At 36.9% G+C, this 115,343-nt stretch carries 91 protein-coding genes, 2 tRNA genes, 2 other RNA genes and 1 pseudogene; 57 read left to right on the plus strand and 39 right to left on the minus strand.

The features are described from left to right. On the plus strand, window positions 1-732 hold a 732-nt coding region (locus tag ACFIM8_RS05370), incomplete at its 5' end, for a DnaB-like helicase C-terminal domain-containing protein (protein ID WP_375614601.1). 184 nt (window positions 733-916) lie between these two features. Here ACFIM8_RS05370 and ACFIM8_RS05375 read toward each other — a convergent pair. After that, window positions 917-993 (minus strand) — tRNA-Met (locus ACFIM8_RS05375). Window positions 994-1,154: 161 nt separating this feature from the next. On the opposite strand from ACFIM8_RS05375, the gene ACFIM8_RS05380 reads away from it, so the two are divergent. Further along, window positions 1,155-2,111: a Gfo/Idh/MocA family protein gene (locus ACFIM8_RS05380; protein ID WP_375606925.1), complete on the plus strand. Its 957-nt coding sequence runs from the start codon at window positions 1,155-1,157 to the stop codon at window positions 2,109-2,111. A 49-nt stretch (window positions 2,112-2,160) separates the two neighbouring features. Further along, window positions 2,161-3,279 (plus strand): DegT/DnrJ/EryC1/StrS family aminotransferase, encoded by a 1,119-nt coding sequence (locus tag ACFIM8_RS05385; RefSeq protein WP_375606926.1) that lies wholly within the window; start codon window positions 2,161-2,163, stop codon window positions 3,277-3,279. 314 nt (window positions 3,280-3,593) lie between these two features. On the opposite strand, the gene ACFIM8_RS05390 is transcribed toward ACFIM8_RS05385, so the two are convergent. The 3 genes from ACFIM8_RS05390 to ACFIM8_RS05400 are packed head-to-tail and all read right to left on the minus strand — an operon-like array spanning window position 3,594 to window position 4,860. After that, entirely contained in the window at window positions 3,594-3,860 is a 267-nt protein-coding gene (locus ACFIM8_RS05390; protein ID WP_375608211.1) for a hypothetical protein, read from the minus strand. After that, complete coding sequence (locus ACFIM8_RS05395) at window positions 3,850-4,236, minus strand: hypothetical protein (protein ID WP_375606928.1); 387 nt, start codon at window positions 4,234-4,236, stop codon at window positions 3,850-3,852. Before ACFIM8_RS05395 ends, ACFIM8_RS05390 begins: the two co-directional genes overlap by 11 nt. Before the next feature lie 27 nt (window positions 4,237-4,263). Further along, window positions 4,264-4,860, minus strand: a complete 597-nt coding sequence (locus tag ACFIM8_RS05400) for a DUF1134 domain-containing protein (protein ID WP_375606929.1) — start codon at window positions 4,858-4,860, stop codon at window positions 4,264-4,266. A 214-nt stretch (window positions 4,861-5,074) separates the two neighbouring features. Between ACFIM8_RS05400 and chpT the strand changes: the two genes are divergently transcribed. Continuing rightward, a complete protein-coding gene (chpT, locus tag ACFIM8_RS05405) occupies window positions 5,075-5,713 on the plus strand; it encodes a histidine phosphotransferase ChpT (protein WP_375614602.1) in 639 nt (212 codons plus the stop codon). Between the two features lie 221 nt (window positions 5,714-5,934). Here the strand turns inward: chpT and ctrA are convergent, their stop codons facing one another. After that, on the minus strand, window positions 5,935-6,636 hold the full coding sequence (gene ctrA / locus ACFIM8_RS05410) for a response regulator transcription factor CtrA (RefSeq protein ID WP_375606931.1): 702 nt from the start codon (window positions 6,634-6,636) through the stop codon (window positions 5,935-5,937). A gap of 563 nt (window positions 6,637-7,199) precedes the next feature. Between ctrA and ACFIM8_RS05415 the strand changes: the two genes are divergently transcribed. Then, on the plus strand, window positions 7,200-7,586 hold the full coding sequence (locus ACFIM8_RS05415; RefSeq protein WP_375606932.1) for a flagellar export protein FliJ: 387 nt from the start codon (window positions 7,200-7,202) through the stop codon (window positions 7,584-7,586). A 139-nt stretch (window positions 7,587-7,725) separates the two neighbouring features. Here ACFIM8_RS05415 and ACFIM8_RS05420 read toward each other — a convergent pair whose 3' ends face one another. Next, window positions 7,726-8,001 (minus strand): DUF1153 domain-containing protein, encoded by a 276-nt coding sequence (locus ACFIM8_RS05420; protein WP_375614603.1) that lies wholly within the window; start codon window positions 7,999-8,001, stop codon window positions 7,726-7,728. 404 nt (window positions 8,002-8,405) lie between these two features. On the opposite strand from ACFIM8_RS05420, the gene mnmA reads away from it, so the two are divergent. Continuing rightward, window positions 8,406-9,629: a tRNA 2-thiouridine(34) synthase MnmA gene (gene mnmA / locus ACFIM8_RS05425; RefSeq protein ID WP_375606934.1), complete on the plus strand. Its 1,224-nt coding sequence runs from the start codon at window positions 8,406-8,408 to the stop codon at window positions 9,627-9,629. A 280-nt stretch (window positions 9,630-9,909) separates the two neighbouring features. On the opposite strand, the gene ACFIM8_RS05430 is transcribed toward mnmA, so the two are convergent. Further along, window positions 9,910-10,719: a TrmH family RNA methyltransferase gene (locus tag ACFIM8_RS05430; RefSeq protein ID WP_375606935.1), complete on the minus strand. Its 810-nt coding sequence runs from the start codon at window positions 10,717-10,719 to the stop codon at window positions 9,910-9,912. Between the two features lie 755 nt (window positions 10,720-11,474). Between ACFIM8_RS05430 and ACFIM8_RS05435 the strand changes: the two genes are divergently transcribed. Further along, the gene (locus tag ACFIM8_RS05435; protein ID WP_375606936.1) at window positions 11,475-12,383 is read left to right on the plus strand and encodes a cation diffusion facilitator family transporter; all 909 of its coding nucleotides are present in this window, start codon (window positions 11,475-11,477) and stop codon (window positions 12,381-12,383) included. A gap of 1,293 nt (window positions 12,384-13,676) precedes the next feature. Here ACFIM8_RS05435 and ACFIM8_RS05440 read toward each other — a convergent pair. After that, complete coding sequence (locus ACFIM8_RS05440) at window positions 13,677-14,516, minus strand: N-acetylmuramoyl-L-alanine amidase-like domain-containing protein (RefSeq protein ID WP_375606937.1); 840 nt, start codon at window positions 14,514-14,516, stop codon at window positions 13,677-13,679. Between the two features lie 546 nt (window positions 14,517-15,062). Between ACFIM8_RS05440 and ACFIM8_RS05445 the strand changes: the two genes are divergently transcribed. Continuing rightward, window positions 15,063-16,283 (plus strand): MFS transporter, encoded by a 1,221-nt coding sequence (locus ACFIM8_RS05445; protein WP_375614604.1) that lies wholly within the window; start codon window positions 15,063-15,065, stop codon window positions 16,281-16,283. Window positions 16,284-17,140: 857 nt separating this feature from the next. On the opposite strand, the gene carA is transcribed toward ACFIM8_RS05445, so the two are convergent. Continuing rightward, on the minus strand, window positions 17,141-18,337 hold the full coding sequence (gene carA / locus ACFIM8_RS05450) for a glutamine-hydrolyzing carbamoyl-phosphate synthase small subunit (protein ID WP_375614605.1): 1,197 nt from the start codon (window positions 18,335-18,337) through the stop codon (window positions 17,141-17,143). A gap of 258 nt (window positions 18,338-18,595) precedes the next feature. Here carA and ACFIM8_RS05455 point away from each other — a divergent pair, with 258 nt between their 5' ends. Then, entirely contained in the window at window positions 18,596-19,048 is a 453-nt protein-coding gene (locus ACFIM8_RS05455) for a GatB/YqeY domain-containing protein (RefSeq protein ID WP_375609255.1), read from the plus strand. 676 nt (window positions 19,049-19,724) lie between these two features. Here the strand turns inward: ACFIM8_RS05455 and ubiC are convergent. The 4 genes from ubiC to ACFIM8_RS05475 form a co-directional block, all read right to left on the minus strand. Further along, window positions 19,725-20,231: a chorismate lyase gene (gene ubiC / locus ACFIM8_RS05460; protein WP_375606941.1), complete on the minus strand. Its 507-nt coding sequence runs from the start codon at window positions 20,229-20,231 to the stop codon at window positions 19,725-19,727. A gap of 1,063 nt (window positions 20,232-21,294) precedes the next feature. Further along, window positions 21,295-21,546, minus strand: coding sequence for a GlsB/YeaQ/YmgE family stress response membrane protein (locus ACFIM8_RS05465; protein WP_375606942.1), 252 nt, complete (start codon window positions 21,544-21,546; stop codon window positions 21,295-21,297). 869 nt (window positions 21,547-22,415) lie between these two features. Continuing rightward, the gene (locus ACFIM8_RS05470; protein ID WP_375608216.1) at window positions 22,416-24,107 is read right to left on the minus strand and encodes a Na/Pi cotransporter family protein; all 1,692 of its coding nucleotides are present in this window, start codon (window positions 24,105-24,107) and stop codon (window positions 22,416-22,418) included. Between the two features lie 69 nt (window positions 24,108-24,176). Next, complete coding sequence (locus ACFIM8_RS05475) at window positions 24,177-25,394, minus strand: mechanosensitive ion channel family protein (RefSeq protein ID WP_375606944.1); 1,218 nt, start codon at window positions 25,392-25,394, stop codon at window positions 24,177-24,179. A 134-nt stretch (window positions 25,395-25,528) separates the two neighbouring features. Here ACFIM8_RS05475 and dnaG point away from each other — a divergent pair, with 134 nt between their 5' ends. From dnaG to ACFIM8_RS05490, 3 genes are all read left to right on the plus strand, one after another. After that, window positions 25,529-27,466 (plus strand): DNA primase, encoded by a 1,938-nt coding sequence (gene dnaG, locus ACFIM8_RS05480; protein WP_375614606.1) that lies wholly within the window; start codon window positions 25,529-25,531, stop codon window positions 27,464-27,466. A gap of 353 nt (window positions 27,467-27,819) precedes the next feature. Next, window positions 27,820-29,835 (plus strand): RNA polymerase sigma factor RpoD, encoded by a 2,016-nt coding sequence (gene rpoD, locus ACFIM8_RS05485; RefSeq protein WP_375606946.1) that lies wholly within the window; start codon window positions 27,820-27,822, stop codon window positions 29,833-29,835. Between the two features lie 604 nt (window positions 29,836-30,439). Next, window positions 30,440-30,901 (plus strand): YcgN family cysteine cluster protein, encoded by a 462-nt coding sequence (locus ACFIM8_RS05490; RefSeq protein WP_375606947.1) that lies wholly within the window; start codon window positions 30,440-30,442, stop codon window positions 30,899-30,901. 28 nt (window positions 30,902-30,929) lie between these two features. Here ACFIM8_RS05490 and ACFIM8_RS05495 read toward each other — a convergent pair whose 3' ends face one another. Further along, window positions 30,930-31,667 (minus strand): SIMPL domain-containing protein, encoded by a 738-nt coding sequence (locus tag ACFIM8_RS05495; RefSeq protein ID WP_375606948.1) that lies wholly within the window; start codon window positions 31,665-31,667, stop codon window positions 30,930-30,932. A 181-nt stretch (window positions 31,668-31,848) separates the two neighbouring features. Here ACFIM8_RS05495 and ACFIM8_RS05500 point away from each other — a divergent pair. Beyond that, window positions 31,849-31,925 (plus strand) — tRNA-Ile (locus ACFIM8_RS05500). A 1,684-nt stretch (window positions 31,926-33,609) separates the two neighbouring features. Continuing rightward, window positions 33,610-33,792: a hypothetical protein gene (locus ACFIM8_RS05505; protein ID WP_273790801.1), complete on the plus strand. Its 183-nt coding sequence runs from the start codon at window positions 33,610-33,612 to the stop codon at window positions 33,790-33,792. Here the strand turns inward: ACFIM8_RS05505 and ACFIM8_RS05510 are convergent. After that, entirely contained in the window at window positions 33,716-34,030 is a 315-nt protein-coding gene (locus tag ACFIM8_RS05510; protein ID WP_007347852.1) for a helix-turn-helix domain-containing protein, read from the minus strand. The genes ACFIM8_RS05505 and ACFIM8_RS05510 overlap by 77 nt on opposite strands. 609 nt (window positions 34,031-34,639) lie before the next feature. Here ACFIM8_RS05510 and ACFIM8_RS05515 point away from each other — a divergent pair. Further along, on the plus strand, window positions 34,640-34,765 hold the full coding sequence (locus tag ACFIM8_RS05515) for a hypothetical protein (protein WP_375606949.1): 126 nt from the start codon (window positions 34,640-34,642) through the stop codon (window positions 34,763-34,765). Between the two features lie 576 nt (window positions 34,766-35,341). Further along, entirely contained in the window at window positions 35,342-35,653 is a 312-nt protein-coding gene (locus tag ACFIM8_RS05520) for a hypothetical protein (RefSeq protein WP_273790799.1), read from the plus strand. Window positions 35,654-36,406: 753 nt separating this feature from the next. Here ACFIM8_RS05520 and ACFIM8_RS05525 read toward each other — a convergent pair. After that, on the minus strand, window positions 36,407-36,586 hold the full coding sequence (locus ACFIM8_RS05525; RefSeq protein ID WP_142416545.1) for a DUF1508 domain-containing protein: 180 nt from the start codon (window positions 36,584-36,586) through the stop codon (window positions 36,407-36,409). A 391-nt stretch (window positions 36,587-36,977) separates the two neighbouring features. Continuing rightward, a complete protein-coding gene (locus tag ACFIM8_RS05530) occupies window positions 36,978-37,517 on the minus strand; it encodes a helix-turn-helix domain-containing protein (protein WP_375606950.1) in 540 nt (179 codons plus the stop codon). Window positions 37,518-37,879: 362 nt separating this feature from the next. Here ACFIM8_RS05530 and ACFIM8_RS05535 point away from each other — a divergent pair, with 362 nt between their 5' ends. Further along, window positions 37,880-38,929 carry a DUF475 domain-containing protein gene (locus ACFIM8_RS05535; RefSeq protein WP_375609260.1) on the plus strand — a complete coding sequence of 350 codons (1,050 nt, stop codon included), beginning with the start codon at window positions 37,880-37,882 and terminating at the stop codon, window positions 38,927-38,929. 474 nt (window positions 38,930-39,403) lie between these two features. Here ACFIM8_RS05535 and pncA read toward each other — a convergent pair whose 3' ends face one another. Both pncA and ACFIM8_RS05545 read right to left on the minus strand, forming a co-directional pair. After that, the gene (pncA, locus tag ACFIM8_RS05540) at window positions 39,404-40,012 is read right to left on the minus strand and encodes a bifunctional nicotinamidase/pyrazinamidase (RefSeq protein ID WP_375606953.1); all 609 of its coding nucleotides are present in this window, start codon (window positions 40,010-40,012) and stop codon (window positions 39,404-39,406) included. A 47-nt stretch (window positions 40,013-40,059) separates the two neighbouring features. Next, entirely contained in the window at window positions 40,060-40,596 is a 537-nt protein-coding gene (locus ACFIM8_RS05545) for a hypothetical protein (protein ID WP_375606954.1), read from the minus strand. A 160-nt stretch (window positions 40,597-40,756) separates the two neighbouring features. On the opposite strand from ACFIM8_RS05545, the gene ettA reads away from it, so the two are divergent. The 25 genes from ettA (at window position 40,757) to ligA (ending at window position 73,753) form a co-directional block, all read left to right on the plus strand. After that, window positions 40,757-42,406, plus strand: coding sequence for an energy-dependent translational throttle protein EttA (gene ettA, locus ACFIM8_RS05550; protein ID WP_375606955.1), 1,650 nt, complete (start codon window positions 40,757-40,759; stop codon window positions 42,404-42,406). A 672-nt stretch (window positions 42,407-43,078) separates the two neighbouring features. Beyond that, window positions 43,079-44,017, plus strand: a complete 939-nt coding sequence (locus tag ACFIM8_RS05555; protein WP_375614607.1) for an ArsR/SmtB family transcription factor — start codon at window positions 43,079-43,081, stop codon at window positions 44,015-44,017. A 2,163-nt stretch (window positions 44,018-46,180) separates the two neighbouring features. Beyond that, a complete protein-coding gene (locus ACFIM8_RS05560) occupies window positions 46,181-46,558 on the plus strand; it encodes a hypothetical protein (protein WP_375606957.1) in 378 nt (125 codons plus the stop codon). A gap of 817 nt (window positions 46,559-47,375) precedes the next feature. Continuing rightward, window positions 47,376-47,567 carry a hypothetical protein gene (locus ACFIM8_RS05565; RefSeq protein WP_375606958.1) on the plus strand — a complete coding sequence of 64 codons (192 nt, stop codon included), beginning with the start codon at window positions 47,376-47,378 and terminating at the stop codon, window positions 47,565-47,567. Between the two features lie 350 nt (window positions 47,568-47,917). Further along, window positions 47,918-48,427: a lytic transglycosylase domain-containing protein gene (locus ACFIM8_RS05570; RefSeq protein WP_375606959.1), complete on the plus strand. Its 510-nt coding sequence runs from the start codon at window positions 47,918-47,920 to the stop codon at window positions 48,425-48,427. An 83-nt stretch (window positions 48,428-48,510) separates the two neighbouring features. Next, an RNA gene (rnpB, locus tag ACFIM8_RS05575) (RNase P RNA component class A) lies at window positions 48,511-48,901 on the plus strand. Between the two features lie 260 nt (window positions 48,902-49,161). Continuing rightward, window positions 49,162-50,160: a 16S rRNA (cytosine(1402)-N(4))-methyltransferase RsmH gene (gene rsmH, locus ACFIM8_RS05580; protein WP_375609263.1), complete on the plus strand. Its 999-nt coding sequence runs from the start codon at window positions 49,162-49,164 to the stop codon at window positions 50,158-50,160. Then, window positions 50,157-50,561, plus strand: coding sequence for a hypothetical protein (locus tag ACFIM8_RS05585; protein WP_375606961.1), 405 nt, complete (start codon window positions 50,157-50,159; stop codon window positions 50,559-50,561). The genes rsmH and ACFIM8_RS05585 overlap by 4 nt, the downstream gene beginning before the upstream one ends. Beyond that, a complete protein-coding gene (locus ACFIM8_RS05590; RefSeq protein WP_375614608.1) occupies window positions 50,561-52,303 on the plus strand; it encodes a peptidoglycan D,D-transpeptidase FtsI family protein in 1,743 nt (580 codons plus the stop codon). Before ACFIM8_RS05585 ends, ACFIM8_RS05590 begins: the two co-directional genes overlap by 1 nt. A gap of 23 nt (window positions 52,304-52,326) precedes the next feature. Continuing rightward, window positions 52,327-53,778, plus strand: coding sequence for a UDP-N-acetylmuramoyl-L-alanyl-D-glutamate--2,6-diaminopimelate ligase (locus ACFIM8_RS05595; protein ID WP_375614609.1), 1,452 nt, complete (start codon window positions 52,327-52,329; stop codon window positions 53,776-53,778). Beyond that, window positions 53,775-55,196, plus strand: coding sequence for a UDP-N-acetylmuramoyl-tripeptide--D-alanyl-D-alanine ligase (gene murF, locus ACFIM8_RS05600; protein WP_375614610.1), 1,422 nt, complete (start codon window positions 53,775-53,777; stop codon window positions 55,194-55,196). Before ACFIM8_RS05595 ends, murF begins: the two co-directional genes overlap by 4 nt. A 21-nt stretch (window positions 55,197-55,217) precedes the next feature. Beyond that, a complete protein-coding gene (gene mraY / locus ACFIM8_RS05605) occupies window positions 55,218-56,288 on the plus strand; it encodes a phospho-N-acetylmuramoyl-pentapeptide-transferase (protein WP_375606965.1) in 1,071 nt (356 codons plus the stop codon). A gap of 4 nt (window positions 56,289-56,292) precedes the next feature. After that, window positions 56,293-57,687, plus strand: coding sequence for a UDP-N-acetylmuramoyl-L-alanine--D-glutamate ligase (gene murD, locus ACFIM8_RS05610; RefSeq protein ID WP_375609265.1), 1,395 nt, complete (start codon window positions 56,293-56,295; stop codon window positions 57,685-57,687). Window positions 57,688-57,828: 141 nt separating this feature from the next. After that, window positions 57,829-58,983: an FtsW/RodA/SpoVE family cell cycle protein gene (locus ACFIM8_RS05615; RefSeq protein WP_375606967.1), complete on the plus strand. Its 1,155-nt coding sequence runs from the start codon at window positions 57,829-57,831 to the stop codon at window positions 58,981-58,983. After that, window positions 58,976-60,112 carry a UDP-N-acetylglucosamine--N-acetylmuramyl-(pentapeptide) pyrophosphoryl-undecaprenol N-acetylglucosamine transferase gene (locus tag ACFIM8_RS05620; RefSeq protein ID WP_375614611.1) on the plus strand — a complete coding sequence of 379 codons (1,137 nt, stop codon included), beginning with the start codon at window positions 58,976-58,978 and terminating at the stop codon, window positions 60,110-60,112. Before ACFIM8_RS05615 ends, ACFIM8_RS05620 begins: the two co-directional genes overlap by 8 nt. Beyond that, the gene (gene murC, locus ACFIM8_RS05625; RefSeq protein ID WP_375609266.1) at window positions 60,096-61,523 is read left to right on the plus strand and encodes a UDP-N-acetylmuramate--L-alanine ligase; all 1,428 of its coding nucleotides are present in this window, start codon (window positions 60,096-60,098) and stop codon (window positions 61,521-61,523) included. The genes ACFIM8_RS05620 and murC overlap by 17 nt, the downstream gene beginning before the upstream one ends. After that, the gene (gene murB / locus ACFIM8_RS05630; protein ID WP_375606970.1) at window positions 61,501-62,478 is read left to right on the plus strand and encodes a UDP-N-acetylmuramate dehydrogenase; all 978 of its coding nucleotides are present in this window, start codon (window positions 61,501-61,503) and stop codon (window positions 62,476-62,478) included. Before murC ends, murB begins: the two co-directional genes overlap by 23 nt. 239 nt (window positions 62,479-62,717) lie before the next feature. Further along, window positions 62,718-63,638 (plus strand): D-alanine--D-alanine ligase, encoded by a 921-nt coding sequence (locus tag ACFIM8_RS05635; RefSeq protein ID WP_375606971.1) that lies wholly within the window; start codon window positions 62,718-62,720, stop codon window positions 63,636-63,638. After that, entirely contained in the window at window positions 63,626-64,537 is a 912-nt protein-coding gene (locus ACFIM8_RS05640) for a cell division protein FtsQ/DivIB (RefSeq protein ID WP_375607007.1), read from the plus strand. Before ACFIM8_RS05635 ends, ACFIM8_RS05640 begins: the two co-directional genes overlap by 13 nt. Beyond that, window positions 64,534-65,835, plus strand: a complete 1,302-nt coding sequence (gene ftsA, locus ACFIM8_RS05645) for a cell division protein FtsA (protein WP_375606972.1) — start codon at window positions 64,534-64,536, stop codon at window positions 65,833-65,835. The genes ACFIM8_RS05640 and ftsA overlap by 4 nt, the downstream gene beginning before the upstream one ends. Window positions 65,836-65,898: 63 nt before the next feature. Beyond that, window positions 65,899-67,662 carry a cell division protein FtsZ gene (ftsZ, locus tag ACFIM8_RS05650; protein WP_375614612.1) on the plus strand — a complete coding sequence of 588 codons (1,764 nt, stop codon included), beginning with the start codon at window positions 65,899-65,901 and terminating at the stop codon, window positions 67,660-67,662. Window positions 67,663-67,876: 214 nt separating this feature from the next. Continuing rightward, on the plus strand, window positions 67,877-68,761 hold the full coding sequence (gene lpxC, locus ACFIM8_RS05655; protein ID WP_375606974.1) for a UDP-3-O-acyl-N-acetylglucosamine deacetylase: 885 nt from the start codon (window positions 67,877-67,879) through the stop codon (window positions 68,759-68,761). Between the two features lie 158 nt (window positions 68,762-68,919). Then, window positions 68,920-69,813 (plus strand): outer membrane protein assembly factor BamD, encoded by an 894-nt coding sequence (locus tag ACFIM8_RS05660; protein WP_273790773.1) that lies wholly within the window; start codon window positions 68,920-68,922, stop codon window positions 69,811-69,813. Between the two features lie 6 nt (window positions 69,814-69,819). Next, complete coding sequence (gene recN / locus ACFIM8_RS05665) at window positions 69,820-71,481, plus strand: DNA repair protein RecN (protein ID WP_375614613.1); 1,662 nt, start codon at window positions 69,820-69,822, stop codon at window positions 71,479-71,481. 112 nt (window positions 71,482-71,593) lie between these two features. Continuing rightward, entirely contained in the window at window positions 71,594-73,753 is a 2,160-nt protein-coding gene (gene ligA, locus ACFIM8_RS05670) for an NAD-dependent DNA ligase LigA (RefSeq protein WP_375614614.1), read from the plus strand. A gap of 607 nt (window positions 73,754-74,360) precedes the next feature. Here ligA and ACFIM8_RS05675 read toward each other — a convergent pair. The 3 genes from ACFIM8_RS05675 to ACFIM8_RS05685 are packed head-to-tail and all read right to left on the minus strand — an operon-like array spanning window position 74,361 to window position 77,682. Beyond that, window positions 74,361-76,187, minus strand: coding sequence for an aminopeptidase P family protein (locus ACFIM8_RS05675; protein WP_375614615.1), 1,827 nt, complete (start codon window positions 76,185-76,187; stop codon window positions 74,361-74,363). Between the two features lie 17 nt (window positions 76,188-76,204). Continuing rightward, window positions 76,205-77,074 carry a 50S ribosomal protein L11 methyltransferase gene (locus ACFIM8_RS05680; RefSeq protein WP_375606978.1) on the minus strand — a complete coding sequence of 290 codons (870 nt, stop codon included), beginning with the start codon at window positions 77,072-77,074 and terminating at the stop codon, window positions 76,205-76,207. Window positions 77,075-77,100: 26 nt separating this feature from the next. Further along, complete coding sequence (locus tag ACFIM8_RS05685; RefSeq protein WP_375614616.1) at window positions 77,101-77,682, minus strand: SCO family protein; 582 nt, start codon at window positions 77,680-77,682, stop codon at window positions 77,101-77,103. A gap of 139 nt (window positions 77,683-77,821) precedes the next feature. Here ACFIM8_RS05685 and ACFIM8_RS05690 point away from each other — a divergent pair, with 139 nt between their 5' ends. Beyond that, on the plus strand, window positions 77,822-78,451 hold the full coding sequence (locus ACFIM8_RS05690) for a DapH/DapD/GlmU-related protein (RefSeq protein ID WP_375609273.1): 630 nt from the start codon (window positions 77,822-77,824) through the stop codon (window positions 78,449-78,451). Between the two features lie 56 nt (window positions 78,452-78,507). Here the strand turns inward: ACFIM8_RS05690 and ACFIM8_RS05695 are convergent, their stop codons facing one another. The 5 genes from ACFIM8_RS05695 to ssrA all read right to left on the minus strand — a co-directional run bounded on the left by ACFIM8_RS05695 (window position 78,508) and on the right by ssrA (window position 82,507). Beyond that, window positions 78,508-80,847 (minus strand): ATP-dependent helicase, encoded by a 2,340-nt coding sequence (locus ACFIM8_RS05695; RefSeq protein ID WP_375606981.1) that lies wholly within the window; start codon window positions 80,845-80,847, stop codon window positions 78,508-78,510. 120 nt (window positions 80,848-80,967) lie between these two features. Beyond that, complete coding sequence (locus ACFIM8_RS05700; protein ID WP_273788067.1) at window positions 80,968-81,219, minus strand: ribbon-helix-helix domain-containing protein; 252 nt, start codon at window positions 81,217-81,219, stop codon at window positions 80,968-80,970. A 10-nt stretch (window positions 81,220-81,229) separates the two neighbouring features. Beyond that, window positions 81,230-81,412: a DUF4169 family protein gene (locus ACFIM8_RS05705; RefSeq protein ID WP_375606982.1), complete on the minus strand. Its 183-nt coding sequence runs from the start codon at window positions 81,410-81,412 to the stop codon at window positions 81,230-81,232. A gap of 8 nt (window positions 81,413-81,420) precedes the next feature. Beyond that, entirely contained in the window at window positions 81,421-81,972 is a 552-nt protein-coding gene (locus ACFIM8_RS05710) for an SspB family protein (protein WP_375606983.1), read from the minus strand. Between the two features lie 178 nt (window positions 81,973-82,150). Next, window positions 82,151-82,507: a transfer-messenger RNA gene (ssrA, locus tag ACFIM8_RS05715) on the minus strand. A gap of 96 nt (window positions 82,508-82,603) precedes the next feature. Between ssrA and ACFIM8_RS05720 the strand changes: the two genes are divergently transcribed. Beyond that, window positions 82,604-82,909, plus strand: a complete 306-nt coding sequence (locus ACFIM8_RS05720) for a DUF2853 family protein (RefSeq protein WP_375606984.1) — start codon at window positions 82,604-82,606, stop codon at window positions 82,907-82,909. A 68-nt stretch (window positions 82,910-82,977) separates the two neighbouring features. Here the strand turns inward: ACFIM8_RS05720 and ACFIM8_RS05725 are convergent, their stop codons facing one another. From ACFIM8_RS05725 to ACFIM8_RS05735, 3 genes are all read right to left on the minus strand, one after another. Continuing rightward, window positions 82,978-84,285, minus strand: coding sequence for an MFS transporter (locus ACFIM8_RS05725; protein ID WP_375606985.1), 1,308 nt, complete (start codon window positions 84,283-84,285; stop codon window positions 82,978-82,980). A gap of 684 nt (window positions 84,286-84,969) precedes the next feature. Then, complete coding sequence (locus ACFIM8_RS05730) at window positions 84,970-86,280, minus strand: MFS family transporter (protein ID WP_375606986.1); 1,311 nt, start codon at window positions 86,278-86,280, stop codon at window positions 84,970-84,972. Between the two features lie 908 nt (window positions 86,281-87,188). Continuing rightward, window positions 87,189-88,496 (minus strand): MFS family transporter, encoded by a 1,308-nt coding sequence (locus tag ACFIM8_RS05735; RefSeq protein ID WP_375607008.1) that lies wholly within the window; start codon window positions 88,494-88,496, stop codon window positions 87,189-87,191. Window positions 88,497-88,717: 221 nt separating this feature from the next. On the opposite strand from ACFIM8_RS05735, the gene ACFIM8_RS05740 reads away from it, so the two are divergent. The 7 genes from ACFIM8_RS05740 to ACFIM8_RS05770 all read left to right on the plus strand — a co-directional run bounded on the left by ACFIM8_RS05740 (window position 88,718) and on the right by ACFIM8_RS05770 (window position 97,540). After that, window positions 88,718-89,512: a thymidylate synthase gene (locus ACFIM8_RS05740; RefSeq protein WP_375606987.1), complete on the plus strand. Its 795-nt coding sequence runs from the start codon at window positions 88,718-88,720 to the stop codon at window positions 89,510-89,512. Beyond that, window positions 89,509-90,018, plus strand: a complete 510-nt coding sequence (locus ACFIM8_RS05745; RefSeq protein WP_375614617.1) for a dihydrofolate reductase — start codon at window positions 89,509-89,511, stop codon at window positions 90,016-90,018. Before ACFIM8_RS05740 ends, ACFIM8_RS05745 begins: the two co-directional genes overlap by 4 nt. Window positions 90,019-90,136: 118 nt before the next feature. After that, the gene (gene hflK / locus ACFIM8_RS05750) at window positions 90,137-91,276 is read left to right on the plus strand and encodes an FtsH protease activity modulator HflK (protein ID WP_375606989.1); all 1,140 of its coding nucleotides are present in this window, start codon (window positions 90,137-90,139) and stop codon (window positions 91,274-91,276) included. A gap of 2 nt (window positions 91,277-91,278) precedes the next feature. Next, window positions 91,279-92,217 carry a protease modulator HflC gene (hflC, locus tag ACFIM8_RS05755; protein ID WP_375606990.1) on the plus strand — a complete coding sequence of 313 codons (939 nt, stop codon included), beginning with the start codon at window positions 91,279-91,281 and terminating at the stop codon, window positions 92,215-92,217. Window positions 92,218-92,368: 151 nt separating this feature from the next. After that, window positions 92,369-93,892: a Do family serine endopeptidase gene (locus tag ACFIM8_RS05760; RefSeq protein ID WP_375606991.1), complete on the plus strand. Its 1,524-nt coding sequence runs from the start codon at window positions 92,369-92,371 to the stop codon at window positions 93,890-93,892. Window positions 93,893-94,596: 704 nt separating this feature from the next. Further along, window positions 94,597-95,469 (plus strand): tRNA (adenosine(37)-N6)-dimethylallyltransferase MiaA, encoded by an 873-nt coding sequence (gene miaA / locus ACFIM8_RS05765; RefSeq protein ID WP_375608254.1) that lies wholly within the window; start codon window positions 94,597-94,599, stop codon window positions 95,467-95,469. Between the two features lie 271 nt (window positions 95,470-95,740). Next, window positions 95,741-97,540 carry an acetolactate synthase 3 large subunit gene (locus ACFIM8_RS05770; RefSeq protein WP_375608255.1) on the plus strand — a complete coding sequence of 600 codons (1,800 nt, stop codon included), beginning with the start codon at window positions 95,741-95,743 and terminating at the stop codon, window positions 97,538-97,540. A gap of 760 nt (window positions 97,541-98,300) precedes the next feature. Here ACFIM8_RS05770 and ACFIM8_RS05775 read toward each other — a convergent pair. The 5 genes from ACFIM8_RS05775 to ACFIM8_RS05795 form a co-directional block, all read right to left on the minus strand. Continuing rightward, the gene (locus ACFIM8_RS05775) at window positions 98,301-99,041 is read right to left on the minus strand and encodes a TauD/TfdA family dioxygenase (RefSeq protein WP_375614618.1); all 741 of its coding nucleotides are present in this window, start codon (window positions 99,039-99,041) and stop codon (window positions 98,301-98,303) included. Between the two features lie 105 nt (window positions 99,042-99,146). Next, window positions 99,147-99,797: an MFS transporter gene (locus ACFIM8_RS05780; protein ID WP_375614623.1), complete on the minus strand. Its 651-nt coding sequence runs from the start codon at window positions 99,795-99,797 to the stop codon at window positions 99,147-99,149. Beyond that, window positions 99,758-100,111 (minus strand): hypothetical protein, encoded by a 354-nt coding sequence (locus ACFIM8_RS05785; protein WP_375608276.1) that lies wholly within the window; start codon window positions 100,109-100,111, stop codon window positions 99,758-99,760. Before ACFIM8_RS05785 ends, ACFIM8_RS05780 begins: the two co-directional genes overlap by 40 nt. Before the next feature lie 474 nt (window positions 100,112-100,585). Further along, window positions 100,586-101,173, minus strand: coding sequence for an NAD(P)-dependent oxidoreductase (locus ACFIM8_RS05790; RefSeq protein WP_375614619.1), 588 nt, complete (start codon window positions 101,171-101,173; stop codon window positions 100,586-100,588). A gap of 2 nt (window positions 101,174-101,175) precedes the next feature. Continuing rightward, window positions 101,176-101,511: a hypothetical protein gene (locus tag ACFIM8_RS05795; RefSeq protein WP_375614620.1), complete on the minus strand. Its 336-nt coding sequence runs from the start codon at window positions 101,509-101,511 to the stop codon at window positions 101,176-101,178. Window positions 101,512-102,547: 1,036 nt separating this feature from the next. On the opposite strand from ACFIM8_RS05795, the gene ACFIM8_RS05800 reads away from it, so the two are divergent. From ACFIM8_RS05800 to ilvC, 3 genes are all read left to right on the plus strand, one after another. Next, complete coding sequence (locus tag ACFIM8_RS05800) at window positions 102,548-103,669, plus strand: ATP-dependent RecD-like DNA helicase (RefSeq protein WP_375614621.1); 1,122 nt, start codon at window positions 102,548-102,550, stop codon at window positions 103,667-103,669. Between the two features lie 84 nt (window positions 103,670-103,753). Beyond that, the gene (locus ACFIM8_RS05805) at window positions 103,754-104,488 is read left to right on the plus strand and encodes a pyridoxine 5'-phosphate synthase (protein WP_375606997.1); all 735 of its coding nucleotides are present in this window, start codon (window positions 103,754-103,756) and stop codon (window positions 104,486-104,488) included. A 1,287-nt stretch (window positions 104,489-105,775) separates the two neighbouring features. Beyond that, window positions 105,776-106,795, plus strand: a complete 1,020-nt coding sequence (gene ilvC / locus ACFIM8_RS05810) for a ketol-acid reductoisomerase (RefSeq protein ID WP_375606998.1) — start codon at window positions 105,776-105,778, stop codon at window positions 106,793-106,795. 116 nt (window positions 106,796-106,911) lie between these two features. Here the strand turns inward: ilvC and ACFIM8_RS05815 are convergent, their stop codons facing one another. From ACFIM8_RS05815 to ACFIM8_RS05830, 4 genes are all read right to left on the minus strand, one after another. Beyond that, entirely contained in the window at window positions 106,912-108,303 is a 1,392-nt protein-coding gene (locus tag ACFIM8_RS05815; protein ID WP_375606999.1) for an amino acid permease, read from the minus strand. Window positions 108,304-109,319: 1,016 nt separating this feature from the next. Next, window positions 109,320-110,720 carry an amino acid permease gene (locus ACFIM8_RS05820; protein ID WP_375607000.1) on the minus strand — a complete coding sequence of 467 codons (1,401 nt, stop codon included), beginning with the start codon at window positions 110,718-110,720 and terminating at the stop codon, window positions 109,320-109,322. Window positions 110,721-111,504: 784 nt separating this feature from the next. Beyond that, window positions 111,505-112,137: a LysE family translocator gene (locus tag ACFIM8_RS05825; RefSeq protein ID WP_375607001.1), complete on the minus strand. Its 633-nt coding sequence runs from the start codon at window positions 112,135-112,137 to the stop codon at window positions 111,505-111,507. Continuing rightward, window positions 112,134-112,742, minus strand: a complete 609-nt coding sequence (locus ACFIM8_RS05830; protein ID WP_375607002.1) for a fumarylacetoacetate hydrolase family protein — start codon at window positions 112,740-112,742, stop codon at window positions 112,134-112,136. The genes ACFIM8_RS05825 and ACFIM8_RS05830 overlap by 4 nt, the downstream gene beginning before the upstream one ends. A gap of 574 nt (window positions 112,743-113,316) precedes the next feature. On the opposite strand from ACFIM8_RS05830, the pseudogene ACFIM8_RS05835 reads away from it, so the two are divergent. The 3 genes and pseudogenes from ACFIM8_RS05835 to ACFIM8_RS05845 form a co-directional block, all read left to right on the plus strand. Further along, window positions 113,317-113,732: pseudogene (locus ACFIM8_RS05835) on the plus strand (DEAD/DEAH box helicase family protein); the annotation flags it as partial. Between the two features lie 78 nt (window positions 113,733-113,810). Beyond that, complete coding sequence (locus tag ACFIM8_RS05840; protein ID WP_375614622.1) at window positions 113,811-114,278, plus strand: hypothetical protein; 468 nt, start codon at window positions 113,811-113,813, stop codon at window positions 114,276-114,278. A 33-nt stretch (window positions 114,279-114,311) separates the two neighbouring features. Continuing rightward, a complete protein-coding gene (locus ACFIM8_RS05845) occupies window positions 114,312-114,479 on the plus strand; it encodes a hypothetical protein (protein WP_375610523.1) in 168 nt (55 codons plus the stop codon). Window positions 114,480-115,343: the final 864 nt, after the last annotated feature.

Consider the following 115,343-nt stretch of genomic DNA (forward strand, 5'->3'; position numbering starts at 1 on the left):
GCTAATGCTTGTAAGCGTGATAACAGCCAAGCCAATGAAGGGGGTATTGTTGGTTTCTTCTCACTTGAGATGTCAACAGAACAGCTTGCAACTCGTATTATTTCTGAACAAATAAAGGTTTCTTCTTCGGATATGCGCCGTGGTAATATCTCAGAAGAGCAATTTGCAAAAATTATTCACGCAATGCGCTCTTTACAAACAATCCCTCTTTATATTGATCAAACGGGGGGTGTCTCCCTTGCACAATTGGCCGCCCGTGCAAGGCGTCTGAAACGACAACATGATTTAGATGTTTTGATTATCGACTATATCCAACTCATGACAAGTGGTTCAAAGCGTTCATTAGAAAATCGCGTTCAAGAAATTACAGCCATTACCACCGGATTAAAAGCACTTGCAAAAGAACTCAATATTCCCATCATTGCTCTGTCACAACTTTCACGTCAAGTTGAAAACCGAACCGATAAACGTCCACAACTCTCCGATTTACGTGAATCTGGTTCAATCGAGCAAGATGCCGACATTGTTCTGTTCGTTTATCGTGAAGAATATTATCTCAAAAATGAAGAACCAAAAGAAGGCACCTCTGAGTATAGCAAATGGCAAGAGGCAATTGAGCAAGCCAAGGGCAAAGCTGAGGTTATTATAGCAAAACAACGCCATGGTCCGACAGGAATCGTTTCCCTTGCCTTTCAATCCGATTTTACATGCTTTAGTGATTTGGAAAAATAGGAGCAGAAAAATGCGTTAAAGGGAGCTTTAAATACCCTTTAGATAAGGTCTTTGAAGACCCTTTGAGAACACCTTTAAAACTCTTTGAAAAAAAATGAATTGGTACAAAACCTAGTGGCAAAATATACAAAACCTGCTGGCAAGCTACAGCTACACTACACAAGCTACAGCTGGCAAGCTACAATGGTAGCGGAGGAGGGATTTGAACCCCCGACACAAGGATTATGATTCCTCTGCTCTAACCTACTGAGCTACTCCGCCAAAATAAGCAATCATAATTGTCAATAATTACATCTTTTGCGGATATAAGGGGTAGAATAGTAAGATGTCAAGCATCGTTTTGAAGCTTTTTTCTTGTCATTCTATTTTATCCTCGATATGTAAGTGTAGTTTTATATGATAAAGTAAGGTAAGGCGTAAAAATGGTGCCACGTGTAGCGGTTTTAGGATGCGGTCATTGGGGTGGAAATCATATAAAGACACTTCACTCTCTTGGGGCTTTAGCAGCAGTTTCTGATATTGATAGTGATCGTGCTGCCAGTTTTGCAACACTGTATGGTGTGGAGATTATTAAACCAGATGATCTTTTTGCTCATAGAGATATTGATGCACTGGTGTTGGCGCTGCCTCCACAATTTCACACGCAAAATGTGCTGCGTGCTGTTAAAAATGGTAAAGATGTTTTGGTGGAAAAACCAATAGCCTTGAATGTTTCTGATGCTAAACGCCAAGTTCAGGAGGCTGAGGCCTATGAGCGAGTTTTTATGGTGGGCCATATTTTGCGTTTTCATCCAGCTTTTGAAAAAATGTGTGAATTGGTGAAAAACGGAGATGTGGGAGATGTGCGATATATTTATTCTCATAGATTAGGCTTTGGAAAATTTCACACACACAGTGATGCTTTATGGGATCTTGCCCCTCATGATCTCTCAATGATTTTGGCGTTGACAGGATGTGAACCTTCCGAAATTCGTGGTGAGGGCGCTGCTGTCGTTGATCAGATTTCTGATTTTTCTCATATTCATATGACTTTTCCAAATGGTGTGCGTAGTCATCTTTTTACTTCACGCTTGAGTTCTTATCGTGAGAGGCGTTTAATTGTTGTTGGAACAAAGGCTATACTCGTTTTTGATGATATGGAACCGTGGAGTCGTAAATTGGCAATGCACCATTTTGCCGTTTGGAAAGAAAATCAAGAGTGGGCTTTTAGCATGGATGAGCTGAATTACATTGATGTTTGTGAAGATTTGCCGCTTACTTGCGAATTACGGCATTTCCTTCATTGTATTGAAACGCGTCAATCGCCTCGTACAAATGGTGATGATGCTATTGCGGTTTTACGGATTTTAACAGCTGCTGATATCAATTATGATAGATAAAAGAGATAGGTAGCGCTTTTGCATTCTTGTGATGATCAATGGAGTTAATATGCAATTCATCGACCTTGGGGCGCAGCGTGCGCGTATTGAAGATAAAATTAATTCTGCAATTGCGCATGTAGTCGCTAGTGGTAAGTATATTTTGGGGCCAAAAGTAACAGAATTTGAAGAGAAATTGGCAGAATATCTTGGCGTTAAACATGTGATTGCATGTGCTAATGGAACAGATGCTTTGAAGATGCCTCTTATGGCTAAAAATATTGGTCCAGGGGATGCTGTTTTTTGTCCTAGTTTTACGTTTTCTGCAACGGCTGAAGTGGTTGCTTTGGTGGGGGCTAAACCTGTTTTTGTTGATGTTTTACCTGATACATTCAATATTGATGTTGAAAAACTTTCTCATGCAATTGAAATGGTAAAAAAAGAAGGACGTCTAAAGCCAAAAGCTCTTATTGCTGTTGATTTGTTTGGGCTGCCTGCTGACTATGTGCAAATTGCTCAAGTAGCAGCAAAGGAAAATCTTTTTGTGATTGAAGATGCTGCACAATCTATGGGCGGAAGAAGCGGTAATACTATGTGTGGTGCTTTTGGTGATGTAGCGGCCACAAGTTTTTATCCTGCAAAACCATTAGGATGTTATGGTGATGGAGGTGCTATGATGACCAATGATGATCATTTGGCAGAACTTTTACGTTCTATTTTGTTTCATGGTAAAGGTGAAACGCAATATGATAATGTCCGTATTGGTATGAATTCGCGCTTAGATAGCATTCAAGCTGCAATTTTATTAGAAAAGTTTGTTATCTTTGAAGATGAAATGCAAAAGCGTGTAGAAATTGCTCAACGTTATTCCGATGGCTTAAGAGATATTGTTACAGTTCCAGAAATAGGAGAAAATATTCGTTCTGCTTATGCACAATATACGATTAAGGTAAAAGAACGTGATAAACTAAAAGATTTTTTACAAAAAAATTATATTCCTACAATGGTTTATTATAAAACTCCTTTACATAAACAGCCTGCTTATAAACATTTTCCTTATGTCACAGATTCTCTTTCTGTTTCAGAGTCTTTAGGAGATTGTGTTTTAAGTTTACCCATGCATCCTTATTTAACGCAGAATGATCAGGATATGATTATTCAGAAAATAAAAGACTTTTATTACTCTTGAGAGAGTTCTTTTATCTTTAAAAATATGTAAAAGCTTTATGAATGGATCCATTTTAGAAAATATTTTTATTAGAGTGTGTGGCAAATGTTTTTAAGTATAATTGTCTGGACTCATGAAATGTTGTCCTTTAGGGCGGTGATATGATCAGCAAGGAGAACCAGCGAGACAAGAAGATGTTTTTTTTACAAAACGGCGTGGATTTAAGAAAATTTGTTCTTTCGTTTAGTGAGAAAGCCACGTTTAATAAAAAATATTTCGGTTATGAGAGCTCTTTGTTGATTTCACTCTTCATTTAAGGTGTTTTTAAAGACAACTTATTTAAGGGGGACTTGGGAGAGAAGCTTTATTTTTTGGCGAATACGTGATGCTAGGTCATTTTTGCTTTTGGATTTTTGAATCAATGTGTTGATGGGTGATGTATTCCCCTCTTGTAGTGCTATGTGAGCTGCCAATGTTGCTGCAAGTTCTTTTGTTTCTTCTCGGAGTTCTTCTAGCAGTTGCTGGTTAGCGGTCGTGTCCAGCTCATGAGTTTGGATTTTTTGTAAGCGTTGCTGATAGTGTGCGACTTTTTCACGCATCATTTGTCTTTCCTTTGGAAGTGTGTAGTGTGGCGATATTTTGTTTGATTGCTATCGCTTCTTTGGTGAGAGTATCTTTTGTGGGGAGGCATAGCCGATAAAATTGTTCTGTTACTTGGCTCAGTTGTATTTTTTGTTGGACATATTTTTTTTGCAAAAATTCGTACTTTTTTTGGTTGTTTGCTAATTCTACAGCATGTTGTGCACGAAGAAAATCGTGATTTGCTTCTATTTCCGCGAGTGATAATGGCATTTTCGCACAAACATCTTTATACGCAAAATGAACGGCTTTACGCCAAATAAAAGGAGATAAAAGCACCAGTAACCAGGAAGTAAAAGCAACTCCAAGTATAAAAAAAAGAAATGATTGAATAAGCATAATACCCCTTTTCAAATAAGAAACCGTTTAAAACGGATTCCATGTCGGTTTAGGTGTTAATTTTAAATATCCTATATTGATACCAAGGCGAGCGCCGACTCCTGTACGTATTGGGATTAACAAGGTATTATGGTATTTGAGGACATGAAAACCAACACCTGCAATTAAATAGGCCGAACCTGAAATACCTCCATAGCGTCTCCATAAATTATTTATGCCATTAAGATTGTAAACTAAGATCATTAAACGGGAGCCTTGTCCGCCAAAATCCCATCCTACTGAGGGACCTTGCCAAAAAACTTTATGTTGACCATAGCTTTTGGTAAAAACCATTCCTTCGCCATAGGTTAATCCAGCAAAAAAGGCACCAGAAGCTTCTTCTCCTAAAATATAGGCATTGGGATAACCGTATTTTGAAAAAATATTTTGAATTGCAACAGCCAGACCACTGGCTGTTTTTCCAAAAAAGATATGACCAGAATCAATAATTTCTTGGAGTGAATAATGAGGTTCGTTTTGCTCTATTGGTTTTAGTCGAGCTTGTGTAGTGTTTATGGTGATGAATAAAAGGAAGATTAAAGATATAATATTTTTGTACCAGTATTTGAGTAGAGAGAGAGCCATAGAGTTTTCTCCTTTTATTAGTGATAAACAAAAAGATAATATTAGAATTTTCATTCTATTCAAATAAAAAATAAGATATAAGGTTATTTAAATTCTTGAATTTATTTCTAAATTTTTTAGCATGATTGTTAATGTTTCCTATTATGCATCAGATGTTAAGAGTTTTTCTTTAAAATAAAGTTTGTTTTTTTGAATCTAGGAGTTTTCAATCATTATGACGTTAGATATTTTTTTGAAGCCTATGGATCTTGCTGCTTTGCTTTGTAGTCGTATTTGCCATGATTTGATTTCACCTGTGGGGGCTATTCAAAATGCAATGGAGCTTTATGATGAAGGAGGAGCTGAAGAAGATGCTTTACAATTGGTGCGTTTATCCGTTGCGAGTGCTGCTGCACGTCTACAATTTGCGCGATTAGCTTTTGGTTTTGCTGGTGCAAGTGGAGGACAAATAGATACACGGGCTGCAGAGCAGGTTGCTCAGCAATATATGAAAGAAGAAAAAGCAACTTTAAAATGGCAAGCTTCTTCTTTATTGTTAGCAAAAGATGAAGTTAAACTTTTGCTTAATTTATTATTGATTGCAAACGCAACAGTTTCTCGTGGTGGTGAAATTGTTGTTATGATTTTGCAAGAAGAAAATAAACGTTCTTTTCGATTTGAGGTTTTCGGTAGAACTCTCCGTATACCCCCTCACTTTCTTGCGTTATATCATGGAGAAGTTCAAGAAGAGCTTGTTGATGCACATGTCATCCAATTTTATTACACAATGTTGCTTGCTCAGATGACAGAGATGAAAATAAATATTGATGAAAGTGATGGTTGTATTGTTTTAGAAAGTGTAAAAAAGCTTTGAATAAGAGAGAAGCGCTTAAGCTGTGTTGGGAAAAGTGGCTTCGATTGAACTTATGAGTGATAAGGTTATATGTGTAAATTGGGTGTGGTTACTTCTTAAGCTTTAAGCGCTTTCTATATGAGATTTTTTGTGTGCGAGTCTCTACTTTTAAAAGAGAAAAGATCTCGGAAAAAATCTCGGCCCGCTACACTCCGAGATTTTACAATGTGCATGTTCACTGCTTAAGCGGTTTTTCGTACGTTCTCTTCAACTGGATCACGTAATACATAACCACGTCCCCAAACTGTATCAATGTAATTTACACTGGAAGAGACTGCTTCCAATTTTTTCCGCAATTTACAGATAAAAACATCGATAATCTTTAGTTCTGGTTCATCCATTCCACCATAGAGATGATTGAGAAACATTTCCTTAGTAAGTGTTGTACCTTTGCGTAAAGAGAGAAGCTCTAGCATTTGGTACTCTTTACCGGTTAAATGAACAGGGCGCCCTGCAACTTCGACAGTTTTTGTGTCAAGGTTAACGGTGAGATCTCCGGTAACAATAACCGATTGTGCATGCCCTTTTGAACGACGAACAACTGCATGGATACGTGCAATGAGCTCATCCTTATGAAAAGGCTTCGTCATATAGTCGTCTGCTCCAAAGCCAAAACCACGAACCTTGTCTTCAATGGCATTCATACCAGAAAGGATTAGGACAGGAGTTTTTATTTTTGCCAACCTTAGAGTCCGCAAGACATCATACCCTGACATGTCAGGCAAATTCAGATCAAGCAAAATGATATCATAATCATAGAGTTTTCCCAAATCGATACCTTCTTCACCCAGATCAGTGATATAAACATTAAAGTTAGCCGACTTTAACATCAACTCAATGCTTTGAGTAATTGCTCTATCATCTTCAATTAATAATACGCGCATTTTAGATCCCTCACTTTGCTCCTTCACGAATCATAAGGAGCATTTCTATTTTATATCAGTTAGCAAAACCACTGTTATAAAAACAATTCATTAAATCAAACACTTATAACAAAGCGTTTATGAACATTTCAGTAGTACGCGTAACAATCACTACTAAATTCCCCACTATCCATGATAGTGGTTAACAAAATATTTTTATTTTTGAAAGAGGCTACAAAATTATTTTAGAAAAATCCTATATTTTTTAACATAATAAAAAAGGAGGACTTTTTTATAAACTTTAACTTAAAAAAAAATTGTAAAAGAGCTTTATAAATTACTTTTTTACAATTTCAGTGTTTATTTACTGAGCTTTAAACCTCTTCAGTTTATAATGGGGGAAAAGTTAAAGAAATAGTTATTACTCTTTAAAGCAGATTGTATTTTCAGATGCTTTAATGAAAGGCAGAAATTATTATAATTTCAAGTTAATAGACTGTTTTTGTCGGATAGATATATAACTAAAAGATATTTATTGGGTGTAAATGCGAGTTTTGAGTTGGCGCAATCAAGGAGTAGTGAGTATGAAGCCACGAGAAAATATGGTGCGATTGAGGATGTTTCAAGTGCGTGGAAAGCGCCGTGAAATTGCACAGCTTGAGATGATGATCGCAGAATTTGAACGAATGGTGTTAGAGTTGGAAGCACAGATTACTCATGAAGAACGTAAATCTGGAAACAATGATGTTCACCATTTTGCTTATTCTGCTTTTGCGCGTGCAGCGCGGCAAAGACGTGATAATCTGATCAATTCAATTCGTGATTTAGAACTTCAAAAAACAAATGCTGAAATTGCTCTCCATGAAGCTAATACAGAGCTGCAACGTGCACAGCTTTTGGAAGCACGAGAAAAGAAGATTGCTGCGGATGATAAGGATATTTTGATTCAATCTAATTCAATGGTTGGCTAATTTAATGGCTGGATGATAAAAGCAATTATTGAAAAATCCATTCTTTCAGGTTTATCTTTTGGATATAGTATAAAACAGCCAAACTTTTATCAAGTTTAGCTGTTTTATGGATTGCTTTATGTTATTAATCAATGGCAACTTAATGCCTGTAGTGTTGAATCTTGGTCGTTCGTAATCCCGCTAAACCGTGTTCATCGATTAAACTTTGCCATGAAATAAATTCTTCTACAGTCAAAGTATAACGGTGGCACGCTTCGTCAAGACTTAATAATCCACCTCTGACAGCCGCAACAACTTCAGCTTTGCGACGAATCACCCAGCGCCGTGTTGTTTGCGGCGGTAGGTCGGCAATTGTAAGCGGACTTCCATCTGGCCCAATAACATATTTCATTTGTGTTTTTATCAAGTTGCTCATTCGTATCCTCTACCTTTAGTCAAGGACTTGATTCGTTTATAGAGCATGAAATTTAAAAAAGAGCTAAAAGCGCTGAAAGAAAAAATTAATAAAGTGATTGGGTATGTAAAAAGAAGCTCAAGTTGAAGTGTTAGAAGAGATTCTTGCAATATTTTACTGGATTTTTCAAAAGAGAAAAAAGGTTTTCTAAAAGGATTTCTCCTAAACAATTACCATTATGCCTTATTTCCATCATTCTTTTTTTGTTTGCAGCAGCTTTTTAGAATGTGATGCTATGGTTGTGGAAAGGATAAAAAAACAATATAAAGAGCAATTAATAGTATAAAAGTGGCAAAGAACGCGCATCAGAATATTAATAATAGATGGGTATCCATTAAAGAGAGCATTAAATAGAGAATGAATACATGTTTTTAAACAGCCTTGATTTACCAGGACAACCTGAGGATTCTCGCATTGTTGTTGCAATGTCGGGGGGGGTTGATTCATCGGTTGTTGCAGGTCTTTTGAAAAAGGAAGGGTATAATGTTATTGGCATTACGTTGCAGCTTTATGATCATGGGGAAGCAACGCATCGGGTGGGAGCGTGTTGTGCAGGACAAGATATTGAAGATGCTCGCCGCGTCGCAGAAACACTAGGAATACCGCATTATGTTCTTGATTATGAAAAGCGCTTTCGCGAAGCTGTTATTGATCCTTTTGCAGAAAGTTATGCTCATGGAGAGACCCCAGTACCATGTATTGCATGTAATCAAACGGTTAAGTTTGCTGATTTATTAGCAACGGCACGCGAATTGGGGGCAGATGCTTTGGCTACGGGACATTATATTCGTTCGCGTTCCCACGGAGCGCATCGAGCACTCTTTCGTCCTCTCGATAATGATCGTGATCAGAGTTATTTTCTCTTTGCAACGACACAAGAACAGATTGATTATTTGCGTTTTCCACTTGGTGACCTTCCAAAAGCCCGCGTTCGTGAAATGGCAGCAGAAATGGGCTTTGTGGTTGCCAATAAGCATGATAGTCAGGATATTTGTTTTGTTCCACAAGGAAAATATTCAGATGTTATAGCAAAACTGCGTCCAGAAGCAGCTAATCCTGGCGTTATTGTCCATATTGATGGAAAGATTTTAGGTAAACATTCGGGAATTGTTAATTATACTGTTGGTCAACGTCGTGGTATTGGGGTGTCAACGGGTGAAGCGCTGTATGTGATTTATCTCGATGTGGAAAATGCACGTGTTATTGTTGGACCGCGTGAAATGTTAGAAACGCATAAGCTTTTTTTACGTGATGTGAATTGGCTTGGTGATGAACCGTTAGATAATTTCCCTTCTCAAGGTATTGAGGTGGCTGTAAAGGTGCGTTCAACGCGTCCTCCTCACCTTGCGCGCTTACATTATAAAGAAGGTATTTTTTCCGTTGATTTATTGGAATGTGAAAATGGTGTGGCACCAGGGCAAGCTTGCGTTCTTTATGATGGAAATGGTCATGAGGCGCGTATTCTTGGGGGAGGATTTGTAACACATTCAGAACGTGCGGCCGATACTGAAATGATGTTGAAGCGCGTTTTATGTAATCTTGAAACAAAAGATTCTGTTTCCTCAGAACTAAAAACAACAGCTTTATAAAGCATAGTGAATTGATTTATAATGATATTTTTTAATCTTAAACTTGAATGAGAGACTTCCGGAAAATTTTCTCATTGAAAGTTTATTTTATGATTGAATCCATCAAAATTATATCTTCTGCATTTCATAAGCGGGGTTAGGGTGTGGAAAATGATGATAAAGAAAATGTGAAAATGTTTTTTATCAATGTTTTCAAAGGCTAGGGAACGGTAATATTATTGGAGACTGGTAGATAACACACAACATTGGATATGTTCTATAACTTGAAGTGTTATCATCTTTAGGGGTCAAAGTTAGTAAAATGGGCAAGTGCAATACCTGAGGCTGTGGCAACATTAAGGCTGTCAAAACCGTCAGTCATGGGAATACGTAAGGTGTTTGATTGTTGTAGTATATGGGGTGGTAAGCCATCGCCTTCTGTTCCAAAAATAAGTGCTATTCTTTTGGTTTTGTTGGCTTGTTTGAGAGTGTGTGAGGCAGAAGGGGAGAGTGCATAAAGATGAAAGTTTTCATCGTTTAGAGCAGCTATAATGTCATCTATATCAGCGTTTTGCGTATAGGGTACTTTTAAAGCAGCGCCGGCAGAAACTCTTATTGATTTGCGATAAAGTGGATCGCATGAGGTTTTGTCGACAATAATGCCATTACTGGCAAAGGCTGCTGCATTACGAAAAATTGATCCCATATTATCGTGATTCGAGATACCACATAAAACAAGAATCAAAGCTTTTTCTGGAAGATATTGTAAAAAACTTTGTAAGGATGGCAGTATTTTGCGTTTACCAATACCCAGAACACCACGATGAACATGGAAGCCGGTGATATTATCCATAACTTTTTGTGGAACGCAATAAATGGGACATAGGGGCTGTGTTTTTTCTAAAAGCGGTAGAAGTCCAGAGAGACGGTTTGCTACGATGAGCAGTGAGATGGCAGAAAACTCTTTTGAGTGTAGTAATGCGGACAATGTTACTTTGCCTTCAGCAATAAATTGATGTTGCCGTCCAACAAGATCTTTTTCACGGATATTATGATAGGCTTTTAGGCGTGGATCATCTGTTTCATTGATTGTTATGATATTCAAATGCATGGCGAGATTTTTAGTGTTTTTTTCTTATGATTTCCAGATGTTTGAATTTGTTTTATTTTAAAAAAAAGAGATAAAAAAATATTTTTTAAAACTTATGGTAGAATTTTTATTGACAATATACAACCATAGGTATACAGTAAAAGTACTGATACGGAATCATATATTTTTCTTGTATCGGGTGCAGTGTCTTGGGTCCCCGCTATTTCCCAAGTTCTGTATGCCCTTAATTTCTAAGGGAAAAGAATCTGGGTCCCCAATGCCCAGATTCTTTTTTTTTGAGGGTAATCATTGTTCTTCTTTTTATATCTAAATTTTTTAGTAAATCATATTTTAAAATCCAGTTGACCTGTAAGGTTACCGTAGAGTGCTAAGATATTTTTTCTAAGGTGCAAAGATGGCTTATAATGCACATCATAAGACTAAAAAAATGCATGATTATGATAGATTTGAGCAAAAACAAGTTTTTCGTTTATGAGAAGTGAGATGGCTTTAAGTTATTCAGAAAACGATTAATAATGAAGGTTATGTGTTTGATTGCTCTTGGGAAAGCTCTTCTTTCTATTATTTTCTCTCTTCTTTATTTATTGGTGCTGTTCGTGTAACTGAGCAGTTTTTACGATAATAATGGTGAGCTGAAGCGTTTATTGTATGATGAAGCTTCTGTAATATTGAGGAAAGATCGTCGTTATGCCAAAAGTATAATGATATGGTTGAAAATATTAATTCCCTATTTCGTGAAGAAAAGGATGAGGTTCATGGATGTAAAAATCAATATACAAAGCTTAACTTTATACTCTATTTTTATTGCGTGTATTGTTTTTGCTTTGAAATATTGGGCATATCACATCACAGGTTCGGTTGCACTTTATTCTGATGCATTGGAATCAATCGTTAATATCCTTGCGTCATTGGCAGCATGGTGGGCTGTTAAAGTGAGTATGAAGCCAGCAGATCATGATCATCCCTTTGGGCATCATAAAGCGGAATATTTTTCCGCAATTCTTGAAGGGGTACTCATTATTATTGCGGCAATTGTTATTTTAAGAGAAGCATGGATAGCTCTTTCGACCGTTAAATTGTTGCAGAAACCTGGAATATGGCTTGCTATTCATCTTATTGCAACTGTCATAAACTGTATGTGGGGAATGGTTCTTATTGGGCAGGGAAAACTCCATCGCTCACCGGCTCTTAAAGCTGATGGAGTACATTTTATAACAGATGTTTTTACGTCGCTTGCAATTTTAATTGGTTTGATTGCCGGTTTTGTCGGAGGATGGGGAGCTTTAGATCCAATTTTAGCGATAATCGTTGCCGTTAATATTCTCTTACAGGGCTGGAAGGTGATTAGAAATGCTGTTCAGGGATTAATGGATGTTGGTGTTGAATTGAATGAAAGCATGCGGATTCGGGAGCTGATTTCTGCAAATGCATCGGGTGCGCTTGAGGTCCATGATTTGCGGACGCGTGTTGCTGGGAGGGTTACTTTTATAGAGTTTCATTTGGTTGTGCCTGCTGTAATGCAGGTAGGAGAAGCACATAAAATTTGTGATAAAATCGAAGCTGTTCTTCAAAAAGAATTTGATAATGTACGTATTTCTATTCATGTCGAGCCTGAAGATGAGGCAAAATTGCCTCCCGGTACAACGGTAATCCCTTTTATATAAAAAGATTTTTCAAATTGTCTGTTATGTTAGACTGTTTTTTTATGATGGGGTGATTCATATCTCTCGAAAATACAATGATGCTCTTTCGTTGATTTAATTTTTGCATTAATCAAGTATACAAGGTTAAACAGAGTATTTAAGGCAAGATTTATTCTATGTCGTTAAAACACTGCCATTTAAGGTGTGGTGAGATAAGGCATATAAAGTTTGATCTATTAAGTGTTTCTAGAGTATGGAGTAAATATTCAAAATAGGATTTGCCGGTGTATTCTTTTGTAAGTGAATCTCATGAAATGGTTAGCAGCTTAAATTCACTTAAGAAAACGGATTGTTTACAGACTGTCAGGAGTAGATGTTTCGTTGCTTAGGGAGAAGAGGAGTGAAGCCTTCGTAATAAGTTTAATGAGATTTAATTGTAAATTTTATATAAAAGTTATGAATAGAATTTTAAAGTTTGTGATCATAGATTAATCATCATTATTGTTGCTAATAAATGTGTTGTTTTATCGATACAATGTGTTCTGTTTTGAGTGTTCTTTATTACATGAAGGATGGGGACACATTAAAGAATGAAAAAACAAAAAATAATGCTCATATCTCTACTCTTTAAAGGATATTATTGTCGTTGCTGTAGAAAATCGCAAAGCTGGACTAAAGAATGATGCTAAAGATAGAGACTGGTTTTTAATTGATACTTTCATATTTTTATTTCAATCTGGTATCAAAATTTTACAAGGACTCGTACAGTACTGGTGCATTTTGATCATAAATATGCTGCTATATCAGGGCTATTTTAATTTATAGACAACAACAAAAAGAAAAGACTTTATAAGGAAAACAATGCTATAAAGTCAAAAATTTATACGCAATAAATTAGAGAGGTAGATCGAATTTTTATAAAATACTTTATAGACAATAACCAAACATATCTGGCTTTACTTTTACTTATATTTACAAACATTCGTTTGTGTATTTTTCGTTATATTTGTAAAGATCAGATTAGCTGTAATCTATAGATAACTTTTGGTTGAGAATATGAAAAGAAAGCGTGATACTATAGTAGAGTTTTTTCTGTCTTTATCTTTCAATAAGTAAAAGTGATTACAAATTCGTAATTTCTCCAAAAATGATTTTGTCATACCTATAAACAAAGTTAGATCAAAATGACTTTTTTCTCTTAAAACTGTAAACAAATATATCGTATCCGGATAGCTTGAACGAAGTTAGATGTTTGCCGGAATAACGACAGTATATATTTTAAGAATAGAGAAGATATTCCATATCGCTATGATGTTATTCAAGGGCTCTTAAAACGACGATTCCTGGTGTTTTTGCAACATAATCCATAAAAGGGGTATCGACGACTTTTTCATTTTCTTTGTGTGAAGGAGCATGTCGTAACATTGGCCCTTTATCTGTCATGATAAAGAAACTTACATGTGTTACATCCAATCCAGCAAGTTTTGCATAAATGCCAATGAAATCCCCTGATTTTAAACGGCTTATAACCTCTTCATTAATAAAGTTACTTGGAATATACGTTATTGTGCGTTTCACAACTGGAAGTCCAGGAAGATAGCGTCTATCATCAGCTTTTTTATTGAGATATTTTTCTACGCTGACTGCATGAGGACTTATTTCAGCGGTAATATCAGTGGCGAGTTTATATTCTCTATAAGCCCAGTCTGTAAAAAAATGTTTTCGGTTTAAAAAGTGAACATTACCCTTAATGTAACGCGTTTTTATGATGTTATTTATGAATTCTTTTGGGGTTGTTGATTTGCGCAATGCTTCAATATAATCCATACAAATGAAGTTATCTAAGCTTCTAAAATCAATAATCAGTTTTTCTGGTGTATTTTCTGAGCCATGTAACATATGGGCTTTGTAAGGTGTTCCTAAAAAAGCTTCAGAAAGAAAGTCAATCATGGCTCCTTTTTCGTGATCATTTATTTCTGAACGTTTTTTGAGAAGAGCATTTAATTTATTTAAAGTATAGGGATCTAGCTCTACGCTGGTTGTTTGTTGTGTTTCTATTTTATTTTCTATCCCCCCCTCTTGTGAATAAGAATTTTCGACATCACGTCCTATCACTAACATTAAAGTGATAATTAATAGGGATATTTTTCGCATTTTATACACCATTTTTGAATTTAACAGTTTATGGACAACACGTACTAAAAGAACTGTTTTCTTATGCTATTAGCATTTAAATGTAATAATAACATATAATCTTGATTTATTCAATAAATATAAACAATTTTTACAGTATTAATATATTTTTACTATGATTATTAAAGTTTTAAATTATTATATGGTATTGATGTATCTAATATAGTTTATGTTTTAAAAATTAGCAGTATGAGAAGTGATAATAATGTATTATAAAATTAATCATAATATCTCAAAAGTTATTTTAATACTCTATGTTTTACTATTAATTATTCATGATTTATTATCATAAATATTTTTTCATTTAATATAAAAGATATTCTTATATTTTGATAATGATATATCAAGTAAAAAATAATTTTATATTTTTATCTTGACTCTTTTTGTAATTTTTACTTTGTTATTATATTATATGTGAAAAATATACGGTATAGAATACTTTTAAAAGGAAAAGGGAGTTAAAATAGAGCGGGGGAGTCATTGTATGCGTAAAATAGTGTGTATGTTATGCAAGACCAAATGCTCAATCCGAAATTTGTTCAGCGTGGGCTCATTTTAGTGTTCATCACTTTATTGTTAGATATTCTTTGTATTGCGATCATTTGTCCTGTTTTGCCTGAATATTTTTCTCAGTTAACTGGAAAAGATGTCAGTGCATCTTTTGTAGAAAGAGGAAAATTACTTGCTGCTTACTCAGTGATGCAGTTTTTGTTTGCTCCTGTTATTGGTAATCTCTCTGATCGTTATGGTCGTCGTCCTATTTTGCTTGTCTCTATTATCTGCTTTGCTCTTGATAATCTCATATGTGCTATAGCATGGAGCTATTCTATGTTATTTATCGGGCGTCTTTTATCGGGGATAAGTGGCGCTAGTTTTGCAACTTGTACAGCTTATCTTGCCGATATATCCGATGATAAAACCCGTACGCGCAATTTTGGTCTGTTAGGCGTTGCATCCGCATTGGGGTTTATTTTAGGATCGTTTATTGGTGGTTTTTTAGGTCAGTTTGGTCCGCGTATTCCGTTTTATTTTGCTGCTGGTTTTTCACTCATTAATTTTATTTTTTCTTGGGCTATGATTCCAGAAACTCTTTCTTTATGGAATAGGCGCTTTTTTGATATTAAGCGGGCAAATCCCTTAGGTGCTTTTTGGCACCTGAAACAATATCCGATGGTTCTTTGGGTATTATTGGTCTTTTTTCTTTATTGGTTTGCGGAATCTGTATGGTTAAGCATTTGGGCGTTCATTGCAAAAGAACGCTATGATTGGAGTTCTTTTTCTATTGGGATCTCCTATAGTGTTTTTGGAATAGGCCAATTTATTGTAGTCGCTCTCATTTTGCCTTATTTTTCTAAACGATGGAGTGATTGGCATATTGTTATAGTGGGGCTTTTGTTTGCCTCCATTGCTATGCTGGGCTATACATTTGCGACGCAGGGGTGGATGGTTTATATGGTTTGTGCGTGCACAATGCTTGAATATCTTGTTCAGGCACCTATACGTGCTATTGCTTCAGCGCAGGTACCAACAAATGTACAAGGAGAACTGCAAGGAGCAATGACATCTGTTATTTCGTTAAGTTTAATATTTGGTTCTGTTTTTTATGTGTTTCTCTTTGAATGTTTTACAGATAAAAATGCACTGTTTTATTTTTCTGGTGCTCCTTTTATAGGAGGTTTTTTGCTTCTTGTCATTGCAACGGTCATTTTTGCCTTGCGGGTACGTTAATGTGTTGAGAGGGGCTGGTATGTACTATTTTGCTAGAGAATGCACAAGATAAACTTTATAGGAAGAAAGTTTTTGGGATGTTTGTTTTGCAAAGTGTTGTTAAAATATCGATATATCCTTTTCATTTAGTGAAAATAATTTTTTTATTTTGTCATATTGTTTGTATAGGGGAGCCCGTATTTTTTCTATTGCTTGCAAATTAATATTCAGTGCTAATGCAGCAGCATATTGAAAACAAAGATTAAAATGTATCTGAGTTAGATGTATCAGTATTGTATGAACAATTCCAAATTTTATAGGGCAAATTGGAAGTAAAATATTGCTTATATTTGTTGGCATCACTTCTGGAATCAAAAGAAAATCTCATTTTGGAAGAATATAAAGTTGTAAAATTGAAAAGATTTTTTCTGTTTTGCTATTACTTTTTTATTCGGCTGTACAGTTTTCAAAACCATCTACGGCAATATCTTTTAAAAAGTAGAGATTTGTTGCATTGCCTCACAATTTAATTTTTTTATTCTTTAGTAGGAATTATACTTCTCATGCACAATATAATTCTTAAAATTGTATTGTGAATCCAATATTTATTTGAAGGTTAGACACTTTACTCTTTTTAAAAATAGTTTTTATCGACACACTTATCTTGCTTGGGGGGGGAAAAGCCAATGATTTTGATGGATACGACCTTAAGAGAAGAGGAATGAGAAAAATTTAAGCTATTCAGTGCGCTCTTTTTAGTTTCAGAATGATAAATAAGAATATTTATTCAATAAGTTGTAGGTATAAAAATAATATAATTGTGCTTAGGAAGATAATATAATTTAAAGGAGAGAAGCTAAAAGGTGAGGCTTTTTATTTTAAGATATTTTTTTATAATTCATAATGAGATCACTAAAATGCCGAAAGAGGTAGTGGCTATCTTGTGGTCCCGGAGAAGCTTCAGGGTGGTATTGAACAGAAAAAACAGGTTTTCCAATGATTCGAATACCACAGTTTGAACCATCAAAGAGAGAAATATGTGTTTCTTGAACATGTTGTGGTAAAGAGGTAGAATCTACGGTAAAACCGTGATTCATCGATACAATCTCAACTTTTCCAGTGTTAAGGTCTTTAACTGGGTGGTTGGCACCATGATGTCCTTGGTGCATTTTCACGGTCTTTGCACCAACCGTAAGAGCGAGAAGTTGATGACCAAGACATATTCCAAAAACTGGTAAATTATGATCAATTAATGTTTTGATTGTTGGAACGGCATATTGAGCCGTAGCTGCGGGGTCTCCTGGTCCATTAGAAAGAAAAACGCCATCAGGATTCATTGCCAGAATTTCTTTTGCAGTTGTGTGGGCAGGTACAACAGTAATGCGGGCTTTTTGTGTTGCCATAAGGCGAAGAATATTGCGTTTAATACCATAGTCAATGGCAATGATATGAAGATTGTGCACATTGTTTGTACCGTATCCTTTATTCCAACTCCATGTTTTTTCATCCCATTGCATTGATGATTGAGATGTCACATCTTTCGTAAGGTCAAGATTGACGAGACCGTGCCATTTTTGCGCACGCCTCTTTAAAGAAGGAATATCAAAATTTCCATTAGCATCATGTGCAATGACAGCATTTTGCGCACCTTTTTCACGAATAAGAATTGTGAGCGCACGTGTGTCAATACCACAAAGTGCAATAATTTTATGCGTTTTAAGCCATTGATTAAGATTTTCATTGGCACGGTAATTTGAGGGATTTGTAATGTCTGCCTTGAAAATAGCGCCAACAGCACCATGACAATTGAGAGGAGAGAGATCTTCAATATCTTCGCTATTTGCCCCTACATTTCCTATATGAGGAAAAGTAAAATTAACGATTTGTTGTGTGTATGACGGGTCGGTGAGGATTTCTTCATAGCCTGTGATGGCGGTGTTAAAACACACTTCAGCTTCAGCGATACCTGTAGCACCTGCTCCTTTACCTTCAATAATGGTTCCATCTGCTAAGACTAAGAGGGCTGTAGGTTTTTTGATACTCCAAGGGTGGCTGGGTGAAGTTGTTTGTATCATAGTATGTATCCACAATTTATTCCCTGAAAGGTATAATGATCAACTTTACACAAAAATCATACCTTTAACAGATGCTGTGTATATTATTCTGGTAACGTTTCGCTTGAAGTAGGCAGTATAAGTACATTCAATGAAGAGGTAAAGTCTTGTTTTAGCTTTTCGAAGATCGAGTCCTTAATTATTTTTTTATCCTCCATTGCAAGATGGATAAAGATTGGTTAAAAGGCATCTTCTTCTTGAACAAAATTGGATAAACTTATGTTGCGTAACCAGATTGATGGGGCTCTTAGGGCTGCTTTGAAAGCGCAAGATAGTGCGCGTCTTGCTACACTTCGTTTAATGAATGCTGCAGTTAGGGATCGTGATATCCTTTATTATGATGAAGGGAAGCTAGAAGTGGATGATCAGCAGATACAGTCTGTTTTCACTAAAATGCTTCAACAGCGTGAAGAATTGATGCGAGCCTATAAAGAGTCTGGTTGCTTGGAATTGGCAGAGAGAGGACAAGCAGAAATAGAAGTTATTCGTGAATTTCTTCCCTATCAACTTAAGGAGATGGAAGTAGAACAAGTTCTTTGTGAAGCTTTGGCACAAACAAAGGCTGAAAAATTACGCGATATCGGTAAGGTGATGGCATGGCTTAAGGAACGGTATGCGGGGCAAATGAATTTTTCTAAAGTGTGCAATAGTCTTCGTAAGAAATTGCAATAGATCTTGTTAATTCAAGGGGATTGGAAAATATTTTTTATTGTGCGTCGCCTTTGTAAGTTAGTAGGATGTTAATAAATTTCATTTATTTTGTACACACATACTATTATCAAAAAAATAACTTTTTGATATCAACTAAACTTTTTAGGCTCTCATAGAGCAATGAAACATCTTTTATGTATTATATTTTCTGTTTTTCAAAGCTTTTAGACCATTAAAAAACAAAAATATTATAGAGTTTTTACTTTTTTAAAAAGATCTATTGTCAGCACTGTTAAAAATTTCAAAATAGGATGATTAAGCTAATTGATACAGATTTCCAATTTTGGAGAGTGTATTATTGTCTTTTTTGCTGTTTCAAAGCATTTTTTTGATAAAGAGTTTCCGTATTTTAGAGTGGTGATTATTCAGCAAGAAATTTAAATATAGATGGTTTTATCAATATGGTGTGTATCTTTTTAATTCAAGTACTGGTTTTAATGATAAGAAAATCAAAACTTTAAAACGTTTTTTCTAGGGAAGAGATTTTTAAGTTGAGTTTATGAAATAAAAAGATCTTTTGAAAAGAAGCCTTTGTTTGTAATGTGTTCTTGAGATAATTTTGAAATTCTTTTCTCTGATTAAATCCCTTATAAGCTATATAAAATCTATAAATTATGCAGAATCAAATGAGTAACCTCTATTTGTGGGGATACAGTGGTGAATCTGTTAAAAATAGTTCAGTTAGCAACAATGGCTTATCCGTTAACCGCAAGCGGGAACGACGTGCCCATAGCGCACCTTGTTGACCAATATGAATGTAATCGCGGGTTAATTTGTCATTGTTAAATAAATAATGTCCTAGAGGTACAGTTCCCAAATGCATTAAGGCTTGATTGTGTAGGAGGGTTTCTTGTGGAATTACAGTGCGTCCAAGGAGCCAAGGCTTATTATCTCCCATTAATATGACTTCACGTAGCCAATAACGCGCACTTTCGGGGATATGCTCTGCTTCTTCTGTTAATTTATCTCGCGTAATAAAACATTCGCGTTGTGGTTGAACTTGGAGGCAGGTACAATATTTCTTTAATCGAAGCGTCATTGAGCCCGATTCCATGAGCCAATTGCGAACGTTTTCTGGTATTGGAGGACTTTGATCAGAAAACCACTTTAGAGGTGGTAAGATGGAATCTTCAAGATAAGACATCGTTTTACTCCACAGCTAAAGTCTTATTCCATATGTTATGTTGGGTTAAATAGATAGCTCTATTGTAATACAAGGAGTATAAAAGCAGCAAGATTTTAACAGGAAGATATCAAAGGGAAAATCGAAAGCAAAGGTCTTTAAAAGAAGATATGCAGGAAGTATATATTATAGGATTATTTTCATTTAAAAAAGTAAAATAAAGTATTATGTTTTGTTCAAGGCGCTTTCACAATGTGTTACGGAAATTTCTTTATCGCATGAGAGCAATGGGAAAAATGTTTCGTGCTTTAAAATTCGTTTGTAACACATATAAAGAAGAGCTAAAAATTCATCTATGCAAGATGATATAAAGAGGAAGTTTTAAGAGGAACAAAACTTTATTTTATACTTTAGAAAGTGAAGAGATATTCAAATCTTTTGAATTGAGATGTAAAGAAGATCGTATTCTTTATAATAAAGAAGTTTATATTAATGCATATATTTTGATAAACTTTAAAATATATTATATTGTTAAAATTTTGAAATATTACATCACATAATGTGTAGTAATTCTATAATAAAGTTATATTAATATTATTTCATAGATTAGAAAAAATTATTTATCATTTTGTTCTTGCCATCTCTCTTTATTTCTTAAGATGCAAAAAAGCTCTTCGAGTTTTTCGGTAAAAAGGGTATTGTTGATAAAGTGTATAGGTATTAAGCATTATACGGTAGAATCTTTAATCATCGTTAGTGATTTTTGTAACCTTATGAATTGTTATTACAGTGAGATAAGCTGGATTTGCGCACGTGGTACAAAAATAAGTTCGTATTTCGTTAAAGTAACGCAACATATCTTTCCTGATATGCGTAAGTTTATATAGGTATGAAATGGTGCGTTATAAAGTTCTTTACTGCATTTGGTTTTATAATACGGTGATGGTGTATGCCTAAAATCGCAGCTTAAGCATCTCACCATCATATCAAAATTAATAACAACAAGTTACAGGGGAATATTTCAAACTCTGCTAGTTGTTTCCTAGTTTTGTATTGAATCCCCAAAAGTGTAAAAATAGATACTCTATGATCGAATTTTTTCTCCTATCCATATAAGAATACAGGCTCCTATAAAACCTGAAATAAGATAGCCAAGCCAACCAGCAAAACTTACACCTAAAAGACTAAAAAGAAAGCTCGCTAGCGCAGCGCCAATAATCCCTAAGATAATATTTAATAATATTCCTGTTTGGCTTTTCATAATATATTGTGCAGCCCAACCTGCAATCCCGCCGATAATAATAGCTGCAATCCAACCGATGTTTGCATTTTCCATGATACCCTCCTTTGCCTGAATTTAAATTGTAACTAGAGTAAACTTTGTAAAAATCAAGGTTTATTCTTTTTTTACCCAGTGGAAAGGATATTTCTGTTAGAGATTTTACTTATTAATTTCCTTTATATTAAAATAATACTCACATTTATATTATATATAATACTTAATAAGTATAAATTATATAATACATTTTAATTTATAAACAAATTAATTAATTGAGAAATATGAATAAAAGAAGAAAATATTAGTGAAAATGTTTTAAGAATTCATAAAGTGTATTTATAAGCTTTTTAAGCTCTCTTTTACATTTAAAAGACAATTGTGATTAAAGTAATAAGTAAAATGGATATTTAAAAGTTTGGAGCTTGCCAATTGATATCAATGATGTTTAAAATGAAAACTGTTTCGTTGACAGGTTATAGCGTGGCTGTATAGATTGAACCTCTACCAATCTTGATATAAACGTTGCATTTTTGTGGGGTTTTGTATTCCTTATAGAGTATTTCTGTTTCGTTGCTACTGTGAAGCGGTTCCCTTTTTACAAGGCGGGTTTAGATTGCAACTGTCATGCTCTTGACCATCTCTTTATGTTTTGAACAGTCTTGGCTTTGAGATGGTTAGGTATTTTGACGTCTTTCTTCAAGAGTTCTATTCTATATGCTACTTTGTTTGTAATGTGCAAGCAAATGACTTTGAGGAATTCATCATGAGTAGATTTTAAATGGAAGAAATTTACGATGAAGAAAATTCATTTAAAATGTCAAATAGATAAAATATTTTTACTAAATTGATATTTTGATCAAGGTATTTGAATGTTCAAAATTTAATGATAGATGAGATGCATTTCTTATTCAAGTTATTTTAAAATTTTAAGATTTTTCTGTTTGTTCTTCAACAGGGTTGCGTAGACGAGAACTTTGAAGAAGTCCCTGTTCTTCTAAAATGGGGTAGATCATTGAGGTCAAAAGAGAGTTGATTTGTTTGAGGTCGCGCACAGTGTCAAGATGAAGACTGGATGATTCTACATTTTTGAGATCCCCTTCACGCAGACGTTTAAAATGTTTTAAACTCATCTCTTTTTCTAAGTTTCGTAGTTGATCTTTTTTTTGTACCAATAGGTGTGCAGTGTGTGTATCACGTGAGACGAGAACGTTAAATGCTATATGCGCGTTGGCTAGTACAATGGCGTGGAAACGAAGGAGGTCACTCCAGCCCTCGCTGCTGAACTGTAAACCTTTTTGTTGTTTCTTTTTAACCAGCATCAACATATTGTGAATAATGATATCGCCTGCTTGGTCTAATTTTATACAGGCACCTAGAAGTTCTTGCGTTTGAAGAGCTTCTTCGTCAGATAATTTTTGTCCCGCTAATCGTGCAAGATAAAGTTTGATGGCGATATGTTTTTTGTCCAATATGGTGTTGAGTTGGTTGAGTTCACGAATAATATTGGGATCAGGCTTTTCATAAAGTCCCATAATTTTTTCTAGCATGATGTCTACAAGATCACAAATATGAATGACTTCACGCATGACATTCGAGAGGGCGAGAGTTGGGCGTTCAAGAACACTATCATCAAGAGCTGTTTGATCGGATAAATTGAGCGTTTTATCGGTTTGCGTTTTTTTTGCACTTATATTCACGATCTGAGTGGTTAATTTTAAAACCCACTTTGAAAGAGGTATTCCAGCAAGGAGAATGAAAACATTAAAAATGATATGGGCATTAATCACTTGAGTAGGGGCGTTATTGCCAAGCCATGTGATGGGTGGTTGAAAGGAGAGAAATAAGATAAGTATAAGGATTGACCCTGCTCCACGCATGAGTAAATTTCCTAAGGGAACGAGGCGAGTATTAGGAGAGGCGTTGCGCGTTAAAAGTGGTGCTATAAGAGAAGAGCCAAAGTTGACACCAAGAACCATGACAACACAGAGTTGCGTATGGATAAGATCGTAATTGGCAAAATTGACCAGCAAAATGATTCCTGCAATAGATGAATGTAAGAGGTAGGTTAAGCCAGCAGCCAACAAAAAAGTGGAAACAGGATCGGTTGAAAGATAACGAATGATGCTAGGCAAAATTTCGCTTTCACGTAAAGGCTCTGTCGCTGTACTTATCATTTCTAAAGATAAAATCAAAAGACCAATACCGATGATAATACGTCCTATTTGACGCCATTCACGTTTTTCTGTTGTCATGAAGATACAAGTGCCAATTAAAAGACAAAGGGGCACCACAAGTGTGAGATCATAGGTTAGGATTTTTACAACGATTGCTGATCCTAATTCTCCTCCGCGTACAGCCATAAGTCCTGCTACTCCAGAGACAAAACCAGATTCAACGAAAGAGCCAACGAGGAGTGTTATTGCTGTAGAGCTTTGTAAAATCATTGCTGTAAAAAGCCCAAAACTTACGGCAAACAATGGTTTTGAAACGACGTGGCACATTTTATATTTAAGTCTGTCACCATAGGCGCGTTCAACTCCTGTGCGCACCATGCGTGTGGCCCAGAGAAGTAAAGAAATAGCGCCGGCAAGATGAAGGAGTACCAATGAACCATTCATGATACTTTATTCTTTCTTTGTTGTTGTGAATGCGGTTGCCTCAAATTAATAAATTGAAGTTTATTGTTTTTATTTTACTTTTGCTTTTAATACTTGATTAAAATCATAACCGCTTGGATTTTGAAAAACCTTTAGACCGAAACAGGGCAGAATGGAATAAAGGTGATCAAAGATATCGCCTTGAATTTGTTCATAGTCTATCCAAACGGTGGTGTTCGTAAAGCAATAGATTTCTAAAGGTAAACCATTTTCTGTAGGAGGTAATTGTCGTGCCATGAGGGTCATATTAGGATTGATGTTTAGATGCTGTTGTAGATAAGCAAAAACATAAGCACGAAAAGTTCCAATGTTGGTTAAACGGCGTGTATTGGCTAAGACATCATGATTTTTATCTAATTGAGCATTCCATTGATCAATTTCTGCTACTTTTTGCGTGAAATAATTTTCTAATAAATTAAATCGGGAAAGATATTTTTGTTCTTCTTTTGTGAGAAAATGGATACTTGATTGATCAATAAAAAGAGAGCGTTTGATGCGTCTTCCACCCGATTCTTGCATTCCACGCCAATTTTTAAAAGGGTCGGTCACAAGTTTACGGATAGGAACTGAGGTGATGGTGTTGTCGAAATTTTGAACTTTAACAGTATGCAAGGCAATTTCAATAACATCACCATCGGCACCGAGGTTGGGGATTTCAATCCAATCCCCAACACGCACCATATCAGTGGATGAAATTTGAATACCGGCAACGAGAGAAAGAAGCGTATCTTGAAAAATTAACATGAGAACCGCGGCCATTGCACCAAGACCGGAGAAGAGAATAAGAGGGGAGCGGTCAATTAATGTAGCGACCATTAAAATTGTTGCAACAGCAAAAAGTGCAATTTTAGCAATTTGAATATAACCTTTTATTGGTTTTAGTCGTGCTGTTGGTCGTTGTTCGTAAAGGATGTTAATGACATTGAGACAGGAAGAAATTGTCAGGACGACAAAGAAGATAATGAAGGCGTTGGCAACATTACCGATGACAGTGCTAAATGCATCGGGCAATGTTGAGATAAAATTAACACCAATTGAAAGAATAAAAGCTGAAATGATATCCGCTATGTATTGAATAGCATTATTAATATCGATCGTTGTATTTTTTGGGAGAAAAGAAGAGAGTTTTTTTGCTCCGTGAATAAGTAATTTTCGTCCTAGAAAGTTCACTAAAAGGGCAGCTATAGTAAGAATAACAAGCCAAGAAATAGCCTCTAACCACGGATATTGAGCAATAAATTCGATCACTTTTTATTCTCCATTTCTAAAAATATATGCAGTTGAGGGTTTAAAATTTTACAACTGCTTAAGAGGAAGTATTGGAATTATGCTCTAAAGTCGTTAAATATGCAAAAAAGAATTTTTAAACTCTGTGAGAGATAATGCGTTTTCCGCCCGATTTCCTTAATGAACTGCGTACGAGACTCCCAATTTCAACAGTAATTGGTCAACGGGTGGATTTTGATCCTCGAAAAAGTAAGCCTTCACGGGGAGACTTTTGGTGTTGTTGTCCATTTCATGGTGAAAAAACGCCAAGTTTTCATTGTGATGATCATAAAGGGCGCTATTATTGTTTTGGTTGTGGTGTAAGTGGAGATATTTTTACCTTTTTGTGTGAGCTTGATGGACTGCACTTTTCAGAAAGTGTAGAGCGTTTGGCTGATTTTGCGGGAATGAAACTCCCTATTTTGGATTCACAAAGTCATCAGCGTCAACTGGAAAAAACTGACCTTTATGATGTGATGAAAATTGCTACAGATTTTTTTCAATATAATTTACGCGATAAAGGAGGTATGCAAGCACGTCGTTATCTGGATGCACGTGGTGTTACACCAGAGCTTGTAGAGCGTTTCCGCATTGGTTTTGCACCGGTAAGGCGTACAGCTTTGAAAGAAGCTTTGAGTGCACAGGGCATTTCAATAAAGCAAATGGAAGAATGTGGGCTTCTCTCAGTGCATGAGGAGAGCGCGGATTCTTATGACCGATTTAGAAATCGCATTATGTTTCCTATCGAAGATTTGCGCGGACGTGTGGTGGCTTTCGGAGGGCGTGCATTAGAGAAAGATACACGAGCAAAATATCTCAATAGCCCTGAAACAGTGCTGTTTCATAAAGGAAATATACTTTATAACGCGGCAGCAGCTCGCAAAAATAGTCGCTTTGTTGGCGATGAGAAAATTCATTCACTCCTTGTTGTTGAGGGGTATATGGATGTTATTGCATTGACTAAAGCTGGTTTTGAAGGAGTTGTAGCACCCTTAGGGACAGCATTAACGGAAGCGCAAATTGAGCTTTTATGGCAGATGGGGAAGGAGCCTATTTTGTGTTTTGATGGTGATGATGCTGGTTTAAAAGCTGCTTTTCGTGTTGCTGATCGTGTGTTGCCTCTTTTAAAGGCTGGGGTTTGTGTACGCTTTGTTTTGTTGCCACAAGGGAAAGATCCTGATGAAATTGTTTGTGCTGGTGGAGCACAGCTTTTTTCTTCTTTTTTGCAAAAAGCTATTCCTTTGAGTGAGCTTTTATGGTGGCGTGCTACCTATGGAAAGCATTTTGAAATTCCAGAGGCACGAGCAGCGCTAGAAAAACAACTAAAACAACAAATTTTTACGATTAAGGATGAAGATGTCCGTCGTTATTATTTGCAAGATATAAAAAAACGCCTTTTTGATTTTTTTCGTCCCTCTTTTTCAAAACAAAAGGGGGAAGGGCGATATGGTCAATCTTCACCAAATAGGACCTTTAAAGATCAAACCTTTTCTCTGTTAGCAAATTCTGAAATAGTACGAAATTCTTCGCAATCTATCCCTTTGCGTGAAGCAGTGATTTTACTTACTTTAGCTTACTATCCTGAGTTGTGGTATGAAAATTTTGAAATTCTTTCTGAGTTAGAATTAAAAAATACTCAATTGATAATTTTTCATCAAGCCATGTTGGAAATTCTTGGGGACCAACAGCTTCATGATAAAGAGACGATGGTTGCATTCTTAGAAAAAAGAGGACAAAAGGCTCTGTTAGAGCGTATGAAATATCTTGTGCAAAATATTGGTATGCGTATTATTCTTGGTGGATCTCCTATAGAAGATGCACGTGCTATATTAAAACAAGCTGTCTACTTGCATCTTCAAGAACACCACCTACATAAGAGGTTACAGGATATTGAAGAGCAACTTGTAGAAAATCCTAAGAGTGAGGTTTTTGATCTGCTTCGTGAGGTAAAAAATGAGCTGGAGCAGATGCAGGCAACAGAAGCGTTAATTGAAGGATTTGGAAGTTGGTTGGATGAAAAAATAGACGGGAATACACAAGATACGATAAAATGATTCGCTTTTTTAATGCGAATCAGTCACTTAAATTTTAGATGAGGAGGTTTATGTGGAGTGACATTCTTATAAAGATGACAATTAAATTTTAGGAAAAGCGGGCAAATTTTAGGAAAAGCGGGAAATTGGTTCTTACGATAGGGTACAGAGATTATCTCAGAAGGACTGAGAGGTGTCGGGGAAACTTCTGGAGTTTTCCCGCGTTTTTGGCTGAATGACAAGGTGTATACAAAATGTATTCTTTCTAATAGTAATCTCTTAAGAAATATATATAAGAAACTATTGGGTGATTGAAGTGAGAACAAAAAAGCTGGTCACATAGAAACTATGGCGTGATCGAGTGGAGTTATGGTATGGCAACAAAGGTTAAACAGAAAGATAATGCAGAAGTAAAAAGCCAAGCGAGTTTAGATGGCCCTCTTCTTGATTTTTCTGATGATGCCATCAAGAAAATGATTAAACTTGCCAAAAAAAATGGTTACGTAACGATGGATGAACTCAATGCAGTTCTTCCTTCTGACGAGGTTACATCCGAACAAATTGAAGATATCTTGGCGATGTTCTCTGAGATGGGGGTTAATGTTGTGGATGATGAGGATGAAGTTGAGTCTGAAAATTATGAAGAAGAAGTTACGGTAGAGGGGGGGGATTTAGTAGAAGCCTCTAGCCACGCAATTGCAACGACAACGAATAAACGCGAAGTAACAGATCGCACCGATGATCCGGTGCGTATGTATTTGCGTGAAATGGGGGCTGTTGAGCTTCTTTCACGGGAAGGCGAAATTGCCATTGCTAAGCGTATTGAAGCAGGGCGTGAGACAATGATTGCCGGACTTTGTGAGAGCCCTTTGACTTTTCAGGCTCTTATTATTTGGCGTGACGAGTTAAAAGAACAGCGTATTCTTCTTCGCGAAATTATTGATCTTGAAACGACTTATGCTGGTCCAGAAGCAAAGCAGGCTCCTGTTATTGAGCGAAGTGAAGTTGATAAGACAGTAGAAGAAAAAATGTCTTCTGGTATACGTAATATGGGGGAGAGCGCAGGAGAGAGAAACATTGAAGACGATGATGAAGAAGACGAGGACGATGTTAACTTATCGCTTGCTGCAATGGAAAATGAACTTTGTCCTCAAGTTATGGAAACATTGGATTTTATTGCTCAAACCTATGTAAAATTACGAAAATTACAAGATCAGCATGTTGAAAGCAGTTTGGCAGAGCGTAAAGAGGGGGCACTTACATCTTCTCAGAAGAAGAAATATATTCAATTAAAGGGTGAGTTGATTCAAGCAGTAAAATCTCTTTCTTTAAACCAAAATCGTATCGAAGCTTTAGTTGAACAGCTTTATGACATTAATAAGAGATTGATTCATAATGAAGGTAAGCTGAAACGGATTGCCAATAGCTATGGCATTGGCCATGAGGATTTTTTAAAAGAATACCAAGGGCGTGAATTGGACGCGGATTGGATGAATTATATTGCTGCTTTGCCTACACCTGGTTGGAAAGAGTTTTCGGTGCGTGAAGCAAAAGAAATCCATAAACTGCGAAGTGAGATACAAAATCTTGCGCAAGAAACGGCTATTTCGATTGGTGAATTTCGTCGGATTGTTATGCAGGTGCAGAAAGGTGAACGCGAATCAACAATTGCGAAAAAAGAGATGGTAGAATCTAATTTGCGTCTTGTCATTTCAATTGCAAAAAAATACACCAATCGTGGTTTGCAGTTTCTTGATCTTATTCAAGAGGGCAATATCGGTTTGATGAAGGCTGTGGATAAGTTTGAATATCGGCGCGGTTACAAGTTTTCAACTTATGCGACATGGTGGATTCGTCAGGCTATTACACGTTCAATTGCTGATCAGGCACGTACAATTCGTATCCCTGTTCATATGATTGAAACAATTAATAAAATCGTTCGTACCTCGCGTCAGATTCTCCATGAAATTGGACGAGAACCAACACCAGAAGAATTGTCTAGCAAGCTTTCTATGCCGTTAGAAAAAGTACGAAAAGTTCTTAAAATTGCAAAAGAGCCTATTTCACTCGAAACGCCTGTTGGTGATGAAGATGATTCCCATTTGGGTGATTTTATTGAGGATAGGAATGCGTTATTACCAATTGATGCTGCTATCCAAGCTAATCTGCGAGATACGACAACACGCGTTCTTGCTTCATTAACACCGCGGGAAGAGCGTGTTTTGCGTATGCGTTTTGGAATAGGGATGAATACAGATCACACGTTGGAAGAAGTAGGACAACAATTTTCAGTTACAAGAGAGCGTATTCGTCAGATCGAAGCAAAGGCACTTCGTAAATTAAAACATCCTAGCCGTTCACGAAAATTGCGCAGTTTTCTCGATTCTTAAATAAAGGAATTCGTGTGCATTTTAATAGCTTCCTTCTTCTTCTTCTTAATGAAGGGGGGAGGTGCTTCATGTTGTACTTGGATACTTTTTTGAGAAAAACATAGGAAGAATTTGAATAATCTAGAAAGTTTACGATGTTTAATGTTTTTCTTATCTTTGGGGCTTTATACTATCTCAATAGATATAGGGCAAAGGGTGGTTATGGAGTAAAGAGTAGGGGGGCTTTCAAAAAATGAACGATAAAACACTACCTTGCGTATAGCACGGCTCGTTTTTTAAGAAATGAGATCTATTAGGAATAAACTTATATTGCAACATACGGACTTTTTGATGAAAATGTATATTCTTTGCGGAATTTTTCTATCATTTTAGGTGACGCATTTTATTCTTCGTTAAGTTTACAAAAAGATGTTTTAATAGGTTACGTTCATTTATATACGCTATTTTTTGAATATTCTCTTTTTATTCAGATGGATTTTAAGAACATGGTTTAAACTATACATTGAGTTTAATCTTTTTAAGAGACAAAAATAGATGAAATTATAGAAATTAAATGTTTCATTTTTTATAGATCGTCTTAATTTAAAAAGGTGTGTCTGAGTTTATGAGTGAAGAACTTCCCTTTTGGAAAGTAAAAAAATTAGAAGAGATTTCCATTTCTGAGTGGGAGAGCCTTTGTGATGGCTGTGGCCGTTGTTGTCTCCATAAAGTTGAGGACGACGATACGGGTGACCTTTATGCAACCAGTATTGCTTGTCGTCTTTTAGATGGGGAAACCTGCAGGTGTCGAGATTATGCTCATCGTAAATCAATTGTACCAGATTGTATATCGCTAGACATTACAACAGTTAAAACAGCCTGTTGGCTTCCAGAAAGTTGTGCTTATAGATTAATTTACGAGGGAAAAGATCTTCATTGGTGGCATCCATTGGTATCAGGAGATTGTCAGACGGTACATATCGCGCGTATTTCTGCACGCGAACAGATAGAGATTTACGAAGACGAATTATTATCTGAGGAAGATTATCTTTATCACATTACTGGTCTTCTACGTGAAGGCCAGTAATGTGATTTTTTATACAACAGTTGGTGACTTAATCGATCGCAAAGACTACAGTGACACTCACATTATAATTTAATTCACCACCTGCAAAATTTGTATTTGCGTAGCTTGCATCTGCTGCTCTACTCATGAGACGTGGTGCTGGATGGTAGTAATCATCCTTTTCATTGATTTCAATAATTTTTCCTAATTTTAAATCGGCAGCTTGTGCTATCGTTTGCGCTTTTTCAATGGCTTCAGTAATGGCTTTTTTACGTGCTTCTTGATAAAATGGCTTTGTATCTGCGTTGGTAAAAGTAATGCCGTTAACTGAATTAACACCTAGTGTCATCGCTTGATCAAAGATTTTACCAGCATTGGTAAGATCACGAATGCGCACGGTTAAAGAATTTGAAACATGATAGAGTTTTTCATTATTCTTTTTTTCGTGGTGGTTATCAGAGGTCGACTGATAAATGGATAAGCCTGATGTTTGCAAATCATTTGCTTGGATACCATTGTTTTTAAAAGCTTTTATAATATCATTGATGGATTGATTATTAGAAGCTAATGCCTTTTGGGCAGTTTTGTCATAGGTAACAACGGCTAGATTAATAATGGCCATATCCGGTGCTGCTTGACTTTCTCCGGTTGCAGTCACTGTGATTGTTGCATTTTTTATTTTGTTTGCTTCAGCATGCACAGTCAATGAAGTGGTTAAGAGTGTGAATGCTAATATAGCTGTTTTAACCAGAGACCCCTTCAGTGGTTGAATTTTCTTTTTTATCATATCTATTCCTTTAATATTTATCAGTTTATTACTTTCTCATTTTTGAGAGTTTTTGTAAAGAAATTAGAGCACTGGAAAAAAAACCAATAGAAAAGAGAAAAAAAGAGAAAAAGATGGGTTATAATCTTTGTCAGCTCTTGTATCATAGGGCATTTTAGTTTAGAGAGAAACAACCTATGTAGGGCCTGTAGCTCAATTGGTTAGAGCCAGCGGCTCATAACCGCTTGGTTGGGGGTTCGAGTCCCTCCGGGCCCACCAATAGGGAAATGTCCAATAGAAAAATAGATCGCTTAAAAGTTTTGAGATTCTACCTTTTTCGTTTTTTATTTATTTTCCTGTTTTTTTAGAATCTTTTAGTCGTTGTTTGTTGCAGTTTTTTCTCTCAGTCGCTTTAATATGATGGTATGTTTTCTTAGTTTCATCAAAGAAGTTCTCTCACTTGCAACCTTTTAGCATTTGGATTAACTGATATGTGTCCTATTTACTTTTTTAATTCATATACTGTTTTATAATTTTTCTGTATGGTGTTCTTCATAAAATAGAAGGCTAAAAGCTTCATTGGATAAGTTTATTTATACTTGTTCTGCAAATAAATAGACCTCAATAAAAGCAATTTTAAAGATTGTACCTGTTCAGAACAAATGGCTCAAAAAAAATTTAGTGTAAATTTGCTTTTTTCTAAGTGATGTTAATGTCTTTTAGACGTTCGAATAGCATCATCGTGATGAAAGGTTAGTGTATAAGAGAATGTGATCTATGGGCATTCATATGTATCATGGGGGCAACGATGATAACATTTGTTGATATTTTCTTTTTCACAAGAAAGGAATTCTATTTGATATTTTGAGAAATATTGTTCATAGTGACGGTGGCGTGTTCTCTGAAAGAATTTTATTAATTATTCTTTGAAAAATCAATTGAGTGATTGTTTCTATTGCTTTGCATCATCCAGATTCTATTGTAATAAGCATTTTATTATTCTGTAAGAAATGTTTTCTATGATATTGGAAAATTCATTAAAATACCATTTTGGACTTTGTGTATTTTCTGTTTAATGCTCAAAGTATAGCATGTAATTCGAATTGTTATTGAAGAACCAAAGGTCTTTTTTGATTTTATTCTCATCGGGGATTGATCGTATTTTGATAAACCTAGCTCTTTTTTGTATTGCTAAAATCTTCCTTGTATTGATTGTGAGGAGAGTTTGATCTTTGTTATGAGTTTCTTCTCTTATGAAAAATTATTGGCAGGGAGAGTGTTTTTTGGGAAAAGTATACTTCTTCTTCAAAGTCATACTTTGAAAATATAATTCTTCATTTGCATAAGGGAATTTCTCTCTTGTTGTAAATCTGTATCAAATTTACGTAAAAAGATTGTGCGTGGTGATTCGTTTTATTTTTTAATAGTATCATTTTTGCTTATGATAGAGACTTATATTAGTATTTACAAGGTGCGTTTAGAGGGGAGGTTACCTGTAAATGTGTTACAGAGTTTTAGGTAGTGAGGCTCTGTTTATAAGAATTTATTCCTATAACATTGTTATATTCTTGCTTTGCAATATTGTTAAAAAAACATAGATAGTGCTATGTAGAATAAATTGTGATGTATTTTTTTCAAAAAAGCTCTTTCGTGTTCTCTTATATAGAGTTCAGGAGTGTCTTCAGGGATATTTTCACATTAGTTTTTATTGGTCCGAATCGCAAGATCTGCGTAACATTATTCGCGTTTTTGATAGATTATACCAATTTTCATAAGAAGGTCTGGATCGTGTGATGCTTTCTGTTTCACCATGGTACATGACTAATAGAACTTCATCTGATTTTGTAAAATAAGTTTGTACACAATTGCTTCCATACTGCCTATTGCAAATATTTTTTTCTAAGGTATGAGATATATTTTAAACGCTTTAGCGTTATATAGTGTGACTACATGGAGTATGACTATGAAGAATGATAAAAAATTTGAAACAACTTTATCTGATATTATTGTGAAATGGGAGTCTTTATCGACGTCTCAAAAGCAAGCGATATTGGATAAAGTAGAAAATTCTACAGATTCTGCTCATTCAACAGAACATTTAAGGCTTCAATCTTCTTTTTATCTCCAGACGAAATCAAAGTTATGAGTTTTAAATCTTCATCGGAAATGTTGAAACCAGTTATTACATATATGGCACTAGCATTTCCCAGTGTATTCAAAATAGCCATGAGTTTATCTACAGAAGGCCTCTTGCCTCCATTTATCATTTGTTGGACGTAATTTTGTCCACAGCCTGCAGCTCTGCTTATTTCAATCATTGTTCGTCCGTCACTTTTTATCAATTCAACTAAGCGTTGGAACCAATCTTTTTCAGTCTTTGTCATTTTTAGACCTTTACATATTTACGCTATAGCGTTAATATTGCGTTGCGAATCCAGAATATATGATACAAGGAGCGTGAAAATATCCATGTGTAGCTCTTCGCTAAGGAAGCATATAGAGTTGTTTTTAACTAATAACAAAATGTCCCCATACACTTTCAGATTCGAATCAATAAAAATGGTTGCTTAGTTCCACGGTTGTGAAAAAGTAAATGTGTATACCAGAAAGGGCGATACACACTCGTATGTTTATGAGATTTCACTATGATAGTATACGTAGCAGCATTATAAATCAAGATATACCCCAACATCAGAATTTGTAAAAAAAATTCTGCGTTGAGGTAGTGTGTGAATATAACAAAGCTTTAGAGCCTTAAGAGATAGGATAATGGCTGTAGAAAAAATGTAAATTGCATAGACAAAGAATACTGATTTCTTCTTTATTGTAATAAATTAGATCACTATCAGATGGTATATCGTATATATGCGTAAAAAAATGGGAAATATTAAAAAAGTGATCTTGGATATTTTATTAAACAGGAAGGTAATCTGATCCACAAAGGTGGTTGTTTGGTAGAATTGCACATTCGATCAATGCCCTTATGGGGGTGAATGTGTTTTTATGATGCTGCGGTTTATAATGAAGTCTGTGTTTATAATGATATTGTTATTTATAACAATGCATTAACATATGGTTGTTTAGTCGTTCGTACGAGTTCGCATGTTTATGAAAAATAAGAACTTTATCGTTATTTAAATATGAGTGGAGATGCATATGTTTATGCTAATGCGGTCTTTTTTGATCAAGTTTTGAATGCTCAATGTATTGAACTTTGTGGTGATACTCGTGATTGTAGAAAGGCTCGAGTTTATAATGATGCTTTAGTTTGTGGTGATGTAAAGATTTGTGGGAAGGCAAAATTTTACAGAAATGCTGTGCTTTGTGACACTGAAGATTTTTGTAATAATGAAAAACTTTCATATATAGCCGCATTCCACATGGCGTAAAAAAGGAAGATAGGAACGATTTGGGCAAGGCTTGTATGATTGGATTGCGTCGTTAGTTTTATTTGACGTTCCTTATTTTTTGTATTTTGTGTCAATAAATGTGTCGCAAATAATTGGTGTGAGTGTAGATTTAGCCGCTTTCAGAGATTTTTTTGCGTCATTTATCAATGCTTTAATGGAGAAAATAAGAACGCCGAGAGTGACTGTTCACACTTGGAACATGCGATTTATTGCATTCTTTTTTTGATTGAGGATGAAACAAATTGATCAAGATGATCACTTGAGCGACAATTAAGGGAGATCCAAATGAGTGTAAACGAAATTTTATTGGGAGCAATGGTTGTTGTTTTGTTATGCAGCGGGGTTATATTTCGGTTTTCTTTATATTATCGCAGTCAAGTGAAAATTTTAAAAGAGGAATCTAGAAGAATAAAGCATGAGTTTTTAAGAGATTCTATGAAGATGACTGAAGAACGAGATAGGGCTATTAGAGAGCAAAGTATGGTGATTAAAAGACGTGACCAAGCAATTGAAAAACTGAAAAAACAAATTAAGCAATATGAAAAAAATGAAAAGAAATATAAAAAAATGCTTAAATCTGAAGATGATAAAGAGTGATTGTATTCATATTTTGCATTAAAGGGTTTGGAAATGTGTTAGGAATATTGGAATGACGAGAGAGATAAACTTTAATGAAGCCAATTATGGTGCTGATGGAGAGATTGTATTGGAAGAGATATTCAGGTTTACTCTGATTTTATGACAACATTTAATTTTATAAGACAGAGCGTCGTTGATCATAAAATAAGAATTTATGATGATAAACTAGTTTATAGGTAGGCTGGTTATTAAAAAGCGTGTCTATACAATCCAGAAATTTTATATTATTGCTGGAAACAATTTTGCGCGTTCCTTTTAGATGTAAGGTATAAATGCCACGATAGTTTCAGCTAATAGGTATAAAAAATTGCATGATAATAGAAAGAAAGAGATATTTGCTTTTTATGAAGATGAAATCGGTAAGTCAGTTATGGTTATCAGATACAGAAGAGGAATATGAACGTAAAAGATATTAATATCTTGGAGAGTAAATATATTTCATCATTGATGATTTATCTTCTCTTCATGTTTGTTTATTTTTTATGAAAAATACAAAACTTAAGAGATTTTCTTTTTGATAAAGGCTATAGAGATTTGAGTATGATTAAAAATAAACATATAATCTGTAAGAATATGACTGTTATTTGTGAGTGTTAGAAATAATACAAGAACTTTCTCTCATTGAGGGGAAATCCATCACTTTTCATTTGTCACAAAAGTAACTACCATACCATTATACAAAATAAACGCTTGTTTTAATGGTAAAGAACGTTAGGACTGTAGTTCTCTAATAAGAGCCTTATGTGTAATTTCTTTTATTTGCTCAATATTGATTAGGATATCTTGTTTTGTTGGGTAACCTTTACTAGAAAAAGCAATTTTTTGTGCATCTCCTGAGATTAAACGCCAGTACCATTGATTGTGAACTCCTTGAAACACCTCAAAATACATGCTTCCCACCTCATAAAATAGCTGATAATTTTCAGGATAAATATTTAACTAATCCGCTTGTAAACATTAATCTATGTCTCTCTAGGAAGTCGTCAATATATGCCCCTTAAATTTTCTGACCTTAAAAAATAATTTCTATGAGAGCTATTATTCTTTTAACAAGAAAAAAATTATTGTCAATAAGATATGAATGAGAATTTTATACTATAAAATTATTTTTTTTAATTTAATGACACTATACTTTTATTTACAACGCAAATATTTTTTCTGTCGTTATAGAAACAAAGTTTATAAATTATATAAAATTTCACCAGCACGGATAAAGTAAAAAACACTTTTCTCCATACTGGTAGAGTTTAATCATTTTTTGTTTTTCTTTTTAAATAGACGTTTATTGATTAGCTATAACCTCTTTTTGGGATACGCTTCGAATGAGTAAATCAATGAATAAGCTAAGGGTATAAGAATTGGCCATTTTAGCTTTCATATCAATAAGAGAGGTTGTAGTTTTAGGGTTAAAACCATTTGATAAACCTTGTCTTGACAAATATTGCTGCAATTTTTCATAAGAACTGTCGATTTTTTCTTGATTTAGTTTTTCGTTACGATCACTATCGGAAAGTGTTTCTTCCAGTCCCTCGATTTTTTTAATAAAATAATTCCAGTCAAAATCACCTTTTGTATATTCGGTGTCAAACATTTTTCCTTGTCCAGTTAAAAGCCAATTAATATTGACACCATATAACGTGCGGTATGTTTGTAAGACACTAAGATTGGGTTCTCTCTCTCCACGCTCATAAAAAGCAATGGAATTTTTTGTCATGCTAAAACTTTTAGCTAAGGTTTCACGTGATGGATCGCCTAAAGCAAGACGTACATAACGTAAACGTTTTCCAAATATGGTTTTTGATTCAGTTTCAGGACGTGCCACGAATTATCTCCCTCGGTAAATCATCATGGTATAAATCATTAAATAATAAAAGCACACTATGTATTAATATTCTATGATATAATGTCAATATTATAGCTTTAATTTCTTGTTATTTTTTTATTTTCGTAGATAGAAAGCAATCTTTCATTTATTGTATTGACAATTGATATTTACTTCAAAACAAAATTCCTTGTTGCTACATTTGTCTCTTGCTTTTTTTTTTGAGAGAATTTTCATGTAACCTTACCATATATATTCTATACACCCCTGCATTAATAGATGCAACTTTAAAGAGATGCAAGCTTTGGATTTATACTGTGTGTGCTGTAGTTGAATTAGAAAATAAACTTTGAGGAATGATCATGGCCCTATTACGCTATTTTGGGTGTGCTTTTTTTTTCACGATTATTGGTATTTTTTTAGGAGGGGCTATTGGTTGGTTCGAAACGGGAAGCATTACTGGTTTTCTTAAATATTTTTTTATTTGCTGTGTTTTAGGGATTTTGGAAATTTCTTTATCTTTTGATAATTCTATTATCAATGCGCGTATTCTTGGTAGAATGGATCCGTTATGGCGTCGCCGTTTTCTTATATGGGGCATTTTGATAGCTGTATTTGGGATGCGGATTGTTTTTCCGTTATTGGTGGTTGTCGTTGCTGTTGGGATTAATCCCATTGCGGCAGTCAAATTAGCGATATGGGAACCACATCGATATGCCGAAGTTTTAATCGATGCACATATGGGGATTGCCGCTTTTGGAGGAACTTTCCTTATGATGGTTGGCTTAAAATATTTTTTTGATTCTAAAAAAGAAGTGCATTGGCTTAATGTTATAGAGAGACCTGCTCAAAAGTTTGGGGCGCTTGTTGGAATTGATATTGCAATTGTTTTGATTTTGATCTTATTTGTTTCAGGTCAGATTGACGCAGAAAATAAAATAACTTTTTTATTGGCAGCACTTTATGGACTTTTGACCTTTATCGGTGTTGAAGTTGTCGGTCATCTCTTGGATACTCCTCAAAAGACTTTAACAACAGTAGCTCACGGGGGAGTAGGGGCGTTTCTTTATTTAGAAGTTCTTGATGCTAGTTTTTCTTTCGATGGCGTGGTTGGTGCTTTTGCCTTTTCACACAACCTTTTTATTATTGCGATAGGTCTTGGTATCGGAGCATTTTACGTTCGTTCTATGACAATTATGTTGGTTGAATCAGGCACATTATTGCATTATCGTTATTTAGAGCATGGTGCTTTTTATGCAATTCTAGTTCTTGCAGTGATTATGTATCTGCAAACGATTATATCGGTTCCTGAAGTTTTAACAGGACTTGTGGGAGTCTGTATTATTGGAATGGCATTGTATTCTTCGATTCGTTTTAAGCGTTGTCAATTGGATAAACAGGGCGTGTCGTAAGTAATGAAAAATTCGTGTTTTCTCACGCTTTTGTTTATCGCATGTCTTTGAATAGAGAGAGGCTTTTTATGCAAAAAATGCCATGTTATTGCTTATTGATGTTTTTGTTTTAAAGTTGACACTATTGCGCGATTTCCCTCCATGAGGGAAATAATGTATAATCTTTTGGATAACTTTTGACGTATAGAGGCTTTTTGACTTCAATATAAGGTGCAAGTTTACGCTATACTTTTTACCAGCTTTTAGTATCATAACTGCTGTTGCATTTAATGATTCATAAGAAGCATTTTGGCTGTTTTTTTTGCAAGATTTTTATTCATACATCAATCCTATTTATGATGTTTTAAGAGAATGGTATTGAAATAGGGGTGAAATGAGAGAATTTTACGATATTTGGGTTCCTTTCTTAAATAGGTAAAAAAATTTATTCATTATAAATCAGAATGTTATAATGGTAGATGAGAAAAGAATATTTTAGGAGAGCATTAACAGTTCTATACCTGCTTCGTTCATAGTTTTAAGCATAGTGTTTAGTGATCCGTTTACATCAATACCAGCACAAGCATTTAATGAAACACTGACTTTAAAACCGTATTGTATGGCGTGAAGAGCAGAGAATCCGACACAAAAATCAGTTGCTAAGCCGCACATAATGAGCTTGGTAAAACCATGTTCTTTGAGATAAACATGTAAACCTGTTGGTGTTTTTTGATCATTTTCAAGAAAGGCAGAATAACTATCCATTTTTGGATTATAGCCTTTTCTAAGGATAAGTTGTGCCTTTTCCACTCTAAGAGATGTATGAAACTCTGCTCCTTGTGTTCCTTGTATACAATGATCAGGCCAAAGTATTTGAGGACCATAGTCAAGAGTGACTGTATCATAGGTTTTTTTTTCAGGATAGCAGGAAGCAAAGCTGCAATGGTTTTTGGGATGCCAGTCTTGGGTTAAGATAACGTGATCAAAATGATTTATGAGATTATTGATGGCGGGTAAAATAGTATCACCTTGTGGTACTGCAAGTGCTCCACCAAGTAAGAAGTCATTTTGAACATCAATGACGATTAAGGCTTTTTTTTCCATAAATATATTCCTCATAGGAGACGCGCTTTTATCGTATTTTTAAAAAGCTATATTTCGCCTTGAAGTTTTGAAATGAGTTGCTGAATATTGATACTATTTTTACAGTTATCAAGCCAAAAGAGGGGAATGGATAAGTTTTTACAATTTGTTTTATAGTTTTTTACGAATTGTAACCACGTACCAATGGGGAGTGCACTGTAGTCATTTGTTGCTACGTGTTGATGCAATGCCTTCATGATCATTGGGCTTGGGACGTCAGATCCCATAAGGCGGCAGTCATTTTGTAAACGTAATTTAAGCCACATCAAGGAAAGGGGTGAAGTCCATTGTTTCCCGTAACAAAAAATCGATGAAAAAAGGGAAGGATTTTTTACGGCGTAATATAAAGCCCATAAGGCAAAAAAAGAAGGTGCGTAGAGAATTGCTTTTCTTTCTGGTATCCTATCACATTGATAAGTTGGTTTAATACGATAAAAATACAAGGTTATATCTGGTATGGAAAAGATGGGCAATGTTTGATAACATGTTTCAGGGACAGCTAAAAAGATTTGCTTTTTGCTTTTTGAGGCGATGTTTTTTTGCATTCAGAACCATACTGGGGCTTGTGAGATTAGAAAAAATGTACCAATATAAAGCGAAAAGCTTTTGATACGGTGTAAGCACTATTTACTGTACAGTTTCAAAAAGCGAAAGCAATTTTTTCAAACCCTAATCTTTAATATCGCGCAATATAAAGAGAAATTTATGGCACGTCAATTTATCTATCATATGGCTGGGCTCAACAAGTCTTACGGCAATAAAAAAATCTTAGAAAATATTCATTTGTCTTTCTATCCAGATGCGAAGATCGGTATTTTAGGGCCAAATGGTGCTGGTAAATCAACGATTTTACGTATTATGGCTGGGCTAGATAAGGAATATACAGGAGAAGCATGGCTTTGTGAAGGAGCGCGCTGTGGCTATCTACCACAAGAGCCTTTGCTTGATGCAAGCAAAGATGTGCGCGGCAATGTGATGGAAGGTGTTGCAGATAAACAGGCAATTCTTGAGCGTTATAACGAATTGATGATGAATTATAGCGAAGAAACGGCTGATGAAAGTGCACAGCTTCAGGATATTATTGATAGTCAGAATCTTTGGGATTTAGAAAGTCAAGTGGAAATGGCTATGGCTGCTCTTGGATGTCCGCCAGCCAATGGGGATGTCACAAAGCTTTCTGGTGGTGAGAAGCGGCGTGTTGCGCTTTGTAAATTACTTTTGTCAAAACCTGATTTATTACTTTTGGATGAACCGACAAACCATTTAGATGCTGAAACGACGGCTTGGCTTGAGAGGCATCTACGTGAATATCCTGGGGCTGTGCTTTTGATAACCCATGATCGTTATTTTCTCGACAATGTAACGGGTTGGATTTTAGAATTAGATCGCGGTAGAGGTATTCCTTATGAGGGGAACTATTCTGCTTATTTGGGGGCTAAAGCCAAGCGTTTGGCTCAGGAAGGCCGTGAAGAGGCAGCGCGTCAACGTGCTTTATCACGTGAGCAAGAATGGATCGCTTCTAGTCCAAAAGGGCGACAAGCAAAGTCAAAAGCTCGGATTAAGGCTTATGATGAGTTGGTTCAAGCAGCACGTGAGCGCCGTCCTGGAGAGGCGCAAATCATTATTCCTATTGGAGAAAGGTTAGGACAAGTTGTTATTGAGGTTGATAATCTCTCTAAAGCTTATGGTGAACGTGTATTGATTGATTCTCTTTCTTTTAAACTTCCTGCTGGCGGCATTGTCGGCGTTATCGGTGCCAATGGTATGGGAAAGTCGACCTTGTTTAAAATGTTAACGGGACAGGAAAATCCCGATTCAGGTCAGATACGTATCGGTGAAACAGTTCACATGAGTTATGTGGATCAGAGTCGCGATTCCTTGGTGGGGGATAAAACTGTTTGGGAGGAAATTTCTGGTGGAAATGACATTATTAAATTAGGCAAATATGAGATGAATAGCCGCGCTTATTGCGGGGCTTTTAATTTCAAGGGGGCAGATCAGCAGCAGAAGGTGGCAAATTTATCAGGAGGGCAGCGCAATCGCGTACATTTGGCGAAACTTCTAAAAGAGGGGGGGAATGTGCTTCTTCTTGATGAACCGACAAATGATCTTGACACTGAAACATTGGGTGCATTGGAAGATGCATTGGAAAATTTCGCTGGTTGTGCAGTTATCATATCGCATGATCGTATGTTTCTTGATCGATTGGCAACACATATTTTAGCCTTTGAAGGTGATGGTCATGTAGAATGGTTTGAAGGTAATTTTGCTGAATATGAGGCTGATAAAGTTCGTCGTCTTGGGGCGGAATCTCTTAATCCTAAGCATGCAAATTATAAACCTCTTACACGCTAGAATTTTTATTTTATCGCAACTTTGTTGGAATAATAGTGTATTTTATTGTGTTTGTTATTTCATAAATAAAGTGTGTGTGTGCTCTGTGGAAGTTTTTATTCATTGAAAAAAGTAAGAGACATCTTATGAAATTATGACCTAAATAGGGTTATTCTACTCATGATATATAACCGGTTATTGCTTGTAAAATTGCAATGAAAAGGAGGAGATGAAGAGTATAGTATTACTTCTACAAATGCTCTGGTCATTGAGCATTATCGTCTTTACTTAATAAAGATGCAAGCTGACACTATCATATTATTTATTTTTTCTCAATGGTATGCAGTTCTTGTTTTGAGGTGGGCATAAAAGGTATTTTTATCTATATGTTCCCTCCGTTTATGTGCTGTAAGAGAATGATTTGGATTGATTTATCATAAATAGATTTGAAATGAGAAAAATTTATGGTGTTCTGGTTTTTTATTCAAGTTAAAATGAATGAATTATTATTATAAATCAATGTATTATCATTATAACGAGAAACAGATGGATAAGATCTGTTCGTTTTTTACATGAGCCTATTTTTTTCATAGTATGATAAAATAGAGAGCACAAAATAGATGAGAATATGCGTTGTATGCTTGACTTTTTTTCCTATAAACAAATGTTTATAGGAATGTTTAGGGGATAATTATGAAAAAAAGTACAAGTTTAGATGCAATAATTGAGCTGCTGAAAGCGGTTGCAGAAGTAAGCCATTTACGTGTTCTTACGCTCTTGCGTCATGAAGATTTAACAATCCCTGATTTTATTTTTATTCTTGATCAGTCGCAAGCATGTATATCACGATATTTACGTTTATTGTACGAAGCACAATTGATTGAGCGTTATCAGAAGGGGGATAGCCTTTATTTTAAGCTTTGTCATGATTTTGGGGGTAAAGACATTGTGATGGGTATTCTTTCGTCTTTACCAAAGAATGATGTGTTGTTAGCGCATGATTTAGAACGTTTGAAGGACATTAAAAAGCAGCGTCAAAAAAGGAGGAAGAAGCATTTCTTACAAAATGCGTTGCAACGGGATGTATTACGGTCATCCTATATGGCAGATCGTGGTGTAGAAAACTCTTTACTTGAAATCATTGGCGATAAACCATTTCAGATGATGCTGAATATTGGAAGAGGTGGAGACTCTATCTTAAAATTGTTTTCTAATCTTTATACGCATGCGGTTGAAGTTGTGCTTGATAGCGATGTTTTTCACTTGTCTGTTGGAGATACAACTTTTGATTTAGTTATTCTTCATTGGGTTTTACATTTTCTTGAAAATCCTGAAATGTTTCTTCATGAGATATCAAGTGTTTTGCGTCCCTATGGGCGTTTATTGATTGTGGATTTGGGTTATCATAAAGCTGATTCTTCACATTTTGATCAAGCACATATGCGTCTTGGATTTTCGACTTTACAAATAGAAAAGTGGCTAAAAAATGCCGGACTTATGCTAGAGCAAACAGTTTGTCTTACTCCTATACAAAATGAAAATAGTAAGGAGGGCATGGTTACACTTTGGCTTGCTCGTGATCCGCGTTTATTAGTTGACGATATCAAAGATAAACAAGTAGATTTTGCATAAATCGCGTTTGTTAACGCACTTTATTCTCTGATTTTTCTCAAGGAATAGCGTAGAGATAAAACTTTATTCAATCATTGATAAGCTATTGTTTTTTACATTTGTATTATGTTTTTATATGGGAGTATTGGTGTTTTATAGCGGCGTGTAGGCTGTATAATGAAACACCTTCTATAGAGTTAAGCCTATGAGGATCATTATTTAAGGTGTCCTGATATTATATTTTATTAGCCAATATATTGATTTTAAAAGATCATTGATTTTTTTAAACTCAATAAGAGGTTTGAATACAGGAATGTTGTCTCATTTCAAATTTCCTGTTTCAGAATCCGAAAGAGTCTGTTTGTCTGCTACAAAAGAAGGTATTTATCTTAATGATACCGTTTGTAAAAGAAAATACATCTTTCATACATTTTCTAAATGTGAGAGCGGCTGCAATATGATATAATGCCGCACAATATAATATAGTGAAGGCTCATACCTTTATAAATGTCAAAGATGGTGGTGCCCAATAGATCTTAAAATGTCTCTTTAAAACAGGTTTTTAGATAAGGAGTACCTTGGAACTTTTAGTGAGGGGTGCAAAAAGATGCTCTAAAAAGACGAAAAAGTAAAAGGGTAAGACAATGCATTATATTCATAAAATAAGATCGGCGATGATCTAGGGATAGTTTGTGGCTGAAAGTAGGAAAAAAAGCGTGATATTACACTAAAGTTTCGTATCTCTTTATCATGAGAAGTTATGAAGGTTATTAAATAAGTCCATTGTTTTTGCCAAAAGTATTTTCTTTCTTTTTATGTTTGCCGCTCATCTTATGACGCAGTCCGTGGGTATAGCGTAAAATTGATAGGGCACCATCGTCTTTAGTTTAAGTAAAAGTTGTAAGCAGGCATCATCGTTTTATGTTTTTTATCCATATGCTTCTTCTTGTTTGTGATGTGCGATAGTATGGCTATTCATTAATTCAATAGACGAAGATTGAAAATAAGGGAACCTTACGTTCTTGAGATCTCTCATGTAAATTGTAAAATGATGAGTTCTGATTGTAAATCAATGAATTGTTTACGTTAGAAGAACAGACTATAAAAATTTTTGAGCATAGAAACTACTGTGTGTATTACTTTACGGGATCATTTAAATGATAGAGATTAAGAGAAAATGTCTGCGTTGATTTCGGTTTGTTATGTTAAAATGAGTTAGAGACTGTTGGTTATTGTAAAATGGTTTATCGTTACTTGGAATGACGATGGGGCGTGATTCGAAACAAATACCTTCAGAGTTCTCATTTTCTCATAAGATTAAGCTGTTTAAGTTCCTCATTGATTGTTACATGAAGGATGTAACAATATTTTAATGATCATTTACAGAAATTTTTTATAAATATAGATAAGATTTTATTTCTCTAATTTATTGTTTTATATGAATAATTCATAGCTTTCTTGCAAGAAGATGTTTTCCATTTTTTACGGTTATTTGTGTAAGATTTTAAAAATCTACGTTTTTCTTTTTGTGGTGATTGCTGTTGGAAAAGCGATTCTACTTTTACATAGTTTAATTTTTATAGGGTGGATACGTAGAAATTACTGTTTTTTAATATGATCATCAGAGTTATGAAAGAAACTATTTAAAAGTTATAATGATCGTAGATTCTAATTGATGCTTCTTGAAATAAAATTGCTTCAAATTGGGTCATTTTGAACTTTTTTTGCCTAAATTTAAACATTTTTAAATAATTTATAATTCTTTTATGTTTTTTTGCGTAGAAGATGATAAGAATTTCTTGTTGTTTAAAGAATTTTATTCCATAGCAAGAATATTGCATCGGCTATCTTAGTGGTTGATGTAAGAGGACAATCGGGGAACCTCCTCCCCCCCCCCCGCGTGGATCCCCTAGATTGTCTGGCCTGACTGAGGATTTCCTCAGTCAGGCTTTTTATAATTGTTTTAGGGGATGTGTAAGGTTTTATAGGGGGGAAGTGTAAGATCTGTTATTGTTTCGCCTATAGTACGTAAATATGTAGAGGGGGATGTCTTGTTAGGCGGATAGTGTTAGCGTATTTATTTTGAATAATTTGATTTTTCTTTATTGAGGCATTGTTGAATGCTATAAGGGAAATCGTAAAGGGAATCTATGTTTGTATTCTGTGATCTTTAGGTAAGAGATAATGGAATCTTTTTCGCATCGTATTATTTTTATTTTATTTGTGTTTTTTATTTTTGGCGCTGTCTTTTTTGCTTTTCAAAGTGGTGTTGTTTATCAGTTTTTTCCCGGTCACTCTTCTTTGTCTTCTCAGCAGCTTGATGTAACAGAGGAGGAGTTATTAGAGAGATTATCCGTATCTTTTCCAGATATCATCAAGCATCTTTCTAAAATGACCCCTCAACAGCAAGAGTTGTTTATTGCGCAGCTGCGTCGTGATGTAATTGCGCTTGCTTCTAAAAGTGGGCAGAGTCGTGAACAGGCTCAAAAATCTGGTGAAACTGTTGCTATGGCTCTCTCGAAAGCGATTTCTCGTCCTTCCATTGCTAATACTTATTTTTAGCTATTTTTTTAATCGCGCTTTTGGGTTTTATTTTAAGGAGCAAGAGCTTTTCGTGAAGTCTTGAAAAGTGCGAGGAGATAATCAATTTGTAAGGTATTAACAAAATTTATCTCTTAAAAGGTAAGCAATTGGAGTATAAGGGTAATGTTGCAATCATTACAGGAGTGATAGAAAGTCTATCAAGGGTATTGGTCCAAGTTAATTGCATTATCAACCGCTACAATGACAAAAGCAGTATTGACTATAATAAAACACGTTAACCGCATTTTATATGCCGGTTATTTTTTTATTTGATATGAGAAAATAAAAAATTTTAAAGGATTTAAGCTTTTTTATTCTACGGATTTTAGGATATTTATCCACTTGTATGATTTCTGAAAATGAGGTGTAAGGCTGATAAGATGATAGTCTGTGACAAAGAAAAAATATTTGAATGAAGATGAGAGGTCTATTTTTATTTAAAAAGGCTTTAGGGGTATTGAGCTTTCTAACATTTTTCAAAAAAATAGACACAAGTAATTGTTAAGCTTTGTTGTAGGAAAAAACGGATATAACTTTTTTAGTATATTGTTTTATAATGATAATTTATCATTTTATATTGAATGAGAATCTTAAGAATTATAAAATCCTCTCATTTTAAATTTATCCATGGTGAAAAAATCAAAATCAGTTTCTTGTATACCACAAGTGGGAGGCTTGTGTGGATAAAAACTCTTTTAAAAAGGAATTAAAAAGCTTCTTTGAGATATCTTGAGAGCTAAAAGTCTGTTGCAATATTTTGAATTGGTAAATAGCGTATGATGGTTTTTGTATATCTATGGACTCCTTATGCACAGTGATGGAGGTAGGGGTTGATTTTAGTCAATGGTTTATTGGGGCCATAAAGAATGCTGCGCGTGTTTATTGGTTAGAAAGAAGCATCAATAACGGGTTTTATTTTTGTGAAACTTTTGCGATATCGAGGATCTTTGGTAAAGATGATCTCGTCTCTATTGCTTTGTGGGATTGATATCAATAAAAAATTTAATCATCGTATATAAAAAAATATCATATCTTTTAAAAGTGCTATTTTGTAATATAAAAATTGATTAATACAATAAATATAGCAGAACTTGATAGAATATATCATTTTAGTTAATATGATATAAGTTTAATTATAGGCTTTTAATTTTTTTATTTGATGATATAGAGAAGTCTATAATTTTTGTATAAAGAGTTTTTCTTTTTATACAGAACTTTATCTTGAAATTGTCTTAATATTTCCCTTTTCAAGCCGTTCTTTTGCTTTCTTTTTTTGTACAATGCATTCGAAAATTATTTGCGGTTAGAATTTGAGAATTTTTGAGTGAGAGAAAGAAAATGCAATTTTTGAAAATTTTGTTAAATACAGCGTGTGCTGTATTTTTTGTATTTGATATAAGTTGGGCTCATAGTGTTTTAAATGTTGCAGAAGCAAAAGAAGGCTTAGGGAGTGTTGCTTCTCAGATTTCTAATCGTCCTTATGAATTTCTTATTCAGAAATTTGCAAATAAGTATAATATTCCGGTTAATTTAGCACATGCTGTTGTAAAAGTTGAAAGTAATTATAAGGCAGGTATAAAGGGGGCTGCTGGCGAAATAGGTTTGATGCAAATTAAACCCTCTACGGCACGAGGGTTGGGCTTTAGTGGTTCTGTACAGGATTTGTACGATCCTGCGACCAATCTTGAATATGGTATGCGTTATTTGGCACGGGCCTATAAACTCAGTGGTGGAAGTACGTGTGGTACAATCCTTAAATATAACGCAGGTCATGCTGCAAAAAAAATGAATTCTATTTCAGCGAAATATTGCGCAAAAGTAAAAACTTATCTGGCTTCATTAAAATAAAAACATCTGTTGAGAGAGGTTTGTCATAAAATATTTTAAGATGCTATTTTCACGGAGCAAAAAATGTTTTATAAATCAGTATGTCAGTCGGCTGGGCAGCCGCGCTTGTCCAATGCTGAAAGGCGGCAGGTGAGGAAAGTCCGGGCTCCATGGAAAGACGGTGCCGGGTAACACCCGGCGGGGGTGACCCTAGGGAAAGTGCCACAGAAAGTAAACCGCCTATTTTTATAGGTAAGGGTGAAAGGGTGGAGTAAGAGCCCACCGCGCATTCAGTAATGAATGTGGCAAGGTAAACCCCACCGGGAGCAAGACCAAATAGAAATGACGTGCAAAATTTAATTTGCAGCCGATTTCCGGGCGAGTCATTCGGGTAGGTTGCACGAGGCGGATGGTAACATCCGTCCCAGATGAATGGTTGCCATGTAAAGTGTAAGCTTTACTCTACAGAACCCGGCTTATAGGCCGACTGATATTTCATGATGATACGCGATATTTTATAAGATCAATTATATATGGTCTTTTATGGAGTCTATGTGTTTGAAATGGACACTTGAGCAAAGAGTGTTTTAAAAAATTATAACATTTCTTTAAGTATAATGCGTTAGGATCTGTTTTAGGATAACTTTAGTTTTTTCGTTCATTGTGATTAATGTGATGAAGGCCAGGTTATTCTAAGATCAGTTGCCATGAGAGAGCTGTTGATTTAAGACAGCATAACTTCAAGACGGATTATTTTGATAAAGCAGGATCAAAGAGCTGAACGCCATATTCCAGTGTTGTTACAGCCAGTTTTGGCTGGGCTTATGCCATTGGTTGGAGCAAAAGTGATTGATGGCACCTTTGGTGCTGGTGGTTACACGCGCGCTTTGTTAAAGGCAGGGGCACAGGTGATTGCTCTTGATCGTGATCCTCATGCTATCAGTGCAGGACAATTGCTTGTTGAAGAATTTTTTCCACGCCTTCGTTTGGTCCATATGGCGTTTTCACAGCTTGATCGTGTCGTTGAAGAGAAGGTGGATGCAGTTATTTTGGATATTGGTGTCTCTTCAATGCAGCTTGATGAAGCAGAAAGAGGTTTTTCTTTTCAAAAAGATGGGCCATTGGACATGCGAATGGCTCAGACTGGTTTTACAGCTAGCGATGTTGTCAATCATTTAAAAGCAAGAGATTTGGCACGTATTTTTAAGGTATTAGGAGAAGAGCGTTATGCGGGACGAATTGCACGGATGATTGAAACGCGTCGTGTTGTTCAGCCTTTTTTGCGTACGGGTGATTTGGCGTATGCTATCGAAACGTTGATAGGACGTAAACCGGGAGATCGTATTCATCCTGCAACACGTGTATTTCAGGCTCTTCGTATCTATGTTAATGATGAAATTGGTGAATTGGCGCGTGGTTTATTTGCTGCTGAACGCGTTTTAAAAGCTGGAGGCCGTTTGGGGGTTGTCAGTTTTCATTCTCTTGAAGATCGTATGGTCAAAAGATTTTTTTCGACTCGTTCTGGAGAACGTATGAGATCACGCTATCTGCCAGAAATAAAGGCTGCTCCAGCAACATTTTTTCCTTTGTTTAGAGGTGGGATCACGGCAACTAAAGAGGAGTTACAGAAAAATCCTCGTTCACGTTCTGCGCGGTTGCGTATTGGTGTACGGACTGAAGCAGAGGCTCTTACAGAAGATATGAAATTATTTAGTTTAGCAGAGATTGCCAGTTTTGAAGGCGGCAAGAAATGACAGTTTTTCGTACATTTGATATGATTTTAGTGATGATTATGATTTGTATGGCAGGTCTTACTTATAAGGTAAAATATGATGTTCAAAAACGAATGAATGAAGTTCTTCATCTTGAGCATGAAATTGCTGCAGCAAAAAATACGGTGAGTTTGCTTCATGCTGAGTGGGCTGTGATGATCAAGCCTTCGCGCATGCAAAAACTTGCGAAACGTTATCAAAAAGAACTTGGATTAGAAGTTATACAGCCGCGTCAAATCGTAGAATTTAAAGACATTCCGGTACGGGTACATGATCCAATTGAAGAATTGATTAAACAAAATATCTTGGAAGATAATCAAGATATTTTGGCAAATCGTCGGGATTCTCAGATGAATGGTGTTGTCCAAAAAGGCGTGCAGTGATGAAGTCGACTTTTTTATTCTTACAGAAGAAAAAGCACTTTAAGAATTCGTTGAATAATCATAATGTTTCTGTTCGTCGTCCCTATTCTAGTCGTCCACGTTTGCTTTTTTCGTTGTTCTGCTTTTTAGTTTTATATGGCATCATGGGGGCTTGCCTTATTTCTTATGGGTTGGAAGGTGGACAGATTGAAGAAGCAAAGGGGCCAGGAGTTCTTCAACTGACGGCGCGGCCTGATATTGTTGATCGTAATGGTCGTTTATTGGCAACAGATATTAAAACTTATTCACTTTTTGCTGAGCCACGACGTATTATTGATGTGGATGAAACCATTGAATTGCTCTCAACAGTTTTGCCTGATCTTAATTGGCAGGAAACCTATAAGCGCTTAAAAAGAAAAACTGGTTTTTCTTGGATACAGCGTGGGTTAACACCAATGCAGAAGACACAAATTATGGCCCTTGGTATTCCAGGAATTGGTTTTCGGACTGAAATTCGTCGTTTTTATCCCGATGGACCTGTAACTTCCCATATTCTCGGCATGGTGAATGTTGATAATCAAGGCATTGCAGGTATGGAAAAATATATTGATGATGCGGGTTTGAGTGCTCTGCGTGCTGCTGGTCTTGCCATGGAAGAATCATTAAAACAAGTTCAGCTTTCGATTGATGTGCGACTTCAGGCAATTGTCCATGATGAACTTATTCAGGCTATGAAGCGTTATAAGGCAATTGCTGCAGGAGCTGTTATTTTAAATATACATACGGGGGAAGTTTTGGCGTTGGCATCTCTACCAGATTTTGATCCTGGAAATCCTATTGAAGCTTTAAAAAGTGATCGTCTCAATCGGATGACGGCCGGAACATTTGAAATGGGATCGATTATTAAAAGTTTTACGACTGCCATGGCACTTGATTCCAATATTTTTCATTTAAACAGTATTATTGATGCTTCAAAGCCCATAAAAGCAAGTAGTGGATATATTATTCATGATTTTCACGGAAAAAATCGTCCCTTAACGTTATGGGAGGTTTTTGTTTATTCTTCCAATATTGGTTCTGCTAAAGAAGCATTGGCGATAGGAATTGATAAACATCGTGATTTTTTGCAAAAACTTGGGCTACTGGATCGACTCGTAACAGAGTTGCCTGAAGTTGCTCATCCTATTGTGCCACATCATTGGAAGGATATCCAATCTATGACGATTGCTTTTGGGCATGGTATGGCAACAACTCCCTTGCAAACAGCTGTTGGGGCTGCTGCTTTAATGAATGGTGGTTGGTTAATTGCTCCGACATTTTTAAAACGGACAAAAGAACAAACTTTGCACCATGCAAAACGGGTTTTGCATGCTAAAACAAGTCAAAATATGCGTTACCTTTATCAATTAAATAGTGAGATTGGGTCTGGACGTAATGCAAAAGTAGAAGGTTATCGTGTAGGTGGTAAGACAGGAACAGCTGAGAAAGTTGAAAATGGAAAATATTCTAAAACAAAAAATTTCAATAGTTTTCTTGCTGCTTTTCCTATTGATGATCCTGCTTATGTTGTTTTAACAATTATCGATGAACCAAAGCCTGCAGAGGGACAGCGTTCAGCAACAGCGGCGATGAATGCTGGACCAATGCTTGCTAATATTGTTCGTCGCACAGCTAGTTTTCTTGGTGTAAAACCCGATTTTAAAAAAGAATATGAGCCTCTTTTAAGTAAAAAGAGCAATTCAAGTTTCGTTAAACAACGGTAAAATAAATATAAAGGTGCGTTATCATGTTGTTGGGAACAGTTTTTACAGAATGTGTTGAAGATGAAAGCCTTTCTTCAATAGAAATAACAGGAATAAGTGTGGATTCTCGGCAAGTTTTGCCGGGCTATGTTTTTGTTGCTGTTCAAGGGAAAAAAAGTGATGGAAGACACTATATAGATGACGCGATAAAGCGTGGCGCACGAGCAATCGTTACAGACTGTCATGCTGTTCTTGAGGATTTATCTGTTCCCATTTTACGTGTTTCTAATGTTCGTCATAGTTTAGCGTTGGCAGCTGCACGTTTTTACGGTTCTCAGCCGGAAACAGTTGTTGCTGTGACTGGTACAAGTGGTAAAACATCTGTTGTCTCTTTTCTTCGGCAAATTTGGACTCATGTTGGATTTTGTGCAGCGAGTATAGGAACGGTTGGTGTTGTTTCTCCTAAACGGAATGTTTATGGTTCTCTCACAACACCTGATCCGGTCGTCTTGCACCGTCTTCTTTGTGAAATTTCTCATGAAGGTGTGACGCATGCTGCTCTTGAAGCTTCTTCGCATGGGCTTGATCAAGGACGACTTGATGGAGTCCGTTTAACGGCTGGTGCCTTTACTAATTTAGGGCGAGATCACATGGATTATCACACGGGGGTAGAGGATTATTTGCGGGCTAAAATGAGGTTGTTTGATACACTTTTGCCTGTATCTGCTCCTGCTTTGATTTTTGCTGATGATGTTTATTCACAAAAGGTTATTGATGTTGTTACACAAGCGCGCCGCCGTGTCTTGACAATTGGTCGTAAGGGGCAATTTATCACGATTAATCGTGTCGAACATCAACGCTCCAAACAGTGTATTGAGTGTCGTGTGGAAAACAATATTTATACATTTGATTTGCCTTTAGCTGGAGATTTTCAGGTAGCTAATGCGCTTATGGCAGCGGGGTTAGCCATTGCAACGGGCGTTTCACCTCGTAAGGTTTTTCCTGCGCTTGAAACTTTGCAGGGGGCACCTGGGCGGTTAGAGTTTGTGGGAAAGACAGAAAATAATGCGCTTGTTTATATTGATTATGCTCATAAACCAGAAGCTTTGGAGCAGGTTTTGCTTTCTGTTCGTCCCTTTACGCAAGGACGCTTGATCGTTGTTTTTGGTTGTGGAGGAGATCGTGATCAAGGAAAAAGACCTTTGATGGGAAAAATTGCGGCGGATAAAGCGGACATTGTTATTGTAACAGATGATAATCCTCGAACAGAAATGCCAGAAAAAATACGTAAAGATATTTTACAGGCGGTGCCAACAGCAATAGAGATAGCAGATCGTGGTGAAGCTATTTCTTACGCGGTGGAGCTTTTGAAAGCTGGTGATACACTCATCATTGCTGGAAAAGGTCATGAGGATGGCCAAATTATAGGGCAGACAACTTATCCTTTTTCAGATCGTCTGAAAGTGATAGAAGCTTTAGAGGACCGAAAGAAATGACAGCTTTATGGGATAAGCAAGCACTTGTTGCTGCAATTAATGGTGTTGTAATGGGAAGCTTGCCAGAAACTTTTTCTGGGGTTTCCATTGATAGTCGTACTCTTGCGGAAGGGGATGTTTTTTTCTGCATTAAAGGGCACCATCTTGATGGTCATGATTTTGCTGCGCAAGCTTATGAACGAGGTGCAGGCGTTCTTATCGTTGCGGAACACCGTTTGAGGGATATGAAAAAGATATTGGCTCCACTCATTGTCGTTCCTGATGTTTTGCAAGCCTTAGAACAACTTGCACAAGCTGCACGCAAACGTTCAAGAGCTAAGATTATCGCGATAACAGGATCGGTGGGAAAAACGACGACAAAAGAAGCTTTGAAACAAGCACTTGCAACGGCTGGGAATGTTCATGCGAATCTCGCTTCTTTAAACAATTGCTGGGGGGTTCCACTCACTTTAGCGCGGATGCCTATGGAGAGTGATTATGGTATCTTTGAAATTGGCATGAATCATAGAGATGAAATTCGCCCTCTGGTCAAGCTGGTTTGTCCGCATATTGCTCTCATTACGCATATTTGTGCAGGACATATGGGATTTTTCAAAGATCTTGAAGAAATAGCAAAGGCAAAAGCTGAAATTTTTGAAGGATTGGATGAAGAAGGCATTGCCATTTTAAATGCGGATAGTGATTTTTTTTCTTATCTCGTTCAAAAAGCAAAGAAATGCGGTGTAAAGAAGATCTTAAGCTTTGGTGGGACTAAAGATGCTGATTATCAAGCGCGAGATATACGTCTTCTAACCGATAGTTCTTCTATGATTGTGCGTATTGGGGGGCGGGATAAGGAGGTTCAAATTGGGGCTCCGGGACGCCATATTGTGCAAAATAGTTTAGGGGTTATTGCTGCTTGTGATGCTATGGGGGTTGAGTTAGAGCCTGTTTTTCTTTCTTTTCGCCATTTTTCTTCTCAAAAGGGGCGAGGTGTTCGTTATCGACTGTCTTTATCAAATGGGGGTGAATTTTATCTCATTGATGAAAGCTATAATGCAAATCCTGCTTCTATGCGTGCTGCACTTGAGCTTCTTGCTACAGGACCTGTAGGAAAAGGGGGGCGGCGAATTGCTATTTTAGGGGATATGCTAGAGTTAGGGGAGTATAGTGAAAAGCTTCATCGTGATTTAATAAAACCAATACGTCTTTCCGGTGCTAATCCGGTTTTTCTATTTGGTGAGGCGATGAAATCTTTAGTCAGTGATTTGTCTGCTGGTGTTAAGGTTCATTATGCTGAAAATATTGAGAAAATTTTACCGCTTCTTTTAGCAGAAATTTCTCCTGGCGACCTACTTATGATTAAATCATCCAATAGCCTTTGTTCATCAAATATTGTGACTGCATTGCTTGATCGCTATAAAGCAGTTTCTTCATAGTTTTAAGAGGTTTTTTGTTCCATGATGCTGTTTTTTTCTTCGTTTAGTGATTGGCTTCCGGGTGTAAATGTTTTTCGTTATATTACTTTTCGCACGATAGCAGCTATGCTTACTTCGGGGCTTATCGTCTTTTTGTTTGGACCTAGCATCATTGCTTCTCTTAAATTGCGGCAAGGTAAGGGGCAACCGATTCGTGCTAATGGACCTCAAACACATTTTAAAAAGGCTGGAACACCTACAATGGGTGGATTAATGATTTTAATCGGCATTGTGGTATCGGCATTTTTATGGGGTAATTTATCGAATATTTACTTTTGGGTATCGCTATTGGTTATGCTTTCTTTTGGGGTAATTGGGTTTTATGATGATTATCTTAAGGTCACAAAACAAACAGACAAAGGATTTTCTGGGAAAGCACGGTTAAGCTTGGAGTTTTGTGTTGCGGCGATTGCTGCTTTTGCCATTCTGCAAATTGGCTCATCTGGATTAGCTTTGCCTTTTTTGAAAGATTATCTTATCAATTTGGGCTGGTTTTTTATTCCTTTTTCTGCTTTCGTCATTGTCGCGACGGGTAATGCGGTTAATTTGACGGATGGACTCGATGGGCTTGCTATTGTTCCTGTGATGGTTGCAGCCTTATCTTTTGCTCTGATTGCTTATCTTTCTGGTAATATGAATTTTGCTGATTATCTCCAAATCCATTATGTATCGGGAACAGGTGAATTGGCTGTTTTATTGGGAGCTGTTGTTGGGGCAGGGCTTGGATTTTTATGGTTTAATGCACCACCTGCAGCTATTTTTATGGGAGATACTGGATCGTTGGCTCTTGGAGGACTCTTAGGGACTGTTGCGGTTGCTACGAAGCACGAAATTGTTTTGGTTCTTATTGGTGGACTTTTTGTTGTGGAAGCTTTTTCGGTCGTTATTCAGGTTGGTTATTTCAAATTAACAAGAAAACGCGTGTTTCTTATGGCACCGATACATCATCATTTTGAGAAAAAAGGTTGGACTGAAAGCCAAGTGGTGATACGCTTTTGGATTATTTCGATTGTTCTCGCTCTCATAGGTCTTTCAACACTTAAATTGCGGTGAGAATGTGATTTCTGTTACGTGTTATAAAGGTCAAAAAGTTGCTCTGTTTGGATTGGGGCAGTCTGGACTAGCAACGGCACAAGCATTAATGTGTGGTGGTGCAGAAGTGGTGGCGTGGGATGATAGTCCTTCAAGCGTGCAGATGGCTTGTCGGCAAAATATTCCAACAAGAGATCTCCACGATGAGGACTGGTCAGAATTTGTTGCATTGATTCTCGCTCCTGGAGTTCCTTTAAATTATCCTCAACCGCATTGGGTTGTTGAAAAGGCACGAAAAAAAAATATAGAAATTATTGGTGATATTGAATTGTTTGTTCGTGCACGCCATGATTTTTTACAGCATTATGGTTTTTGTGACCAAGATGTTCCGTTTATTGCGATTACGGGGACGAATGGAAAGTCGACAACAACGGCTTTGCTTACGCATTTATTGGAAAAAATGGGCTATGATGTGCAGATGGGGGGAAATATTGGAAAGGCAATATTGACGCTTAAGCCATTTGTTAAAAAACGTATTTATGTGATTGAATGTTCATCATTTCAAATTGATCTTACTCCCTCTCTTCAGCCAACCATTGGACTTTTATTGAATTTGACATCTGATCATATTGATCGACATGGAAGTTTTGCCTGTTATGTGCAAACCAAAAGGCATCTGATTGCTCAGGCTTCTCAGGCTTTTATTTCAGTTGATGATGCAGCTTGTCAGGTTTTATATCAACAGTTACTTCATGATGGGAAGCAAATTGAGGCAATTTCCAAGAATCATTTTGTTGAAAATGGTTTTTATGCAGATGGAACCAAGCTTTTTTCTGTTCGTCAAGGACAGCGTCATATGCTTGCAGATCTTGCTCCTATGGCGGTGTTACGTGGGAGTCATAATGCGCAAAATGCTCTTATGGCATTGGCAACATTGCAGGCTTTAAAAATAACAGATCCCTCTATAAAAAAGCATTTAGCAAGTTATAAAGGGTTGGATCATCGTATGCAGCAGGTGCGTAAAATGGGGGCGGTTTTGTTTATCAATGATAGCAAGGCGACTAATGCAGATGCAACAGCTCCTGCTCTTTCCACCTTTAATGATATTTTTTGGATTGTTGGGGGACAGGCGAAAAAGGGAGGAATAGAGTCTCTTAGAGAATTTTTTCCTAAAATTCGTAAAGCCTATTTGATTGGGAGTGCGGCGGAAGAATTTGCTCGCATTATTGGATCTGCTTTTCCCTTTTCTATGAGCTTAACTTTGAAAAATGCGGTGCGTGAAGCAGCTGTTGACGCAATAGGTTGTAAGGCAAAAGAGGTGACGGTTCTTTTGTCACCTGCTTGTGCAAGTTATGACCAATTTAAAAATTATGAAGAACGGGGCGAAGCATTTGTCTCTTTTGTGATGCAGTTACAATAAAAAGCATCAGTTATAAAAAAATATTTTTGCGTTAAGACTCCAGAATCTTTTTTTGTGTAATTTAGTTTTTAAAGTGTTTGTTAAACAGGCGGGGAACCATATCACTTTGAAACAATTTATAAAACGGATAAGGCGGATATCATGGTTACGCGTGCAGATAGAGACCCAATTGCTAATTGGTGGTGGACGATTGACCGCTCTGTCTTTGCAGCTTGTTTAATTTTAATGGGGATTGGCATTATGTTGTCTTTTGCTGCCAGCCCCACGATTGCAAAAAAAATCGGAATTGCTGATAGTTTTTATTTTGTTCGGTGGCATATCATTTTCAGCATTTCAGCATTTTTTACGATGGTGACCATTTCTTTTTTTTCAATTCCTAATATTCGTCGTTTATGTGCTCTTTTGCTTATTGTAACGCTTGCTCTTATGGTTGCAACCTTATTTTGGGGTCCAGAATTAAAGGGAGCACGGCGGTGGATTGTGCTCTTTGGTTTTTCTGTACAGGCTTCAGAGTTTATGAAGCCAGCTTTTGTGGTTATGTCCGCTTGGCTTTTTTCGGAACAGATACGCAGGAGGGGAATTCTAGGTTATACGTTAGCGATTGTACTTTATGGCATTTGTTGTGTGCTTCTGGTTTTGCAGCCTGATATTGGACAAACACTTTTAATAAGTGCAACATGGGGTGGTTTGTTTTTTATTGCTGGTGTGCCTCTAGCCGTTATTTTTCTCTTTCTCATTTTAGGTGCTGGAGGAATTGTTTTAGCTTATCTTTTTCTGTATCATGTGCGTGAGCGTATCAATGGTTTTTTGACAGGTGAAGGAGATACCTTTCAAGTAGATGTTGGACGTGAGGCTATTTTGAATGGTGGTTGGTTTGGGCAAGGTCCTGGGGAGGGAACAGTAAAACGTATTATTCCTGATAGCCATACAGATTTTGTATTTTCCGTTGCTGCTGAAGAATATGGTATTATTCTTTGTTTATTAATTATGATGCTTTTTGGTTTTATCGTTATGCGTTCATTGTATATAGCAATGAATACACGTGATTGCTTTATACGTCTTGGTATTACTGGCATAGCAATGATGATTGGCTTTCAATCAGCTATTAATATGGCCGTTAATCTTCACTTAATTCCTCCAAAAGGCATGACATTGCCTTTTATTTCTTATGGTGGTTCTTCGATGGTGGCGATTGCGTTTTCAATGGGCATTTTGCTCAGTTTAACACGTCGTTGGCCAGAAGCACGCCTTTCAGCTTTTTCTTCCTCTTCTGTCTTGGATACGCCTTATGAATGATAAAAAAGTTATTGTTTTGGTGGCTGGTGGTACAGGTGGACATCTTTTTCCTGCTGAGTCCCTTTCTGTTGAATTAAGGGAGCGTGGATATGATGTTCATTTAATAACAGATGAAAGAGCACGCCCTTTTGTTCGGTGCTTTGATGAAGAGCATACACATATCGTTTCATCGGCAACATTTATACGCCGCCATCCTTTTGCTCTGATAAAGACGTTTTGGTCTTTACTAAGGGGAATGGGGCAATCGTTGGCGTTGTTTTATAAATTACGTCCTGTTCTTGTTGGAGGATTTGGGGGATATCCGAGCTTTCCTCCTCTTTTTATTGCGGCTTTAACAAAGCGTGTGACATTTATTCATGAACAAAATGCTGTTATGGGGCGTGCCAATCGGATGTTGGCAATTTTTGTGCGTGCAATCGCTGGTGGTTTGTTGTCGCCAAATGGCGCTTATGCCCATAAAATGCTTTTAACGGGGAATCCTGTCCGTGAGGCTGTGCTGAAGGCGGCCGAAATTCCTTATCATTCTTCAGAGGGGGAAACGCCATTTAATTTTTTGATTTTTGGTGGTAGCCAAGGGGCTTCTGCTTTTTCACATATTGTTCCAGAAGCCATTGCGTTACTCGATGATAAGAACCGTAAACGCTTGCGAATTGTACAGCAAGTTCGCGGTGAAGCAGGAGGGTTGATCAAAATCTATCGTGATATGGGCGTACAAGCAGAGGTTGCTCCTTTCTTTGATGATATGGCTGAACGTATGGCACATGCTCATTTTATTTTGTCGCGCGCTGGGGCTTCATCCGTTTGTGAGATAGCGGTGATTGGTAGACCTGCTTTGCTTGTTCCCTATCCCCATGCTTTAGATCATGATCAGGCTGCCAATGCAGCTCTGCTTGCTCGTGTAGGTGGTGCGCAAATTGTATCAGAAAAAGATTTAAATGCACAAAAGCTTTCTTCTCTTTTAATGCATGCTTGTTGTGCGCCCCATTTATTAGAAAAACAAGCGCTTGCTGCAAAAAAAGTTGGGCAACCTCATGCAACCCGTTGCCTTGCTGATATGGCTGAATCCTTAATTGCAGGGCGATTGTTGTCAGATATAAAAGAGGAGCTTTTTAATGAAAATGCCACTTGATATAGGCGTTATCCATTTTATCGGAATCGGGGGGATCGGTATGAGTGGAATTGCGGAGGTTTTTTATAATCTTGGCTATAAAGTTCAAGGGTCAGATCAAGTTGAAAGTGCAAATGTTGAACGTTTACGGAAAAAAGGAATTAACGTTCATATAGGTCATTGTGCTGAAAACTTAGGGAATGCAGAGGTTGTTGTTTTTTCTACTGCCGTTAAAAAAACAAATCCTGAGTATATTGCTGCAAAGGAAAGACATTTGCCGCTTGTCAGACGTGCAGAAATGCTGGCGGAGCTGATGCGGTTTCGGCGTGCAATTGCAGTGGGTGGTACACATGGTAAAACAACAACCACATCAATGGTCGCAGCCCTTCTTGATGCTGGTCATTTTGATCCAGTGGTGATTAATGGCGGTATTATTAATGCTTATGGTACGAATTCTCGTACAGGAGATGGCGATTGGATGATTGTTGAAGCTGATGAAAGTGATGGTACATTTTTAAAGCTGCCTGCTGATATTGCTGTTATTACTAATATTGACGCTGAGCATTTGGATCATTATGGAAGTTTTGATGCTGTGCGTGAGGCTTTTCGGCAATTCGTAGAAAATGTTCCTTTTTATGGTTTTGCTGTTTTGTGTCTTGATCATCCAGAGGTTCAGTCATTGGCGGGCCGTATTGATGATCGTTGGGTGATCACTTATGGTAAAAATCCACAAGCGGATGTTCGTTTTCTTAATCTTTCGATGGATGGTCAAAAAACGCATTTTGATGTTCTTGTTCGCTCACGCAAAACAGGAAGAAAGATTGAGTTAAAAAATTTGCTTTTGCCCATGGCAGGGCAGCATAATGTTGCCAATGCAACGGCGGCGATTGCTATTGCGCATGAACTTGGCATTTCAAATGAAGCTATAAAAAGGGGCTTAGCAGAATTTGGCGGAGTAAAACGGCGTTTTACGCGAATAGGAAGTTGGCGTGGCATTGAAATATTTGATGATTATGGACATCATCCTGTTGAAATAAAGGCAGTTTTGCGTGCTGCACGTGAGAGTGCAAAAGGGCGTGTTATTGCGATTGCACAACCCCATCGGTATTCGCGTTTGTACCATTTATTTGATGATTTTGCTGCTTGTTTTAATGATGCAGATACAGTGTTGATTACGCCCGTTTATGCGGCTGGTGAAGAACCTCTTGTAGGATTTGGTTCTCAAGAATTGGTAGAGCATATTAAAATGGCTGGTCATCGTGATGTGCGCTTAATACATGGTCTGGAAGATGTTGTGTCTCTTGTCTCAACATTTGCTCAGGCAGAGGATTATGTGGTTTTTCTTGGTGCTGGCAATATCACACAATGGGCGTGTGCATTGCCTCATCAGTTGTCGGTATTTGATGGTCATGATAAATTTTCAGCACATTGATGGTGAGGCGTTATTGGCGCAATTGCAACCACTGTTGGGGGGTATAAGAGGCAAGCTTACACCTAACGTTGAGATGCGTAAGGTGACGTGGTTTCGCACTGGTGGGTTAGCAGAACTTTTTTATCAGCCTGTTGATGAGGAAGATTTAGCTCTTTTCCTTCAAAATTTGCCTGAATTTATTCCTGTAACAATTGTAGGAATAGGTTCTAATCTGCTGGTGCGTGATGGGGGTGTTCCTGGTGTTGTGATTCGTCTTTCGCCAAAAGGTTTTGGGCAAGTGCAACAAGTTTCTCCAAAACGTTTTTTAGTTGGTGCAGGTACGGCCGATAAACATTTAGCTACCGCTGCTTTAAAGGCAGAAATCGCGGGTTTTCATTTTTATCACGGTATTCCTGGTGGTCTTGGAGGGGCACTCAAAATGAATGCGGGTGCAAATGGTGTTGAAACCGCAGCACGTGTTGTTGAGGTTTATGCGCTGGATCGTAAAGGAAAACGTCATATTTTGAGTTTGAAAGATATGCATTATTCCTATCGCCATTGTGATATTCCTGAAGGGTTTATTTTTACTGCTGCTTTATTAGAAGGACAAACCGGTAATAAAGATGATATTCGTGCTGCTATGGATGAAGTTGCCCTCCATAGGGAAACAGTGCAACCTATTCGTGAAAAGACCGGTGGATCAACTTTTAGAAATCCTGAGAATATATCTGCGTGGCGCGTGATTGATGAGGCAGGGTGTCGTGGTTTACGGATTGGTGGTGCTCAGATGAGCGAAATGCACTGTAATTTTATGATCAATACAGGGCAAGCAACAGGATATGATCTTGAAGCATTGGGAGAAACAGTGCGTGCACGTGTTTTTGCACATTCAGCCCACCTTTTACAATGGGAAATAGAGCGTATTGGTCAATTTGAGCGTGGTCGAAGTGTTCCTCCTTTTGATCCATTTCATTGATTTATTGTTCACTAAAAAAGTGAAAATAAAAAATTGAGTCATTTCAAAGAGATAATAAAAAATTTCTATTAAGAATCAATAAATTAACAAAGAATCTCTTGCATCAAGCTTTTGAGTCTGATTCATTATGCAAAATGCTAGGTTATTGATTCGCAAGGATAAACTTTGTTTTTTCCTGTATGTGGTGCTGATGTATTCTATATAGACTACATATAGTATGCGAAAGAGGGTGATTTATTATGAAAGATAAACATATAGCTGTATTAATGGGAGGTTTTTCTTCTGAACGGTCTGTAAGTTTATCTTCAGGGGCGGCTTGTGCTGATGTTCTAGAGGTGCAGGGGTATCGCGTGAGCCGCGTGGATGTTGACGCTCATATTGCTTCTGTTCTTGAACAGTTGCAGCCTGATATTGCCTTCAATGCATTGCATGGTCCATTTGGTGAAGATGGCCGGATTCAAGGGATTCTTGAATATTTAAAAATTCCTTATACTCATTCTGGCGTGATGGCATCTGCTTTGGCAATGGATAAGGGACGTGCAAAAATTATCGTTGCAAATGTTGGGGTTTGTGTTGCTCCTTCTCGTATCATGAGCCGCTTTGCTTTGGGTCGAACACATCCCATGGAGCCTCCTTATGTAATTAAACCTGTGTGTGAAGGATCAAGTTTTGGTGTTGTCATTGTTCAAGGAAATGAAGCTGCACCGCCGCATAATATTGGGGGAGCTGAGTGGGGATATGCGGATGAGGTAATGATTGAAAAATATATTCCTGGTCGTGAATTGACTTGTGCTGTTTTGGGGAACGAAGTGCTGGATGTGTGTGAAATTCTTCCCGATAAACACTTTCCATTCTACGATTATGATTCAAAATATAAAACGGGTGGTTCTCTTCACATTTGTCCTGCACAACTTTCACTAAATATTTACCAAAGTGTGCAAAGAATGTCTTTAGCAGCCCATCAGGCGATAGGGTGTCGAGGTGTTAGCCGTTCTGATTTTCGTTTTGATGAGAAAACAGGAGAATTGGTTTGGCTTGAAATTAATACGCAACCCGGTATGACATCGACGTCTCTTCTTCCTGATATTGCAAAAGTGAGCGGTCGTACTTATGGCGATATTGTTCAATGGATAGTGGAGGACGCATCATGCATGCGTTGAGTATTAATAAAACGAATATTCCGATGGAGGTGCTTTCAGTGCCGGCTTTGCCACGTCTTTATCGTCGTTTTCTTCGGTTTATGTTTGAGTTTGTTTTTGTCAATATTCATATTCCACGCCATTTTGGCTCTTTTGCTGTTGTGTGGTTTTTCTTTGTTACGGCTTTTTATGGGCTTTCATCAAGTGGTCAGATGGCTGTGATCGTAAACACGATCATATTGGATAGTAGTTTTGTGGTCACTCATGTTGATATAAGCGGTAATAAGCGCTTGGCAAAGCAGGATATTTTTAAAATTTTAAAACTTGATGTTGCGCCTTCTATATTCACTTTTGATGTTGAAAGAGCGCGTTCTCTGTTGGAAAAGCAGCCTTGGGTGCAATCGGCTAATGTTCAGAAAATTTATCCCAATAGAATGCGCATTTCCATCGTGGAGCGTGAACCCTATGCCATTTGGCAACATGATGGCATAATGGATATTGTTGATAATACAGGTCGTGTCATTGTGCCTTTTAAAGGGGAAATTGTTCGGGATTTACCTCTTGTGGTTGGGCAGGGTGCACAAAATGCTGCTAAAGTGTTTATTCAAGCGCTGTCAGTCTATCCGGAAGTATATGATCGTATTCGTGCTTTTGTGTGGGTAGGTGATCGGCGTTGGGATCTTGTTTTGAATAATGGAATGCGCGTTATGTTGCCTGAAAATGGTGCTCTTGAAAGGCTTTTTTCTCTTTTTTCGTCCGGTACAATGCAAGATCTTTTATCTCGCGATATTCTCAGTGTTGATTTACGTCTTGCTGATCGAATTACTGTTTCTTTATCAGATGAAACGTTGGAGCGTTATCATACTACTGTAGCAGAAGAAGAACGTATTTTAAAAGCGCGAAAGGCAGGAAGCCTATGATGCTACTCAGATCACATCATTTGAAGGGGCGTAAAACACGTTTTTTAACGGTACTTGATGTCGGTTCAAGTAAGATTGTTTGTCTTATTGCTTGTTTGCGTCCTTTGAAGCATGCGCACTATTTACATGGTCGTACACATTCTACGGAAATTCTAGGTTTTGGTGTGCAGCGTTCACGTGGTATTAAATCTGGTGTTGTGATGGATATGTTTGCAGCAGAGCAATCAATACGCTTGGCTGTTGATGCGGCAGAAAAAATGGCGGGTTTGGTGGTGGATTCAGTGATTGTGAATTTTTCCTCAAGTCGATTACAAAGTGCTTTGATTAATGGAAAGGTCCATTTGAATGGTCGTGAAGTCACCAAGCGTGATATGCGTATGGCCTTTTCAGATGTTTCGCGCAAAGCCTTTGATGCTGAACGTCATGTTATGCACTCAGTTCCAGTTTCTTATGTATTGGATGGAGATAAAGGAATTTCTGATCCTATTGGCATGGCAGGGGAAACATTTGGTGTTGACGTGCATGTGGTAACAGCAGAAACAGCATCTTTGCGTAATTTAGAAACTTGTATTAATCGTGCACATTTGAGTGTTGAAGCAATGGTTGCTACTCCCTTTGCAAGTGGTCTTGCTGTTTTGATGAATGATGAGGCGCGTTTAGGGGCTGCATGTATTGATTTTGGTGGTGGAACAACAACATTTTCAGTGTTTTTTGAGGGGAAATTTATTCATGCAGATGCTCTTGCTGTTGGGGGGCATCATGTCACTCTTGATGTTGCGCGCGGATTTTCTATGTCTTTAACAGAGGCGGAACGTTTAAAAGTTGTTTATGGTTCAGCACTTTTAACAAGTGCTGATGAGCGGCAAATGATTAATGTAGCAGAAATTGGGAGTGAACAGCGTGAAACTCAATATCCTCGCGCAGTTCTTGGGCGTATCATTCGTGCGCGTGTTGAAGAAATTTTAGAAATGGTCCGTGATTGTTTAAATCGTTCTGGTTTTGGTCACATCATTGGTAAACGTGTTATTTTGACTGGGGGAGCAAGCCAGTTAACAGGATTGCCAGAAATGGCACGTACTATATTAGGAAGAAATGTTCGTATCGGGCGGCCTTTAGGTATTTCGAGGCTTCCTTCTCTTGCAAAAGGGGCGGCGTTTACATCTGCTGTTGGGTTGTTAATTTATCCGCAATTGGTGGGTTTTGAAGAAAAAACAATGCAGGCGGCAGGAAATCATTTATCGATGGGCACGCGTGGGTATTTTCAGCGTGTTGGTCAGTGGTTGCGTGAGAGTTTTTAGTTAAGTCTAGTTGGATAAATTTCATCGCTTTGGCTTGCGGTGTCTTATGAGAAGGAAAAGAAAATGACGATTAATCTGCATCGGCCAGATATCGCGGAATTGAAGCCACGCATTACCGTTTTTGGTGTTGGAGGTGGTGGCGGGAATGCCGTGAATAATATGATAAATGCTGGTCTTCAGGGAGTTGACTTTGTTGTTGCAAATACGGATGCACAGGCTTTGGCTATGTCAAAGGCTGAACGTGTTATCCAACTTGGGGCAGCTGTGACAGAAGGTTTGGGTGCTGGTGCTTTACCGGAAGTTGGGCAAGCGGCGGCGGAGGAATGTATTGATGAAATTATTGATCATCTTGCAGACTCTCATATGGTTTTCATTACTGCTGGTATGGGGGGAGGAACTGGAACAGGAGCTGCTCCCGTTGTTGCTCGCGCAGCGCGTGAAAAAGGTATTTTGACCGTTGGTGTGGTGACAAAGCCATTTCAGTTTGAAGGGGCACGTCGTATGAAAACGGCAGAGGCTGGTATTGAAGAATTACAAAAGTCTGTCGATACATTGATTGTTATTCCCAATCAAAATCTTTTCCGTATTGCAAATGATAAGACAACATTTGCTGATGCTTTTGCTATGGCTGACCAAGTGCTTTATTCTGGTGTTGCTTCCATTACGGATTTGATGATTAAAGAGGGTTTGATTAACCTTGATTTTGCTGATGTTCGTTCTGTTATGCACGAAATGGGTCGAGCCATGATGGGAACCGGTGAGGCATCTGGTGATGGGCGTGCTTTGGCTGCTGCTGAAGCTGCTATTGCGAACCCATTGTTGGATGATACTTCTATGCGTGGGGCGCGTGGTTTACTGATTTCTATTACGGGTGGTCGTGATATGACTCTCTTTGAGGTTGATGAAGCTGCTAATCGTATTCGTGAAGAAGTGGACGCTGATGCGAATGTGATTTTTGGCGCTATTGATGATGAGTCATTGGAAGGTGTTATTCGTGTTTCTGTGGTTGCGACCGGTATCGATCGTGAAGTTAGTGATGTGGTTCAGTCCTCTCATCCTCAGATTCAAAGGCCTGCTTCTTCAATACGCAAGAGCGATCCTGGAACGTCACACAGTTCTTTTCATGTTCAATCATCGCCTCTGCGTTCTGAGTCAATGGTAGAAGTGATCGAATCACTTGAAATAGAGAAGGGTAAATCAACCGGAGAACAGTTCCGTCCCAAAAGTCAAATTTTTGCACATCCTGTAGAAGCAATGACGACACGAAGTGCGACGAGTGCTGTTGCGTATGGCTCAAATGCTGTTCAGGAACAGAAATTAAATGTGCCTCGTATGCAAGTAAGCCGCGGTTCTCAACAAGCGATGGCGGCTCCCGTGAGTATGGAGGCAACAGCGCATGTTCTTGATGAGATGACAGGGGTTGTGAAGCAAACAGAAAAGCCAGTGCAACCAAAACAAATGCAAGCGCGCGCTCCAATGCGTATGCCTGAGTTAAAGGATTTTCCTCCTGTTGCTCATGGACAAAGCCAAAGAACATTTGTGACTGATCAAGGTCCTCGTAATCTTTGGCAGCGTTTGAAACAGAGCTTGACACATCGTGAAGAAGCTGAGCCAGAAGCGAGGTTGGAGCCTGCTGTTAGATCGTCTCAGCAGAAAGAGTCTCATGTTTACAATAAAAACTCTCAGGTGCTTTCTCAAGATGCTTCTGTTTATGTTCCACGTCGTTCTGGTGAGCTGCATCCTCAGGTACCACAAGATCAGCGTACTTTTATAAGTGAAGAAGATCAGTTGGAAATACCAGCATTTTTACGTCGTCAGGCAAATTAATTGATGAAAAATGAGGTAAAGTAAGAAATTTTATTATTTCTTTAATGCTCAGTCAAAAATTATACATTAAAATATATTACTGTTTTTTGAATAAAATACTTTGTTTAAAAAAAACCGCTTACAATAAGCGGTTTTTTTTTATTATTTACTATGAATATTTTTTATAGTTTTATAAATTTTGTTAAAAGATGTACAAGCAATTTAATAAAATGATATGATGAGTTTAGTACCAAAATATCAGTCTACTCTTAAAAAAGCAGTAACATTTAAGGGGATTGGCGTTCATAGTGGCTGTTTGTCAGTGGTAAAGGTTTGTCCAGCGGATGTTGGGTGCGGTATTGTTTTTAAGCGTTGTGGATTAGACGGAACAGAGAAAATATTTCAAGCCCATGCATCGCAAACAGGAAAAACTGAATTATCAACAGTACTTGGAGATGGAGATGTAAGGGTTGAAACAATTGAACATTTGATGGCAGCAATTGCTGCTTATAATTTGGATAATCTTATTATTGAAGTGTCACATAATGAGATTCCTATTTTGGATGGTTCAGCATGGCTATATTGCCAAGCTTTTGAAGATGTTGGTATTGTACAGCAAAATGCCTTGCGTTCTTATTTCATTATAAAAAAGCCGTTGCGGGTTGAAGGAGCTCATGGTGTTGCAGAGCTTTTGCCATTTAATGGACGTCGTTTTGATATAACGATCTCTTTTCCTTCTTCTGCTATTGGTAAGCAACATTTCAGTTTTGATCTTACCACACGAGGGTTTAGGGATGATTTGTCACGTGCGCGCACTTTTGGTTTTATCAAAGACGTGGAAGAATTAAGGCTTTCTGGAAAGGCGAGAGGTGCTTCTTTGGAAAATTCTCTTGTTATCGACCTTAATGATAAAATTTTAAATCCCGATGGTCCTTATTGGGAGAATGAATGTGTTCGGCACAAGATGCTTGATGCGATTGGTGATACTGCTTTGCTTGGTGCACCTTTTATTGGATTATTTCGTTCTTATTGTAGTGGGCATAGAATTAATGCGCAATTGGTGAAGGCTGTTTTGGCAGACGAATCATATTACGAAAAAAGCTTTTTAGAGAAAGAGTAAAAAAATTGACAAGATTTTTTTATTATTTATTTGATTTTTAAGGGGATGATTGACCTGAACTGCTAAATTGGTTATGTGGATTTTATAGTGATATGGTATAAAACCTTTGATAAATTGTTTTTGCTACAAGGTGATATTCTGTGGAGGCCGGAAAAAATATGAAAAAATCTCATGTGTGCATTGGAAATATGACATATAGAAAATCTAACATTGTACGCAAGATATTGGGGGTGGTGCTTTTGGGAAGCACTTGTATGTTAGCGGGATGCCTCTTTAAAGAGAAAAAGACCCTTGATCCATCTGCTTATGTTTTGAAAATAGAGCCGCCAGATGTTCTCTATAATCAAGCGCTTGCTAGCCTTGAAAGTGGGCGGCTTGGGGACGCATCGAAAAAGTTTTTGAAGATTGAAAAACAGTACGCTTATACAGATTGGGGGCGCAAATCTCTTGTGATGGGTGCTTTTACTAATTATCGACTCGGAAAGTATGATGATTCAATTAGTATGGCTCAACGCTATATTACGCTTTATCCAGGGTCGACTGACTCGGCTTATGCGTACTATATTATTGGTCTTTCTTCTTTCCGTCGGATTCCTGATGTTACGCGTGATCAACGTGACACGAAACGTGCTATTGCTGCTATGCAGCTTCTTATAGAGCGTTATCCTAATTCTGAGTATGTCAAGGATGCTAAGGATAAAATCCGTTTTGGTCGCGAACAGCTAGCTGGTAAAGAAATGCAGATTGGCCGCTATTATGAAGAGGGGCGGCGCTATCTTGCGGCAAGTAGACGGTTTCGTACCGTGGTTGAAGAGTATTCTGATACAAATCAAATTGAAGAAGCACTTTTCCGCTTAACGGAAGTTAACTTAGCTCTCGGCTTAACGGCAGAAGCACAGACGGCAGCAGCTATTTTAGGACGTAATTATCCCAAAAGTGAGTGGTATAAATTTTCTTATAATCTCTTGCAGAAGAATAAAATATCGCCACGTGAGCATAAATCTTCTTGGATCTCAAATGCTTTAGGTGGTGATAAGAAGAGGGTACGTTGATTCTCTATGTTGGTACAGCTTTCGATTCATAATATTGTTTTGATCGAAACGCTCGATATTCATTTTACAGCGGGGTTGACGGTTTTAACTGGAGAAACGGGTGCGGGGAAGTCTATTCTCCTTGATGCTTTATCACTTGCTCTAGGGGGGCGGGGTGATGCTTCGCTTGTGCGTCATGGGGTTGACCGCGGGCAGGTTACAGCTGTTTTTGATGTGTCTGTTTCACATCCTGCACGTCAACTTATTCGTGAGAATGGTCTTGATGATGAGGGTGATATTATTTTACGACGTGTGCAATCAAGTGATGGACGTAGCCGTGTTTTTATCAATGATCAGGTGTCTAGTGTTGCATTGATGCGGAGTGTTGGCCGTTTGTTGGTTGAAATCCACGGACAACATGATGATCGTGCGCTTGTTGATGTTGCTACACATCGCCAATTATTAGATGCCTTTGGTGGTCATGAAGATGAAGTGGAAAATTTGCGTCAGTGTTATCACACATGGCGTGAATTTGAGGAGCGTTTGCAACGGCAGCGTCTTAAAGTAGAGAGTGCTGTACGGGAGGTTGATTATCTTCGTGCGTGTGTAGAAGAGCTTGAAAAGCTTGATTTTAAAGTTGGTGAAGAGGAAGCTCTTTCTCTTCGTCGTGCTGATATGCTTAAATTAGAAAAAATAGCGACAGATATTAAAGAAGCGGATGATCTTTTAACGGGTCAAAAATCACCAATCCCAGTGCTTTCTAATTTGGTGAGGCGTTTGGAGCGGAAAATTCCTGAGGCGCAAGAACTTATTGCACCAGTGGTGAAATCTATTGATGAGGCATTGCATGCACTTGCAACAGCACAAGAAGGTATTGAGACGGCAATACGAGCATTAGATTTTGAACCTGATGAATTGGAACGGATAGAAGAGCGTCTTTTTTCTCTTCGGGGTTTTGCTCGTAAATATCAAGTTTCTGCGGATGAATTGATTCAGTTACGCGATAAAATGGACGCAGAACTCGCTGATTTTGAAGAGGCTCAGACTATATTGACACGTTTTGAAGATGAGGCAAAGCAGGCAAAGAAAAATTATGATATGTTAGCGCAAGCCTTAACAATAAAGCGTCGGGAGACAGCAAAGCATTTATCTGAAAGTGTTATGGCTGAGTTGCCGGCATTGAAGTTAGAGAGGGCCGAGTTTATTGTTGAAATGCAAAGTGATGTGGAAAAGCGGAGTGCTGAGGGATGTGATCGTATTGAATATTGGGTGCGAACAAATCCTGGAACACGAGCTGGACCGATGCTTAGTGTGGCTTCTGGCGGTGAATTGTCTCGTTTTTTGTTGGCATTAAAAGTTGTTTTGTCTGATCGAGGATCAGCACCGACGCTGATCTTTGATGAAATTGATACAGGTGTTGGGGGGGCTGTTGCAGCGGCTATTGGACAACGGTTGCAACGCTTATCAGAACGTGTTCAGGTTTTTGCTATTACGCATGCACCACAGGTTGCATCGAAAGCGCATGGTCATTTTCTTATTTCGAAAATTGAGAGTCATGATAAAGGACGCTTTGTTACTGCTATTCATAAAATGGAAGAGCATGAACGTGCAGAAGAAATTGCTCGTATGTTGGCAGGAGAACAGATTACTGAAGAAGCGCGTGCAGCGGCTCAAAAGCTTCTCGCATAAAGGTAATTAGCCAGTGATAAAAATACTGGAAAGCTTATTTTTATTTGCGATTCACTTTATGAGGAAGCGTGGAAGTCCTTATGGCAGTAACTCGTAATTTGGAATAGATTTTATGAACAAAGATGCAGTTAAAAATCTCTCAGCTGTTGAAGCAGAAAGTGAATTAGAGTGGTTGGCAAAAGAAATTGCACGTCATGATGTGCTTTATAATCGTGATGATCAGCCTGAAATTTCTGATGCAGAATACGATGCGTTGCGCCGCCGTAATGCAGAAATTGAAGCTCTTTTTCCAGAGCTTATTCGTGTTGATTCTCCTTCACATAAAATTGGGGCACCAATTTCTGAAAAGTTTGAAAAGTCTGTTCATGTACAGCCTATGCTTTCACTTGATAATGCGTTTAGCTCTGAAGATGTTACTGAATTTATTGAGCGTATTCGTCGTTTTTTACGTCTTCCAGAAACACAAGTGTTGGAAATAACAGCGGAGCCAAAAATTGATGGTTTATCTTTGTCTTTGCGCTACGAAAAGGGGCGGCTTGTGCGTGCGGCAACGCGTGGGGATGGAACTGTCGGTGAAAATGTGACGGCAAATGCTCGAACAATTGCTGATATTCCACAAGTTTTGCAAGGTGATTTTCCTGAGGTAATCGAGGTTCGCGGCGAAGTTTATATGGGACGGGAAGATTTCCAAGCTCTTAATATAAGCCAACAAGAGAAGGGAAAGTTAACCTTCGCCAATCCTCGAAATGCAGCGGCTGGTTCGCTCCGTCAGCTTGATTCACGGATAACCGCCAGCAGAAAGCTTCAATTTTTTGCTTATGCTTGTGGTGAAGTGAGTGAAGTATTTGCAGAAAGTCAAATAGAGATGATGAAAAAGCTAAAAGAATATGGCTTTGTTATCAATCCATTAATAAAAGTCTTTAAGAGAGTAGAAGAAATTATTTTCTATTATCGTGATATAGAAGAACGCCGTCATTCTTTAAGCTATGACATTGATGGCATTGTTTATAAGGTTAATGATTTGATGCTCCAAAAGCGTTTGGGATTTGTTTCTCGTTCGCCGCGTTGGGCAATAGCCCATAAATTTCCAGCAGAAAAAGCAATGGCGCTTTTGGAAGATATTGATATTCAGGTCGGTCGTACGGGAGCTTTGACGCCTGTTGCACGCCTTACACCTATTACTGTTGGTGGGGTGGTGGTGACCAATGCCAGTTTGCATAATGAGGATTATATTAAGGGAATTGGCCATAAAGGAGAGCCCATTCGTGAAGGCCGTGATATCCGTGTAGGCGATACCGTGATTGTACAACGCGCTGGTGATGTAATCCCTCAAATTGTTGATGTTGTTGCTGCAAAACGTCCAAAAGATGCTTCTGCTTTTGTTTTTCCTCATCTGTGTCCCGCTTGTGGGAGTCATGCTGTTCGCGAAGAAGGAGAAGCGGTGCGTCGGTGCACCGGTGGGCTTATTTGTCCTGCACAAGCGATTGAACGTATTCGTCATTTTGTTTCACGCAATGCGTTTGATATTGAAGGCTTGGGTAAAAAGCAGGTAGAATTTTTTTTCCATGCTCAAGATGAGGCGCTTTGTATTCATACACCAGTTGATATCTTTACTTTAGAACGGCGCCAAGAAAAGTCTTTGATCCGTTTAGAAAATATGGAAGGTTTTGGTACTGTTTCAGTGCGGAAACTGTATGATGCCATTAATGCACGCCGCGAAATTCCTTTAAGCCGTTTTTTGTTTGCATTGGGGATTCGTCATGTTGGAGAGGTGAATGCACGCCGCCTTGCACGAGCATATCAAAATTATACAGCTTTTGAAACGGCGGCTATGGAAGCATTTATGCCATGTGAGCAGGAAAACAAAGAAGGCAATGAAGCTTGGATGGAACTTACCAATATTGAAGGAATTGGACCACAGGTAGGGGGCGCAATTGTTGATTTTTATAGAGAAGCGCATAACCGTGAAGTTTTGTCTGTTTTGCTTGAAGAAGTAACACCTCTTGATGAGGCACCTATCATGATAGCTTCTTCACCAATAGCGGAGAAGATCATTGTTTTTACGGGAACTTTAGCACATATGTCACGTGATGAAGCAAAAGCATTGGCAGAGCGATTAGGGGCCAAAACATCTGGTTCACTTTCTAAAAAAACAGATCTTCTTGTTGCAGGACCTGGAGCGGGCTCCAAATTGGCTAAAGCTGAAGAATTAGGTGTTGAGGTTATCGATGAAGAGGCTTGGCTACAGTTGATTGAGAAACATAATGTTTAGAGGATGTTTTCTAGAAGATCGTATGCTATTTGTATGATTATCGCTCTTACATTTTTTGGGGGGATGAAATCAAAAAGGGGGATAATAGGGGCTGTTTATTTTGCAAAAACAGAGCGCCATATATTTTGATATTTATTACGTTATTTAAAATAATTAACATTGAACTTAAATATTAAACTTAAACTATTATGATGAAGAATATGCAAGGTTATTATTAGTAAAAGATATAAATTATTACTGTGAAGCAAGGTAAAAATTGTAAATAAATATGCAGAATTTTTGAATCTAAACGGCGTAATAAGTTGGTTATAATGGGCGTTTTAGAAATGCGACGCGGAGGATTACAAAATATAATGAAAATTTCTATATAGAAGAATAAGGCTATAACTCATGTGGAGATGGTGGAGGATAATTGATAAGCATTATCTTTTGCGAGTGTATCCCGTTCTGTTTCAATTTTGGAAGGCTTTTGTCGTATCTGCAAAAAAACTTGAAGTATTTCATAGAAGCATTTTTTGTGTTTGCTGATGGTAAATTCGCACTTCTCTCTTTAAAAGAGAAGGGTGTAATGTTTTGTAGAAAGAGTAAAAGTTATACGTTGCTTCATTTAAAGGGGCATTGTTGCTTCTTTTGCCCATTTTTTATCTTCTTCATTTAAGTAAGGCGCATTCATCTGATAAACCCGCGCATGGTAATCATTGAGCCATTGTCGTTCTTCTTGTGTCAAAAGCTCTGGAAGGATTAACCGTCGATCGATGGGGCAATGTGTGAGTGTTTCGAACGAGAGCATTTCTATATCTCCACCATCAATTTTTTGTGCTGGCTTCACAATCATCAAATTTTCAAGACGGATACCAAAAGCGCCTTCGCGGTAATAGCCTGGCTCGTTTGAAAGAATCATACCGGAGATGAGTTCTTGGCACCCTTTGCGAGAAATATTTTGCGGTCCTTCATGGACAGAAAGATAAGATCCAACACCATGACCGGTGCCATGGGCATAATCAAAACCAGCTTTCCACAATGCAATGCGTGCAAGAGCATCAATGTCTTGTCCGCGTGTGCTTTTTGGAAATCTTGCAGTTGAAAGAGCAATCATGCCTTTGAGGACAAGCGTAAAACAGCGTTTTTCTTCTTCTCCAATATTCCCAATTGCTACTGTGCGTGTGACATCAGTCGTGCCATCACGATATTGTCCACCTGAATCAACGAGGTAAAGTTCACCAGCATTGAGTGGTTTATTTGTTTGCGTTGTTACACGATAATGAATAATGGCACCATTTGCCCCTGCGGCTGAGATTGTATCAAAAGAAAGATCTTTAAGTTTTTCTCCCATTTCGTTTGCTGTATTTATGCGAAATTCTTCTAATTTTTGAGCAGCAGAAATTTCACTTATTGACCCTGGTATTTGTTTATCTAACCAAGAAAAAAAACGGGTTAGGGCAACACCATCGCGTAGGTGTGCTTTGCGTGTGCCATTGAGTTCTGTGTCATTTTTAATGGCACGTGGTAGAGCCGCAGGATCGGTAAGTGTGATAAAAGAGCTATTTTTTTCTTCAATAACAGTTCGTAATTTTTCGCATGTTAGCTGTGGATCTAAGGCAAACACTGTCCCTTTTTGAATATACTCTTTGATCTTGGGAATAAGCTGTTCTGGTTCATATAATTTTGCATAACGTTCTAGATATTGTTTCTGTTCTCCACCAAGTTTTTTGCGGTCAATGAATAAAGCTGGTGTTTCGTTAAGTGGAATGAGAGCAAAACAAAGGGAAAAAGGCGTGTTGGAAACATCATTGCCCCGTATATTGAATGTCCATGCAATGGAAGAGGGGTCTGTAAAAATAAAGGCATCTGCATTTGCTTTTTGTATATATCTGCAAATCAATGCCAACTTTTCATCTGTATCGCACCCAGCATATTTGAGAGGATGAATTGATAAGGCAGATTGTGGTAATTTTGGTTGATTATGCCAGAGCAGATCAATGGGATTATGTTGAACTTCTATAAGTTTTCCACCTGCTTTCATTTCTAATGCGTTTCTCAATGCATCGGTGGCAGCAATCGTGTGGAGCCATGGATCAAAGCCAATAGAAAGTTTTTGACCATTTTTTTCAAGCCATTGTGAGGGAGGACAAGTTATGAGATCTTCATAATTAAAAATATCAGGATCAGTTTGTTGGCGAACTTGGAGCTTATATCGCCCATCTGTAAATATGATGGCTTTGTTTTTTAAAATCAGTGCAATCCCAGCTGATCCAGTAAAGCCGGTTAACCAGCTAAGGCGTTGAGCATGAGGAGGGACGTACTCTCCTTGATGTTCATCGCACCGTGGAACAAGAAAACCATCGAGCCCAAGGCGATCAAGTTCTTTACGAAGGGAGGCAATGCGTTTTGCAGCATGCGTGGGATTTGTTGTTGCCTCAAAAGATTGATACATAACAACGTCCTTTTATTTTATTTCAGATGTATCGTTACCCATCCTTGACGGTGGTATGTTTCGATATGCTTGAGTCCTTGTTTTATATAAGTATCTAAAACGTAGGCGTGTTGCTCTTCAAGAATTCCAGAGAGTATAAGTGATCCCCCTTTTTTAAGGGCTTTTACCATTTCTTGCGCAAGTTCAATGAGAGGATTGGCAAGAATATTGGCAACAATGAGATCAAAAGGCGCACGTGTTGTAATGTGTTCATGGGTAAAACTTGTTGCTGTAACAGCTGTAATATACTCTTTTACGCCATTAAGCTCGATATTATGTTGTGCAACTTGAATAGCAATAGGATCAATATCGGAGGCGAGAATACTAATGGGCTTGAGCATTGCTATGCCAATGGCTAAGACTCCACTACCAGTTCCAAGATCAAGGGCATTTTGTGGATTTTCGTGTTTCATTACTTTGGCAATCATTTCCAAACAACCAGCTGTTGTCCCATGATGTCCTGTTCCAAAGGCTTGATTTGCTTCAATTTCAATAGGGAGAACATTAGCTGGAATGGCGTTTCTGTTGTGACTTCCATGAAGGAAAAAAGGACCAGCATGTACAGGTTTTAGTCCTTCTAGACTTTTTTGTACCCAATCAATATTGGGTAAAACTTCCATATTAATTTTATCAGAATCTATAGAAAGAACGCTTGCAAAACGTTTCAATGCGTCTTCTTGATTGTCTTGATCAACATATAGAGAAAGCTCATATATAGCATTTTGTTCATCTATCTCTATAAGAGCAAGAGGATATCCTTCTTCATCAAAAGCTCTTTCTATAAGGGTATAAAATTGCTCTGCTTCACTTTTAAAAGCAGTATAATAGAAGCGAATTTGTTGCGACATGCTGTTCTTTCTTTTGATTGGCTTTTTTAGTTTGATATGAGTTTTTTTAGCCGTTCAATGGCGATTTCATCTTTTAATTCGCTATCTCTTTCTTTCGTGTCATAACGGATAACGCCAGCTAATTTTCCACCTTTTTTGAGTAAAAAAATTGCTGCCGTATGGTTATAAGTATAGCTTTCATCTGTTTCAGTGACTTTTTCAGCAACGATGTTGAAAGAATTGACCATTTTATGAACTTTATCAGGATCTCCACTGATACCAACGATTTTATTGTTAAAATTGCTGAGATAATTATGGAGTACTTCTGGTGTATCACGTTCGGGGTCAACAGTCACAAACCATACTCCTAACTTATCAGCTTCAGGTCCAAGTGCTGTAAGCCATCGATCAAGATTCATCAGTGTGGTAGGGCAGATTTCAGGACACATAGTGAAGCCGAAAAAAATTATTGAAGGCTGGCTTCGAATATCAGCTTCGGTAATCGTTTTTCCATTTGAATCAGTGAGCGTAAAGTTATCACCTAAAGGCTTATTTATAAATGCATCATAAATAAAAATCCCCGTAAGAAATATAACTGTTAGCCCTAAAATGCGGAGTACATTTTTCATAGTTTGACTCTCTTAGATAGATCAAGAAATTGTAACATCGGCAGGTTTGTTTTGCAATGTTTGTTTCATGGTTGATTTTATTGGTTTGGTTGGTATGTCTTTCCATATTTATTGATGAAGCAATTGATGGAAGGTAAGAATGAATATTGAAAACGATCTTCGATTTCATGAAAGTAAACCTCGTATCCATACGACAGCACAGCTGCATGGTTGCAAATTAGGGCGCTATGTGGAAATTAATGAGCGGGTAGTTTTGCGTGATGTAACCATTGGAGATTTTTCTTATTTAGAACGTAACAGTGAGGCTATTTATAGCGATATTGGGCGTTTTTGTTCTATTGCATCTCATGTACGAATGAATGCGTTGGAGCATCCTATGGAGCGCGTTTCAACGCATAAAATAACCTATCGTCCAAACGAATATTTTCGTTATATGGCATTAGATAGTGGTTTTCGTGAAAGGCGTTGTGCAAAACGTGTTATTATTGGGCATGATGTGTGGATTGGACATGGTGCGGTTATTATGCCTGGGGTGACAATTGGTCATGGCGCTATCATTGGCGCGAACGCTGTTATAACGAAAGATGTTTTGCCTTATACGATTGTCGTTGGGGTGCCTGCTAAACGGTTGCGAATGCGTTTTCCCAATCATGTGATAGAATGCCTTTTAGATATGGCTTGGTGGGATTGGCCGCTTGATAAAATTCACAACGCATTGCCTGATATGCAAAATTTGCCCATTGAAGCCTTTGTTCGCAAATGGAAATGACATTCAGAATAAAATAAAGTGGTTTCTTGAAAAAACTGATCGTGGTTTGCTTGTAATTAAGCTTTGTTTACAAAATTATCTAGTACACGCTTTTCTCCGGCTTTTTCGAACATTATTGTCAATTTATGATCGTCTATTGCTGTAATATGACCATAACCAAATTTTATGTGAAAAATCCGATCATTGACAGAAAAATCTGATGGTGCATGAGAGAGTGATTGAGAGATAACTTTCCCTTCAATATTTTTGTTTTTTTGTGCACGCTTTTGTCTTGGTGTTGCATAGTCATTATAAAAGGAATCGTGATGTTGAAAGGAAGATTTTCCATAACCACCATAGGATGTTTCCATTTCTACAACTTCTATATGTTCTGCTGGTAATTCATCTAAAAAACGGGAGGGGAGAGCAGGTTGCCAAAGTCCATGAATTCTTCGATTCGATACAAACCATATATGCAAATGTTTTTTTGCTCTTGTTAGACCTACGTAAGCAAGACGCCGTTCTTCTTCTAATCCTGAACGTCCACCTTCATCTAATGAGCGCTGGTGGGGAAAGAGTCCTTCTTCCCAACCTGGAAGAAAAACTGTTTCAAATTCAAGTCCTTTGGCTGAATGAAGGGTCATGATGTTGACTGCATCCATATTTTCATTATTTTCCGTTTCCATAACGAGTGCAACATGTTCCAAAAAACTTTGAAGATTTTCAAATTGTTCCATGGAACGAATCATTTCTTTAAGATTTTCTAGTCTTGTAGGAGCCTCTGGTGAGCGATCTTCTAACCACATGTTTGTATAACCAGAATCATCAAGGATGATCTCGGCAAGTTCTCTATGAGGAGTGTCTTGAAGCATATTTTGCCAGCGGCGGAAGTTTTCAATAAGGATTCGTAACGCACTGCGTGCCTTAGGCTTTAATTCATCTGTTTCAATGATGTCTGCGGCAGCAGAAAAGAGAGGAACAGCACGTGCACGTGCACTCTCATAAAGAATGCGCAGGGTTGCATCTCCTATGCCGCGTTTTGGTGTATTAATAACACGCTCAAAAGCTAAATCATCAGTAGGTTGGACAACAACGCGTAAATAAGCCATGGCATCACGTATTTCCATTCGCTCATAAAAACGAGGACCACCAATGACGCGATAATTAAGGCCAAGTGTTACAAAGCGATCTTCAAATTCACGCATTTGAAATGATGCGCGTACCAATATAGCCATATGATTTAATGCATGACCGGTTTGTTGTGCGCGTTCGATCTCTTCTCCGATTGCTCGTGCTTCTTCTGCCGAATCCCATGCTGAATGAATTTTTACCTTTTCTTCCTCACTCTTTATTTGAGCAGAAAAAAGGACTTTTCCCAGTCTTTCTTCGTTATGAGCAATGAGATGGGAGGCGGTTTTAAGAATATGGGATGTTGAGCGATAATTGCGTTCTAGACGAATAATTTTAGCAGAAGGAAAATCTTTTTCAAAACGTAATATGTTTTCGACTTTTGCACCACGCCATCCATAAATGGATTGATCATCATCGCCAACACAACAAAGATTAACATGTTGACCTTTAGGATGTTGGGCCAAAAGGCGAAGCCAAAGATATTGTGCTGTATTTGTATCCTGATATTCATCGACAAGAATATAACGAAATTGAGAATGATATTCGCGAAGAATATCTGGATTATGTTGGAAGATAGAGATAGAATGAAGTAGAAGGTCACCAAAATCACAAGCATTAAGATCTTTTAATCGATTTTGATAACTGTGATAAAGTTCACGTCCCATGCCGTTACCAAAGGAATGAGCATCACTTTTTGAGATATGTGTTGGTGAAAGTCCTTGATTTTTCCAAGAATCAATCATCATGGCAAGGTTTCGTGCGGGCCAACGCTTATCGTCTAATCCTTCAGCTTGAATAAGTTGTTTTAAAAGTCGAAGAACATCATCGCTATCGAGAATTGTAAAGTTTCTTTTTAAATCAACAAGCTCTGCGTGACGGCGTAAAATTTTAGCTCCAGTGGAATGAAAGGTTCCAAGCCAAGGCATACCTTCAACAACTTCTCCAATAAGTTCACCAATACGTGTTTTCATTTCACGGGCTGCTTTGTTAGTGAAAGTGACAGCAAGTATTTGTTGAGGTGAGGCGAGTCCAGAGCGCAGAATGTGAGAAATACGGGTTGTTAAAACGCGTGTTTTTCCAGTACCAGCACCTGCAAGAACTAAAAGAGGCCCCTCAGTATTCATAACAGCTTGTTGCTGTTCTGGATTGAGCTGTTCTAAATAGTTTGTATTATATGATTTTTTTTCTTTTAGGACAGGGGAAGAAAACCCAGAATTTTCCTTATCATGGTCTGGAGGGGAATCTTCTTCAAAGAAAGGTATGGTGTGATCAGAAAAATTACTCATTGTATCTCTTTTGTAGTCTTTTTTTCATTGAAGTTCTAGATTAAAAAAACTTCTCTTAAAAAGTCACAACAGTTTCAGTTGAACAGACAGAAAGAGAACGTAAAAAAATAAGCACAAACATTAAAGGCGTTGGGTGAGAACGCTTTGAAGGGCATAAACGCGTAACGAGGCCGAAAGATTTACTTGTTGTGGTCTTTTGCTATCAATATCGGTAATAATAAAGGCTAAAGATTGTCCTTTTTTGCGGGCTATATCTTTTAGAATATCTAAAAATGGTGGTTCTAAAGAAACGCTTGTTGCGTGTCCATCAACGCGAACAGATATCTTTCGTGGAATGACTTTTGACCAATCGATAGAATTATTTTCGTGCATTTTTCCACCTTTATTCGTCGTTTCGTAAACGATTTTGATCAAGAAATTTTTGCGTTTTTAAAGATTTTTGTTGCTCAAAAAGTTTTTCAGTTTTTGTTCGTCCAAAACGATAACGATTTTGCTCAGCACAAAGAGATTTTTCTGTACGTTTTTTTTGTTTTCGAAATTGGCGAAGATTAATCAATTCAGTCATGAGAAAAATTATTTTTTCCGAAAGGAATCTAAAGAGACAACATCAGCACTTTGATTTTGTTTTGCATCGTTATTTGAAGGTTCTATATTTGTACTGAGATTTTGTTCTTTTGTAAGCGTATTTTCTTTTTTTTGTTTGTTTGATAAGGTAATGGGTGTAGTTGAGGTATTTTCTGAATGTTCACTTTCTCCAGAGGTCAGATTTGAGGGCAGATCAAATGCTGCTTCAAATGCTGCTACAGGATCATAAAAGACTTGAATGGAAGTAAAAGGAATCACGAGCTTTTCGGTTATTTCCCTGAAAGAGAGGGTTACTTCGAAAGCTGTTTCTGAAACACTGAGATCTCTAAATTGATGTTGTAAGACGATTGTCATTTGCTCGGGATAGCGATTTTTTAGCCGAGGAGAAATTTTAACGCCTGGGGCATTTGTCAAAAAAGTTATAAAAAAATGATGATTTCCCGGAAGACCTGCTTTGGCAACTTCCGATAAAACTTTACGGATAACTCCACGAAGTGCATCCTGAACGAGAATATCGTAACGGATTTGATCTTTAACCATCGAAGTTTATTCCTTTTATTTCACGTAGCAGAATGGGGCGTATTGATATTGTGTGATAGAATATATTTTAAATTAGCAGATTTTTTCTACGATGCACCTCAATAAATCGAATAAATACGAAACTCTATGGTAAATAATGTCTGATAATGTCTGAAAGATCAATCAACAACATTTAAAAAGTGAAGGCTTCTGTTGCCAGGTGCCTCCGAACCCCGCTTAAACCTGCGACGGTTTAAGACTCAATTTGAAACATTCACACCACCTTAAGCGGCGAGACGTGCTTCCGCATAGTTGTCATTTGCAACTACTCATTTAGCCCGATAACGGTGGTACAATGCCGAGTAAAAGAGCGATCTTTACACCCTTGTCGATCCTATTTCGCCCCCACCAAAATATAACTTTGCTTTCTTATATTTTGGTGGAGGCGCCGGGTACCGCCCCCGGGTCCAATAGGTTTATTTCACCGTCCATTTATTACCATAGCTGGTAAACCAGCCTTTTAAATATAGATGAAGAACAGTCTTAGGAAAAGGGGGGTTGTTAATATTTTTAATCCTCTAATTATTTATAGAGCTATATGATGCGGCTGTAAATTATAGTCCGCTCATTTTTGGAGAGGAGATGATGCAAAATGACAAATAATTTAGCAGATATTAAACTATATGATTCAAATCCCGATGAAGCAGCAGTAGAACGACTTAGCCGTCGTTTAGCTTTAGTGATGAAAAAGCAGGATGCAGCGCTTGTTGCTACATCGGATCCAAAAGAGTTAGAACGTGTTGAAAAATGGGTTCAAGATGTTTTAGAAGCTGATGAACAGAGTGCTAAAATGGCCGTTTCAAAAGTGGCTGAGATGATGTCTGGAGAGCGTAGAAAAAGTCGACTGACTTTTTATTATCTAGTTGCTAAGCACCTTAATGCACTTCATAAAATTTAAACAATATTAAATTTGCGATAATGATAAAAAAGCCCAATCTCTTGGGCTTTTTTCGTTTATAAAAAGGGTTAATGTTTTTCATCTTCTTGGAGGTATCCCCCTTTACGCATACTCGGGACAAAGAGAAGAGCAATGAATGCCATGATCATCACGACGGTTATATAAAAATAAAAGAGTGATTCATGACCGTACTTTTTTAATCCAAGCGCAACGTATTCAGCAGAACCACCAAATAAAGCGTTACCAATGGCATGAGAGATACTAACGCCTAATCCACGTATTGAAGAGGGAAACATTGCTGATTTTACGACACCAGAGATGGATGTATACATGCTCATAATGAAGAGCAAGCCAATAATGACCGATAAGGCAACCCATAGACTATGCGTATTACCGATTATCCAGAGTCCAGGAAATGTAAAGATGACAGAGAGTATACTCCAAATGATAAGTAAAGTTTTTGTTCCAATTTTATCGGCTATGATACCAGCTATGGGTTGGAATAGGATGAAAATAAATAGTACAGCTGTCATAATCGTTGTTGCGGTATGTTTATCAAAGCCGGTGGTTGTGATCAGATATTTTTGCATATAAGTCGTAAAGGTGTAAAATGTGAGTGATCCTCCTGATGCAAAGCATGCAATTACGACAACGGCTTTTGTATGCTTGGTGAGAAGTTCCTTAAGACTGCCAGAGTGTTTGTGAGAGCGGCTTTCTTTCGTGGTTGTTTCGTGGAGAGAACGACGCAGATAAATCGCAATCACTGCCCCGAAACCACCAATCACAAAAGGAATGCGCCATCCCCATGCTTTTAACTGATCTTCAGAGAGATAAGATGCTAGAATAAATATAATGAAGCTGGCAAGAAGTTGACCTGTAATAAGGGTGGCTGATTGGAAAGAAGCAAAAAGCCCTCGATGTTTTTTGAGAGCAACTTCGCTCATATAAGTGGCTGCTGTACCATATTCACCACCCGCTGAAAGTCCTTGCATCATCCGAGCTAAAAGTAAAAGGATTGCTGATGTTATTCCTAAGGTTTCATAGGTGGGAAGTATGGCGATGAAAAAAGAGCCACCACACATCATAAAAATGGATATAAGCATCGAGCGTTTACGTCCATAACGATCGGCGATAAATCCTAAAAACCAAGCTCCAATAGGGCGCATAAGAAAGCCAATAAAAAACACACCCGCGGTTTTTAACAGTGGCGTAATCGTATCACCATCGGAGGGAAAGAATTGTGATGCAAAATAAATTGATGCAAATGAGTAAACGTAAAAATCATACCACTCTACGAGATTTCCTGATGCGCTTGCTATAATAGCAAAAACACGTTTTCTTGCATCCTGTGATGCTGAAATTGTTTCATTTTCCATGAATTGTTCCCCTTTTGGATTTATAGTCCATATATTTATTTCTAAATATAATTTCTAAACATAATTTTTTATGATTTCCAGAAAAATCCAATTGTATCATGATAATTTCTTAGAGAAATTCTTTAAGATGATTTATTGGAGTTATATTGTTATTATTTTTAAGACTTTTACTTTTTTATTAGAAAAAATTATCATATTAATTTTAATTGTGTTTATATGACAAATATACATTGAAAAGTATATAAGTATATCTTCAAATTTTATTATAATAATACTATATTAATTACTTTAATGATAATTTGATGTTATAAAATATATGGATTTTACAAGAAGTAATAGAAAAAATTAAGTTATTTCATAAGGGTTAAATAGTATAAAATGGGACTTTTAAGTCCTTACTTATCGTTTTGCGCCATAATACATTATTTTTTAGGGGGGGGAGGATTCAGATAAGGTTTTCCGTATGAGGTGTTTTTCAGATATCATGATAAGTATTTAGGGGAGGGCTTGCCCATAGAATCTTATCAAGTAAATTACATAAAGAGGGTAGTAACTATAGATAATTTAAGAGAAACTGAGTTGTTTGTAAGACGAATGCGGGGCGGGTTTTCGTTCTTTACTAGGGTGGAGAGGAGATCAAAAAAAAGCCCAATTTCTTGGGCTTTTTTTATCCAGAAAATAAGTTTAATGAAGTCTATCGTCTTTATCGAGATATCCTCCTTTATCTATATCAGGCATAAGAAGAATAGAGATGAGTGCAATGACCATCATACCAACGATGTAAAAAAAGAAAACAGATTCGTATCCCATATTTTTTAATCCAAGCGCTACATATTCAGCAGAACCGCCAAACAGTGCGTTGCCAATGGCAAAAGCAAAGCCAACACCAATTGCTCGGATTGAAGCAGGGAACAATTCTGCTTTTATGATACCAGCAATGGACGTATAAAAACTCATAACACAGAGTATTCCAATAATGATTAAGAGTGCTGTCCATGGATTATGGGCATTCCCGATCATTTTAAGTACAGGAATGGTGCAGATAATGGATAATACACCCCAACTGATGAGTGAAGCTCTTGCTCCAATTTTATCGGCTAGCGAACCAAAAAGCGGTTGGAGTAACACAAAAACAAAGAGGGCGGCAGTCATTATTGTTGTTGCGGTTTGTTTATCAAAGCCAGTGGTTGTGATCAGATATTTTTGCATATAAGTGGTGTATGTATAAAATGTGAGTGATCCGCCAGCTGTAAAGCCAACAACCAAAAAGAACGCTTTTTTATGATTACGAAAAAGTTCTTTAAGACTACCAGCGTGTTGTTCAGAGCGGCTTTTGAGGGTTGTTGTTTCATGAAGCAAGCTACGCAGATAAATTGCAACGATTGCTCCAAAGCCACCAATGACAAAGGGAATACGCCATCCCCATGCTTTTAACTGATCCTCGTTAAGGTAAATGGCTAAAATAAATATTATAAAACTTGCCAGAAGTTGACCTGAGATCGTTGTTGCATATTGAAAAGAAGCAAAGAGACCACGACGATTTTTGGGCGCAACTTCACTCATATACGTTGCGGCTGTACCATATTCACCGCCAACGGAAAGCCCTTGAAACATACGGACAAAAAGGAGAAGGAATGCTGCTGTTATTCCCAAAGTTTTGTAAGTGGGAAGTATGGCAATGAGAAAAGAGCCCCCACACATCATAAAAACAGAAATAAGCATTGAGCGTTTACGTCCATAACGATCAGCAATAAACCCAAAGAGCCATGCTCCAATTGGACGCATAAGAAAGCCAATAAAAAAGATTCCTGCCGTTTTTAACAATTGTGTAACGATATCTTCATCTTCAGGAAAGAATTGCGAAGCGAAATAAACCGATGCAAAGGAGTAAGCGTAAAAGTCGTACCATTCTACCAGATTACCGGATGCACTGGATATAATAGCAAAAATACGTTTCCTTGTATCATGTGGATCTAAAGTTGTTTGATTATTCATGAAGTATTCCCCTTTTAGATTTATAACTTTTCTTCTTTTTAAAGCTATTTACGATGTGCATTATAAAAACGCCATTGTATCATGATAAATTTTTAGGGAAACATAAAGATTTTTTCTAGATCTATCAGTGCTGTTTTGGGCTCATGGTGTTGTTATATTGCGTAAATCTATCCTTAAGGAAATATTGTTTTTTGTTTGATTGTGAATTATTTGCATATGCAGAGTATTTATGAAGATATGATACTCTTTAGTTTATATGCTTGATGTTGTTTCGTAAAATGATGTTATTGACTATTGCATGCGAGGTTGGTGTATCAGTTAAAATACTTTTTAGAAATGATCTTAAGTGTTAAGGGGGAGTACAATATTAATAGTTCGTCAATAGTATAATAATAGCGGCTTGCACTTTTATTAAGTGTAAAGAGAGTGATGCCCATGTTTATATTTTACGGGGCTTTTACGTTATGTCATTCACGGGTGCCGTTGTGAAATGGAGTTGGGTATATTGAGAAATGTTTCTCAAAAAAGTGTGCGAATTCATAATATAATTGTATTTTCTACTTTTCATGAAAGGATTTGTGTTTCATGAGGGGTACCATTAAGAACGTATTAAACAAAATCATGAGTGGAATCTTTATTATTGATAAAATTTCTTGAAAGATAATCACTTTTCTTCGATTTTGAGTGGGAATGGGGGGGATTAAAATAAATCAAAAATTTTTTATCTTCAGCAAAAGAAGCATTTATTCATAATAATATGCAGCTGTTTATTTTTATAAGCAGTATATGCAGGAGAGAAAATTTCTTCTTTAGGTGTTTGAAGAGATAAAAAATCGTGCGCTTTAAGCTTCTATGGGAAAGAATTACAAAAAGCCCAGAATACTGGGCTTTTTTGTTAACATCAAAAGTTAATGAATATCGTCTCCTTGTAAATATCCTTTTTTGCGCGCATCGGGCATCAAGAGAACCGCAATGAATGCAATAATCATCATGCCGGTTATATAAAAATAGAAGACAGATTCGTATCCAAGGTCTTTTAATTCAAGCGCTACGTATTCAGCAGAGCCGCCAAACACTGCATTGGCAATAGCATAAGAGAATCCAACACCTGTTGCTCGCACTGAAGCGGGAAACATTTCTGACTTTACAATACCAGAGATGGATGTATAAAAGCTCATAATGCATAGCATTCCAATAATGACTGATAGAGCAATCCATGTTTCATTAGTGTTACCAATTACATGAAGTCCAGGAATCGTAAAGATAATAGATAAAACACTCCAAATAAGCAGTGAAGTTCTTGTTCCAATTTTATCAGCCATAAAACCAAATGCAGGTTGAAGTAACATGAAAACAAAGAGCGCAGCAGTCATGATTGTTGTTGCAGTATGTTTATCAAAGCCGGTGGTTGTGATCAGATATTTTTGCATATAAGTTGTATAGGTATAAAATGTGAGCGATCCCCCAGCTGTAAAGCCAACAACTAGAAAAAAAGCTTTCCTGTGATTGCGTAGAAGCTCTAAAAGACTACCAGCTTGCTTTTTAGAACGATTTTCTTCTGTGGTTGTTTCATGAAGTGTACGACGGAGGTAAATTGCAACAACTGCTCCTAGGCCCCCAATGGCAAATGGAATACGCCATCCCCATGCTTTTAGTTGATCCTCTGTGAGATAAAGTGCTAGAATGAATATAACCAGGCTGGCTAGAAGTTGTCCACCAATCAGTGTGGTATATTGAAAAGAGCTAAAAAATCCACGGCGGTTTTTGAGTGCCACTTCACTCATATAAGTGGCTGTCGTACCATATTCACCCCCGACAGAAAGTCCTTGAAGCATTCGGAGTAAAAGTAAAAGAATTGCTGCTGCCATTCCAATAGTTTCATAAGTAGGAAGTATGGCGATTAAGAAAGAACCACCACACATCATACCAACAGAAATAAGCATTGAGCGTTTACGTCCATAGCGGTCAGCAATGAAGCCAAAGAGCCATCCGCCGATTGGGCGCATAAGAAAACCAATAGCAAAGACACCAGCGGCCTTTAAAAGTTGTGCAACGACATCGCCATCTGAGGGAAAAAATTGTGATGCAAAGTAAATGGATGTAAAAGAATAAACATAAAAATCATACCATTCTACTAGATTACCTGATGCACTGGATACAATAGCCCAGATACGTTTTTGCGTATCATGTGATGCTAAAGATTCTTGTTTTTCCATAGTCAATCCCTTCATTTCACGTTCACCATTTTTGTTCATTATCACTCTATGTTCTTTTCTTCAGAAGCTGTCTATAGTATTTTATCTTTTGCATAAAAATTTTAGTCAGATCACGATAATTTCTTGTGTAAGATGTTTTCGGATAAAGATTTGAATTATGTTTGTACGAATTTTACAGTTTTTATTTTCTATAATGAGGAGAATCGGACATAATAACCCTCATGAAATTATATCTGGCTCTTTTATCCCACGTTTTAAATCAGGGTATTGATCGTACAGATCGGACGGGCGTTGGAACGCGATCTATCTTTGGGTATCAGATGCGCTTTGATTTACAAGCAGGATTTCCATTGTTGACAACAAAAAAACTACATTTACGTTCAATTATTTACGAGCTTTTGTGGTTTCTTAAAGGTGATACAAATATTGCATGGTTGAAAGAGCATGGTGTATCAATTTGGGACGAGTGGGCTGATGAAAAAGGAGATCTTGGTCCTGTTTATGGTTATCAGTGGCGTTCTTGGCCTGCTCCTGATGGGCGCCATATTGATCAAATTAGTAATCTTTTAACAATGATTAAGGAAATGCCAGATTCTCGTCGCTTGATTGTATCTGCTTGGAATCCTGCATTAATAGAAGAAATGGCTTTACCTCCGTGCCATTGTCTTTTTCAATTTTACATTGCGGAGGGAAAATTGTCCTGTCAGCTTTATCAGCGTTCGGCGGATATTTTCTTAGGTGTTCCATTTAATATTGCATCCTACGCACTGTTAACGATGATGATTGCGCAAGTAAGCGGTCTTAAAGTAGGCGACTTTATTCATACTCTGGGGGATGCTCATCTTTATTCTAATCATTTTGAACAGGCAAAATATCAATTGTCTCGTAGACCAAATGCTTTGCCATGTATGCGCATAAATCCAGCGGTAACAGATCTTTTTTCTTTTCAATTTGAGGATTTTGAATTGCTTAATTATGAAGCACAATCCCATATTAAGGCGCCGGTAGCAATATGATGATTTCCATTTGTTTCATTGCTGCGGTTGCAGAAAATGGTGTTATCGGTCGTGAAGGTGCCATGCCTTGGCATTTATCAACGGATTTGCAACGCTTTAAAGCTTTGACATTGGGTAAGCCCATTATTATGGGAAGAAAAACTTGGGATTCTCTTGGGCGCCCTTTACCAGGGCGTACAAATATCGTCATTACGCGTGATTGTACCTTCAACGCTGAAGGGGCTGTTGTTGCTCACTCTTTATCGCAAGCTTGCTCTCTTGCAACAAGCGTTGCTTCTCAAAATAATGTAAAGGAAATTTTTATTATTGGGGGAGGGGAAATTTTTCAACAAGGATTGCCTATGGCTGATAAAATATTCCTTACAGAAGTTTTAGCCTCTATAGAAGGTGATAGTTTTTTTCCTGTTTTTGATAAAGAAAAGTGGATTATTGTGCAAACACAAGATATTCCAAAAGGGGATAAAGATAGTCATCCGACACGTTTTGTTGTTTATGAGCGGAAATAATTTTTGTAATATGAAGTGGAAGGGGTTATCAGTTGTATTATAATGAGGTAATAGGCACCCTATAAGATCAAGCAAATGGTTGGTGTTCGAGTAGTGGTAATCAGTTAAAGAGGTGATAATGCCCTGGACAAATCAAAATGGTGGTGGCCCGTGGAGTGGCGATAAAAACAGTGGTGAAAAAAAAACACCAGCTAAGAATATCTTTGGTTCTGGTGGCAATCATGGTAGCGAAAATGGTCCTAATCTTAATGATATTTTGCGCAAAGGGCAGGATCAGTTTAAACAATTTGGGAGAAGTAGTCTTTCTGTTTTGTTCCTTCTGCTTATTGCGTTTTTTTGGTTATACCAGTCAATTTATATTGTTCAGCAAAATGAACAAGCGGTAGAGTTGCGCTTTGGCATCCCTAAAGAAGGCATTATTGGTGATGGCTTGCATTTTCATTTTTGGCCAATTGAGACCTATATGAAAGTACCTTTAACGGAAAAAACAATCGCGATTGGTGGAAAGCCTGGTCAAGCGCAACAAAGTGATGGTTTAATGCTTTCGAGTGATCAGAATATCGTTAATGTTAATTTTTCTGTTTACTATCGGATTTCATATCCTAGTCAGTTTTTATTCAATGTGAATGATCAAGAGGGAACTGTCCGCCAAGTTGCTGAGAGTGCAATGCGTGAGGTCATTGGTTCGCGGCCGGTTGATGATGTGTTACGTGACAAGAAAGAAGAAGTTGCTAATGACGTTAGAAAGATTATCCAGTTGACTGTGGATAAATATCAACTTGGTGTCGAAATAAGCCGTGTGTCTATCAGTGAAGCTGCTCCTCCAACAAAGGTTGCTGCTGCGTTTAATTCTGTTCAGCAGGCGGAGCAGGAACGTGGAAGAATGATTGAAGAGGGGAATCGTGTGCGTTTTACGAAAATTGGTTTAGCAAATGGTGAAGCTTCACGCACACGGGAAATCGCAAAAGGTGAAAAGGCACAAATGGTTGAAGAGGCAACAGGGCGTGCTGAACGTTTTCAGGCAATAGCTCGAGAGGCTGCGATTTCACCAGAAGCTGCGCGCTACCGTCTCTATATGGAGACGATGGGGCGGATTCTTTCTTCACCAAATAAGCTGGTTCTTGATCAGGCAAATTCTCCAGCGGTGCCTTATTTACCTTTGAATGAATTGTTGCGTAGCAAGTCATCAGAAAAAGTAAAGGCAACATCAGCGCGTCCTGCGTTACTCTTAGATTCTCGTATTGCTGGAGGAGATTAATTATGCAGCAATCTCGCTTTTTGTTTGTTTTTAGTGCTATAGTGTTTGTTTTGATGATTTTGTGGATGTCCGTTTTTATCGTCTATCCTCGTCAACAAGTAGCAATTAAGCGTTTTGGACAAATTGTTCAGGTAGAATCTAATCCTGGAATCTATTTCAAGGCGCCCTTTATCGATAAGATGATCATTGTTGATAATCGGTTATTGCGTTACGATGTTCCTACACAATCTGTACAGGTTCGTGGTGGTGCGTATTATGAGGTGGATGCGTTCTTTATTTACCGTATTACAGATCCTAAGTTGTTTTTACAGCGCATTGCTTCTGGGCGTCCACAAATTGCGGCACGTGAAAACCTTGCACCACGGTTTATTGACGCTTTGCGTGCTGTTTATGGTAAGCGAGAATTTAAAGCAGCTTTATCGGATGAACGAGGCGCGATGATGGCTGAAGTACAGAAGCAATTTTCTGTAGATGCAGGTTCGTTGGGTATTACCATTGTTGATGTGCGTATTCGTAAAACCGATTTGACTGATGCTGTTTCAGAAGATGTCTATCGGCAAATGGCAGCTGAACGTGAAGCTGCTGCGGAAAATATCCGAGCTCGTGGTCAGCAGGAGCGAGATCGTATTGTGGCAGAAGCTAATCGTGAATATGAAGAAATTGTAGCAGCTGCGAAGCGTGATGCTGAAATTACCCGTGGTGAAGGTCAAGCTGAAAGTATTCGTCTTTTATTGAATGCGAGGGAGGCTAATCCGTCTTTTTACGATTTTTGGTTGGCGATGGAACAATACAAGAATTTAGAGAAAACACCGATGGTGATTTCTCCAAATGAGGATTTCTTTTTCTATTTTCGTAATCCGCCGCAGGCAAATAAAGCATTCTTACCGACAATGAATACGGGCCTCAGTAAAACTGATCCAAAATCGGGAGAGAATAGATAAAATAATGGATTGCAGATACGAGATTTTGCATGAAAAGAATGATCTGTGACCATTTTCTTTTATGGTAAAAGTGGTAGAGAGTATCGAGCCGTGCTGGTTTTACGTAGATAAATTTAGTAGGGCTCTTTGCATCTTTGATTAAAGGCATGTCATGGATAGAAGTGTCATGAGTAAAAATACGTTTTTAAAGTTTTTTATCACAAGAGTTGTTTTTTGTGTGACTTTGTTTCTATCTGGATCAGTGAGTTTGTCTTGGGGGGCCGAGACAAGCAAGGCATTGCTTTCTATTCCTGATTTAGCTTCTGAGCTTTTGGAAACAGTTGTGAATATTTCCACGGCGCAGACTGTTGAAGGAACAGAACAGGATGAAAATACTGCGGTACCCATTATCCCAAAAGATTCATTGTTGGAGGAATATTTTAGTGATTTCTTTACACCTAAAGATGGTCAAAAAGATAGTCAATTTCAAAAGGTGCGTTCTTTAGGGTCTGGTTTTGTGATTGATGCGCAAAAAGGGATTATTGTTACAAATTATCATGTTATCGTTGATGCTGATGATATTGAAGTTAATTTTACGGATGGTACAAAACTAAAGGCAAAGCTTCTTGGAAAGGATAGCAAAACTGATTTGGCGTTGCTTCAAGTCGATGCAGGAAGTAAAAAATTAAAAGCTGTGCGTTTTGGTGATTCAGAAAAGGCACGTATTGGTGATTGGGTTATGGCTATTGGAAATCCTTATGGTTTTGGTGGAAGTGTAACAGTTGGCATTATTTCTGCACGTAACCGTGATCTTAATGCTGGTCCCTATGATAATTTTATTCAAACAGATGCAGCAATTAATCGTGGCAATTCTGGTGGTCCGTTATTTGATAGAAATGGTGAAGTCATTGGCATTAATACAGCAATTGTTTCACCTTCGGGAGGATCTATCGGTATTGGATTTGCTATTCCATCGGATATGGCTCTTTCTGTTATTAATCAATTGCGTGATTTTGGAGAAATAAGGCGTGGTTGGTTGGCTATTCGTATTCAGCCGGTAACAGAGGATATTGCAAAAAGTTTAAAATTGGACAATGCTGTGGGAGCATTGGTGGCTGGTAAAATAGAACAGACGAAAGAAAATAATGTAGATAATAGCCAGTTACAAACTGGAGATATTATTCTTTCCTTTGGTAATTCCAAAATTAAGCATGCACGTGATTTGCCGCGTTTAGTTGCAGAAAGTTCAGAAGGAAAAGTGGTGGACGTTACTGTTTTACGCAATGGGCAAGAAGAAACAGTAAAAGTTAAGCTTGGACGTTTGATTGAAACAGATCCAAATGAAGATACAGAAGAAGTTGATGATAAAAAAAATCAAGATCTGTCGAAAAACGTGACAATGCAATTTATGGGCATGACGTTATCTGAACTGACAGAGGATTTGCGTCATCGTTATTCAATTTCAGATAAACTTCGAGGACTAGTGGTGACAGCTGTTGCACAAAATAGTGCAGCGGATAAGAAGCGTATTCGCGTTGGTGAAGTGATAGTTGATATCAATCAGAGTTCTATCACAACAATTGATGAGGCTAAGAGACGTATTCATAAATTACGTGAAGCTGGACGAAAAAATGCTCTCTTTATTGTTGCGCGTCCAGATGGAGAGTTACGGTTCGTAACGATTTTAATGGATTGATGTTTGAAAAATTATTTTTTGTTTTTTAGCAGCTTTAGTATATGGGGTCTTTTGCAAGTCAGGCATGTGATGTTCAATGTTTCTCAAGCTCATTTCACGATAGAGAGCATGGGCTGTGCAATATAAAATCTATAGGAAATCATTATATCTTTATGCTGGATATAAAGTATAAATTGGTGCCATCATAGTATTTTTCAGTTATCAATATTGTAACAGCCTAGACTTTGAAATGCTGCATAAGAGATATTGGTACACCTTTCTTAAGTCCATTTTTATCTCTGCTTGTGATGCGCAAGTAAATAGTATTGATATGATGCTTTATAAGGCTCTGATTATAAACCGGCGTAGCATGCTATTTTTATAGGAAAAAATAAAGCTATTTGATTGTATAGATTAAACTCAGTATTATTTTCATAAATGATGACAAAGAGTATGTTTTTAATGGCATTAACGGACAGAATTATTATAGCTGTGGTTTGTTATTGAATTATGATAGCAAAAAATGCTTGGAAATTCCTTTGGTGTTGTTATTAAGTCCATTTTTTCTTTTTTATAAGTTTCATAGGATTTTCTTTGTATTAAAGAGAATTTGTGTTCGTATTTTTGTTTGAAGTATTTACTCTATGATCATGGAGAGAAAATACAGTGGCTTTGGGGGGGGCTGCATGTTGCAATAAGTTATTGATTGGGAGAAATTGCTATTCATGACACAGAGAACAGTTACATTAATAGCGGGGCCAACGGCAAGTGGGAAGTCAGAACTTGCCTTGCAAATGGCTAAAGAAAAAAATGCTCTCATTATTAATACTGATTCAATGCAGGTTTATGATGTTTTAAATATTTTAACAGCACGGCCGAGAGAGGCTGATACTGCGATTGTTCCCCATTATCTTTATGGTCATGTGAGTCCTACGTTGAATTACTCAGTAGGGCAATGGTTGTGTGATGTTGAGAAGCTATTGGCTACTTTTTCTTTGAGATCAGTTATTTTTGTTGGCGGAACAGGACTTTATTTTCGTGCTCTTTTGGAAGGGATTGCGGAAATTCCTCATGTTCCAGATGTTGTGCGGCAGAAATGGCGTCTGCTGCTTGATCAAGAAGGACCTGAAAGTCTTTATGGCCAGTTGTTACAGATTGATGCTGATGTTGCTGAAAAAATTTCTTCGCACGATAGACAGCGTATTGTCCGTGCTTTGGAAGTTTATGATGCAACCGGTAAGACGCTCAGTTGGTGGCAGAAACAAAAAACAACACCTATCATTGCGCCGAATTTGACCGAAAAAATTCTTCTCATGCCACCACGTCCTCTGCTTTATGAACGTATTCATAAACGCTTGGATTCTATGATTGAAAGAGGAGCTTTAGAAGAAGTGGTGGCTATGAAAAAACTTAAACTTTCCCCTTCATTACCAGCAATGAAGGCTATTGGTGTACCTGAATTTATGGCTTATTTGGATGGATATAGAAGCTTTGAGAATGCTCTTGAAGCGGTAAAAATACAAACGAGGAGATATGCAAAAAGACAAATGACATGGTTTCGTAATCAATTTGATGAAGAATGGATGCTTACTTTTTGATAAAAGAGTTATAGCTTTGCAAAAAAACTTATCGAAAGATAAAAGATAATTCGTGAAAAAGAAATTTTTTAGAAAATATAATTTTTTATTGACGAATGGTATCAATGGAATTAAAAATCTTTCTACAAGGAATTTTTTATATATTTTATACGTTGGAATAATGGGGGTAATCATACAGTATGTGTTGTGTAATAGGCTCCTTTGGGGGCTTTTTTTATGGGCTCCGTTAGGGGCTTTTTTTATTGTCCTATAAAGTAGGTGAGTGGGAAAAATGAGAAATGATCCAAGAAAGCAAGAGAGTGCAGATGGAAAAATAATGTCGGGCGCTGAAATAGTGGTTCAAGCTCTTATAGATCAAGGCGTTGAACATATTTTTGGTTATCCTGGTGGGGCTGTTTTGCCTATTTTTGATGTTCTTTATCACCAAGATACACTCCAGCATATTTTGGTGCGTCATGAACAAGCTGCAGGGCATGCGGCTGAAGGCTATGCACGTAGCACAGGGAAGGTAGGGGTTATGCTTGTGACTTCTGGTCCAGGGGCAACGAATGCTGTTACACCTTTGCAAGATGCTCTTATGGATTCGATACCTCTTATTTGTTTTTCTGGGCAGGTGTCAACAACGGTGATTGGAACAAATGCTTTTCAAGAGGCAGATACAGTTGGAATTACAAAGCCTTGTACGAAGCATAATTGGCTGGTTAAAAATGTCAATGATCTTGCAGCTATTATTCATGAAGCTTTTTCTCTTGCTCAATCAGGTCGTCCTGGGCCGGTTTTGATTGATATTCCTAAGGATGTTCAATTTGCTTCAGGATTTTATAGAGCACCTCAAGTTCAGGAGTCTTTACATTCTTTTCCATCGTTGAAAGGGAATACTAAGGCTATTGAATCTGCCGTTTCTCTTTTAGTTGAGGCAAAACGCCCTATTATTTATTCTGGTGGTGGTGTTATTTCATCAGGGATGAAAGCTATACAGCTTTTACGTAATTTGGTTCAATTGGGGGATTTTCCGATTACTTCAACATTAATGGGACTTGGTGCTTATCCTGCTTCCGGTAAAAATTGGCTTGGAATGCTTGGAATGCATGGAACCTATGAGGCTAATATGGCCATGCATGATTGTGATGTTATGTTAGCTGTTGGAGCACGATTTGATGATCGTATCACAGGGCGCCTTGATGCATTTGCACCTCATGCGCGTATTATTCATATTGATATTGACCCTTCTTCTATCAATAAAATTGTAAAAGCAGAAGTTCCAATTATTGGTGATGTGGCTTGTGTTTTAGGAGATATGACGCAACTCTTAAAGATACAACAACCAGCGTTTAACAGTGAAGTCCGTGAGGCGTGGTGGACGCAAATTAACCGTTGGAAAGCTCGTAATTCATTGGCATATGCGGAGAAAAAAGATGTCATTATGCCGCAATATGCTCTTGAACGACTTTATGCTCTTACCAAAGATGCGAATGCTTATATTACAACGGATGTCGGGCAGCATCAGATGTGGGCAGCGCAGTATTATCATTTTGATGAACCAAAACACTGGATGACTTCTGGTGGTCTTGGAACGATGGGGTATGGTTTACCTGCTGCTATAGGTGTTCAAATAGCGCATCCTAATGCGCTTGTTGTATGTATTTCTGGTGATGCCTCCATTCAGATGAATATTCAAGAGCTTGCAACAGCTATTCAGCATGACACACCGGTGAAAATTTTCATTTTAAATAATCAGTATATGGGAATGGTCCGCCAGTGGCAGCAATTGCTGCATGGTAATCGTCTTTCTCATTCTTATACGGAATCTATGCCTGACTTTGTGAAATTGGCACAAGCTTATGGAGCGGTAGGGATTCATTGTTCAAAACCCGATGAACTTGATGATAAAATTCAGCAGATGATTGATTGTGATAAGCCTGTTCTTTTTGATTGTCGTGTTTATCATTTAGAAAACTGTTTTCCTATGATCCCATCGGGATGTGCCCATAATGAGATGTTATTACCCGATGAAGCAAGCGAAGAAGCTATTGCAAATGCTATTTCTTCCGAGGGAAAGATTCTTGTATAAAATGAATATGTTAACAAAATGGTGAAGGATGGTGATGATGAAGTCTTTGGAGGCTTCATCTCTGTCTCTTCTTTGTGGAGAGTTTCTATTATTCTTAGAACTCATTTTATTATTTTCATTCTGTGTTTAAAGACATGGGGTGTATTATTATTTGTTTATCTAAAAAATGTTATAAGTCGTGTGCCAAATTATGTTTGAATTTATTTGTACGCGATGTTTGTTTTTTTTAAATTCATATGTTCACATTAATAGCTATATCGTTGCATTTTTTAGATAATACATTGAATTATCTGTTATAAATTAATTATGTTGTCTCATATATGAAAGATTTCATCGTGCAAGAAAAAAAGCCACCATGCTTGAAGGGTGCAACCATGCAAACCGTCATACTTGTGAAAACAATAGAAAAGTTTGTCACTATGTTTTGGTTTTGCATTATGAAACTACTCCAAATAGCTCTTTCAAGGGCTTGATAGGAAAATCCCCCTAGAGGCTTGAAAGGAATGGCGAAAATAACAAAAAGCGAATGCAGCCATAGAAAATCAATTGGCCACCATAGCTTATAATTAGCTAGTAACCTCACCTGATTATGCGGGAGAAATCTATACATATGAGATGTATCGTCAATATATATAAACCAGAATAATACTCACCATTATATCATTATCAGGACATTAACATTGAAAATTAAATACTCTTTCTTTTATTTGTTCTACATATCTATGATTCCATAAATCTGCAGACCAAACACTCTTTGAATCTATCGCATTGGATTTTCATAACTATCAAATGATCCAAAAAATTTATCTCTAGAGTGTAGAGCCATTCTATTATCAATGTATAATAATCTTCCCTGTTGTACATCAATTCCAAAAGATACAGCCTTAAAATGATCTGAAGCTTCCTTGGCTTTTTTTGACTGTGGCTCTAACATGCCCGGATAAAAAACAGCGCTGATATCTGGGAATTCACCGTCCCCTTGAACGAGGGGCACTTTACTTGTAGAGGTTACTCCATTTCTTCTCCATCTATAGGGAACATTAATTATATATAAATTATCCCTTAAGTTCCTCAAATCCTCCTCACTTAAAAGTTTTAGAGCGAGACGTGCATCAGATATTCTCGTTAACGGACCATCAACATCATTGCGAACACCAGATAAAAGGATCCCTTTAGGAGATAAATTTAAACCCGTTATAAATTTTAGTGCAGCATTTTCTATATGAAAATCTAACTCAACTTCAGATCCTAATCCTGTATAATCTTTTTTATTATCCTCTAAAGGAACTAGGTTATTGACTATATGTTCGCCTTCAAACTTAATTGCATAAGGCTCTCCAATCAATAAAGAAAACATCATAATTAAATTTTCGCTAATATAGCCACTTTTACAAGACGCATCTAAATTATAAGGATTAGGTGACGTATTAATTTGTCTATCAATTGGAAGATTTTCAAAGATTAAATATGGTTTAGGGGTAATAGATACCTTTTGATTCATCAGAATTGCCAATATTCTATGGGGTAGCAGCGAAAATGCTATTTTTTAGCTCAACTCAAAAGTATTTTCATTGATCATTATAATTTCCTCCCCAATTATTTTTCCCTACTTTCTTATTAAGAAAAGTGAAAAAACAATAATTAAAATCAGCCATGTTAGTAAATAAGTGTCTGTAAAATCTTGGATTAATCCAAATAATGGTGGAGCAGTAATAATTGCGATTTGATTTACAGACATTGCTAAACCCAGAGAAAAGCCAACGCTTTCTTTCGGTGAAGAGTATACAATATAGGCGACCCAAGGGCCATACCATCCTAATCCAAAAAAACCTAACCAAGCAGATAAAATAGTTAAATAAATTATGGATCCACTTATGCCCAAAATTAATATTAAAAATCCAAAAACGACTGCAATCATGCAAAACAAGACAGGAAAAAATCGTCCTTTTCTACAATGATCACTCCACGCTGCTAAAATAATTCCTCCTAAGGCACCAGAAGCCTGTGAAACAAAAAACAAATAAGCACTTTTATCTAAAGACAGGTGATAGATTCTATAAAAATAAATCGTTATAAAAATGGTTAAAACATATTGAACGATCACAAGTGAAACGCCTGAAAAAATAATATTCTTCATATGTGGTGCAGTTAACATCGCAAGATGAGACTTTACATTTGCATAGAACGAAACTTTTGCTTTGCTTTCTGGAGCGATAGCTACAACTTTTGTTGGTGAGTGATAAAAAATAATAAATATACATCCCCCCTAAAAAAGAAACGATGGCACCGACCAAAAACGCACCTTGTATGCCATAGATAAGCGCACTCGCAGGAAGAACTATCCCAGCTAATACCCCCCACACTTAATGGTAGCTTCGCCTGCTTTATTCTCATTGCAAATCCGCGCTGCGATTGTGGAAACCATGACGAAACGGATTTAGCGCCACCAGGTTGAGCAGAACTATAAAATCCCTCTACAATTAGTAAACAGACCAAAAGGGAAATAGAGTTATCTGCAATTGCTCCCAACAAAAGAGCGAAAGAAACGCCGACCGCGCCAACTCCAACAATATAGCGCTTGTTAAACTTGTCTAGTAATTAGCTTGCTACAATTAACCCAATAATAGGTAGGAACTGCGCTGCTGAAGACAGCAAACCTATCTGAGAGTCACTAAGCGAAAAATCATTCTTAAAAAATTCAGCTAAAGGACCAATCCTTTGAACAAAGAAGCAGGCTGATGCTTGAGCGATCGTGGCAACAAGCGATATAATCCATCTATAATAATTTTTTCTATAATTTTATTATTGCTCACTCAGTCCCCCTCCAATTAAAGTGTATTCCAATGAAGTAGCCTTTTTTAATAATGCTTGGAACAATAAATTAGGTATTTTATGCTGATTACATAAAAAATCTGTCAATACGATTGGTATGAATATGAAAATTAAGGAATATGCTTAATTTAAGGAAATACGCTATTATGTGTAATGCAAACTTGATACGCTAGCGATATAAGATAAATTTTACAAACATTGGCTCAGCCGGCATTAAGTGCTCTTCATAAAAGAAGCTATATTTTGGCAAGCTTTTTCAAAATAATTCTCAAAGCTTTCTTCAGTCACATAGCCCAGATGCGGTGTGCAAAGAACTCTATCTGATTGCAATAATTTGCTCTCATATACTGGTTCGCTGTCATAAACATCCAGTGCAAAGTAAGTTGAATTTTCCAAACTTAGTATTTTTTCTATCGCCCCTTTTTCAACCAAAGCTGAACGCGCTGTGTTGACAAAAATAGCATGAGTTTTCATGCTCAATAGATCATCTAATTTTATGATTTCTCTGGTTTTATCGCTTAAACGTAAATGGACGGATATAACGTCAGGACGTGTAAAAAATTCTTCTTTTGAATGCGTAAAATGATAACCTAAATTTTTTGCTTCTTGCGTTGAACGCTCGCTCCCATAAACCAAAATGGACATGCCAAAAGCTTGAGCATATTGAGCAACCATTTTACCAATACGCCCAAACCCGAATATTCCAAGAGTAGCTCCTTTCATTTGGTTGCCAAATGTTGTTTGCCATCGTCCTTTTTTTATATCAGATACAGATTTACAGAGTTTTCTACGCGCAGACATAATTAAGAGCCACGCAAATTCAGCAGCAGAAGTTGGATCTCCACTACCTCTAATATTTCAATTCCCAAGTCTCTACAAGCTTCTATATCAATATGTGAACCTATAGGGCCTGTTTGGCAGATCAATTTTAAATTTGGCAGTTTTAGGAGAAGATTTCTATCAACTGTAGTTCGCTCTCTGATTAAGATCAGAATATCTATCTCTTTGAGCTTATCTTCTAAATCACATTCTTTAGCTAAATTATTTATAACCAGCACTTCATGTGATTTCATTAATTTTGTAATAGACTGTAATGTTAGGGTGGCTTTTTGATAGTCGTCTGGAATTAATATTTTCAATTTAAACCTCCTGTTTCATTCATCAATATTTGAGTTCATTATTTCATTTCTAAAACAAACAAAAAGCAATATTACCGCTGATATCTTGGCATAACGCCAAGCCTATTAACAAATTATCCCCCTTGATTTCATTGTTATTTCTAGCAATAAGAATAGCATTAATCAGTTAGTTTTTATAAACTTTAAAACATTGCGACAAAAAAGTTTGACTCAATAGATGAAGAATTGCGCTTTTCTCATATTCTAGAGGACGAACCTGAAGTGCTACGTTGGACTGAAACCATGTCCCAGTTTTCTATAATAGACTACCAAGAAGGCCATACTTACGAACCATGTTTTATTGTTGAAACAGAAAAAGCTCCATATTTGTGCGAGATAAAGCGTGCTTCATATAAGCGTGATGTCTCTCTTTATTCGTTGAGATATAATTTATTTGTAGCATGAAGAGTAAATTTATTAAAATCATGATAAGAGGGAGATAGGAACTTTAGAGGTGTATCATCATAGGATTAAGTAGTTTTGTTGAGAGCTATTTTTATTTCTGCCAAAATGTTTTTAATATATTTAATTATTATTTCAGAATAGTAGATATACTTTATTTTTATGTGCAAGAAAGCTGATTTTTTGTGTAAAATAGTATTCATAAAATTATATTATTTTTATCCTGTTAAGGACATTTTTCTAGCTAGGGTTTTGCAAAGGCAATACTCTTTTTCTCATTCTAAATTTTGGTTATAAAAAGCGTATACTAGGTGTTATTTTAACTTTAAGATATGCATATTCCATTGTTGGTGTTACTGTTGTAAAAAATGATATTTTATTCGATAAGTATAAGGTATTACCAAGAAGATCGATGTATAGATAAAATTTAGATTGTTACACTATCTTGAAAAAGTAATGGGTAAATAATTGATAATTGTGCTACGAAAGTTGTTAGATGGGCGTGTATCAGCAATTCTTAATAAAAAAGTTTTTTTTGATAGTCGGTTTTTTTCAAAATACTGCTTTTTTTATGCAAATCTTATGTTGGTAAGCTATGCAGTTTTCACGGGAACAGGATAATGCATTGAAGGCTGTTGCCGCGTGGTTGAAGGAAGGGCGTTCTCCTCTTTTTCGCCTTTTTGGCTATGCGGGAACGGGTAAGACGACGCTTGCGCGCTATTTTGCAGAAACAGTTGATGGTTCTGTTCAGTTTGCTGCTTTTACAGGGAAGGCGGCGCAGGTTTTACGTTCTAAAGGTGCAAGCAATGCTTGTACTATTCATTCGCTAATTTATTGTCCACGTGGAGAAGAGGAAGTTTCCGATGAAATAACAGGAAAAAAGTCTATTGCTCCAACATTTACGTTAAATCGAAGAAGTGCTGCTGCACAAGCTAAACTCATTATTGTTGATGAGTGCTCGATGGTCGATGAAAAATTGGCGCGTGATTTAATGAGTTTTCGAACGCCAATTCTTGTTCTTGGTGATCCAGGTCAATTGCCTCCTATATCTGGTGGAGGCTTTTTTTCTAATGGAGAACCAGATTTTCTTCTTTCAGAAATTCATCGGCAAGCGCGAGATAATCCGATTATACGTCTTGCTATGGACGTGCGCGAAGGACGCGATATTGCTTATGGTGACTATGGAGAAGCGCGCGTTGTTACACGTAAAGAGGTCAATCAACAATTGGTTTTGGATGCTGATCAGGTCTTGGTAGGGGTTAATCGTACACGCCACCTTTATAATCAGCGTTTGCGTGTGTTAAAGGGATTTACAGCAGATTATCCGCAAGCGGGAGATAAGCTGGTGTGTTTGCGAAATGATCCCATTAAAGGTTTGTTGAATGGCTCTTTATGGAAGGTGATGACTTCACAGAAGGAGACCGTTAAACCAAGTATTAATCTTCTTGTGAAACCAGAAGAAAGTGAGCGTGGGGTAGCAAAGATTAAACTTTTAAAAGCAGCGTTTGAAAACCCTGATCAAGAAATTTCATGGCAATTAAAAAAGCGATATGATGATTTTGATTATGGGTATGCATTAACGGTTCATAAGGCGCAAGGTTCTCAATGGAATAACGTCGTTTTGTTTGATGAAAGTTTTGCATTTCGTGATATGTATGCACGCTGGCTTTATACGGGAATTACCCGCGCAGCAGAGCATTTAACGATTGTTCGATAGAGAAAATGTGTGTATCATCCCAGTTTCAGATAGAAAATGCCTTTTTTCTATCTTGTTACACACTATAAAAAAATGGAAATGGGCATGGCGGTAAAACTTTCGGTTAATCTTAATGCTGTTGCTGTTTTGCGTAATCGACGTAATCTTCCGTGGCCAAGTATAACAAATATTGGGCATATAGCGCTTGCTGCTGGAGCAGCAGGTTTGACGGTTCATCCACGCCCTGATGAAAGGCATATTCGTTTTGCGGATTTGTCAGATATATACTGTTTAATAAAGAACAATTTTCCTACGGCTGAGTTTAATATTGAAGGTTATCCAAGTGATCAATTTTTGGATATCGCTGAAAATTATGCGGACCAGATTACCCTTGTTCCTGATGATCCAGATCAGTCAACGTCTGATCATGGGTGGAATTTTGCTCATGATGCAGAATTTTTAGCACCTATTATTCAGAATTTAAAAAAAAGAAAGATTCGTGTATCCCTTTTTGCTAATCCTGCTGTCGATGGTCTTGATATTGCTAAAGCAATGGGTGCTGATCGTGTGGAATTTTACACGGGACCTTATGGTGGTGAATTTCAGGATAAAACAAAACAAGATCAAGAGCTCAATAAACTTGTTTTAGCAGCAAGAAGAGCTAAAGAGTTGCAGTTAGGTATGAATGCTGGGCATGATCTGACACTTATGAACCTTCCTGCTCTGGTCAAAAGTATTCCTTGGCTTGATGAGGTTTCTATTGGCCATGGGCTTATTGCTGATGCATTAGAGTATGGAATGCATGATACTGTTCAGCGTTTTATCCGGTTATTATCGTAATCTTTGTTTCTCTATAAAATTGGGAAAAAATTTTTATAAAGCTTTATCAATTTATCTAAAAAAACAATTTTATATATGTTGAGATAAATAGCACTATTAGCGTACATTATAAAATATTCTATTTTCCTCTGTTTATTAGTAGCTTTCTATTTTTTGTGTTTTTTAGGGTATGAAATGCTTTTTATATACCATCCATTATGAGGAAATTTTACCAAATCTACTTACTATAATTTTTTCGAAGGAATATAGTTTTTTAGAGTATTTTTCTTATAAGGGATTGGCGAAGAAATTTAAATGGATCAGTGCACAAAATTTATTGAGCGTCATAAGGTGTTTGAGAGATATCTTTTAATATGTTTGAGCTTATTTCACAGTGTTACTTGTGAAAAGTGTAACGTAAAACCTCTTATGCATCACCATTTTACGTCATAAAGATATAAGTTATCGTCTTCATTTTTGGGCTCGTTTAATGTTGCGGCAGCTTTTGCCATGCGATGGTTCATAAGACATATTCACATGCAATTCTGCTTGTGATGCGCAAGGGGGATGATTTCATCGAACAGATTTAAAGTCACAAAATGCTTTTTATGAATAGGCTCAATGTAATATGAGCTATTGCAATATTGGGAGCGAGAAAATAGAATGATGATATCAACTTGTAACTTTATAAAGTAAAGGGGGGCGTGTACGATAAATCTTAGATTATTATAGAGGACTATTGAAAAGAGTTCGAGCGCATTAAGAATTTTTTAATAAGCGCATGAATGAATAACACAATGGCATTCTGTTTTGCGTGAGAGGCGTGGTTATTAAAGAATGTAACAAGTAAAAGCGTCTTCTCTATTATTCTAAAGATATTGCTGTGTATGCTTTTGAAGGTTGTACTAAAACAATACTTGTTATTTTGTAATTTTTCTTGCTATCTATATTGATTTGGTTCATGTTAAAAATTGTGTGTTGTATCTTAATTTTTAGAATATAGCGTTTTGTTGCACGATAAAAGAGTAGAATATTAGCTAAATTTTCTTTAGAAATCTTATTTTGTGTAATTATTGTTTTTGTAGAATAGCAGTTGAAGTTTATTTGGGGATCCGTATATGTTTTAGGAATGTTTGGGGACTACAGTTTTTTCTATGCAATATGTAAACTTTAAAATTATTCAATTGCTGTGTTCTTATAAGCGGTGTTTTTTGTCTTTATAAGTGTGTGATGCACTGTAGATAATGTTTCTTATTGAATAAAAGTAATCTGAAATCCAGTTTAAATAGAGAAAGAAGGAATTTTTTTATGCGTGTTTATTATGATCGTGATGCGGATGTTAATCTCATTAAAGGGAAAAAAGTAGCCATTGTTGGTTATGGTTCTCAAGGGCGTGCGCATGCTTTAAATTTGAAAGATTCCGGTGTCCAAAATGTGCAAATAGCTTTGCGTCCAGGGTCGGAAACAGTTAAAAAAGCCATGGCTGATGGTTTTAAAGTGGTGAGTGTTGCTGAAGCAGCAAAATGGGCAGATCTCATCATGATGGCAACGCCAGATGAATTGCAAGCTGATATTTATAAGGAGCATATTCATGATCATTTACACGATGGGGCAGCGATTGCTTTTGCGCATGGTTTGAGCATTCATTTTGGCTTGATTGAACCTAAAAAAAACGTTGATATTGTGATGATTGCTCCTAAAGGTCCAGGGCATACAGTTCGTCATGAATACCAACGGGGTTGTGGTGTTCCTTGCTTAATAGCGGTGGCGCAAGATGCTTCAGGGCATGCTCATAATGTAGCATTATCTTATGCATGTGGTCTTGGTGGTGGACGTGCTGGGGTGATTGAAACAACTTTTAAAGAAGAGTGCGAAACTGATCTTTTTGGTGAACAAGCGGTTCTCTGTGGAGGTCTTGTTGAATTGATTCGAGCTGGTTATGAAACATTAACGGAAGCAGGTTATGCACCAGAAATGGCTTATTTTGAGTGTTTACATGAAGTGAAACTGATTGTTGATCTCATGTATGAAGGGGGCATTGCAAATATGAATTATTCGATCTCTAATACAGCTGAATGGGGTGAATATATCTCTGGTCCACGTGTGATTACGGATAAAACCAGAGCAGAAATGAAACGTATATTGAAAGATATTCAAACGGGTAAATTTACATCGAATTGGATTCAAGAATATAAGGCTGGTGCTGCTCATTTTAAAAGTATGCGGCGTTTAAATGATAATCATCCTATTGAAGAAGTTGGTAAAAAACTTCGTTCTATGATGCCTTGGATAAAATCTAACGCTTTGGTTGATAAAGAGCGTAATTGAAGCTTCTACAGAGATATTTGATCAATAGCTTTTATAATTTTATAGATAAATATCAAAAAAAAGGGTAACTTTAGTTACCCTTTTTTATATGTTTTTGGCAACATAAGCTTTATTTTTTAATTTTTTGCATAATTCTTTCTTCCAAAAAGAAAGTATACAATCCCTAAAAATATAAACCACGCTGGAGTATATTTTAAAGCTATGGCAGTGTCAGCTTCTAATGACAATAAATAAATAATGAATGCAAAGAAAATAAGAAGCGCCCAACACATAACAACACCTCCTGGCATTTTATAAGGAGAGACAGTATGTTGGAGAGGACGATTGCGACGATAGACGATATAGCTGATCAAAATGATAGACCATACAAATATAAACAAAGTTGCGGCAATTGTCGTAACAATTGTAAAAGCAGCTATGAGTGTTTGAGATAACGATACAACGGCATAACCAAATAAGATGCATAAACATGAAAAGAATAATGCATTGGCTGGAACGTGGTTACGAGAAAGTTTTCCTAAAAACTTAGGAGCACCTTTTTGTGTTGCTAGCCCATATATCATACGGCTGGTAGAAAAAATTCCACTATTTGCTGAAGATGCGGCTGCTGTGAGGACAACAAAGTTCATCAAACCTGCAGCAGTTGGAATACCAATAAGTGCATACATTGTTACAAATGGGCTTTTTTCTGGACTGATTTGATCCCACGGCGTCACAGACATAATCACAAGAAGAGAGAATATATAAAAGAATACAATGCGGATTGGTATTGAATTAACAGCCTGTGGTAAAGCTTTTTGAGGCTCTTTTACTTCAGCAGCAGCTGTTCCAGCGAGTTCAATGCCAACAAAAGCAAAAATAACAATTTGAAATCCAGCAAAAAAGCCTGTAATTCCTCGCGGAAAAATATTCCCACCGTTCCATATATGGCTAAGAGAAGCAACCGTACCGTTTGGAGAGACAAAACCGGTAAAGATCATATAAAATCCTACAACGATTAGGACTAGAATTGCTACGATTTTGATAAAACCAAACCAAAACTCAAGTTCGCCAAATAGTTTTACTGCGACGAGGTTAAGAATTAAAAAGGACATAAGACCAATTATAACAGGAATCCACGGATTGAGTTCAGGCCACCAAAAGTGTGTATAAGTGACAATAGCAATAATTTCAGCAGTTCCAGTGACAATCCAACACAACCAATATGTCCAGCCGATAAAGAATCCGGCACATGGCCCTAGAAGATCGGTTGAGAAATCAATAAAAGATCGGTATTGTGTATTAGAAAGCAATAACTCTCCCATAGCACGCATGACAAAGTATAGAGCACAACCAATAATTGCATAAACGAGTAGAATCGAAGGCCCTGCTACACTGATTGTTTTTCCTGATCCCATGAAGAGACCTGTTCCAATCGCTCCACCAAGGGCTATAAGTTGTATGTGTCGGTTATGTAGTCCACGTTGCAATTTCTTCTTAGGTTTTTTTTCTAAATTTTGTTTATTCATTTTTGGGAGGTTCCCTTTAGTTATTTTAAGATAAAATTACCCTAAAAAAGGTAATCCCTTCTATCGAAACATGATATAGCTAGGGAGTAAAGGAATTTTTTTCTATGACTATATGAGAATAAAGCAAAAACATTATTAATTAATGGAATAATTATTTTATATATAAGAAACAAAAGATAAATTTTATTACATTTTTTTGATTTTTTATATTTTATACATATGTAATATAATTTATATATAATATAAATTATATTACATATAATTATTATTTATATTTATATAATTATTTATATTTATATATATTTATTTATAGTAAATTATTGTATAAATAACTTTTATATTTAAAATTTATTTATTAATTTAGATTTCTAAATATATTAAATATAAATAAAATTGCAAATTTATTAAATATAAAACTTTATATATAAATAAAATAAGTTTAAATAGTTAGACTATTATTTAAAATATTAAAAAATATATTTAAAAATTTACCTTTAATTATTTATATTTAAAATTTATTACAAATAGAAAAATATTTTCATAGAATCTTTTTTTATTGCAGATAGCTATTAAGATATATTCTGTTTAAAGCTATATTTTTAATTTTGATAAAAAATTGAATATAAACTTTTGGAGGGGAAAAAGTTTTAGATAAATCTCATGTTTTATTAGTAAACAATGTCAGTGAAGTTTATAGAGAATTTTTTACAGAATAGCTCGTTTCTTATCTTATTGTGCAGTAAAATACTGTTGTGTAGAGTAGTGATATAAAGCATATAACATTTTTACGCATTAAGTATTTTTATAATGTGTGGTGAGTATTCAGGGCAGGGCTAGCCCATAGAGCCTTATGTAGGTGAACCATATAAATGATCAGCAGCATTCCCTCTTAATAAGCTGGATTGTTCACAAACCGGCGCTGGTAGGAATCGTCGTTTTTTGATGTTTGGGGAGGAGGTTAAGTAGAAAAAGGGTAACTAAAATTACCCTTTTTTGAGATGTTTTATGTATAGACTTTATTTGTTACCTTGAGTTATTTTTTTCTTTACAAATGTAAAATAGGTTATGCCTAAGCAAATAAACCAGAATATACCGTATTTTAAAGCTGTTAGGGTGTCTTCTTCTAACGTTAACAAATAGAGCATGAAAGCAAAGAAAACTAAAATTATCCCGCACACGATAATTCCTCCTGGCATTTTGTAGACGGATTCAGCATGCAAATGAGGGTGATTGCGACGATATACAATATAGCTAACCAAAATTACAGACCATACGAATAAAAATGCAATAGCTGAGATGCTCGTCACAATTGTGAAAGCACTTATGAGGCTTGGAGAGAGTGAGGCAATTGTATACCCTATTAAAATACATAAGCAGGAAAAGAATAGAGCATTGGCTGGAACATGATATTTGGAAAGCTTACCTAAAATTGGAGGAGCACCTTTTTGTGTTGCAAGCCCATATATCATACGGCTAGTAGAAAAAATACCACTATTTGCCGAAGAAGCAGCCGAGGTGAGAACGACAAAGTTTACCAAACCAGCAGCTATCGGAATACCAGCAAGCCAAAACATCGAAACAAAGGGGCTTTTATCTGGAACAATTTGATCCCAAGGTGTGACTGACATAATCACGATGAGAGAGAAGATGTAAAAGAGTACAATACGTACTGGTATTGCATTAATTGCTTTTGGTAGAACTTTTTTAGGATTTTTGACTTCAGCTGCAGTTGTTCCTGCAATTTCTATACCAACAAAAGAAAAAATGGCAATTTGAAATCCCGCAAAAAAACCTGTCATTCCTCGCGGAAAGATATTTCCATCGTTCCATACGTGATTGAGAGAAGCAACAGTACCATTGGGAGAAGTAAAGCTCGTAGCGATCATATAAAAACCAACAACAATTAATGCTAAAATTGCTACGACTTTGATAAGACCAAACCAAAATTCAAGTTCACCGAATAGTTTTACGGCAAAGAGATTAAAAATTAAAAAGAAACCAATGCAAGAAAAAACGGCAATCCATGGATTAAGCGTTGGCCACCAAAAGTGCATATAAGTGATGATGGCAATAATATCTGCAGCTCCAGTTACAACCCAGCTCAACCAATAGCTCCAGCCTACAAAGAAAGCGATTCCCGGTCCTAGCATATCGGTTGAAAAATCAATAAGGGACCGGTACTGTGAATTAGAAAGCAATAATTCTCCCATAGCACGCATGACAAAGTATAGGGCACATCCAATAATAGCATAAACGAGTACGATGGAAGGGCCTGCTACACTAATTGTTTTTCCTGATCCCATGAAGAGTCCTGTTCCAATAGCTCCACCGAGGGCTATAAGTTGTACGTGACGGTTATCTAGGCCACGTTGTAGTTTCATCTGAGGACCATCTTTTAAATTTTGTTTATAGCTCATTTTTTGGGGGTTCCCTTTAATTATTTTGAGATTAAATTACACTAAAAATGCATTATTCTGTATCGAAGCATGATATAAATGAGGTGTAAAGGAAAAAAACGTTTTTTATGATTTTGTGTGGATAAAGACAAGAATATGTTTTAGGAATATGGTTTTGAAAAAAGAGAATGTTTTCCTCTTAAATAACGTAACGGATATCTGAATAGGGAACTTTTTATTGTTATTAATAACAAATAAATTGTTCATTAAAAGACGTGGAGCTTTTAAAATTATTTCAGAAAGTTGTCAGGAGTTTTTATAATTTTTTGAAACTTATTATTTGTAATCAGTACATTATTTATTATTATTCATAATGGTGAGAGTTTTAATTTTTACTGCAAATAGCACTCGAGAGTTCTCATCTTAGTTTAAGAACAATTTTTAATGGAAAATTTAAATGATTTCTAAAATCATTTTTTTATTTTTATGATGCTATCATAAGTGAGAAGGAATTACTTTTGTTTCACAAAGGAAAAGAACAATATCATAGTTCTTTCTTTTAAAGTGATGAATAAGGATTTTGTTTAGACATTGGTAACATTTTATAAAATGTTACGAGAGACTCACATTGTTTACACAAGCGTCCTTGAGAGTATGATAAAGAAATGCAACGTAATTCAGTTATACAAAGAAAAAAAGAACTGGGGATTGTATAAGCTCTGTTAGAGATTTAGCTATTCATAGTGAGAGACAGAATCAGGAAAAGATTGCTCTATTAACTTTAAAATTTGTTATCGAAATAACATTATCCAAAGAAAATGAAAAAAGAAAATAGAGATAAAACTGTTCCTGTCGCAATATTAATGTATCCTTTTATTTTTTTCTTTTTTAAAGTGGCGCTTGCGAATGATATAAAAATGGTCATTAAAGTAAACCATGTAAAGATGTTGAAGGAATGTATCGTTACAAGTTCAAAGCCTTTTTTAATGCTACCGCCAGAAGCTAAGAATTTTGGAAAGGCTGCTATGTAAAATATTGATACTTTGGGATTTAGTATTTGTGTCAAAAAACCATCCATATAGCTGGTAAAAAGCTTTGTTGTACCGACAATGCTTTTTTCATTCGTTGATATTTTTTCTTTTGAATTTAAGCTGTGTATTCCAGATTTAATCGATTTAAAGCCCATATATAATAAATAGCAGCTTCCCATGAGTTTTACTAAAAGAAAGAGCGTTTTGTTGTTGAGAATGAGTGCTGATACCCCTAATATGGAAAATGCTCCATGCGCATATGTTGCTGTACATAACCCTAAAACGTTCATAAATGCGTTCTTTTTCCCCAATCTCGTTGCATTATCGATGATAAGGGCCATGTTTGGTCCCGGTGAGATGACTAAAAAAAATGAAACAATGAAAAAGGTTAGTATTTGATGACTCATTCTACTTTTAGCTCTGAGATTAATTGAGCTTCAAGATATAATTCTATTCTGTCAAATTTAGAGAGTTTTCCTACGCCCTGTGGAGTGCCTGTGTATATGATATCACCACGCCTTAGCTGAATGTAGTGACTTAAAAATGATATTATTTTCTCAAAGCTAAAGATCATATTTTTCGTATTGCCAACTTGCCTCGTTTCGCCATTTAACTTCATTGTAAAGGTTATTGGGTTGTTTATTTTTTCTTTGTTTATGAAGTCAGAGACGTATGCCGCTCCTTTAAATCCTTTAGATAAAAGCCAAGGAAGCTTTTTTTCTTTCAGTTTTGTTTGCAAGTCTCTTGCGGTAATATCAAGACCTATTGCTATGGCATCATAGCATTCTTCTGCTTCTTTCTCTGTGACCATGAAAGTGTCCTTTGAGATTCTGAGCACAATTTCAGTTTCAAAATGGATTTCTTTAGAAAAGTTAGGAAGATAAATTTCATTGCCTAAAACGAGTGAACTTTTTGGCTTGCTAAAGATAACGGGTTCATCTTCAACAATATTGCCTAGTTCATGAACATGTTCAACATAATTGTATCCAACACAGTAGATGTCATTTATCATGGGAGCCCTCCAAATTTTTTATTTTCTCTTTGTATAGGCAAGAGAAAATTTTGCAAACAACATTTTTTCTTATATCGCGTTTTGCGTTTTCTGGAAAAGAAGCATTGTGTGGGGTGATGACTAACCACGATGACAGCCCTTCGCATTATCCTCTTTTGAAGAGTGCCCAATCTTATAGTCTTTGAGATTACTTTAATTTTGATTGCCAATTTCCTGAAATTACTTTATTACTTAAAGAGTGATTTTACTCATCTACGCAGCGATCAGTAGAGTCTGAAAGCCCTAAAGTTTGATCATAAAAATGGCCTACTCTGTTGGTGTCTCGGAATTATGGGATATTTTTCTATATCTAGGTGCTATGAGCACTAAAAGAAAAGATCTGTTTCGTGTTCAATACTTTCAGGCTCTCGGAATACTAATGCGAGGGTGCTCGCACCCAGCGGGGGGAGCTTAAGAGTGAAAAGAAAAAGCTACATTTTAACGGCATTTCTATAGGCAAAAAATTCGCTTTTAAAGAAAAATGCTGGGAATGTCGTAAAAGCAATTAGGGCACCAATTAGGGATAACTTTTCAACAAATCCAAAAGTATGAGAAAGTCTATGAGGGTTTAAAAGAAGCAGACCGTGGCAAACTTATTATGGTATGTGGAACGGAGAAGATTTTTACCAGCTTTAAGATAGCACAACAAATAGCCGAAACTGGAGAGCGTGTTTTGTTTTTCGTGCCTTTTCTGGCTTTGATGTCACAAACAATAAGAGAATGGACACGCTATACAGAAGTACCGTTTCATTCCTTTGTGGTGTATTCTGATACATAAGTTGGCAAGTGTCGTAAAACAAAGATGCTGCTGCCGAACTCGATGTCTCAGATCTCGCTCTATCAGCTACCAACTGATGCTTAAAAGCTTTGAAAAAAGAAAATAAAGTATTAGTAAATGCAATGACTGTGGTGTTTGCTACTTACCAATCAATCCAAGTGATTTCGGATGCTTAAAAGAAATACGGTTTATCAGAATTTGATCTGATCATTTGTGAAGTAGCGCAGGTTAAGGCGGATAAGGTAGAACCTTTGGTTGTAGAAGCCAAGGAAGTAGCTGAGACTGCGAAGACAACAGCGGAAGAAGCGAAGAGTGTTGCGGAGCAAGCAAAAGAAAAAGCTGATACGACGAAGCAAGGGCTTGGAGAGGTCAGGAGTTCATTAGACACGGTGACAGCAACGACAAATTCTGCGAATACAGCCGCCTCTGAGGCAAAAGTGTTAGCGGAAGAAGCGAAGAGTGCATTGACAGAAGTTCAAGAGAAGGCTCAGAGGAACAGTGACAGTCTTTCTGAACTTCAAGGTAATGTAGGTTCTCTTTCCACTAATTTTTTAGAGGATGTGCGTTTTCATCAACCTGACAGAATTCTGGAAGCCGATCCGAAAAATAGAAAAGGTCTTGTGATCAATGAAGGGGCATGTTTTCGCTTTTATCATGGTGGTGAGAATGTGGGGGTACCTCTTTTACCGCATTCCAGGGCATGGAAGGATGACTTTTGACGAAGATCTTGAAGCAGGAAAGGATTTTATTATATATATCTCTTCCTAAAAGATCAGACGAATGAGCTATCCTTTGACCTTTCGCAAAATCTGACGGCTCCTGATGGCTATACAGAGGATAATTCTAAAAAGATTAGTGGATTTCATACGCTATGTGCGAATGTTGGTGAGATCGAAGGTCATCTCTTATCAAGCATATAAGATATAATAATAAAAAATACAATAAAGTCAATAGTTTGAGTGTAATTATTTTATATGAATCCCCTTAAGAATCCACACTTTTATGCATGATTCATTTGACTATTTTTTATATAAGGTTGCCATGTATGAATAGACCATAAAAAGCAAATCATCATGTAAATGTTATAACGCATGTGTCATTCAAATGAAAAGCAGATATCATTCATAACAGTTTATAAATTTTATGACACGTTTTTATCACAGCACAAATCACATTGTTTTAAAATTTAATTGTTTGGAATTATCGATAACACACGTTTAAAGATCATATCTTGTTTTAATGATTGGATTGTTAATCACATGATAAAAACATAAAATTACAGTTCTCAAAATTGAGAAGCATAAAATAGAGAGCTGTTATAACAGCATCATCATAACACCGAACATTTTAAAGATTGCATAAAAGGATTTAAAGAAAAGATCGCTTTTAAAAAAGCTTTCTAAAAATTTAGAAACGATAAGTAAGAAGCATAAATATAGTATCATCACAACAGCTATACTAATTTTTAAAAACGAAACTGTATTCGTTTCCACAAAAAAATGGAAACGAACAATGCCATAGCAGTAGAATACTATCTACTTAGATATGGTACTAAAAAACGTTTTAAAAGTTACCGTTTAAAAGCACAGAGCAAAATATGAACTTAGTGATTTACTCACCCCAAAATTGGGGGCTGCTATTGAGGCAAAGATAAGCAAGCAAAATTCAAAAATATTTTAACATCATAAGGCATGGGATTTTACTTAATTTTGCTAGCCAAATATAGAGCGATTAATTTGCAAAGAAGTTACATTTGAGTGCAAAATGAAAATACGCTTATGAAA

Source organism: Bartonella sp. AC535YNZD (assembly GCF_042196625.1).
Lineage (GTDB): Bacteria > Pseudomonadota > Alphaproteobacteria > Rhizobiales > Rhizobiaceae > Bartonella.

Excerpts from the sequence above, each read along its gene's own strand:
- ACFIM8_RS05380 (WP_375606925.1), top strand. The coding sequence starts at position 1,155 with ATGGTGCCACGTGTAGCGGTTTTAGGATGCGGTCATTGGGGTGGAAAT.
- ACFIM8_RS05385 (WP_375606926.1), top strand. The coding sequence starts at position 2,161 with ATGCAATTCATCGACCTTGGGGCGCAGCGTGCGCGTATTGAAGATAAA.
- ACFIM8_RS05390 (WP_375608211.1), bottom strand. The coding sequence starts at position 3,860 with ATGATGCGTGAAAAAGTCGCACACTATCAGCAACGCTTACAAAAAATC.
- ACFIM8_RS05395 (WP_375606928.1), bottom strand. The coding sequence starts at position 4,236 with ATGCTTATTCAATCATTTCTTTTTTTTATACTTGGAGTTGCTTTTACT.
- ACFIM8_RS05400 (WP_375606929.1), bottom strand. The coding sequence starts at position 4,860 with ATGGCTCTCTCTCTACTCAAATACTGGTACAAAAATATTATATCTTTA.
- chpT (WP_375614602.1), top strand. The coding sequence starts at position 5,075 with ATGACGTTAGATATTTTTTTGAAGCCTATGGATCTTGCTGCTTTGCTT.
- ctrA (WP_375606931.1), bottom strand. The coding sequence starts at position 6,636 with ATGCGCGTATTATTAATTGAAGATGATAGAGCAATTACTCAAAGCATT.
- ACFIM8_RS05415 (WP_375606932.1), top strand. The coding sequence starts at position 7,200 with ATGAAGCCACGAGAAAATATGGTGCGATTGAGGATGTTTCAAGTGCGT.
- ACFIM8_RS05420 (WP_375614603.1), bottom strand. The coding sequence starts at position 8,001 with ATGAGCAACTTGATAAAAACACAAATGAAATATGTTATTGGGCCAGAT.
- mnmA (WP_375606934.1), top strand. The coding sequence starts at position 8,406 with ATGTTTTTAAACAGCCTTGATTTACCAGGACAACCTGAGGATTCTCGC.
- ACFIM8_RS05430 (WP_375606935.1), bottom strand. The coding sequence starts at position 10,719 with ATGCATTTGAATATCATAACAATCAATGAAACAGATGATCCACGCCTA.
- ACFIM8_RS05435 (WP_375606936.1), top strand. The coding sequence starts at position 11,475 with ATGGATGTAAAAATCAATATACAAAGCTTAACTTTATACTCTATTTTT.
- ACFIM8_RS05440 (WP_375606937.1), bottom strand. The coding sequence starts at position 14,516 with ATGCGAAAAATATCCCTATTAATTATCACTTTAATGTTAGTGATAGGA.
- ACFIM8_RS05445 (WP_375614604.1), top strand. The coding sequence starts at position 15,063 with ATGCAAGACCAAATGCTCAATCCGAAATTTGTTCAGCGTGGGCTCATT.
- carA (WP_375614605.1), bottom strand. The coding sequence starts at position 18,337 with ATGATACAAACAACTTCACCCAGCCACCCTTGGAGTATCAAAAAACCT.
- ACFIM8_RS05455 (WP_375609255.1), top strand. The coding sequence starts at position 18,596 with ATGTTGCGTAACCAGATTGATGGGGCTCTTAGGGCTGCTTTGAAAGCG.
- ubiC (WP_375606941.1), bottom strand. The coding sequence starts at position 20,231 with ATGTCTTATCTTGAAGATTCCATCTTACCACCTCTAAAGTGGTTTTCT.
- ACFIM8_RS05465 (WP_375606942.1), bottom strand. The coding sequence starts at position 21,546 with ATGGAAAATGCAAACATCGGTTGGATTGCAGCTATTATTATCGGCGGG.
- ACFIM8_RS05470 (WP_375608216.1), bottom strand. The coding sequence starts at position 24,107 with ATGAATGGTTCATTGGTACTCCTTCATCTTGCCGGCGCTATTTCTTTA.
- dnaG (WP_375614606.1), top strand. The coding sequence starts at position 25,529 with ATGCGTTTTCCGCCCGATTTCCTTAATGAACTGCGTACGAGACTCCCA.
- rpoD (WP_375606946.1), top strand. The coding sequence starts at position 27,820 with ATGGCAACAAAGGTTAAACAGAAAGATAATGCAGAAGTAAAAAGCCAA.
- ACFIM8_RS05490 (WP_375606947.1), top strand. The coding sequence starts at position 30,440 with ATGAGTGAAGAACTTCCCTTTTGGAAAGTAAAAAAATTAGAAGAGATT.
- ACFIM8_RS05495 (WP_375606948.1), bottom strand. The coding sequence starts at position 31,667 with ATGATAAAAAAGAAAATTCAACCACTGAAGGGGTCTCTGGTTAAAACA.
- ACFIM8_RS05505 (WP_273790801.1), top strand. The coding sequence starts at position 33,610 with ATGAAGAATGATAAAAAATTTGAAACAACTTTATCTGATATTATTGTG.
- ACFIM8_RS05510 (WP_007347852.1), bottom strand. The coding sequence starts at position 34,030 with ATGACAAAGACTGAAAAAGATTGGTTCCAACGCTTAGTTGAATTGATA.
- ACFIM8_RS05515 (WP_375606949.1), top strand. The coding sequence starts at position 34,640 with ATGTGTTTTTATGATGCTGCGGTTTATAATGAAGTCTGTGTTTATAAT.
- ACFIM8_RS05520 (WP_273790799.1), top strand. The coding sequence starts at position 35,342 with ATGAGTGTAAACGAAATTTTATTGGGAGCAATGGTTGTTGTTTTGTTA.
- ACFIM8_RS05525 (WP_142416545.1), bottom strand. The coding sequence starts at position 36,586 with ATGTATTTTGAGGTGTTTCAAGGAGTTCACAATCAATGGTACTGGCGT.
- ACFIM8_RS05535 (WP_375609260.1), top strand. The coding sequence starts at position 37,880 with ATGGCCCTATTACGCTATTTTGGGTGTGCTTTTTTTTTCACGATTATT.
- pncA (WP_375606953.1), bottom strand. The coding sequence starts at position 40,012 with ATGGAAAAAAAAGCCTTAATCGTCATTGATGTTCAAAATGACTTCTTA.
- ACFIM8_RS05545 (WP_375606954.1), bottom strand. The coding sequence starts at position 40,596 with ATGCAAAAAAACATCGCCTCAAAAAGCAAAAAGCAAATCTTTTTAGCT.
- ettA (WP_375606955.1), top strand. The coding sequence starts at position 40,757 with ATGGCACGTCAATTTATCTATCATATGGCTGGGCTCAACAAGTCTTAC.
- ACFIM8_RS05555 (WP_375614607.1), top strand. The coding sequence starts at position 43,079 with ATGAAAAAAAGTACAAGTTTAGATGCAATAATTGAGCTGCTGAAAGCG.
- ACFIM8_RS05560 (WP_375606957.1), top strand. The coding sequence starts at position 46,181 with ATGGAATCTTTTTCGCATCGTATTATTTTTATTTTATTTGTGTTTTTT.
- ACFIM8_RS05565 (WP_375606958.1), top strand. The coding sequence starts at position 47,376 with ATGGACTCCTTATGCACAGTGATGGAGGTAGGGGTTGATTTTAGTCAA.
- ACFIM8_RS05570 (WP_375606959.1), top strand. The coding sequence starts at position 47,918 with ATGCAATTTTTGAAAATTTTGTTAAATACAGCGTGTGCTGTATTTTTT.
- ACFIM8_RS05585 (WP_375606961.1), top strand. The coding sequence starts at position 50,157 with ATGACAGTTTTTCGTACATTTGATATGATTTTAGTGATGATTATGATT.
- ACFIM8_RS05590 (WP_375614608.1), top strand. The coding sequence starts at position 50,561 with ATGAAGTCGACTTTTTTATTCTTACAGAAGAAAAAGCACTTTAAGAAT.
- ACFIM8_RS05595 (WP_375614609.1), top strand. The coding sequence starts at position 52,327 with ATGTTGTTGGGAACAGTTTTTACAGAATGTGTTGAAGATGAAAGCCTT.
- murF (WP_375614610.1), top strand. The coding sequence starts at position 53,775 with ATGACAGCTTTATGGGATAAGCAAGCACTTGTTGCTGCAATTAATGGT.
- mraY (WP_375606965.1), top strand. The coding sequence starts at position 55,218 with ATGATGCTGTTTTTTTCTTCGTTTAGTGATTGGCTTCCGGGTGTAAAT.
- ACFIM8_RS05615 (WP_375606967.1), top strand. The coding sequence starts at position 57,829 with ATGGTTACGCGTGCAGATAGAGACCCAATTGCTAATTGGTGGTGGACG.
- ACFIM8_RS05620 (WP_375614611.1), top strand. The coding sequence starts at position 58,976 with ATGAATGATAAAAAAGTTATTGTTTTGGTGGCTGGTGGTACAGGTGGA.
- murC (WP_375609266.1), top strand. The coding sequence starts at position 60,096 with ATGAAAATGCCACTTGATATAGGCGTTATCCATTTTATCGGAATCGGG.
- murB (WP_375606970.1), top strand. The coding sequence starts at position 61,501 with ATGATAAATTTTCAGCACATTGATGGTGAGGCGTTATTGGCGCAATTG.
- ACFIM8_RS05635 (WP_375606971.1), top strand. The coding sequence starts at position 62,718 with ATGAAAGATAAACATATAGCTGTATTAATGGGAGGTTTTTCTTCTGAA.
- ACFIM8_RS05640 (WP_375607007.1), top strand. The coding sequence starts at position 63,626 with ATGCATGCGTTGAGTATTAATAAAACGAATATTCCGATGGAGGTGCTT.
- ftsA (WP_375606972.1), top strand. The coding sequence starts at position 64,534 with ATGATGCTACTCAGATCACATCATTTGAAGGGGCGTAAAACACGTTTT.
- ftsZ (WP_375614612.1), top strand. The coding sequence starts at position 65,899 with ATGACGATTAATCTGCATCGGCCAGATATCGCGGAATTGAAGCCACGC.
- lpxC (WP_375606974.1), top strand. The coding sequence starts at position 67,877 with ATGATGAGTTTAGTACCAAAATATCAGTCTACTCTTAAAAAAGCAGTA.
- ACFIM8_RS05660 (WP_273790773.1), top strand. The coding sequence starts at position 68,920 with ATGAAAAAATCTCATGTGTGCATTGGAAATATGACATATAGAAAATCT.
- recN (WP_375614613.1), top strand. The coding sequence starts at position 69,820 with ATGTTGGTACAGCTTTCGATTCATAATATTGTTTTGATCGAAACGCTC.
- ligA (WP_375614614.1), top strand. The coding sequence starts at position 71,594 with ATGAACAAAGATGCAGTTAAAAATCTCTCAGCTGTTGAAGCAGAAAGT.
- ACFIM8_RS05675 (WP_375614615.1), bottom strand. The coding sequence starts at position 76,187 with ATGTATCAATCTTTTGAGGCAACAACAAATCCCACGCATGCTGCAAAA.
- ACFIM8_RS05680 (WP_375606978.1), bottom strand. The coding sequence starts at position 77,074 with ATGTCGCAACAAATTCGCTTCTATTATACTGCTTTTAAAAGTGAAGCA.
- ACFIM8_RS05685 (WP_375614616.1), bottom strand. The coding sequence starts at position 77,682 with ATGAAAAATGTACTCCGCATTTTAGGGCTAACAGTTATATTTCTTACG.
- ACFIM8_RS05690 (WP_375609273.1), top strand. The coding sequence starts at position 77,822 with ATGAATATTGAAAACGATCTTCGATTTCATGAAAGTAAACCTCGTATC.
- ACFIM8_RS05695 (WP_375606981.1), bottom strand. The coding sequence starts at position 80,847 with ATGAGTAATTTTTCTGATCACACCATACCTTTCTTTGAAGAAGATTCC.
- ACFIM8_RS05700 (WP_273788067.1), bottom strand. The coding sequence starts at position 81,219 with ATGCACGAAAATAATTCTATCGATTGGTCAAAAGTCATTCCACGAAAG.
- ACFIM8_RS05705 (WP_375606982.1), bottom strand. The coding sequence starts at position 81,412 with ATGACTGAATTGATTAATCTTCGCCAATTTCGAAAACAAAAAAAACGT.
- ACFIM8_RS05710 (WP_375606983.1), bottom strand. The coding sequence starts at position 81,972 with ATGGTTAAAGATCAAATCCGTTACGATATTCTCGTTCAGGATGCACTT.
- ACFIM8_RS05720 (WP_375606984.1), top strand. The coding sequence starts at position 82,604 with ATGACAAATAATTTAGCAGATATTAAACTATATGATTCAAATCCCGAT.
- ACFIM8_RS05725 (WP_375606985.1), bottom strand. The coding sequence starts at position 84,285 with ATGGAAAATGAAACAATTTCAGCATCACAGGATGCAAGAAAACGTGTT.
- ACFIM8_RS05730 (WP_375606986.1), bottom strand. The coding sequence starts at position 86,280 with ATGAATAATCAAACAACTTTAGATCCACATGATACAAGGAAACGTATT.
- ACFIM8_RS05735 (WP_375607008.1), bottom strand. The coding sequence starts at position 88,496 with ATGGAAAAACAAGAATCTTTAGCATCACATGATACGCAAAAACGTATC.
- ACFIM8_RS05740 (WP_375606987.1), top strand. The coding sequence starts at position 88,718 with ATGAAATTATATCTGGCTCTTTTATCCCACGTTTTAAATCAGGGTATT.
- ACFIM8_RS05745 (WP_375614617.1), top strand. The coding sequence starts at position 89,509 with ATGATGATTTCCATTTGTTTCATTGCTGCGGTTGCAGAAAATGGTGTT.
- hflK (WP_375606989.1), top strand. The coding sequence starts at position 90,137 with ATGCCCTGGACAAATCAAAATGGTGGTGGCCCGTGGAGTGGCGATAAA.
- hflC (WP_375606990.1), top strand. The coding sequence starts at position 91,279 with ATGCAGCAATCTCGCTTTTTGTTTGTTTTTAGTGCTATAGTGTTTGTT.
- ACFIM8_RS05760 (WP_375606991.1), top strand. The coding sequence starts at position 92,369 with ATGGATAGAAGTGTCATGAGTAAAAATACGTTTTTAAAGTTTTTTATC.
- miaA (WP_375608254.1), top strand. The coding sequence starts at position 94,597 with ATGACACAGAGAACAGTTACATTAATAGCGGGGCCAACGGCAAGTGGG.
- ACFIM8_RS05770 (WP_375608255.1), top strand. The coding sequence starts at position 95,741 with ATGAGAAATGATCCAAGAAAGCAAGAGAGTGCAGATGGAAAAATAATG.
- ACFIM8_RS05775 (WP_375614618.1), bottom strand. The coding sequence starts at position 99,041 with ATGAATCAAAAGGTATCTATTACCCCTAAACCATATTTAATCTTTGAA.
- ACFIM8_RS05790 (WP_375614619.1), bottom strand. The coding sequence starts at position 101,173 with ATGTCTGCGCGTAGAAAACTCTGTAAATCTGTATCTGATATAAAAAAA.
- ACFIM8_RS05800 (WP_375614621.1), top strand. The coding sequence starts at position 102,548 with ATGCAGTTTTCACGGGAACAGGATAATGCATTGAAGGCTGTTGCCGCG.
- ACFIM8_RS05805 (WP_375606997.1), top strand. The coding sequence starts at position 103,754 with ATGGCGGTAAAACTTTCGGTTAATCTTAATGCTGTTGCTGTTTTGCGT.
- ilvC (WP_375606998.1), top strand. The coding sequence starts at position 105,776 with ATGCGTGTTTATTATGATCGTGATGCGGATGTTAATCTCATTAAAGGG.
- ACFIM8_RS05815 (WP_375606999.1), bottom strand. The coding sequence starts at position 108,303 with ATGAATAAACAAAATTTAGAAAAAAAACCTAAGAAGAAATTGCAACGT.
- ACFIM8_RS05820 (WP_375607000.1), bottom strand. The coding sequence starts at position 110,720 with ATGAGCTATAAACAAAATTTAAAAGATGGTCCTCAGATGAAACTACAA.
- ACFIM8_RS05825 (WP_375607001.1), bottom strand. The coding sequence starts at position 112,137 with ATGAGTCATCAAATACTAACCTTTTTCATTGTTTCATTTTTTTTAGTC.
- ACFIM8_RS05830 (WP_375607002.1), bottom strand. The coding sequence starts at position 112,742 with ATGATAAATGACATCTACTGTGTTGGATACAATTATGTTGAACATGTT.